Raw genomic sequence first — 86393 nt, forward strand, 5'->3', positions numbered from 1 at the left:
AAAGGTGGCGTCCACCAATTTGCGCGCCAGGCGCAACGCCGGCTCATTGGTCAGCGTGTTGGACACATGCCAGAGCTGCTGGGCCTGCTCGGTCAAGGCCTTGACCATGGCTGGATGGCAATGGCCCAGCGAGGTGACGGCGATGCCGGCGGCGAGGTCCAGATAGTCGCGGCCGTGCTGATCCCACAGGCGGCTGCCTTGGCCGCGTACCGGCAGCCATTGGGCCGGGGCGTAGTTGGGAACCATCAGTTGGTCAAAATCGGCGCGAGTGGGGTGGGTCATGGTGAAGTCTCCTTGCGGGCGGGTTCGGTCAGGATGCGTCCCATTCTAGGCAGCCGCCGGCCGCCGGGCTTGCATTGGCGCGACATGCTGTTGCATCGCCGCCGCCTTGTCGGCGCTCTTCGCGCGGCGACAGGCCAAAATGGTGGCGGTAGGCGTTGGAGAAATGCGAGCCGGACGAAAACCCGCACGACAGGCCAATCTGGATGATCGAGCCCGAGGTCTGGCGCAGCAGCTGGCGCGCGCGGTTCAGCCGCAGCTCCAGATAATACTGCGACGGCGCCTGGTCCAGCGCCTGCTTGAACAAGCGCTCCAGCTGACGGCGCGACACGCACACCTGGTCGGCGATCTGATCCGTGGTGAGCAGGTCTTCCATATGCGCTTCCATCAGCGCCACCGCCTTGGCCAGTTTGGGCGGGGTGGCGCCCAGCTGGGCGCGCAGGCCCACGCGCTGGCGCTCGTCGCCGGGGCGCAGGCGCTCCAGCAAAAAGTGCTCGGCCACCTGACCGGCCAGCGCCTGGCCGTGCTGGCGGGCGGTGAGCGCCAGAAACATGTCCAGCACCGCCACGCCGCCGCCGCAGGTCAGCCGCTGGCGGTCAAACTCAAATAAATTGCCCGACAGCGCCACCTGCGGGTAGCGCTCGGCAAAGGCCTCGTGCAAAGACCAATGCACGCTGGCGCGGCAGCCGCCCAACAGCCCGGCGGCGGCCAGCCAGAAAGCCCCGGCGTGCACGCCGCCCAGCACCAACCGCGCGCGCGCCGCCGCCGACAAGGCCGCCACCCGCGCATCGCTGGCCGGCAGCGGCGGCGGCAGGCCGCTGGCGAACACCAACAGCGCCGACAGGCCATCCAGCGCCGCCGGGCTGAGCGCGGCGTCCACTGGCGTGGGCAAGCCCAGGTCGGACAAGACGGGCGCGCCATCGGCCGACAGCGTCAGGCAGGCGCCGGCAGCCGGGCCGGCCAGCTGGTGCAGCTGGGCCTGCGCCGTGCGCCACAAGGCCAGCTCGGCCAGCGAAAACCCCGGCAGCAACAGCAGGCCCACGCGCGGCGGCGGGCCGGGTTCCACAAGCCAGTCAAACATGGTTGCTCATCCAAACAGGCGGCCGGGCTTATTTCAGCCGGCCAGACAAAAACTGTTGCAGGCGCTCGCTTTGCGGGCGATTCAGCACCTCGGCGGGGTGGCCTTGTTCTTCGATGCGGCCCTGGTGCAAAAAAATCACCTGGCTGGACACTTCGCGGGCAAAGGCCATTTCGTGGGTGACCACCACCATGGTGCGCCCGTCGCGCGCCAGCGCCTGCATGACTTTGAGCACCTCGCCCACCCGTTCCGGGTCCAGCGCCGAGGTGGGTTCGTCAAACAGCATGACTTCGGGCTCCATGGCCAGCGCGCGGGCAATCGCCACCCGCTGTTGCTGGCCGCCGGACAAATGCGCCGGGTAGCGGTCTTCCACCCCCACCAGGCCCACCAGGTCCAGATAGCGCCGCGCCGAAGCCAGCGCCGCCTCGCGCGGCACGCCCAGCACCTGCACTGGCGCTTCGATGATGTTGTCCAGCACGGTCAGGTGCGACCACAAATTAAAATGCTGAAACACCATGGCCAGCCGGGCGCGCAGCCGCTGCAACTGCGCCGGGCTGGCGGCGGCCAGCATGCCATCCTTGGCGCGGCGCAGCGCCAGGCTTTCGCCGGCCACAATGATCTCGCCCTCGTGCGGGCGCTCCAGCAGATTGATGCAGCGCAAAAACGTGCTCTTGCCCGAGCCGGACGAGCCGATGATGCTGATCACATCGCCGGGCTGGGCGGTCAGCGACACGCCCTTGAGCACTTCGTGGTCGCCGTAACGCTTGTGCAGGTCGCGGACAATCAGTTTCGGATTGAGCATGGCGCTCTCCCAATGATGAATGAACAATCAGCCGCGCGCTTGCAGATGCGCCAGCCAGCGCCGCTCGGCGGCCTTGAACAGCCGGGTCAGCCCAAAAGTCAGGGCGATGTACACCAGCGCGGCGGCAATAAAAGGCTCGAACGGCAGGTAATAATTGGCGTACAGCCGGTCGGCGGCGGCGGTGAGGTCCAGCAGCGTCACCGTGCTGGCCAGCGAGGTGGCGTGCAGCATCATGATCACCTCGTTGCCATAGGCCGGCAGCGAGCGGCGCAGCGCCGAGGGCAGCACAATCCGGCGCAGCATCTGCATGCGGCTCATGCCCACGCTGTGCGCGGCCTCGATCTCGCCCGGCGCGGTGGCGCGCAGCGCCCCGGCCAGCATTTCGGTGGTGTAGGCGACGGTGTTCAAGGTAAGCGCCAGCGCCGCGCAAAACCCGGCGCTGGACAATGCCCCCCAGGCGGCGCTGTCGCGCACCACGTCAAACTGCGCCAGGCCGTAATAAATCAAATACAGCTGCAACAGCATCGGCGTGCCGCGCACCACATAGGTGTAGGCCGCCACCGGCCAGGCCAGCCAGCGCTGGCGCGACACCCGCCACACCGCCGCCGGAATCGACAACAGCAGCCCGGCGCTGACGGCGGCCAGCAATAGCCACAGCGTGGTGAACAACCCTTCGGCATACAATTGCAGATTGGCCGGCTCAAACAACACACTGAAATCCATCTCAGATCTCCCCGTGGCGCACGCCCACCGACACCCGGCGCGACAGCAGGCGCAAGGCCAGCAGCGAGGCGGATGTCAGCGCCAGATAGCCGGCGCCGGCCCACAGTAAATAGGTGAACGGCTCGCGGGTGGCCGAGCCGGCCTGCTTGGCCAGATACATCATGTCTTGCAGGCCAATCACCGACACCAGCGCGGTAGCCTTGAGCAGCACCAGCCAGTTATTGGTCAGCCCCGGCAAGGCCAGCCGCGCCGCCTGCGGCAAAATCAAGCGCCAGAACACCCGCCCGCGCCCCATGCCATAGGCCAGGCCGGCCTCCCACTGCCCAGGCGGCACGCCCAGCAAGGCGCCGCGAAAGGTTTCGGACAAATACGCGCCGTAGATAAAACCCAGGGTGAACACCCCGGCCATGAATTGGTCGATCTCCACTGGCGGCAGGCCCAGCGCCTCCAGCGCGCCGCCCACCAGCCCCTGGCCGCCGTAAAACACCAGCAGCATCAACACCAGCTCCGGCACGCCACGCACCAGCGTGGCGTAGGCTTCGGCGCTGGCGCGCAAAGCCGGCTGCGGCGCCAGGCGGGCCATGGCGCCCACCACGCCCAGCGCCATGGCGATGGCCAGCGCCGCCAAGGCCACTTGCAGGCTGAGCCAAGCGCCGGCAAGCATGTGGTTAAGGTATCCGTCAGTCATCCGAGAAAGTCTTTCTGATCGTGGGGGTGATGTGGCTGGGGCGAAGGCCCGCAAGCGGGAATCCCGCAGCGCGCCACCGTGTGGCGCAGGGAGAATCCTCGCAGCCAGTCGCCAGTCCCGTTGAAACACAAGGGTTCATGCGCCACAAAGAACCCCTCGCCGCATGACACCGCGTCATTCCCGCGCAGGCGGGAATCCAGGCATATCCACAGCGCACAGCGGGGTGAGCGCTCACCCGCGCTGAGCTGCGCCATGCCCACAGTGCATGCTGTGGCGCCGTCTGGGTTCCCACCTTCGTGGGAACGACTCTTCCGGTGAGACTCATGCCAAAAGCGGTCTAATCACCTATTAGTCGGTTCACATCATGGTGACTGGCTACCGGCTCATCGCCGGAATACACGCGCCGCGCCTTGGCGGCGCTAAGAGTCGCTCACAAAACCCAGCGAAGCGGCCCTGGCTAGGCGTGTGACCGCAGACAGTACAAGCAGTACGGCAAGGTCACACAACAACGCCAGGGGGTTTTGTTAGCGGCTCTTACTCCCCGTACACATCAAAATCAAAATACTTGGCGCTGATCTTCTGGTAGCCGCCATTGCCGCGCAGGGTTTTGATCGCCGCGTTCAGTTCGTCGCGCAGCGCGCCATCCGCTTTGCGCACCGCCGCGCCAATGCCCGGCCCAAAAATCTCGGCGTCGCGCAGCGCCGGGCCGATAAAGCCAAAGCCCTGGCCTTCCGGCTTTTTCAGAAAGCCCAGCGCGCTTTCCACGCTGTCGGCCACCGTGGCGTCCAGGCGGTTGGCGCGCAGGTCGAGGTAGATTTGCTGCTGGGTGTCGTAGGCGGTGACCACGGCGCCGGCCGGGGCATAGACTTTTTGGGCGTAGCGCTCTTGCGTCGAACCCTTGAGCACACCCACGCGGCGGCCTTTCAGGCTGTCCGGGGCGCCGGAGAGTTTGCTGGACAGCCGCGCCAGCAGGCGGGAGGGGGTGTTGTAGTATTTGTCGGTGAAGGCGACTGCGCGTTTGCGTTCTTCGGTGATGGTCAGCGAGGACATGATCACGTCAAACTTGCGGGCGTTCAGCGCCGGGATGATGCCCTTGAAGTCTTGTTCGACAAAGCTGCAACGCGCCTTGATTTCGGCGCACAGCGCCTGGGCCAGATCAATTTCAAAGCCCACCAGGCGGCCATCGGGGGATTTGTAGGTGAACGGTTCGTAAGACGCCTCCAGGCCGATGCGCAGGGTTTTTTCCTGCGCCAGCGCCCCGCCGGCCAGACACAGCGCGAGCGCGCCCAGTAAAAGCTGTTTCTTCATCTGTTTTCCTTCGCACATCTAGGTGAACAAGCCGACTCGGCACCGCCGCGCCGCTTCATGAACGGCAGCGCTGGCGTGCAGTGGATTCAATCATGTCGGGCAAGGCAAACCTTGCGCGGATGCGACGAAAAGTTGATGAAAGCTGGCGCGATGGGGTTTTTCAGGCTTCGCCGTAGCGGGCGCAGGCGGCGATAAAGGCTGGGCGCAGGGTGGGAGTGACGTAGGGTTTGAGCAGGGCCAGCACCTGGCAGACGCCACGGCGACCGGTGGCTTCGCTGATGGGCTGGCTGGGGTGTGAGGCTTGTTCGAAGGCGTACCAGAACTTGACCACCAGCCAGATATTGATCACCAGCGGGCGGATGTCGGCGGCGTCGATGGCAAACAGACCGGCGTCGGCGCAGCGCACAAACAGGCCGTGCAGGGTGTCGGTGAGTTCGTCGTCAATAAAGCGTTGATAATCGTGTTGCAGCGCCGGATTGCGCGCCAGCAGGCCGGGCAGGTCGTAAAACATGAAGCGATAACGCCACATGCCGTCAAACGCTGTATCCAGATAGCCCAGCACATCGGCCACCTCGGGCTGGCGGCCGTCGGCCAGGGTGAGGCGCTGGCGGACAAACTGCTGATATTCCAGAAAAATCTGGTGGACGATGTCTTCTTTATTGCGAAAGTGATAGTACAGATTGCCGGGGCTGATGCCCAGGTGGGCGGCAATGTGGTTGGTGGTGACCGCGCGCTCGCCTTGCTCATTGAACAAGGCCAGGCTGGCGGCCACGATGCGATGGTAGGTTTTCATGATTCAGCAGGCTGGCCGCGCGGCCAGGCAAGACGGGAAGGCGGGCAGTATCCCTGCACCGGCCAGTGGCTGCCAAGTGGCAGCTGGCCGGTGCAGGGAGAGACAAGGCGTGTAACCGCAGTGAACCACGCCAAACGGGCTTTGTGAGCGGCGCTTACCCCAGCAGCAGGGCGTCGTCGGTAATCGCCTCGCCACGGGTGCGCTCGAACATGGCCAATAAGTCCGGCACGTCCATGCGCGCGCGCTCTTCGCCGCTGACGTCCAGCACCACCCGGCCCTGATGCAGCATCACGGTGCGGTCGCCGTGGTCCAGCGCCTGGCGCATGGAGTGGGTCACCATCAGCGTGGTCAGCTTGCCTTCCGCCACCACTTGGTCGGTCAGTTCCAGCACAAAGGCGGCGGTTTTCGGGTCGAGCGCGGCGGTGTGTTCGTCCAGCAGCAGCATGCGCGAGGGCTTGAGCGAGGCCATCAGCAGGCTGACCGCCTGGCGCTGGCCGCCCGACAGCAGGCCAATGCGGTCGGTCAGGCGGTTTTCCAGGCCCAGCTTGAGGATGGACAGTTTTTCGCGAAACAGCTCGCGCAGCTCGGCCTTCACCGCGCGGCCCAGGCCGCGCCTTTCGCCGCGCTGCCAGGCCAGCGCCAGGTTTTCTTCGATGGTCAGCGCTTCGCAAGTGCCGGCCATCGGGTCCTGAAACACCCGCGCCACCAGCCCGGCGCGCTGCCAGGCGTTTTGCCGGGTGACGTCCTGACCGTCCAGGTGCAGGCTGCCGCTGTCCACCAGCAAATCGCCGCTGATGGCGTTCAGAAAGGTGGATTTGCCGGCGCCGTTGCTGCCGATCACGGTGACGAACTGGCCGGTTTCGATGTGCAGGTCCAGCCCGCGCAGCACGCGGTTTTCAATCGGCGTGCCGGGGTTGAATGTCTTGAGCAGACCTTTGGCGTGCATCATGCCGGATTCCCCTTCACGGTTTTGCGCAGTTTGGCTTTCAGCGTCGGCAGCACCAGCGCCAGGCCCACCAGCACGGCGGTGACCAGATTCAGATCCTGTGCTTGCAGGCCGATGAAGTCGGCGCTCAGCGCCAGGGCGATGAACAGGCGGTACAAAATGGCGCCCAGCACGGTGGCCAGGGTGATCACCCACAGCGAGCGCGACGGAATCAGCGTTTCGCCGATGATCACCGCCGCCAGGCCGACCACAATGGTGCCCACGCCCATGGAAATATCCGCCCCGCCCTGGGTTTGCACATACAGCGCGCCGCCCAGCGCAATCAGCGCATTGGACAAGGCCATGCCGGTGAGGATGGCGCGGTTGGTGGAAATCCCCTGGGCGCGCGCCATGCGCGGGTTGGCGCCGGTGGCGCGCATGGCCAGGCCGGATTGCGAGGCAAAATAAGCATCCAGCAGCAGCTTGGCGGCCACCACGATGGCGGCCAGCACGCCCGGCTGCACCCACATGGCGCGCTCGGAAACCTCGCCAATCAGCGGGCTGAACACCGTCGGCGAGCCGATCAGCGCCACATTGGGCGCGCCCATCACCCGCAGATTGATCGAATACAGGGCAATCATCACCAAAATGCTGGCCAGCAGTTGCAGGATGTTCAGCCGCACATTCAGCCAGGCGGTCACCCAGCCGGCTGCGGCGCCGGCCAGCATGGCGGCGGCGCAGGCCAGCCACGGCGACTGGCCGCCAGCGATCATGATGGCCGCCACCGCGCCGCCCAGCGGAAAGCTGCCGTCGGCGGTGAGGTCCGGAAAATTGAGGATACGGAACGAAATCAGCACGCCCAGCGCCACCAGGGCGAAGATCAGGCCGATTTCCAGCGCTCCCATCAGGGAGATGAGTGACATGGATTACCTCGACAAAAACGAACACCGCGCCCGGTGGGGCGCGGCAGACTGCCGCCCTGCGGCGCGGGATGGCGCACCGGGGCGGCTCGGCTGAGCTTAAGCCGCGCAGGGCGGCGCCGGCAAAACCGGCGCACTGCGGGCGGTCAGGTCGCGCTGGGCATCAGGTGGCGGCCCAGCGCGTCAGCCATCATTTTACCGTGTCTTTGGCTTCTTTGAGCAGGGCCGGCGACAGCGGCGCGCCTTGCTTCTTGGCGGCTTCCGGGTTGACGGTCAGCGAGGTCTTGTCACCCAGTTGCGGGGCGATGTCGCCGGCCTTTTCGCCCTTGAGGATGCGCACCACGATCTTGCCGGTCTGGCGGCCCATATCGTAGTAGTTCATGCCCAGCGCGGCGATGGCGCCGCGCTTGACCGAGTCGGTGTCGGCGGCGATCAGCGGAATCTTGGCGTCGGTGGCCACGCGCACCAGCGATTCATAGGTGGACACCACATTATTGTCGGTGGAGGTGTAAATGGCGTCCACCTTGCCCACCAGGCTCTTGGCGGCCGGGGCCACGTCCACGGTGCGCGGCGCGGCGGCTTCCACCAGGGTCATATTGCGCTTGGCCAGCTCGGCCTTCAGTTCGCGGGCGACGGTGACCGAGTTGACTTCACCCGGGCTGTACACCATGCCGATGCGCTTGGCGCCCGGCTTGACCTTTTCGATCAGGTCGATTTGCGGCGGCAGCGACAGCATGTCGGACACGCCGGTGACATTGGTGCCGCTGGCCTTCCAGCTGCTCACCAGCTTGGCGGCCACCGGGTCGGTGACGGCGGCGAACACCACCGGCACGGTTTTGGTGGCGGCGACGGCAGCCTGGGCGCTGGGGGTGGCGATGGCGACGATCACGTCAGCATTGTCGCCCACAAACTTGCGGGCGATCTGGCCGGCGGTGGCGGCGTTGCCCTGCGCGCTCTGGAATTGGTATTTGATTTGTTTGCCCGGTTCAAAGCCGTTGGCCTTGAGTTCGTCTTCCACCCCCTTGCGGGCGGCGTCCAGCGCCGGGTGTTCGACGATGGCGGTCACCGCCACCGACTTCATTTCAGCGGCGTGGCTCAGCGGGGCCAGGGCGGCCAGCACGCTGGCGGCCAGACAGTTCAGGGCAATGCGGCGAGAGATAAGCGTCATGATGCTTCCGTGCGGTGAGCAAGTGCTCTTGCGTGAAGGTTTACGGGAAGACGACGGCCAGGCGCGGCGTGGGCGGGCCGACAGCGCGGCTGTCGCGTAACAGGGCAATCTTATTGCAAATTCATGAACGCAACTGCCACAAACGAGAAATATTGTGCCAGCAATATGACATACAAGGCAATAAAAATAAATTTAACTAGAAAAAACGATTGTTTTAACTAGAAAAGCCCCTACTTTGCGCCATATCCTGCCGATTTTCCGTCTGTCTCTTTGAGTGGTTTCTGCTCAAGAACCCCATGGAAACCGCACATTTATGGCAAAAAACCAAACCACCAGCCGACTGTGCGCTGCGCTCTGCTGGCACAGGGCACATCGGATGGCCCTGTTGCTGTGGTTTTTGTGCAACGCAAGAGCACACCACGACAGCGTGGCGTCTTGCGCCTGGCGGCGCCAATGATCATTGTATTAACATTTATCAGCGTTCAACCTGCTGATCTGGATAGAATTTCTGCGGGCCCTGGATAAGTCATCACGGTGGCTAAAACCGTCCGTGCCTCACGATGACATGAGGTGATTTTATATGCGCTCCACCTATGTTTATATAAAAAACACTGATAAAAATACCGACAAGTTTTATGGTAACCCTTCGGTAACACATGGCGCGTGCCCCCCTGCTTGAAAATATCTGCCTCTCTTGGGTACAGTGAAATCGCGGGCCAACCGCAGATAACACAAAAGGATAAGATCATGGCAAGTATCAGCAGCAACATCAGCTATACATTGGCACCGAGTGATGATGTGCTGTACCTGACAGGTACAGACAATATCAATGGCAATGGCAATGGCAACTACAATGCCAATATTGTTTATGGCAATGCCGGAAACAATATCATCAATGGGCTGCAAGGCGCCGACACCGTGTACGGCGGTGCTGGCAATGACACGATTTATGCCAATATGCCTGGCAGCCTGAGCGCCACCTGGCAGGATGTACTGTACGGTGGCACAGGTGATGATGCCCTGTATGCCGATGGTTTTGATCGTTTGTATGGCGAAGATGGCAACGACAGCCTGTACGACGGCAACACCACTAGCAATCAACTGTATGGCGGCCTGGGCAATGATGCCTATTACCTGGGCAATGCCTCCAGCATGGTGATCGAGCAAGCTGGCCAAGGGGTGGATACGGTGTACAGCACGGTATCGGTGGCGTTGGATAATTCACTTGCTGGCGCACCGCTGATCAGCGGTGAGGTGGAAAACCTCACCCTGAGCAATGGCCCGGTGAATCTGACAGGCGGCGGCAATGCGCTGAATAATCTGATTACCGGCAACCTCACCGCCAATACCCTGTGGGGTGGCGTGGGCGCCGACACCCTGCAAGGCGGCGGCGGCAACGATGTGCTGTATGGCAATTCCGCCGCGGTGCTGGCCGACGCGACGCAGGATTGGCTGTACGGCGGCGATGGCGATGACATCCTGTACGCTGACGGCAACGATATGCTGCTGGGCGGGGCTGGCGCCGACACTTACATCATCCGCGCTGGGCTGGCCAACACCATTATTGAAGACCTCACCCCATCGGCAGTGGTGGATACGGTCAAGAGCGAGATTTCGTTCTCGCTGGGCCTGAGCGTGCCAGTGGCCGGCATGCCGACCACCCAAGTAGCGTCTGGCGCAGTGGAGCGGCTGGAGCTGCAAGGCTCGGCTGATTTGATCGGTCTGGGCAGCAATGGGGTGAATAACACCCTGCAAGGCAATAGCGGCAATAATGTGCTGATGGGCGGCACCGGCATGGATATCCTGTATGGCGGCGCAGGCAACGATACCCTGTATGGCAATGTGGTTAATGGCGCGACCAATACCGAGCAGGATATGCTGTATGGCGAAATCGGCAACGATACCCTGTATGGCGACGGTTACGATGTGCTGTATGGCGGGGTAGGCGACGATATTTACTATATCAACGGCATCAACAACCATGTGCAGGAAATGACCGGTGAAGGTTTTGACACCGTGCGCAGCTATGTGTCGTTTGGCGTGGGCGGCTCGCCCGATCCGCAAAGCTCCAACAGCAGCCCGGGCATTGAAGTGATCGAGCTGGTGGGCACGGCGCATGTCAGCGCCTATGGCAGCGGGGATGCAGAAACCCTGCTGGGCAACAGTGGCAATAATGTGCTCAATGGCCGTGGCGGTCACGATCTGCTCAATGGCGGCGCAGGCAACGACACGCTGAAAGTAACGGTGGCGCTGGATCCCGCTGTGTATGGTGATCAGAACGTCACCCTGATTGGCGGCGCGGGCACGGATATCTTTGCCATTGGCGCCAGCGGCAAGCTGGTGGGCGCCAATAACACCGCGCTGGTCAGTGATTTCCAGCATGGCGTGGACAAGATCATGTTTAACACCATCGCCGGTCCAGGCACATTACTGACCTTGACCACGCCGGCTGGCGCCACGCTGGACGATATGCTCACTCTGGCTGCCAGCCAGATGACCACGAGCAACACCATCAGCCAGTTTGTGTTTGCCGGTGACACCTATCTGGTGATGGATCGCTCCTCCAGCAATGGTTTTGCCAGCGCAGATACCGCCATCAAGGTGGCTGGCGTGCCGCTGATTACCTGGTCTGATTTGGCGTTTGGGGTAGTGGGGGTGTAAACGCAAGCTGTCCGGAAACCCTGCCCAGTGACAGATTCGTGCATTGAGTGGGGTTTATGGCCATCGCAGACACGAGGCTGATTTTATGACTGAAAATCAGCCTCGCCTGGTGATCCGGTTTAGTTATTTTCTTGATTGCAATCGTAATTTTTGTGCTCAATTTTTAGCGTCGTCGCTCACAAAACTCAACACAACCACCCAGGCTAGATGTTGCGGCCGCAGACACAGCAAGGCCATATGATCACAAAAGGATTTTTTTTGTGACGCTTATGTGTATCCACCACCGATCCGTATCCTAGCAAATCAAATCAGCGCCGCTCACAAAGCCTTCCTGGTGTCACCACGCACGTAGCACAACCGTCGATACCAGCATAGAAAAATACACAGTCAGATACACATCATTTTTATTACATTATTTTAATATAATGACATAAAGCCGGGTACACCTACCGGCTTGAAGCGCACTGTTGTATTTGTGCAACTTACTTCCATTGCACAGCACTCCTTACAAGCGCCCACCAATCCAGAATATCACCATAAGCCACTGATTTCAATAAATATATTTAATAGCATATTAAAATGACAAAAGACATCTCGGCCCGCACAACAATTTTATTACGTATAAATACGAATGGCAAAAACATAAAAAATATGCTCAAAAACCTCGCCACTAAAAACCCATTGATAAACCAGATCCGACTAACGTCTAATTTCATTTGTGTACATACACACCTGACTCAGACAAAAAGGACATCATGATGGATATTACTTCCACAACAAGCTACACCTTGGGCGCAGGCGAAGATAATCTTTATCTCCAGGCGACCAGTTATGCGCCAACTAACGGTGCAGGCAATGAACTCAACAACATCATTTCTGCCGCTTACTCAAGCTCCCCGATAGACAATACCCTCTCAGGCGGTGCAGGAGCCGATACCTTGCTGGGCGGCAACGGCAATGACATTTTGTACGGCAATGCCGCAGGGGTGAGTTCGGATGCCACACAAGACAGCCTGGACGGAGGCAATGGTAACGACATCCTTTACGCGGATGGCAACGACATTCTGGTAGGTGGTTTGGGTGAGGATCTGTACGTGATCGGCACCAGTACCGGCAACCAGATCATCGAAACATCCAGCGGCATTGATACCGTACAAAGTGAAATTTCTTTTTCACTGGGTCTGAGCGTGGCCTTGCCAGACATGCCGGTGACTCAAGTTGTGTCTGGTGTGGTCGAGCGGCTGGAACTGCTGGGCACAGCCAACTTGGTCGGGCTGGGCAACAGCAGCAGCAATACCCTGGTAGGAAATAGCGGCAATAATACCCTGATGGGGGGCGAGGCCAGCGATATCCTATATGGCGGGGCAGGTGACGACACATTATATGGCAACGTAATTAACGGGGCGATCAATACTGTACGTGACACGCTGTACGGTGGCGATGGAAATGATACCCTGTATGGTGATGGCGCCGATAGTCTGTATGGTGGCGCGGGTGATGATGTGTACTACATCAATGGAACTAGCAATTATGTGGAAGAGGCTGCCGGCGAAGGTGTCGATACGGTAAAAAGCTATAAATCGTTTGGTATCGGTGGCGCACTGGAAAGCAATGGTTCCTATGGCTCTTCGCATATTGAAAACATTGAACTGCTGGGCACGGCCAATATCAATGCCGCAGGCGGACTCAACAACAATGTCTTGATTGGCAATGCCGGCAATAATGTGTTGTCGGGAGGCGGTGGACATGACTTGCTCATGGGCGGCGCCGGTAGAGACACCTTGCGTGTTAATGCCGTGTTTCAGCCAAGCATTTTTGGTGACCAGAACACCACATTGATCGGGGGAGATGGTCGCGACACCTTTGCTTTTGCGGCAGGTGCTGTAGGCAAATTGACGGGCGCCGACAACACCGTGCTGGTTGCTGATTTTGTGCATGGCGCCGACAAGCTGGCATTTTTCAGCAACACAACCCCGACGGGTTTGGTGACGCTCTCGGTTTCTCCTGGCGCCACGCTAGATGACATGCTGGAGCTGGCAGCCCAGCAAATGAGCACAGTGACTGCGGTCAGTCAGTTTGTGTTTGCTGGCGATACTTATGTGGTGGTGGATCGCTCGGCCGACGCTGTTTTCTCGCCACTGGATACTGCCATTAAGGTTGCCGGCACCCCGGTGCTGACCTTGACAGACTTCACCTTTGCCCTGGTGGTCTGATCGCCCTGCTGTGATCTCTAAACGCCCCGGCCTTGCCGGGGCGTTTTGCCTTCTGCAGCGTCAATCCGGTATAACCCTGCTTTTGGATTGCGCGCATGGACATCTTTTTTTTCATCGGCACCGTGTCATTCACCCTTACCGGCTATCTGCTGGGCGTGCGCAAGCGCTTTGACTGGTTGGGCGTGGCCATTCTGGCCTTGCTTACCGCCGTTGGCGGCGGCGTGCTGCGTGATGTGCTGATCCAGCGCACCCCGCGCATTCTTTACCAGAACGACACGCTGTGGGTGATTGCCGCCACGCTGGCGCTGGCCTGGGGCTTGCGCTTGCAAACCCGGCGCGCGCCGCAGCTGGAGCGGCTGTTCATCCTGGCCGATTCAATTGGCCTGGTGGCATTTTCCATCGGCGGCGCGCAAATCGGCGCCATGCTGGGCTTAAGCGCCTTTGGCGTGGCCATGCTGGGCTTTATCAGCGCGGTGGGCGGCGGCATGATCCGCGACATGCTGGTCAATGACATCCCGTTTATCCTGCATCGGGATTTTTACGGCGCGGTGTCCATCCTGGTGGCGTTGGGCTGGCACGCGCTGAATCAACTGGGCTGGCAACGGCCAGAAACCGAATACGCGCTGTTTGCGCTGGGCCTGGCGCTGCGGCTATGGGCGCACCGGCAAGAACTGCGCTTACCCGCGCCGGACGCCAGCGGGCACTGAGCGGCACGACAAGGCCGCGCAACAACACCAGCAGAGCTTGGTAAGCAGCTTTAAGCAAGGGAGAAAAGCGCATGGTGGAATTTGTCTTGCTGACACACGCCGGCCAGCCGGTCAGCATCGAATACCAATGGCTGAACCGCGAGCGTGAACACACGCCGCTCTTGGTGTTTCTGCACGAGGGTTTAGGCTCGGTCAGCATGTGGCGCGACTATCCGCAAACGCTGTGCGACGCCGCCGGCTGTCGTGGCCTGGTGTATTCGCGCCCCGGCTATGGCCGCTCGACCCCGCGTGCGCCCGAGGCGCGCTGGCAGCCGGATTATCTGCACATCCAGAGCTGGCAGGTGCTGCCGGCGCTATTGGATGCGCTGGGCATAGAGGCGCCGTGCTGGCTGTTTGGCCACAGCGACGGCGGTTCGATGGCCTTGCTGTTTGCCGCGCGCTTTGCTGAGCGCACCGCCGGCATCATCACCCTGGCGCCGCATATTTTTGTCGAAGAGATCACCGTGGCCGGCATCGCCGCCGCGCGCGAGGCCTATCTGGCCGGCGGCCTGCGCCAGGGCCTGGCTCGCCACCACGCCGACCCGGATTCGCCGTTCTGGGGCTGGAACCACGCCTGGCTGAATCCGGCGTTCCGGCAATGGAATCTGGAGGCCGACATTGTCGGCATCCGCTGCCCGGTGCTGGCCATTCAGGGCGAGGGCGACGAATACGCCAGCATGGCGCAGATCGACGGCATCCAGCGCATTGTGCCGCACACACAATTGCTCAAGCTGGCCGACTGCAGCCACAGCCCGCATCGTGACCAAGCCGCCGCCGTCACCGAGGCCACGCTGGCCTTATTGCGTTCAGTCGGCTTCGCGCAGTTGTAAGGCGCGTGGGGAGATGCCCAGCACGCGCACAAAGGCGCGGCGCATGCGTTCGGGGTCGGCAAAGCCGTAATCGCGCGCCACGGATTTGACCGACAACGCGCCGCTTTCCAGTGCGGCGCGCGCCGCTTCAATGCGCAGCCGCTCCAGCGCCCGCGCCGGCGTCATGCCCAATTCGGCGCGAAAGCAGCGGGCAAAGTGGCGCGGGCTCATGCGCGCCACCTCGGCCAGCGCCTCGACATTCAAGGCCAGATGCAAATGCTCGCGCATATGGCGCAGCACCCCGGCAAAGCGTCCCTGTGCCGGCGCCATGTCCAGCAAGGCAGAATACTGCGATTGTCCGCCCGGTCGCCGGTAATACACCACCAGCTGGCGCGCCACCTGCCGAGCCACCGCCTCACCCAGATCGTCAGCAATCAGCGCCAGCGACAAATCAATGCCGGCGGTGATGCCGGCCGATGTCCATAGCTTGTCGTCCTGAATATAAATCCGGTCGGCCTCCAGCTGCACAGCCGGAAAGCGCCGGGCAAAATCCGCCTCGCGTCGCCAGTGGGTGGTGGCGCGGCGGCCATCCAGCAAGCCGCTGGCCGCCAGCAAATACGCGCCAGAACACACGCTGGCCACCCGCCGCGCCGTCTGGGTGATCTCTTTCAGCCAGACCCGGATCGCCACACAGTCACAGGCGCGCTCCACGCCATCACCACCCGGCGCCAGCAAGGTATCCACGCGGGTGCTTGCCGCCAATGACTGGCTGTCCAGCGCCACCCCGCAGGAAGCCGTCACCTGTCCGCCAGTCTGACTGCACACTGTCCAGCGATAGCTGCCCGGCGCGATGCGATTGGCCATCTCGAACGCCGCCATCGGGCCAGACACATCCAGCAGTTGAAAGTCGGCAAACACAAAAAACAGCAGGTGACGGGTCATGGCAGAAAGAGGGGGATTAATGTCATTTACCCCGGCACTGTAGCGGCTCATTATGCCGATCGCAAGACGTGATGTGCGTTGTGATATGTCAACCGTGAACCGCTTTCAGGAGTCGAACCCCATGATGAACGCTGTGGATCTTGCCGCTGTCCTGCCCACCACCTTGACTGCCGCCAATACCCCGGTAGGCTTGAGTGGAGAAATCATCTCCCATTCCCATATTGGCCAGGAATTCGCCTGGCCGCCGGAAGATCCGCGCCAGGCCAGGCAAACGCAGCGCGAATACACTGCCCGGGATGCCGAACGGGTGGCCGCAGCCAGCCTGTCGCCCCATTTTGATCTGGCGGTGTTTCTGGAAAAAACCCGTCAACTGGATACGCCGGCGCGCATTCTTGAGCTGTTGAATCACAATGCCTTTCAGTTTAATTCGCGCAAGCGCTTTCGTGAGCATCCTCAGTGGCAGGCACGGGTGGCGGCCTGCTGTGCGCAGCAACAGCCGGTGGAAATCCTGATTCTGGCGTTTTGTGTGATCAGCAACCCGACCAAACGCCTCCAGCCCACTCAGGTGACCGCTGCCGAAGACGTGTCGCTGTTGCACATGTGGCGCATCGCCCAGCATATCCAGTCGTTTTATCCGCCCGGCGCGGTGTTTCATGTCATCAGCGACAGCACGTTTTACGCGCTGCCACTGGGTGTCACCTCGGTCGAAGCACAACACTACCTGCTGAGTCTGCGTGAACGCACCCAGACGCTGGGCATTGCCGGGCAGGTGCGCATCCACGACATTTCCGACAACCTGGCCCGACGCACCGCCTTGTTTCACCAGCGCTTCGAGCACTGGCGCAGTCAGTTTCTTGATCAGCCGCTGTCGGGCGAAATCAGCCACGAAGAATACCTGCGCTGGCGCGCCAGCATGCGCAACACACTGAACACCAAACGCATGAATCTTGAATACCGAGATATGGTTCGCCTGTTCGGCCCGGCTGCCCAACACGCCCCCACCATGCTGGACGAATACGCTGGCCTGGCGCTGGCCGAGTATCGTGCGCTCAAGGCAGCGGCGGCCGACACGCGCTGGGATGAGGAGGATTTTCCGCGCGCCATCCGCGCGACGATCCATGCCAAAAAAATCCCCGTGCTTGGTCTGCGTCTGTATCCGGAGTACAAGCTGGGCTCACGCTTGTTGCCTTATCACGGCATGGCCGTGCTCACGCCAGCGGATGAAGCCGGCCGCGAGCGCATGGAGATCCGCCATGAAATCACCATGATTGGCAATCCGGCTTACACCCGGGTGGTGGATACACAAGGGCTGACACAGTTTTATGAACCTGCCGGTGGCCAGGGATGACGACGCTGCCGCCCACCGTCTGGTTGCTGGCGCTCAGCCAGGCGCTGGCGATGACCGTGGTCAGCCTGACGCTGTCCGCCTCGGCCTGGGTGGGCAGCAAGCTGGCCGGGCCAGACTGGGCCACCTTGCCGCTGGCGGCGCAATACCTGGCCACCTTGCTGTTGCTGTCGCCCGTGGCCTGGGCAATGACGCGGCTGGGGCGGCGGCCAGTGTTGGCGGCGGGCGCGCTGCTGGGCATGCTGGGCCTGGCGCTGGCGGCGCTGGCGATTGCCCGGCAGCAGTTTGCCTGGTTTGTGGCCGCCAGTGGCTTGGTGGGGGCATTCAATGCCGTGGCGCAGTATTACCGCTTTGTCGCGGCGGACGTGGCGCCCCCCGGCCAACACGGGCGCGCGATTGCCGCCACGCTGACCGGCGGTGTGCTGGCGGCCTGGCTGGGCCCGGCGCTGGCCAGTCACACCCGTCTGCTGGGGCCACAACCTTTTACGGTCAGCTTTGTGTGGCTGGCGGTCCTGGCCGGGCTGGCGGCGCTGTGCGCTTTGGTCATGCGCATCCCCCCTGGCGCGCTGCCCGCCAGTGGCGCACGCCGGCCTTGGCGCACCCATGCGCGCAACCCACGGCTGTGGTTGGCGGTGCTGGCCGCCAGCAGTGGCTATGCGCTGATGAATCTGCTGATGACCGCCACGCCGCTGGCCATGCGCTGCGCGCAGTTTGATTTTGCCGCCGCCGCCACGGTGATTCAGTGGCATATCGTCGCCATGTTTGCCCCTTCTTTGCTCAGCGGCCGACTGGTGCAGCGCCTGGGGGCGCCAGGGGTGATGTTGGGCGGGGCGGTATTGATGCTGGCCAGCGTGGGGATCAGCCTGCGCGGTGAAACGTTTGGCCATTTTCAGTGGGCGCTGGCCTTGCTGGGCGTAGGCTGGAACGGGGTATATGTGGGGGCCAGCAGCCTGTTGACTGAATGCTGCTGGCCAGCTGAAAAAGCCTGGATACAGGCCGGCAACGACAGCATGGTGTTTCTGGGCGTCACCCTGATGACCGCCGCCGCCGCCCCGGCAGTCAACGCCTGGGGCTGGATGACATTAAACCAGCTGGCGTTGGCCCCGCTCTTGCTGCTGGCCGGGGCGTGTGGCTGGCTGTACTGGCGGCCGCCAGCCTGAACACAGGGTTATCTGCCTGACGTGATGGTGCAGCCTTGCAGATGGCTTGCGTTTGGCCAGGATCGCTGCACGGAGTGTTTAGAGTCGCTAACAAAACTCAGCGAAGCGCCCCTGGCTAGGCGTGTGACCGCAGACAGTACAACAAGCAAGGTTACACAACAACGCCAGGGGGTTTTGTTAGCGGCTCTTATCCGTGCCTTGTCGCCTTGCAACGATGCATTGCTGAAGCATCACAAAAACACAAGCCGGGGATCGCCCGGCTTGTGTTTTTACATCATCCTGCCTACGGATAGCGTTTACAGGATTTCCAGAATGCCGGCAGCGCCCATGCCGGTGCCGATGCACATGGTGACCATGCCATAGCCGGTCTGGCCACGGCGGCGCATGCCGTGCACCAGAGTGGCGGTGCGGATGGCGCCAGTGGCGCCCAGCGGGTGGCCCAGGGCGATGGCGCCGCCGTTGGGGTTGACCACGGCCGGGTCCAGCTCCAGGTCGCGCATCACCGCCAGCGCCTGGGCGGCAAAGGCTTCGTTCAGCTCAATCCATTTCAGGTCAGACTGGGCGATGCCGGCATTGGCCAGGGCAGCGGGGATGGCCACTTTCGGGCCGATGCCCATGATGGCCGGCGGCACGCCTTTGACGGCAAAGCTCACATAGCGGGCCAGCGGGGTGAGGTTGAACTGCTTGAGCACCTTTTCGCTGACCAGCACCACGGCGCCAGCGCCGTCGGACATTTGCGAGCTGTTGCCGGCGGTGACGCTGCCCTTGGCGTCGAACACGGTTTTCAGCTTGGCCAGGCCTTCCAGCGTGGTGTCCAGGCGTGGGCCTTCGTCGGTATCCAGCACTTTATTGCGCAGAATCACTTCGCCGGTGGCCAGGTTGGGCGTGCGGTAGGTGGCATCCAGCGGGGTGATTTCATTGGCAAAGGCGCCGGACTGGATGGCGGCGATGGCGCGGCGGTGGGATTCCACGGCAAAGGCGTCCTGGTCTTCGCGGCTGACTTTCCATTGCTGGGCGACTTTTTCTGCGGTCAGGCCCATGCCGTAGGCGATGGCGTAGTTTTCGTCTTTGGCAAAAATGGCCGGGTTCAGCGACACCTTGTTGCCCATCATCGGCACCATGGACATGGATTCCGAACCGGCGGCAATCACCACGTCGGCTTCGCCAGTGCGGATGCGGTCGGCGGCGATTTGCACGGCGTTGATGCCGGACGAGCAGTAGCGGTTGATGGTGAGGCCGCCGACGGTTTCCGGCAGGCCGGCCAGCAGGGCGCCGATGCGGGCCATGTTCAGGCCTTGCTCGGCTTCGGGGAAGGCGCAGCCCACCACCACATCGTTGATCAGGTTGACGTCCAGTTCCGGCACTTGCGCCAGCGCGCCCTTGAGCACGTGGGCCAGCATGTCATCCGGGCGGACGTGGCGCAGCATGCCGCGCGGGGCTTTGCCCACCGGAGTGCGGGTGGTGGCGACGATATAGGCTTCTTGAATCTGTTTGCTCATGAGGTCATTCTCCAGGCGCGCGCCGGCTGGGCGCGCGCCGCAAGGGTTCGGGCGATCAGTTGCGCAGCGGCTTGCCAGTGGTCAGCATATTGGCGATGCGCGCCTGGCTCAGCGGGTTTTTCAGCAGGCTCATGAAGGCCTTGCGCTCCAGATCCAGCAGCCATTGTTCGTCCACCAGCGTGCCGGCTTCCAGGTCGCCGCCGGTCATCACGTCGGCGATCAGGCTGGCGATGGTGAAGTCATGCTTGGTGATGAAATTGCCTTCCAGCATGTTCACCAGCTGGCCCTTGATCGAGGCGGCGCCGCTGCGGCCGGCCACCGGGAAGCCCTTGGCTTTCAGCGGCGGGCGATAGCCGGCTTCGGCCATGGCCAGCGCTTCTTGCTTGGCCACGTACAGCAGCTCGTGCACATTGAACACCACGGTGTCGGTCTTTTTCAGGTAGCCGATGGCCTGGCCTTCCAGCGCGCTGGTGCCCACCTTGGCGGTGGCGATGGCCATGAAATAGTCTTTCAGCGCGGCCAGCACGTCGCCACGGGATTCCTGCGCGGCGCGCAGGGCAAATTCCTTGCAGCCGCCGCCGCCCGGCAGCAGGCCCACGCCCACTTCCACCAGACCGATATAGGTTTCCAGCGCCGCCACCACCTTGTCGCAGTGCATCAGGAACTCGCAGCCGCCGCCAAAGGCGTAGCCTTGCGAGGCCGCCACCACCGGCACCAGGCTGTAGCGCAGGCGCATCGAGGTGTTCTGGAACTGACGCACGGTGTCGTCAATCGCCGCCCAGTTGCCGGTCATGAAGGCCGGCATCATCGATTGCAGGTCGGCGCCCACCGAGAACGGTTCTTCGGTTTGCCAGATCACCAGGGCTTTATATTGTGCTTCGGCCAGGTCGATGGCCTTGTTCAGCCCTTCGATCACTGCCGGGCCAATGGCGTGGGCCTTGGAGGTGAAGCTCACCACCAGCACGCCGTCGCCCGAGGTGAAGGCGCGCACGCCGCCTTCGGTTTCGAACACGGTTTCGCCCAGTTGCGGCGCGTCTTCGCCCAGCACGCGGGCCGGGGCCAGCTGGCGCTGGTAAACGTCCAGGGTGGAGCGGCCGGCCAGTGTGCCTTGGGCGGCGTTGTACGAGCCGTGGGCAAAGTGCACGCCGGCGCGGTCGGCTTCCAGCGCCCAGGCCGGCAGCGCGGCCTGGCTCAGGCTGTGGCCAGCGGCGATGTCTTCTTGCATCCAGCCGGCCACTTGCTGCCAGCCGGCGGCCTGCCAGGTTTCAAACGGGCCAACCGACCAGCCAAAGCCCCAGCGGATGGCCAGGTCGAGGTCGCGGGCGTTGTCGGCCACGTCAGCCAGGTGATAGGCGATGTAGTGGAACACATCGCGAAAGCACGCCCACAGGAACTGCGCCTGCGGGTGCTGGCTGTCGCGCAGCTTTTTGAATTTCACCGCCGGGTTGGGTTCTTTCAGGATAGCCTTGACCGCGTCGTCGCCTTTTTCGCCGGCATTGACGTATTCACCCTTGGCCGGGTCGAGCACCAGGGTTTGCTTGCCTTCTTTTTTGTAGATGCCGCACTTGGTTTTTTGCCCCAGTGCGCCTTTTTCAATCAGCGCGGCCAGCCAGGCCGGGGTTTTGAACAGGCCGTGCCACGGGTCGTTGGGCAGGGTGTCCTGCATGGTCTTGACCACGTGGGCGAAGGTGTCCAGGCCCACCACGTCGGCGGTGCGGAAGGTGGCGGATTTCGGGCGGCCCAGGCGCGGGCCGGTGAGGTCGTCTACCACGTCAAAGCGGATGCCGTATTTTTCGGCATTGGCGATGGTGGCCAGCATGGAGAACACGCCGATGCGGTTGGCGACAAAGTTCGGGGTGTCTTTGGCGCGCACCACGCCCTTGCCCAGGGTGGTGACCAGGAAGCGCTCCAGGTTGTCCAGCACGCCAGCGTCGCTGGTCAGGCAGGGGATGATTTCCACCAGGTGCATATAGCGCGGCGGGTTGAAAAAGTGCACGCCGCAAAAGCGCGGGCGCAGGCTGTCCGGGCAGGCCTGGGCCAGGGTGTTGATGCTCAGGCCCGAGGTGTTGGTGGCAAAAATGCTGTTTTCGCCCAGGTGCGGCGCCACCTTGTGGTATAGGTCGGCTTTCCAGTCCATGCGTTCGGCGATGGCTTCAATCACCAGGTCGCAGTCTTTGAGCAAGTGCAGGTGTTCTTCGTAGTTGGCCGGGGTGATGTAGTCGGCGCGGTCAGCGGCGGCCAGCGGGGCCGGCTTGAGCTTTTTCAGGTTGGCGATGGCTTTCAGCGCGATGCTGCTTTTGTCGCCTTCTTTGGCCGGCAGGTCGAACAACACGGTTTGCACCTTGGCGTTGACCAGGTGGGCGGCGATTTGCGCCCCCATCACACCGGCGCCGAGCACGGCCACCTTGCGTACGTTGAATTTCGCTTGAGACATGGTTACCTCAGTTTGGTCAGCACTTGCGAAACAGGCGGAGTCCCTGCGATTGCCGGTGTGCGCCCGGTTGGAATCCTGTATGCATCTCCGCCCACGGCCGGGTGGCCTGGCCACCCGATGGTTTGACGTCAGAGCGCCAAGTATAAATCAAACGTTTTAAACGGTTGTTTTTATTTTTTTCCCGACCGGCGCAAGCCAGGTCGGGAAGAAGCGCTGGCCATAAGCCGCGCCGTTCACAAAACCCAGCGAAGCGATCCTGGCTAGGCGTGTGACCGCAGACAGTACAAGCAGTACGGCAAGGTCACACCACAACGCCAGGAGGGTTTTGTGCACGGCGCATCAGGCCAGCGTTGACACTCTATCAGAACTGGTAATTGTATTGCACGCCCAGAATGTGCGCATGGCTCTTGTAATCCGCCTGGCCATTGGTGTAGCTGGACACGCAATTCACTGCGCCGGCAGTGCTGCCGCCGCAATAGCCATTGACCTGTGCCTTGGAGTTCTTGATGTAGATATAGCTGTAAGCGGCGTTGATCGAGCTGTTTTTGTTCAGATCATACTTGCCACCGAACGACAGCCAGATACGATCGTTGTCCGGCATGGTGGACAGGCGGTGCTGCTCGTCCGGCACCGGCGATTGGTCATAGGCCACGCCAAAACGCAGTTGCAGCGGAGCGCTGTATTGGTAGGTGGCGCCAACAGCCACTTTCCAGGTGTCTTTCCAGTCGGGCACCAGGGTGGTCTTGTCAGCGGTCTGGCCGGCAAAGTTGCTGGCGCTGTACGGCGCGGACTTGGGTTGGCTGTAGTTGATCGACAACGAATCAAAGCGCGAGTGGCGCGTCCAGGTCACATCGCCCATCACCGCCCACTTGCTGTCCAGCTGCTTGAAGCCATGCACCGACAGGGATTCCGGGGTTTTGATGTCCACGCGGGCGTCGCTGTCGATATAGCCGCGCGAGGCCGCGGCCTGGCCGGCCAGCGTGGCCGGGGTGGTCCAGTCAGCCGTGCCCTTCAGGCTGTGCTTGATGGCCGAGCGATAGGACAGGCCCACGCGGGTGGACGGGTCGATTTCCCACATCCAGCCCAGGTTAAAGCCAAAGCCCCAATCCTTGCCTTCCACTTCGGCATAGCCATCGGAGTTGCCATGGCCGCCACCCACACCTGGCAGCAGGCTGTTCAGCGCCGGGTTGGCGCTGCCGCCAAAGTTGGCATACTGACGCAGCGAGGCTTCAGCGTGCTGGGCAATCACCCCCACGGCCAGTGAGTGCTGGTCATTGAGCTTGAACGCCACGGTCGGGTTGATGTCGATGGTGGTCAGCGAGGTCTGGTTGACGTTGTAACGCAACACGGAATCGCGCTGGTATTCGGTTTCCGAGGCAAACGGCACATAAATGCCCACACCCACGGTCACCCGGTCATTCAGCTGGTGAGTCAGGTACATGTGCGGCACGGCCAGGAGGTCGTCGGTGAGCTTGCCGCTGGTGCTGCCAGAAATCGCCGCGGCGCGGTTCAGGCCGGCTGGCACGGTGGCGCCATTGGGCAGCGGCTGGGCAGCGTAGGGCTGGGTGGGGTAGCTGGCGCTGGCGTTGTTGTACTTGACGCTGGGGGCCACCAGATTCAGTGCGCCCGAGAAGTTGGTGCCCTGCAGACGAGTCATGCCAGCCGGGTTATAAAACAGGGTGGTGGCGTCGGTGGCTTCAGCAGCGCTGGCATTGGCCGTGGCTTGTGCACTGACCGACTGGGTGCCGAAGTGATAACCGGAGGCGTGGGCGGTCAGGCTGGCGCCGGCCAGCGCGCCCATCGTCATGATGGACAGGCTCAGGGTGTTGAGTTTCATGCGTTCTTCCTCTTATTTCCAGCGTGGACGGACGTTGGTGTTATGGCTTGAGGTCATGCCGTCGAGGGCATCCCTGCGTCGGATACTAGCAAAGATTTTTTATCGGCGAGAAGCCTGTTTCGTACATTTATTCCAAACACTCGTTTAACACGATGACTTGTTGTATTTACGCAACTTAGCACAATTTTTCATGTTGCGATGCAACAAGACCCAGGCTGCCGATCTGACGGCAAGGCTTGCCAGCACTGGATTTCAGGGTTTTTGGCTGCTGGCAAGGCACAGTGTTGACAAAAAACCTCAGCTAATCAACCGCGAACGTCCGTCGTCGTCCACCGCCACAAACGTCATAACCGCTTCGGTGATGCGCACACAGCCGCCATCCAGGCGCTCGGCAAACACCTCCACCTTGCTGGTGATGGATTTTTGCCCCAGGCGCAGCCGCTCGACGTAAAAGCTCACCACATCGCCAAGCAAGATGGGCATGGCAAACTGAAAGGCATTCACCGCCACGGTGGTCACCGGGCCCTTGGCCACCCGCTCGGCGTCCAGTGCGCCGGCCAGGTCCATTTTGGCCATCAGCCAGCCGGCATGCACCTTGCCGTGGGCATTGGTGCTGCGCGGCTCGGCGTTGACCCGCAGCATGGGCATGCGGTCTTTGGGCAATTCACAACGTTCGGCATTGGCGCGGTCAGGCATGGCGGGTCTCCCTGGCTCTCAGAATAGAGCGTGATTTCTGGCAAACGATGCCGTCAGCTTAGCATCGCTGGCGGCAAGCGCCAGCACCCATCACGGACAACGCTTTTGTCATCCGGCACAAGATGCCATATCTGTTTGTATTAATCTTTGATCTGGAATGAAAAAGCCCGACACCAGCGCTTGGCCTCGCGCACAACACTCAGCAAAGCGGCTCTGGCCAGGCGGATGACCGCAGACAGTAAAGGAGTACGGCAAAGTCATCCCACAACGCCAGAGGGGCTTGGTGAGCAACCCTTACCAGCGCACTTCCCAATCCTCTTCGCCCACAATCAGACTGCACGCCAGCCGCCAGCGCTCGGGGCTGTCGTCGATGGTGTCGCGCGCCTGGGTGGCGGCGTCGATCAAGCCGTGGCGCGCTTGCACATTGCGCTCTTTGCGCGGCCAGGGTGTGTCGCGTGGTTGCTGGGCGTGGGTGATGCGCACCTGGCACGCGCAGCAGGTGCCGTGGCCACAGCGCCAGTACAGCGGCACCTCGGCGCGGCGCACCACGTCGATCAGCGCCTCACCTGGGGTGGCGTCCAGGATTTTCGGCTCGGGCAGCGCGGGGTGAATGAAGGTGATGCGGGGCATGGTAGGGATCAGCGGGCAAAAGGGCCGGTGTTGGCAGAGGGAATTTTAGACCGCCCCATGCGCCACGCACAGAGATACTGCGCGGGGTATGGTTTATGGTGAATCTTCCGGCAGACCATGAGCAAATCACGCCGTAGCCCTGCGTCTACGCCCCCCATGTTCAGAATATTTCCGAAGGAAACGCAGACGGTGTGCGGCATTGGCTGGAAAAAGGTGAGCCCCTGAGCGCCCACTCAACACCCCATTGATACGAGTGTCGTGGTCTAATTTTTCTTGTTCGCCCGCGCTTATCAATGATGCGGCCCATCTCAGCCAACCGGGCAGCCCTCCAAGGGTCAATCTGCCGTACGCTGAACATCAGTCGCTCGGGCTTGCATCACACTTTCCAGCACCGTGACCACCCGGTGTGCAAGCTGCGCACCGAAACCCTGTTCCTAGCGGCAGCCTGGAAGACGTGGCCGACTGCGCCCCCCCTTGTGCAGACCGCCGGCCCCGCCGCACAACTGACCCTGGCGCAACTGCGCGCCCTGGGCGTGCGCCGCATCAGCACCGACAGCGCCCTCGCCCGCGCCGCCTTCACCGCCCTCCACCACGCCGCCAACGATATGCTGAACAAGGGAAGCTTTGCTTATGCGGGGGTGGCGCTGTCGGGGGAGGTGTTGGATGGGGTGATGGGGGAGGCGGTGGAATGAGGTGTTCTCCACCTGAGGCGGTGGAGAGGAGGTCGTGATACGGGTAGATGCTCAAGATATGGTTTTTATTTGCCTTGGGTTTTTGAGGCTACCTTTGCTTTCAGGGGGTATGTTTAAGTGATTTTTTCATAAAAAGGATTTTTTCTTTAGTCGTCTGCACTATATCCAATATAGCCCTCGCAGTGTTCACAACCGTTTGTGTAAGTATGCTCAGTGTCACCAGTCATGGGTTCGTTACACCACTGACATGAATCAACATAGCCAAAGTACGAAAGGCAGTTCGTGCAAAGATAGCCGCCTTGATATTCACAAACCGTGTGGTAACCCTGACATTCATCACAATTGGCTGGCGTGTTTGAATCAAGATGATTTTTTGTGCCACGTGTTCTGTTCTGGTCCAAAAAATCAAATAAATCACTCTGAGCGACAATTTGACATTCACATTTATCGCACGAGAACCCATCGTAAGCCACTACATACTGCTCTGGATTTCCACACGCAGGGCAGTTTATCTGCACCTGTTTCTCACTGTAAAAGCAGACCATGCAATCATAATGCATTAAGTGTGGGGCTTCTTGCTCAACCAAACAGGCATTGGTCTTACATTTTGGGCAGTTTTCAAACGTTTTCCCCCTTATCTTCAAGCCCTCAATTTTTGGCTTCAAATTATTGTATTTAACTTGAGCGTATTGATTGCTCTCGATGAGGTTTCTCTCCATTCGGTGAAATTCAATTAAAAATGGCGCAAACTGTTCACGCCAAGTTTCGGTCACAAACCTATTCAGTTCAAACCATGCTTGTGCTTGTTCTAGTTTGATTGCGTCGAGCTGCTGCCCATCAATCCCTTTGTGATAAAAATGCACTATGCGATTTCGGTGTTTACGGATTTTATCAAATGCTTCCTTCGCACTGCTTCTCAAAGGCTTATTTAATGTGGCACCTAATCGTGCACAAGACTCCTCAAATGAAACAGAAAGAAAATCCCCTTCTTCATATTTTTTGCGACTCAGTTCTTTGCCAATAACTACGAGCGTCCAATGCTCGCAAACAAGTGGCGCTTTGAGGAATATCTCGACTGCTGTATAAAAATTGATAACCGAATATTTGGGGTCGCTATTAAGCTGCAATATTGCCTTTTCAAGAAAATCAATGCCATTGCGGACTAAATTCTCAAAATCGGGTAAAGGGGCTTTTGCTGTGGCTGGTTTTGACATTTTTTGGCTTTCCTTTATTTTTGTCGTAGCATAATAAACAATCCAAAAGACTACTTGCTCTGAAGAAATGACTGCAAATATCTGCTTTTAGTGATGCTAATTTAAGGGCCGTCAACAAAACTTTCCTGGCGTTGTTGTATAAGGCTTGTCGTACTGCTTGTGCTGCCTACAGTCACACACCCAGCCAAGATCACTGCACGGAGCTTTATCTAGAGGCATTTAACTGGTGCTTAGCGGGCAGCTTTCCCTTATTTTGTTAAGCTAATTTTTAGAGAGACAAGCGACCACAAATGCAATTTCAATAGAAAGGTGGTTTTCACGCCTAAATGTTAAGTCTTTTCACCCCACGCCCCCCACCTCCACCCGCGACACCCCCTGTCCTGCCTGCGGTTTCAGCCGGATTTGCGTGGCAATCCGTTCTTTCAGGCTTTCCACATGGCTGATGACGCCGATCATTTTGCCGCTGGCGTTCAGGGCGTCCAGGGCGTCGATGGCGATGTCCAGGGTGTCGCCGTCCAGCGTGCCAAAGCCTTCGTCGAGAAACAGCGAGTCGATCGAGGTTTTGTGGCTGACCAGATCGGAGAGCGCCAGGGCCAGGGCGAGGCTGACTAAAAAGCTTTCGCCGCCGGAGAGGGTGCGGGTGTCGCGGGTGGCGTCGGCTTGCCAGTGGTCGAGGATGTCCAGTTCCAGTTCGCCGCCGGTTTTTCTTTGCAGGCGGTAGCGGCCGTGCAGGCGGGCCAGGCGGCGGTTGGCCAGGTGGATGAGGTGGTCGAGGGTGAGGCCTTGGGCAAAGCGGCGGAATTTGTCGCCCCTGGCTGAGCCGATCAGGCTGTCCAGCCGGGCCCAGAGTTCGTGGTCGGCGCTGAGGGCGTCGATGTCGGCCAGCAGTTGGCGGTGCAGTTGCCGGCGTTGGGCGTCGTCGTCCAGTTGTTGTTGGCGGGCGCCGTGTTCGGCGGCCAGTTGCTGGCGCTGGGCGTCTTGGGCGGCGGCGTGTTCGGCCAGGTGTTCGCGGCTGGCGTCGCTGAGCGCCTGGCTGCGCAGCTGGGCCAGGCGTTCGTCGGCGGCGGCGCAAAGGGCGTGGGCGCGGTGGTGCTTGGCGTCCAGGTCTTGTTGGCGCTGGCGCAGTTCGGCGCGTTCGGCTTCGGGCAGGCGCGCGGCCAAAAAGCGGGCTTCGTCGGCAAATGGGCTGGCGGCCAGTTGCGCTTGCCAGTGGGCCTGGCTGTGCGCCAGCTGTTGGCGCTGTTGGTCGAGTTGGTGTTGCAGTTCGCGGCAGCGGCCGTCCAGTTGGGCGAGTTCGGCGCTGAGGGCGTCGATGTGGGCGCTGAGCGGGGTGAGCGGGTCGTCGTCGTGCAGGGCGGGCAGGCTGTCGTCGTCGGGGGCGGGCAGCGCCAGGATCAGCCAGCGCGCTTGCCAGTGCTGGGCTTGTTGTTCGGCGCGGTCGCGCTGTTCTTGCTGGCGGGCCAGTTGTTGCGCCAGTTGCTGGGCGTGGTCGTGTTGTTTTTGCCAGGCGCACCAGTCGTCCTGGCGGGCGTCCAGCCAGGCGCCGGCGTCGGCGTGCAGTTCCAGACTATGGCCGGCCTGGCTGATGGCGTCGCGCCATTGGCTGTCGCGTTCGGCGCGCTGGCTGGCGTGGCGGGCGCGTTGTTCGCGGCGGGCGCTGTGCGCGGCCTGGGTGTCGGCGCAGGCGCGTTCGCTGGCGTGCAGGGCCTGCTGGGCGACGTCGTGACTGTGGCGCGCGGCTTGGGCGGCGTCGTGGGCGGCGCGGCTGGCGTGTTCGGCGGCGTCCAGCGCGTCCAGTTGTGCGCGGCTGGCGGCCAGTTCGGCGTCGGCGGCGGCTTGGCCGGCGGCCAGGGCGGCAGGGTCGCGCCAATCGGGCGGCGCGCTGGGGCGCAGCGCCTGGGCGGCGGGCGCCCAGTGTTGTTCGCCGGCCTGTTGCGCGGCCTGTTGTTGTTGCAGGTCGGCGGCGCATTGCGCGGCCTGGCCTTCGCTGCGGCTGAGTTGGGCCAGCAGGGCGTGTTGTTGGCCTTGGTGCTCGCGCAGTTGCGCTTCGGCCTGGGCCAGCGCGGCCTGGCTGGCGTCCACGTCCAGCGCCTGATAGGCGGCGATGGCCGGGTGCTCCAGCGCGCCGCACAGCGGACAGGCTTCGCCGGGGCGCAGGGCGGCGCGGTGGGCGTCCAGGCTGCGGATGCGTTGTTCTTGCGCCAGCAGCTGGCGTTTGTCGGCAACCCGGCTTTCCAGTTCGGCGTGGCGTTGCTGGCTGTGTTGGTGTTGTTCGCGCAGGCGCGCCAGTTCGGTGTGCTGTTGGCTGAGGCGGTGTTGTTGCGCGTCCAGTTCGGCGGCGCGCGCGCGCAGGGCGGCGGCGTCTTGCGTGAGTTGCCGCCAGGCGTGGGCCTGGTGTTGTGCGCGGTCGTGGCGCGGGCGCGGCGCGGGTTCGGCGTGCAGCAGGGCGTCGTGGGCGGCCTGGCAGGCGCGGGCGTGGGCGTCGGCGGCGCGCCAGGCGGCGCTGTGTTGCTCGGCGTGCTGGTGGGCGGCGGTGTGTTGTGTTTGCCGGGTGTTCAGCTCGGCGGCCAGGCGGGCCAGTTCGGCGTCGTCCTCGGCCAGTTGCGCGTCCAGCCTTTGCAGCTCGGCCCAGCCGGCGCGCCAGTGCGGCAGGTGTTGGCCCAGTTCGGCGCGTTGCCGGTGGCTGGCCAGCCAGGCGTTGGCGTCGGCCAGTTGCGCGTCCAGCTCGGCCTGGCGGGCGGCGGCGCGTTCGGTCAGCGCGCGGGCGTAGTGGGCGGCTTGCCAGTGGCTGCGGGCGTGGTGAGTGGCCAGATTGCGCCGTTCGGCCTCCAGCTGGCTCAGCGCGGCGGCGGCGGCGTCGTGGCGGGCGATGGCCTGGCGCCAGTCGTGATGGGCGGGGGCGATGGCGGCGGCGGGTTCGCTGGCGGCCAGCCGCGCCAGGTCGGGGGCGGCGTGTTCGCGCTCGGCCTGGCAGCGCGCCAGCGCAGCGTGCTGGCTGTGTTGTTCGGTTTCGGCGGCGTCTAGCGCGCGCCGCCAGTTCAGGCAGGCTTGGGTGTGCGCCAGTTGTTCGGTCAGCGCGTCCAGCGCCTGGCGGCGGGCGGCGCAGTCGGCCAGCAGCTCGGCGCGCGCCTCGGCGCTTAACAGCTGCACGCCGTCGGCGCGCGCGTGTTGTTCGGCCAGCGCCTGCCGGGCGACGCGGGCGTGTTCAAACACCCGTTGTGAGATCAGGCCATACACTTCGCTGCCGGTGAGCTGCTCCAGCAGTTCGGCGCGCTCGTTGGCGCTGGCGTGTAAAAAGGCGGCAAAACCGCCCTGCGCCAGCAGAATGGACTTGGTGAAGCGGGCAAAGTCCAGGCCGGTCAGCGCCTCGACCTGGCGCAGTTTGTCATTAACCTGGCTGGCGAGGATTTCGCCATCGGCGCGGGCCAGCTCCACTTTGGGCGCTTGCAGCGCGCCGCTGGCTTTGTCGCGGGCGCGGCGCTGGCTCCAGAACGCCCGATAGCCGACGCCGCGCACTTCAAACTCCACTTCGGCCAGACAGTCGGCGGTGTGGCGGGTCATCAGCTCGTTGCCGCCGGCCGACACCGCCTCCAGCCGGGGGGTGCGGTGGTAGAGCGCCAGGCAGATGGCGTCCAGCAGGGTGGATTTGCCGGCGCCGGTGGGGCCGGTGATGGCAAACAGGCCATTGCCGGCAAACGGCGGCAGCCGAAAATCAATGCAAAATTCGCCCTTGAGCGAGTTCAGGTTTTTCAGGCGCAGCGAGAGGATTTTCATCAGGCGGTCTCGGCAAGTTCAGCCAGCACTTGGCGGTAGCGGCTGAGCAAGCCGTCGTGTTGTTCCGGGGTGAGGGTTTCTTGCGCCAGCCGGCGCTCGAACACCTCCAGCGGGCTGAGGGCGTCCAGGGTGTCGCCGGGGTCGGCGCTCAGGCTGGCCACGGCGTCGCCGCGTTCGCGGCGCACGCGCAAAATCTCCACCGGCAGGCCGTCAGCCAGCGCCGCCACCCGCGCGGCCAGGTCGCTGAGGTAATCATCGCCGCGCACGCGCACTTCCAGCCACACCGGCCGCTCGGCGCTGCCCTGCGCCGCCACGGCGGCCAATTGCGCCGGCAGGCTGACCAGGTCGCCGCTGAGCGAAGCCAGCGCTTGCGCGCAAGGCACGGGCAGCGCGCTGACTTCACTGAGCTGACCCTCGGCAAAGTCCAGCAGCCACATTTGTTTGCCGGTGTCGGCTTCGTCAAAACTCAGCGCCAGCGGCGAGCCGCTGTAGCGGATGTGATTCAGCCCGCCCACGCACTGCGGGCGGTGAATATGCCCCAGCGCCAGATAATCCACCGGCGGAAACGCCTGGGTGGGAAAAGCCTCCAGCGCGCCCACATAAATCTCGCGCACCGATTCGCTGGCGCTGGCCCCCACCGTGGTCAGGTGGCCGGTGGCGATAATCGGCAGCGCCAGGCCCAGCGCGGCGCGGCGGCCCAGCGCGCGTTGATACAGGGCGTGATAGTGCTGGGTGATGGCGGCTTGCAGCGCGCCTTGCTTGTCGTCGGCGTCTTGCCCGGCCTGGCTGCGCAGCACATCGCGCGGGCGGATAAACGGCGCGGCGCACACCAGCGCGCCGGGCTGGCCGTCGCGGCGCGGCAGCAGCACCACTTGCTCATCCAGCGGCAAATCGGCGGACGGAATCACCGTGGCGCGCAGCGCGCCCAGCAGCGGGCGGATTTCGCCCAGCGTGGCGGCGGAATCATGGTTGCCGCCCACCACCAGCAAGCTGGCCCCGGCGGCGGCCACCCCGGCCAGCAGCTGGTGATACAGCTCGCGCGCATAGCTGGGCGGCGCGCCAGTGTCGAACACATCGCCGGCCAGCAACACCGCGTCGATGTTCAGCGCGGAAACCTGTTCCAACAGCCAGGCAATCAGCGCCCGGTGCTCGGCCTGGCGGGTTTTGCCGATAAAGTGCTGGCCCAGATGCCAGTCGGAGGTGTGCAGGATGCGCATGGGCGAAGAATGTCCGGGTGTTGGCATGACAGGATTCTAGACGGCTGCCGCCGGCAGGCAAAGCCCGAGATGGGCTGTTTCAGCCTGCGCGGCTTAAAGCGGCTCACAAAACCCAGCGCAGCGATCCTGGCGTCACGCTTTTGCCAATCCCCACAACCGGCTGGCCCGCGCTACCATGTCGCCTTGTTCATCCACGGCACTGACTGACCCATGCCTGTTCCGCTCCCGCTATTGCTCCCCGACCGGCCCGCCGCCAGCCCGGCGCTGGCGGCGCCGCAGTTGATTGCCGCGCAAAGCGACGCCGAGGCGGTGATCACCTGGCTGCGCGAATACGAAGATTCACCGCACACCTTCGCCAATTACCGCAAAGAAGCCGAGCGGCTATTGCTGTGGTGCGGCGAGCGTGGGCAAACGCTGGCGGGGCTGGGGCGCGAAGATATTCTGGATTACCAGCGCTTTTTGGCCAGCCCACAGCCGGCCGAACGCTGGATTGGCCCGGCGCGCGCGCGCCAGCACCCGGACTGGAAGCCGTTTACCGGCCCGCTGGCGCCGTCCAGCATCCGCCAGGCGCTGACCATTCTGGGCGCGCTGTTTCAGTATCTGCTGGACGCCGGCTATCTGCGCGGCAACCCGCTGGCCCTGGCGCGCCGGCAAAAACGCAGCCTGGCGCAGCCGCCCGGCGTCGAGCGCTATCTGGATGCCGAGTTATGGCAGGTGGTGCAAGACACGCTGGAGGCACTGCCGCGCAGCGGCGCGCGCGACCTGCATCATTACGAGCGGGCGCGCTGGCTGTTTCATCTGCTTTATCTGACCGGCGCGCGGCGCACGGAAGTGGCGCGCGCGGTGATGGGCGATATTGTGCAGCGCCGGGGGCTGTGGTGGTGGCGGGTGCTGGGCAAGGGCAACAAGATTGGCGATATCCCGGTGGGCGACAGCCTGCTGGCGGCGCTGCAACGCTACCGCAGCCACTGCGGCCTGCCGCCGCTGCCGCTGCCCGGCGAGGTCACGCCGCTGGTGGGGCGGGTGAATCAACCGGGCAAGCTGGACACGCTGAGCGACAAGGCGATTTATCTGATCGTCAAGCAGGTGTTCCGCCTGGCCGCCGAGCGCGAGCCGGCCCAGGCCGAGCGCCTGGCCGCCGCCTCTACCCACTGGCTGCGCCACACTGCCGCCTCGCACCAGCTGGAAGCCGGCGTGCCACTGCTGGTGGTCAGCCAGAACCTGCGCCACGCCAGCATCCAGACCACGCGCAAATACCTGCACACCGAAGACGACGCCCGCCATCAGGCCAGCCAGGCGCATGGGCTGGGCGAAATTTAGCGATAGCGTGGCCAATGGCGCGCACGGGTGACGGCGCTTGCAAAGTCAGATTGGCGCAGCCCGCGAGGCCCAGAAGCGCCACATATGCCGCGAACACATGCTCAGGACGGTTTTTTCTGCAAGGCCAGCACGATGCGCAGTTGATCCTGCTCGGTGGCCACCCGCTTGACGCCAACGTAGTCAAACGGCTTGTAGCCCATGATCTGGGTATTCAGATAGGGGATCAGCGAGGGCACTTGGTCCATGCGCACCGACAGCACGTCGCCGTCAACGGTCAGATAGGGGTGTTTTTCGGTGAGTTGCTTGACGCTATTGCGGCCGGTGGCGGTTTCGAAAGCGCCGATGGCAATCGAGCCGAGCAGTTGGCCCAGCAGGGTATCGTTCAGCGGTTCGCTGCGCTGCTGAAAGCGCAGGCGGATGGTGCGCTGCGCCCAGTCTACCGGCAGGAAGGTAAAGTCCACCGTGTGGCGGGCGTCTACCGGGCCTTTGGTGGTCACCAGCTCGATGGTGCCTTTTTCTGGGGTCAGCCGCAGGTCGCGCACTTCCACGCCTTCTTTGTTGAAGCGTTCGCGCAGTTTATCCAGCAGATAGGCGCGCGACAGGGTGACGCCATCGCCACGCAAGCCAGGCATGCGCGACAGATGGTCTTTCAGCACCAGATAAAAATCAATAAAGCGGTCTTTTTCAATGGTGACCGTGCCGCCTTCGGCTTGCGCCGGGGCAGTCAGGGTCAGCGCCAGGGCGGCGGTGGCCAGTACACGCAGATAAGACATACAAACTCCCGAAATCATCAATCAAACACCGTGCGGGCGCCTTCCAGGCGGTCGGCAAAATAGCCCGAGGCCAGGGTGTCCACGCGAATGACGCTGTTGGTGCGCGGGGCGTGAATGAATTTGCCGTCGCCGATATAAATGCCCATATGCGAATACGGCCGGTTCATGGTGTTGAAAAACACCATGTCCCCGGCGCGCATCTTGCCGGTGTCGATGGGCTTGGTGGCTTCGGCGATTTGCTTGGCGTTATGCGGCAGTTGCACATTGACGGCATTCTTGTAGATAAACGCCGCCATGCCGCTGCAATCCAGCCCGGCTTCCGGGTTGCTGCCGCCAAATTTATAGCCCACGTCCAGCAGGCCCAGTGCATACATCACCACTTCGCGGGCATCGCCCGAGGCCTGGATATTGGCCAGGCTGCGGTTGGCATTGGGCTTGGCGCTGGCGGTGCGCGCGGGTGGTTTGGGTTTGCTGGCGGTTTGCGTCTTGCGCGGCGGGCTGCTGCTGGAGCAGGCCGCCAGCGCCACGGCCAGCAGCGCGGCCAACGCCAGGCTTAGCTGGCGCGGCTTTCCAGTTCGTCCCAGCGCGCCAGTTTGTCCAGCAGCAGGGTGTCGATCTCGTTCACGCGGAGTTGCCATTCGTGCGCCTGTTTCGGGTCAGTTTTGTAGATGTCCGGGTTGAGCAAGGCTTCTTGCAGCGCGGCCTGTTCGGCTTCCAGCTCGGCGATGTCATCGGGCAGGCGCTCCAGCTCACGGGTTTCATTGTAACTGAGCTTGTTGCTGCGGCGCGCCGGCTTGGCGCTGGCTTCGGCTTTGTCGGTTTTCACCGGGGCGACGGCCACCGTGCGCGCCGGCGCCGCCAGCTCGGCCATGCGCGCCTTGGCAGCCAGCCAGTCGCTATAGCCGCCGGGGTATTCCATCAGCACGCCATCGCCTTCAAAGGCAATCACCTGGGTGGCGACGTTATCGAGAAACGCCCGGTCGTGGCTGACCAAAAACACCGTACCGCTGTAGTCGGCCAGCAATTGCTCCAGAAGTTCCAGCGTGTCGATGTCCAGGTCGTTGGTGGGTTCGTCCAGCACCAGCACATTGGCCGGGCGGGTGAACAGCTGGGCCAGCAACAGCCGGTTGCGCTCGCCGCCGGACAGGGATTTCACCGGGCTTTTTGCCCGCGCCGGCGAAAACAGAAAATCTTCCAGGTAGCTCATCACATGGCGGCGCTGGCCGCCGATTTCGACAAAATCCTTGCCATCGCCAATCACATCCACAATGGCCATCTCGTCGTCCAGCTGGCTGCGGAACTGGTCAAAATAGGCGATTTCCAGCTTGCTGCCGGGCTTGACCGTGCCGCTGTCCGGCTGGATTTCGCCCAGAATCAGCTTGAGCAAGGTGGTTTTGCCGGCGCCATTCGGCCCGATCAGGCCAATGCGGTCGCCGCGCAGCAGGCGGCTGGTGAAGTCCCGAATCAGCGTGCGGCCTTCGTAGCCCTTGCTGACCTGTTCCAGCTCGGCCACCAGCTTGCCCGAGCGCTCGCCCGGATCCAGCCGGAAATTCACCTGACCCACCCGCTCGCGGCGGGCGGCGCGGTCGCGGCGCAGTTGCTCCAGGCGCAGCACGCGGCCTTCGTTGCGCGTGCGCCGCGCCTCCACGCCTTTGCGAATCCAGACTTCTTCCTGGGCCAGGAATTTATCGAACTTGCGGTTTTGCTCGGCTTCCACCGCCAGCTCTTCCGCCTTGCGCGTCTGGTAGGCGCTGAAGCTGCCGGGGTAGCTGCGCAGCAGGCCGCGATCCAGTTCGATGATGCGGGTGGAGACATTGTCCAGAAAGCGCCGGTCGTGGGTGATCAGCAGCACGCTGCCGGCAAAGTTTTTCAGCAGGGTTTCCAGCCATTCGATGGCGGCGATGTCCAGATGGTTGGTGGGTTCGTCCAGCAGCAGCACATCCGGCGAGCACACCAGCGCCTGCGCCAGCGCCACGCGTTTTTTCCAGCCGCCGGACAATTCGCCAATCAGCCGGTCAGCCGGCAGGCCCAGATGCGACAGTGTGCTGTCGATCAGGTTTTCCAGCTGCCAGCCCTGGCGCGCTTCCAGCTGGTTTTGAATCACCTGCATGGCCGCCAGCACTGCTTCGTGGCCATCGTCGGACGGGGTGGACAGCGCCTGCACGGCGTGGTGGTAGTCGGTCAGCAGCTGGCGCAAATCGCCCAGGCCCTCGGCCACCGCCTCAAACACGGTGTGTGCTGGGTCCAGCGCCGGCTCTTGCGGCACATAGGCCACCCGGGTGTCGCTCTGGGCGATGATGCGCCCGTCGTCGAGCTTGGCCGTGCCGGCAATCGCCTTGAGCAGCGAAGACTTGCCAGCGCCATTGCGGCCAATCAGCCCCACGCGCTCGCCAGGCTCGAGAGAGAAGTCAACATGATCGAGCAGGGGCACGTGCCCGAAGGCGAGGCAGGCTTTTTCGACGGTAATCAGCGGCATGGTGGTGAATGTCAGGTCAGCAGGACGGAAAATTGTAACATGTGCAGGCGCGGCACTGACGCCATCGATTAGAGCGGCTCACAAAAGCCAGCGAAGCGCGCCTGCGAAGCGCGCCTGGCCAGGCGGGTTTTGTTAACGGCGCTTAACCGAGCCGATGCTTGGGCGCTTCCAGCCGCTGGGCGCGATAAATCCCCTGGTGGCCCGAGCAGGCATAGCTGGCGGCGCAGGCCAGCGCGGCAAACAGGCCGATGCCGCCGCCAAACAGCTCGATGGCCAGGAGCGTGCAGGCCAGCGGCGTATTGGCCGCGCCGGCAAACACCGCCGCCAGGCCCAGCGCGGCCAATAGCGGCGCCGGCAGTGGCAATAGCGCGGCCAGCGCATTGCCCAGCGTGGCGCCGATGGCGAACAGCGGGGTGACTTCGCCGCCCTTGAAGCCACAAGCCAGCGACCACACCGTGGCCGCCCACTTGCCCAGCGCCTCGCCCGGCCCCAACTGACCCACAAACGCGGCGTCGATCAAGTTCACCCCCAGCCCCTGAAACCGTTCGCCGCCCAGTGCCCACACCGTCACGGCAAACAGCGCGCCACCCAGCAGCGGGCGCAGCGGCGGATAGCTGATGCGCGTTTTGAACTGGCGGCCCAGGCTATGGGTGGCCCAGGCAAAGCTGCGCCCGGCCAGGCCAAACAAGGCACCGGCCGCCAGCACGGCAATCAGGCTGCTGGCGCTCAGCGCTGGCAGCGCGCCCAGTGCGCGGTGGGCATGCTGGGCGCCCCAGGCCAGGCAGACTTGATCGGCCAGCATCGCCGCCAGTAAGCAGGGCAGCAACGCATCCACCCGCAGGCGGCCGATGGCCAGCACTTCCAGCGCAAACACCGCGCCGGCCAGCGGCGTGCCAAACACCGAGGCAAAGCCGGCGCTGATGCCGGCCATCAGCACACGCTGGCGGCCGGCGGCGTCTTGCGGCCACAGCCGATTCAGCTGGTCGGCCAGCGCGCCGCCCATCTGCACCGCCGTGCCCTCGCGCCCCACCGACGCGCCAAACAGATGCGAAATCACCGTCGCCGCCAAAATCAGCGGCGCCATGCGCAGGGGAATGGTGTTTTTCGGGTCGTGAATTTCGTCAATCAGCAGATTATTGCCGGCCTCCACCGGCTGGCCGACGCGCCAATACACCCAGCCAACGGCAAAGCCGGCCAGCGGCAGGCCAGCCAGCAGCCAGGGGTGAGCCACGCGCACGGTCGTGGCCCAGTCCAGCGCCGCCAAAAACAGCGCCGAAGCCGAGCCGGCCAGCAGCGCCACCAGGGCAATCAGCAGGCCAACGCTGGCGGCGTGGCGCAGTCGGGTGAACCAGGGCAGAAAAAAGTCAACATTCATGGCGTCAGGCGGGGCCCGACAAGCGGGCAAATCAATCAAAAAGCGCCAAATCTGGCGGCGCAAAGTGTAGCACCCCAGCGCTGACGCGGGGCAGACACACGCTGCTGCCGGCCAGATTTTGCCTTTGCCGGCAAACCTCGGTACCCTGCCGGCCATGGTGATTTTTCCTGGGATGGGCGATGAATGAATTTGACCTGATCCGCCGTTATTTTGACCGCCCGGCAGCCGACCCCGCCGTGCGGCTGGCGGTGGGCGATGACGCGGCGATTTTGGCGCCCACGCCGGGCCATGAGTTACTGGTGTCTACTGATATGCTGGTGTGTGGCCGGCATTTTTTTGCCGATGTCGATCCGCGCGCGCTGGGGCACAAGGCGCTGGCGGTGAATTTATCCGACATCGCCGCCATGGGCGGCACCGCGCGCTGGGCCACGCTGGCAGCAGCCTGGCCCGAACTGGACGCCGACTGGCTGGCGGCGTTTGCCGAGGGCTGGTTTGCCCTGGCCGACGCGCACGAGGTGGCGCTGATTGGCGGCGACACCACGCGCGGGCCGCTGACCTTGTCGGTGAGCATTTTTGGCGAAGCCCCCGCTGGCCGGGCGCTGCGCCGCGATGGCGGCCGCGCGGGCGACGATGTCTGGGTGAGCGGCGAGCTGGGCATGGCCGCCGCCGCCGTGCGCGCCCGCCTGGGGCAACTGACCCTGCCCGAGGCCGAGCGGGCCTTGGCGCAGCAGCGGCTGGACTGGCCGCAGCCGCGTCTGGCGCTGGGCCAGGCCTTGCGCGGGCTGGCCAGCGCCGCGCTGGATGTGTCTGATGGTTTGCTGGCCGACCTGGGCCATCTGGCGGCGCGCAGCGGCGTGGCCGCCTGGGTGCGCGCCGACTGGCTGCCGATGCCTGCGTGCCTGCGCGAACAAGGCGCGGCCGGCCTGGCCTGCGCGGCGGCGGGCGGTGATGATTATGAATTGTGCTTTGCCGCGCCGCCGTCGGCGCGCGCCGCGCTGGCCGACCTGGGCCGCGCACTGGCAGTGCCGCTGACCCGCATCGGCGCGTTGACCGCCGGCGCCGGCTGCCGCTTACTGAACCCCGATGGTTCAGACATCCTGCTGGAGCAACATGGTTATGACCATTTCGCCTGACTGGCGCTTTATGCTGCGCCACCCCGCCCATGTGATTGCCCTGGGCCTGGGCAGCGGCCTGGCGGCCAAAGCCCCCGGCACTTTTGGCACGCTGGCGGCGCTGCCCTTGTATGCGCTGTGGCTGGCGCTGGGGCTCAGCCCGACACTCTTGGCCTGGCTGCTGCCGCTGCTGTTTGCGTTGGGCTGCTGGGCCTGCCAGCGCACCGGCGACGCGCTGGGCGCACCAGACCACGGCGCCATGGTGTGGGACGAAATGGTGGCAATGTGGGCGCTATTGATTGTGCTGCCGGCCACGCCGCTGGCCTGGGCGTTGGGTTTTGCGCTGTTTAGGGTATTCGACATTGTCAAACCCTGGCCGATTCGCTGGCTGGATGCCCAGTTGAAAGGCGGCTTTGGCGTGATGCTGGACGACGCGCTGGCGGCGCTGATGGCCTGGGCGGTGTGGCGGCTGGCAGCGCCGGCGCTGGGCCTGGGTTAAGGCGACGGCCGGCTGCGTCAAGCGCCGCTTACAAAACGCTTCTGGCGTTGTAGCGCTTCTTGTCTACCTGCGGTCGCACGCCTGGCCAGGATCGCTGCGCTGGGTTTTGTTAGCGGCTCTTAGTCAGTAGCGCTTTGCGCAGTGCGCTTGTGTCAGCCATTGTGCATCATATTTCAACATCATGGCTGGGTTTCTGGTTATACTCCCGGCATATTCTGTTGGCGGAGTTGTTCATGTCCGTTTCGCTTGATACCCCTGAAGATATTGCCAACTGGTTGCGCCGGCATTTTGTCGGCCAGACGTTTGGTTGTGTGCGCTTTTGGCAATTTGCCCTGGTGCGCCCCAATGACCAGTTTTTTCAGCTGGCCAGCGTGACGCTGGCGGGTGACCGGCTGGACTTGCACCTGCGTCATGCCGATGGCCAGGGTGAGGCCGGGGTGGTGTCAGTGTGGCAACCCATGGGCCTGAGTCCTCGCCCACATGGCGTGGCGCTCAGCGCTGCGGCGCGCCTGAGCTGGGGAAACAGCGAGGCCTGGCAGGCCGGGGAAGGTCAATACCGCATCCGCACCCCGCGCGGTGAGGGGGGGTTTGCCATTGAGGGCGCCCCAGCGCTGACCCTGGAGTGTTAAGAGCGGCCAACACCCGTTTTCTTGATGAAGGAAGCACACCATGATTCGACACATATCCTGGCTGGGCGCCAGCCTGCTGGCGCTGGGCACTGCCTGCGTTCAGGCCGACCCGCTGGCCTTTCCGGCCAGCCTGCAAGGCAAGGCAGTAGAACTGGCCCCCAATGACCCGGACTACGCCCGCGCGGCGGTGGAATACGCCGTCAAGCCGGCCGGCCAGGGCGGTGTATCTGCCGCGCTGGTGGTCAAAATCACCCAGGATATCCCGGTGTACCGGATGTGGAATGGCCCAGGCGACGTCAATGCCCAGGGCAATACCAACCGCCTGGGCGGCTGGTGGTCGTATGATGCCCCGCACGGCCCGGTGGACGGCTATCGGGTGGCGTATGAAATCTGCCGCGACTGGAACAAGCTCAAGTGGGTGGCCACCTGCACACTGAAAGCGGGTGCGGTGGTGGCGATTGGCCCAGGCCAATCGGTGTCGGCGCAAACCTGCGGCGACCCGACCGGCGCCGAGCAATACCCGGCCAACCCGGTGGATTGGCAGACCTTTGTCAATAAACCGTGGGCGCGCACCAGCGAGCTGAGCTGTCCGCCGGAAAGCGCCGACTATCAGGCGGATCCGCTGGACATCGCCAAACCCAAGCCCTGATAGCACGCAGGCGCCCCGGCAGTGCCCTGGCTTGCTCAAGCCACCGTGCGGCACTGCCGGCACATCTGGATTGCCATTGGCCGGCATGAATATGTAATGCGGGCATTCCGGTTTTGCTACAAGGTAAAGCGCGCCAAGCCCGCGCGCAATTGTCCGGCCACCTGACGCAGGCGCTCGACATCCTCAGCATGGTCACGAGCCATCTCGCTGGCGGCTTCTGCCATGCGGGCAATATCATCAATGCCGTGGGTAAGGGTATCGCCAGCACCGCGCTGTTCTTGCGTGCTGCCGGCGATGCCGTGCACCAGTTGCACGGCACTGGCCGTGTGTTGGTCGATGGTATCCAGCGCCACCCCGGCCTGACAGGCCAGTTCCACGCCGTGATCCACCCGCTCGCGCACCACTTGCATGCGCTGGGCGGCGTGCTGGGTGTCATGCACAATCTGCTGGATGGTGGCGGCAATTTCCCGGGTAGAAGCGGTAGTGCGCTCGGCCAGCTTGCGCACTTCATCAGCCACCACGGCAAAACCCCGACCGGATTCCCCGGCACGGGCTGCCTCGATGGCGGCATTCAAGGCCAGCAGATTGGTCTGGTCGGCAATGTCGTGGATCACCTCCACCACACTGGAAATCAGCCGCGACTGCTCGCCCAGTGCCAGCACGGCGCTGGCAGTCTGCCGGACATCGTCGGCCATGGCGCGCATATCGTCAGCACTGCCGGTGACCACACTGCGCCCGGTCTGGCAGCTGTGCAGCGCCTCGGCACTGAGGGTCGAAGCAGTATGAGCATGATCGGCCACCTGACGGATGCTGACCGACAGTTGTTCTACCGAGGCCGCCATTGCCGCGGCGGCCTGTGCCTGTGTGCCGGCACGACGCACCAGCTCTTCCGAACGGGTGTCCAGCCTGGCGGCGGATTCGCCAACCTGGCCGGCGGCCGTGGTGATGTCGCTGAGCAGGCTGCGCACCTGGCCGACCGTGGTGTTCAGCGCCTGGCCCAGTTGATCCAGTTCATTGTGGCTGTCGGTGCGTCGCTGCGGCACACTGACTTGCAGATTTCCCTGGCCAAGCGCCGTGACCGCATCGACAATCCCACGCAAGGGTCGCAGCCGGTGGCGCACCAGCAGCCAGATCAACACCGAGCACAAGGCCAGGCCACCCAGGCTGACCGCAGCCAGAATGCCACGCAAATGTACGCTGTCGGCCATGAATTCGTCGGTCCAGCTGCCGATGGTGACCTGAAAATTCCAGTTTTTTGACCAACCCACCATGGCCATGCGCTCGCGCAGCCCCTGCTCGGACGGCCACAGATACTGGCGCAGCCCACCCTCAAAACGGATATTGTCCAACGCGGATTGCCGGGTTGGGCCTTCGCCCACCACCTCGCCGATAATCTTGCCCTGAAATTTGGGGTGGACAATAAACTCGCCAATGGTCTTGTCGTCGCCACTGGGGCGAGCAATGGTCACATAGCCGGTCTTGCCGGCAACAATGCGGCCATACAGGGTGCGCAGGCGCGCCAGGGTGTCGGCCAGCTCTATGCGCACCGACAGCCCGCCAATCACCTGGCCCTGGGCATTTTTCAGCGCACGGATATTGCTGAAGTAATACTTGCCATTGCGCACCACCATGCCTTGATAATCCTCGCCGGCCAGCAATGCCCTGGCTACCGGATCGTTATCGGCCAGCGTGGTGCCGTCCATGGCTTTGCCGTCACGCTTGAGCAGCGTGGACAAGCGGTAAACCTTGCCTTGGTATACGGCCAGAATGGCGGCTTCTTCGCTGGTGAGGGCCTTGAAACGCTCCAGCGGCTCGTGATGGCTGTTGAGCATCACGCCATTCACGCTCAGGATCGGCAGGGCCAGTCCGCCAGTGGGGTGCAGCCCTTCGCCCGGCTGTACCGCCCCACCCAGAAACTGCTCGAAAAAATGCAGTTGGCGGGCGCCGCGTGCCTTGGCGCTGTCAAACTCGCTGTCCAGACCTCCCACCACCAGCCGGACCTCATTGCCCAGCTCCAGCTGTGCCTGCGCCATGGCCGCCTGGCCAGTCAGCCAGGCCGTCAGCGCAATCATGATGGTAAAAACCAGGACCAGCAGCAGCACGGCCGGCAACAGGATTTGCCGACCCAGGGGCATGGTACGATACGACATGGTGCGATCTCCTTTGTCGTGGGCGCATCGCTGACTGCGAGCGCGACAATCACACCTCGGTGAGGCGTGATGGCTGTCAGCCTTGGCATATCAAGAAAGGTGGAACTTGGTTTTGCCAGACCCGTGCGGCAGGTCGCAGCATGACAATTTATGAAAATAACATGAACAGAGGGATAAAAAAAGGCTTATCACACCAGACAGAAATGTTTCACTTGAACACGCCAACAAGGCAGACAAAAAAGCCGCAGGTCGTTGATATGGATGGCGGGATGATCGCCCCCAGCCAATAAGAGCCGCTCACAACCCCCCCCTTGTCGTACGACTTGTACTGTCTGCGGTCACACGCCTGGCCAAGACCGCTGCGCTGGGTTTTGTGAGCGACCCTAAAAACGCCACGGCGCGCCGGACATTCATCCGGCGCGCCGTGGCGGGGTGTTTCAGCTGCTGTTTTGGCTTAGCCGCGCAGCGCTTCGCCCATCTTGCGGCGATAAAACTCATGGAAGTGCTGCATGCCGTCTTCGGTCGGCGACTGATACGGGCCGACTTCCGACTCACCGCGCAGCCACAGCGCCTTGCGACCCTCGTGCATGCGGTAGCAGATTTCGTCGTCTTCCACAGCAGTTTCGAAGTACGCCGCCTGCTCGGCCTGGATGAATTCCGGCTCGAACCAGACGATGTCTTCCGGGTAGTAAAACTCGGTGATCACCGTGGTTTTTTCCGGGCCCTTGGGCACCGCCACGCTGACCACCAGCACATGCGGATACCACTCCACCATGATATTGGGGTAGTAGGTCAGCCAGATGGCGCCGAATTCCGGCTGTTTTTCTGCGTAGCGGCGCAGCACCTGCTGGTGCCATTCCGAGTACACCTTGCTGCCCGAGCGCGCCAGGGCGTTTTTTACGCCGACAGTCTGCACATGGTATTGCTCGCCCCATTCCCACTTCAGTTCGCCGCAATTGACGAAATTGCCCAGGCCGGGGTGGAAAGGGTCAACGTGGTAGTCCTCCGAATACACTTCGATGAAGGTTTTCCAGTTGAAGTTGTATTCGGTGATGACGGTTTCGTGATAGGCGTAGCCATCAAACGTCATGTGCTTGGCCACGCCCAGGCGCGCCAGGTCGGCGGCGATGTCGCGGCGGGCGTCAAACAACAGGCCGTTCCATTCGGTCAGCTGGGTCTGGCCCAGGTCCAGGCACGGCTGCTGATGAAAATGCGGCGCGCCAATCAGCTTGCCCTGGTTGTTGTAGGTCCAGCCGTGGATATTGCAGACGATGTGTTCAGTGTTGCCGCGCCCCTTGAGCATCAAGGCCTGGCGATGGCGGCAGACATTGGACAGCAATTGAATGCCGTCTTCGTTGCGCTTGAGCATCTTGCCATGGCCCATCCACTCCAGGGTGTGATAGTCGCCCACGTTCGGCGTCATCAAGGCATGGCCATAGTATTGCGGCGCGTCGGCGAACAGCAGTTGCTGTTCCAGCTCGTAATACGCCGGATCAAAATAGGTATAGACAGGAAGTTGCGCGGCGGATGCGGTAAGCAGTTGCGCAGAAGCCAGATCAGACATTATTCCCAATCCCCACAAAGGTAGAAGAATCAAGACCAGCCGAATCTCGCCAAAACGAGTTTACGGTATGAAGGCACAAACAGTTGCAGGCGCACACGCCAGACAGCCGTCAGGAAGGCGGGGGATTGTCCCCAAAATCGGGGTGGGGGGCAAGCGTTTTTTGCAATATAAATTGTGCAAAATCAATCGATTTTGCCGTTTTGCCCGGCTTCTTCCGGGGGTGGCAGAAGTTTTCTGGACAAAACTTGCGACAAATCAAACGTCCAAGTATTTTGTTGCGACGCAACATCCCCGCGCGGTATAGTTCGGGCAGCCTGTCCCTTCCACCGCGCAGCGGACTGTTTTTTCTTGTTTTTGCGCGCTTGTGCCCGAACTGGCGCGCCAGCGTTTCTGAAGAGCGGATGTGCTGATGACCGACCATGTTCTTGTGATTAATTGCGGTAGTTCCTCGCTGAAATTTGCCGCCATCGACCCACGCACCGGTGTCGCTGCGCTGACCGGCCTGGCCGAACGACTGGGTAGCCCGGAAGCCAGCCTGAGCGCCCGGCTGGGCGAAGACCGCCACGGCGTGACCCTGGCCGGCGGCGGCCACGAAGCCGCCATGCGCGCGGTGCTGGACGTGCTGGACGCCAGTGGGCTGACCACCCGCATTGGCGCGGTGGGCCACCGCGTGGTGCACGGCGGCGAGCGCTTTAAAAGCTCGGTGCGCATCGACGACGCCGTCGAAGCCGAAATTGACGCCTGCGCCCGCCTGGCGCCGCTGCACAACCCGGCCAATCTGATTGGCGTGCGCGTGGCGCGCCGGTGCTTCCCCAGTTTGCCGCATGTAGCGGTATTCGACACCGCGTTTCACCAGAGCATGCCGGCGCATGCCTATCTGTACGCCATTCCACACAGCCTGTACGCCGAACACGGCCTGCGCCGCTATGGGTTTCATGGCACCAGCCACCGTTATGTCGCCGCCGAAGCCGCCCAGCTGCTGGGCCGCCCGCTGCAAGACTGCGCACTGATCACCGCCCACCTAGGCAATGGCGCCTCGGCCGCCGCCGTACTGAATGGCCACAGCGTGGACACCACCATGGGCCTGACCCCGCTGGAAGGCCTGGTGATGGGCACCCGCTCGGGCGACATCGACCCCAGCCTGGTGCAGTTCATCGGCAATGCGCTGAATCAATCGGCTGATCAAGTGATTGACCTGCTGAACCGCAAGAGCGGCCTGCTGGGCCTCTCCGGCTTGTCCAACGACTGCCGTACCCTGCAAGCCGCCGCCGAAGAAGGCCACGCGGGTGCACGGGTGGCGCTGGAGGTGTTCTGCTACCGCCTGGCCAAGCATATCGCCGGCCTGTCCGCCGCGCTGCCGCGCCTGGACGCGCTGGTGTTCACCGGCGGCATTGGCGAAAACTCAGCCTGGGTGCGCGAGCAGGTGCTGGCGCGGCTGGGCCTGCTGGGCTTTGCCGTGGATAGCGCCGCCAACGCCCGCTGTGTGGGCGGCGTGGCCGGCCCGATTCACGCTGCCGGCAGCCGCACCGTCTTGGTGGTAAACACCAATGAAGAACTGCTGATTGCCCGCGACACGTTTGCCCTGGCAGGCGTGTGACACCAGACTGAACAAGGCCGCGCACTGCGCGGCCTTGTGCTTTTGTCCTGACGTTCTGATTTTATTCTGATCATGATGCAACCCGGGTCGCGCCACGCCTGGTGGGCTTGCCTGTCCAGCCGGCGGCCGGCGCAACCCTCTTCCAACGGCAAAGGAAATTCATGCACGCCCTCTACCTCTCCCCGGTTGGCTATGACGTCGGCCTGACTTCGGTGGCGCTGGGCCTGGTGCGCGCGCTTGAGCGCCGTGGCCTGAAAGTCGGCTTCATCAAACCGGTGGCGCAACAGCGCGACCCCGGCGCCGGGCCCGAGCGCTCCAGCCACTTCGCCTCCAGCCTGTTCCGCCTGGACACCCCGCCGCCAATCGACTTTGCCCGCGCCGAACAACTGATGGGCGCCGGCCAGACCGACCAGTTGCTGGAAGAAATCGTCAGCCTGTATCAGCAAGTGGTGGACCACAATGATGTGGTGGTGGTGGAAGGCCTGGCGGCCGACGCCAACCATGTCTACGCGCCGCAGCTCAATACCCAGATTGCCCGCACGCTGAACGCAGAAACCATTTTTGTCGGCTCTGCGGCCCGTCTGTCGGCGCAAGACCTGGCCGAACAAATCGAAGTCGCCGCCCGCCAGTCGGCGGAATCGCACAATAACCGCTTTGCCGGCTACATCATCAATAAGGTGCGCGAAGACGTCGCGCCGGGGGATTACACCCTGGACATCGCCCAGCTCACCGCCACCGCCAAGGCACGCCGCCTGCCGCTACTGGGCACCATTCCGCTGTCCAACAATTTTGCCGCGCCGCGCACGCTGGACATCGCCCAACACCTGAACGCCCGGGTGCTGGCGCCGGCACGGCTGCATTCGGCACGGGTCAGCGACATGCTGATTGCCGCGCGCTCGATCACCCATTTGATCAACCGGCTGAAGCCGGGCGTGCTGGTGATCACCCCTGGCGACCGCGACGATGTGGTGCTGGCCACCGCCATGGCCGCCCAGCGCGGTGTGCCGCTGGCCGGCCTGCTGCTGACCTGTAATTCGCTGCCGCACCCGCACTTGCAGGCGCTGTGCCAGATCAACGAACACGCCAGTTTCCCGGTACTGGCCACCGAACTGGAAACCTTCGACACCGCCCGCCAGCTCACGCAGATGTCGCACCATGTGCCGGTGGACGACTTGGCGCGCATGGAACGGGTGGTGGATTTTGTCGCCGAACGGCTGGATCTGGATCGGCTGATTTCGCGCATTGGCCAGCCGGGCGAAGTACGACTGTCGCCGCCGGCCTTCCGCTACCAGCTGATTCAACACGCCCGCCACGCCGGCAAGCGCATTGTGCTGCCCGAGGGCGACGAGCCGCGCACCGTCGAGGCGGCGGTGATCTGCCACCAGAAGGGCATTGCCCGCTGTGTGCTGCTGGCCAAACCGGAAGCCGTGCAAAAAGTGGCCGACGCCCAGGGCATCACCCTGCCGGCCGACCTGGAAATCCTCGACCCCGACCACGCCCGCGCCCGCTACGTGCCGCCGCTGGTCGAGCTGCGCCGCCACAAGGGCATGACCGCGCACATGGCCGAGCAATATCTGGAAGACAGCGTGGTGCTGGGCACCATGATGCTGGCGGTGAACGACGTGGACGGCCTGGTGTCGGGCGCGGTGCACACCACCGCCAACACCATCCGCCCGGCGCTGCAATTCATCAAGACCGCGCCGGGCTCGAGTATTGTCTCCAGCGTGTTTTTCATGCTGATGCCGGATCAGGTGCTGGTGTACGGTGACTGCGCGGTGAACCCTGACCCCAGCGCCGAAGAGCTGGCCGACATCGCCATCCAGAGCGCCGACTCGGCCAAGGCCTTTGGCATCAGCCCGCGCGTGGCGATGATTTCCTATTCCACCGGCAGCTCCGGCGCCGGCAGCGATGTGGAAAAAGTCCGCGCCGCCACCGAGCTGGTGCGCCAGCGCCGCCCGGATATTCTGGTGGATGGCCCGCTGCAATACGACGCCGCCAGCGTGGAAAGCGTCGGCCGGCAAAAAGCCCCGGACAGCCCGGTGGCCGGCCGCGCCAATGTGTTTGTCTTCCCCGACCTCAACACCGGCAACACCACCTACAAGGCGGTGCAGCGCTCGGCCAATGTGGTCAGCGTCGGCCCGATGCTGCAAGGCCTGCGCAAGCCAGTCAACGACCTGTCGCGCGGCGCGCTGGTGGACGATATTGTCTACACCATTGCGCTGACGGCGATTCAGGCCGAGCAAATGGCGAATTAAGCCCGCACCAGACACCCGGCCAGCACACCGGCCGGGCAAAAAACATCAGGCCCCACGGTATTCACCTGGGGCCTGATGTTTTTGGCGCGGTCTGGCTGGCTTACGGCTTGGGTGCGGCCGCCGCTTCGACTGCCGCCGGGTCTGGCAGATTCACCGGGCGGTTATTGATGGTGAGCTTGCCGTTTTTCCATTCGGCCGAGGTTTTCAGCTGGCCGCCTTCTTGTTGCAGATAGCCCTGCTCAGACCAGATATCCACCTGGCTGGCAAACAGGTTTTTTGCCAGTTCGTCGATTTCTTGCAGCGACGGCGGGTTTTCGGCGCTGGCGTCCACCGTGAACAGATTGCGCGCCTGCGCCACCACCAGCCCTTGCAGGGTGTCGCGCGGCACACTCAGCTTGGCGTTGGCGGTGAGTTTGCTCAGGAACACCCGCGAGTCGTTCAAATCACCCTTTTGGTAGCCATTCAGCGCCACATTGCCAGTGACGTTGACCTCGCCACTGGGCAGCTTCAGCGAGAAATCGTTGATCGCCAGGCGCGGGTTGTTTTCCAGAATCGGGCCACCCTCGCGCACCACGGCGTCAATATATTGCTGACGCAGTTTGTCCGGCTCGACGCCTTCAACCTGGATGTCCGAGAACGCCTGTTCCAGCTTCAACAGGCTGGGGCCGTGCAGGTGGTTGACCGACAAATCCAGCCGCATCGGGCCGTAGGCGGTGTGGTTGACTTCCAGTTTTTCAAAGCCAAACTTGGCGCGGGCGTTGATGAATTCTTTTTCTTCGCTGCTGACGATCTGGTATTTCAAATTCACCAAATCCGCCTGCGAAGGCTTGATTTCGCCAGCCGGATTGATGAACTCGCCAATGCGGATGCGCGTCAGCAGCGAGATCAGCTCGTTGAGCTTGATCTGATACGGGATGTTTTCTTTCGATTCCAGCTTGACCCGAGTGACCGACAGCTCTTTATTGCCCACGCCCGCGCCGGTCGCCCCTGGGCGGGTGTCAGACTGATAGCTCAGATTGCTGAATTCGATATGGCCCTTGGTGGCGGCATCCAGCACCAGGCCGGGCAGGCGGGCGTCGATGCTGTATTGGCTGTAATCCGAGTCGTAGCCCACCTGGGTGGTCATGCCCTGCCATTTGATCTTGACCCCGGCCAGGGTTTCTTCGTAGTCAAACGCCGGTACGCTGACGTTCAGCTCGCCGCCGCCGGTGAAATTCAGCCGGTTGGTGACGGTGATCGGCTCTTTGTCGCCAAAAAAGCGCGACAGCATTTTGCGCGTGTCGGGCGACATGATGAATTCAGTGGTCACCACCGCGCGCGCCGGGCGCAGGCCGCCAGGCAGCGGGCCATGCTGAACGTGGTTGACGTATTTTACCGTGCCGGTCAGCGCATTCTTGGCCGCCTCGGGCAGAATGCCCTGATACGGGGCAAAAAAGCGCTCGTTGAAGGTCAGTTCGGTGGTTTCGGTAGACGAAAACCAGCCGCGCTCGTATTGATGCGACTTGACCTTGAAAATCGGCAGGCCGGCAATCATGTCGTGCTGCTTGGCCAGCGTGCGTTCCGCTTCCAGCCCAGTCCAGTAGGCGCCGGCGCTGTACAACACGGCGATACCCAGCACACCCGCCACTGAGCCCTTCAAGAGACGCGTCTTCACCCTGATGAATTCCTGTATGCAAAACAATCCGCGCCTATCTTAGTCCATTTCCTGGCCGGGCTGTACTGTTGGATATACCTGTACCCGGCCTTGGCGACAAAAAACCGGCGGCACAGACGCCGCCGGCGGGATCAGTCAGCGGGATGCAGCGCCAGCCAGTGCGCCAGCTCCGCCACGCTCAACTGCGGCAACTGATGGGTATGGGCGTACTCATCCACCGCCGCGCCGCGCAGCATCTCGCCATCCGGCGTCATCAGCTCGCACAGCACGCCAGCCGGTGACAAACCGGCCAGCTGCGCCAGCGCCACGGCCGCCTCGGTGTGGCCGCGCCGCTCGGCCAGGCCGCCCGGACGGGCAATCAGCGGGTAAACATGGCCAGGACGAGCCAGGTGTTCCGCACGGGCGCCTGGCGCGGTGGCGGCGCGGATGGTGGTCACCCGGTCGCGCGCCGACACGCCGGTGCTGACGCCTTCGGCGGCCTCAATGCTGACGGTAAATGCGGTGCCGTGGCGGCTGCGGTTCTCCGCCACCATCAGTGGCAACTCCAGCCGGGCGGCGTGTTCGGCGGTCAGGCACAGGCAGACAATGCCGCTGCCGTCACGGATCATCCGCGCCATTTCGGTCACGCTGAGCGTATCCGCAGCCAGGATCAGGTCGGCTTCGTCCTCACGGTCGGCGTCGTCACTGACAATCACCGGCCGTCCGGCACGCAGGGCGGCCAGGGCGGCGTCGATGCGCAAGGCAAGCAAATCAAGGGGGGCATTCATAAGAAACGGTCCTCAAATCTGGTTCAGGTTGAGCAACACGTCTCGGGCTTGAGGGACAACAGGCACAGCCGCATGGCGCAAGCGGCCGCCCGGCAATGCACCGGCGGCAACCACGCACAAGCGGCGTCAGCAGACAGCGGGCCGGCACAGGCAGGCTCGCTGATGTCATCATCTTCTTTCATCCGGACTCTCACCGTCGGCTCTGGCGTTTCACCAGATCTGCTGACCCCCGGCCAGGCCGGGGCGCTCGCGGGCTCGGCCTGCAACAGGCCATACCGCCGGTGGGGAATTTCACCCCGCCCTGAAGACGCAGGCCACCGGCAGATGCCCGTGACCTGCCCGCAGTATAACGCGCCGCGCAGGCTGGCGAACAGAACAGCGCCTGCATCCATGCCCTTGTGCCTGGCGGCAAAATGGGCAAGAATCCTGCCATTGCCTTTTATCCACTCAGAATCCGATTGCCTGCTGTCATGACTGCGTATCCGAACACTTTGCGATGGCGTCGCTAGCCAGACGTTCACCCCGCCTGATTTCATTGATTACTGTTCGGAGCCTGTCATGCTGACTCAAGCCGAGTTCGACGCGCTGGCGCGTCAAGGTTTTAACCGCATTCCCGTCATCCTCTCGCTGTTTGCCGACCTGGACACCCCGCTGTCGGTCTACCTGAAGCTGGCTAACCAGCCGTATTCCTATCTGCTGGAATCGGTGGTCGGCGGCGAGCGCTTTGGCCGTTATTCTTTTATTGGCCTGCCGGCCGCCACCCGCTTGCGCGTCAACGGCCTGCGCGTGCAGGTGGAGCACGGCGACCGCGTGGTGGAAACCCACGAAGGCGACCCGCTGGGCTTTATCGAGGCTTTCCAGGCGCGCTTCACCACGCCGCCGCACGACGGCCTGCCGCGCTTTGCCGGCGGCCTGGTGGGCTATTTTGGTTACGAAACCATCAAGCTGATCGAGAAAAAACTCGCCGCCCGCCCCGCCAAGCCCGACCCGATTGGCACGCCGGATATCTTGCTGATGCAATCCGAAGAACTGGCGGTGGTGGATAATCTGTCCGGCCAGCTGTATCTGATCGTCTACGCCGACCCAGCAGTGCCCAACGCCTACCAAAAAGCGCAAACCCGCCTGGCGCAGCTGCGCGCGCAACTGCGCCAACCCTCGCCGCTGCCCTTGCAAGGCCCGGCCCCGCGCAGCGAGGCCAGCTCGGAATTTGGCGAAGACGCCTTCAAGCAGGCGGTGCTGCGCGCCAAGGAATACATCATCGACGGCGACATCATGCAAGTGGTGCTCAGCCAGCGCATGCGCATGCCGTTTGCCGAGCCGCCGCTGTCGCTGTATCGCGCGCTGCGCAGCCTGAACCCGTCGCCGTATATGTATTTTTATCATTTCGACGACTTCCACGTGGTCGGCTCCTCGCCGGAAATCCTGGTGCGCCAGGAAAACCACACCGTCACCGTGCGCCCGATTGCCGGCACCCGTCCGCGCGGGCAAAACCGCATTGAAGACGAAGCGCTGGCCGAAGACCTGCTGGCCGACCCGAAAGAAATCGCCGAGCACGTCATGCTGATGGACCTGGGCCGCAACGATGTCGGCCGGGTGGCGGATATTGGCTCGGTGAAAATCACCGAAAACATGATCATCGAGCGCTACTCGCATGTGATGCATATTGTCTCCAGCGTGGAAGGCCGCTTGCGCGAAGGCATGAGCAATCTGGACGTGCTGCGCGCCACCTTCCCGGCCGGCACACTGTCCGGCGCGGCCAAGGTGCGGGCGATGGAAATCATCGACGAACTGGAGCCCAGCAAACGCGGCATTTATGGCGGCGCGGTGGGCTATCTCGGCTTTAATGGCGATATGGACCTGGCGATTGCCATCCGCACCGCCGTGGTGAAAGACCAGATGCTCTACGTGCAAGCCGGCGCCGGGATTGTCGCCGACTCGCAAACCGAAGCCGAATGGCAAGAAACCCGCAACAAGGCGCGCGCGGTGATTCGCGCGGCTGAGTTGGTGCAGCAGGGGCTGGATGCGGAGTAATAAAAATCGAGCAAAACTAAGCTGGCGCAAACTGGCTACATGAGCGCACACTTACTGGATGAATTTGGCTCGTGGTTCCAGGTTAGTTATGCACAGCTACTTAACCCGGCATTCCACACCGACGCTGCGCGATAAAGCCGCACAGCGTCGGTAACTTCTACGTTAGGTTTATCAAAGGAACATCAATGGCATCTTCCGCATTCAAAGAGTTTAGATACAACATCCTTGATGCAAAACGACTGCATCAGGCTCACAGAACTGTGAGTGCAGGCACGCCGGGCAAAAAAGGACTTGGACATCTTACCCGCAGTGGCGTTGTCATGCTTTGTGCGGCATGGGAACGATACAACGAGTCGGTCATTGTCGAGGCGGCTGACTATTTGGCCCAAGAAACCCGCGACCCTAATAATTTACCGTTGGCCGTTCGCAAGCATCTAAGCTCAATTGCCAAGAAGCATATACACGACTTGAAGCCAATGGAACTTGCAGGTGATGGTTGGCGAACTTTGTATATTGCTCAAGCTATTGATGAAACAAGTTCGCTCAATACACCCAAGAGCGAAAAACTAACAGTGCTTTATGATCGCCTTACTGGCTTAGCGAACGTTTCGGCGTTCTGGACTATTGGAGCAAAACCCGTCGATGACTTCGTCAGCGCGAGAGGTGACATTGCCCACAACGGACGAAAAGCTCCGTATGTCACTGCAGACACATTGCTGGGCTACATCGACATGATTGAAAAAGTCGCTGCCGAGCATGACAACAAATTCTGTGATTACCTCAAAGCTACTAGTGGTTCAACTTATCAACCGTGGCGGCGAACCGCATGAAACCTCTAACGCCGCGCTCCAAGGGACGCGTCACAAGCGGCGCGCCTGTGAGCTTCAACGTTAGGCCTCAGACAATGGCTACGAGTACTTGAACAATGGCTTCCGTCGCAGCCGGAATAGCGTTGCTGTGGGCTGGCATTGCAACCGTGGCGTACTTTCTTTTGCCAGACTGAGCATCTGATCATCAACACCTTGCAAACGGTGCGCCAGCAAGCCGTCAAAAATGCCACCATATTCTCGGGCGATACTACTTGTTGAAAGGTTAGTAAGTTTCTGCCAAATCAGAGACACACTGAGTCACTCAGCAAAATCATTCCCACCAAAAACAAAACCCAACAAAATCAACCCTCTGAACCCCCACCTTCACAGGAATAACAATTTCTCAACCTCCACCGGGAGAAACTTCCTCCCGGTTTTTTATTCAACCAGACCCATCTGGTCTGACCATCCGACCTTGACCCCACCAGGAGCGTGCGCCGATGTTATTGCGGATTGCCTCGATTTTATTGCCGGTGCTGTCCATTGTGCTGATCGGCTATTTGTATGGCCGTCGGCATGCGCCGGATATGGTGACGGTGAACCGCATCAATATGGATTTGTTTGTGCCGGCGCTGGTGTTTGTTGCGCTGGCCGGCAAGGATGTGCAGTTGGCGCAATATGGCTGGCTGGCGCTGGCGGCGGCCGGGGTGGTGTTGGGCTCGGGGCTGTTGGCCTGGCCCTTGGCGCGGCTATTGGGGATTGCCCCGCTGACTTTTGTGCCGCCGATGATGTTCAATAACTCGGGCAATATGGGCCTGCCGCTGATTGTGCTGGCGTTTGGCGCGGCGGCGCTGCCGGGTGCGGTGATTTTGTTTCTGGTGGAGATGATTCTGCATTTTTCGCTCGGCCTGTGGCTGATGGATCGTCACGCGCCGATTGGCCGGCTGTTTCGCCAGCCGGTGGTGATCGCCACCCTGGCCGGGCTGGCGGTGAGTGTATCCGGTTTGGTCTTGCCGGACGCAGTGGCGCTGGCCTTGAAGATGCTGGGCGATGTGTCGGTGCCCTTGTTGCTGTTTTCGCTGGGGGTGCGCATTGCCGGGGTGTCGTGGGCGGAGTGGAAGCTGGGCGTGCTGGGCGGTTTGATCTGCCCGGCCAGCGGGCTGGCGATGGCGGCGGCGATGGTGGCCTGGTTGCCGCTGCCGGCGGCGCAACAGCCCTGGCTGTGGCTGTTTGCCGCGCTGCCGCCAGCGGTGCTGAATTTTTTGGTGGCCGAGCAATACCGGCAGGAGCCCAGCCGGGTGGCTTCGCTGGTGCTGATTGGCAATTTGATGAGCGTGCTGACGCTGCCGCCAGTGTTGTATTGGCTGTTGAGTTAGCGCCGCTCACCCCACCCTGCTTGCCCGACCTTGCCGTATTGTCTGCGCTGGTGCGCCTGCGCTGAGTTTTTTCGCGGCGCGTGGGCAGTTCGTGACTTGCGCTCACGGCCGCGCCGCGCGGCGCTTACAACAGCGCCTCGATATCCGCCGCCAGCGCCTCCGGCGTGGTCTGCGGCGCGTAGCGCGCCACCACTTCGCCCTGACGGTTGACCAGAAACTTGGTGAAGTTCCATTTGATTGCCTGGCTGCCCAGCACGCCGGGCTGGGCGGCTTTCAGGTGTTGCCACAGCGGGTGGGCGCCATCGCCGTTGACCTCCAGCTTGGCCGACAGCGGAAAGCTCACGCCGTAGTTGCGCTGGCAAAACGCGCCGATGTCGGCGGCGTCGCCCGGCTCCTGGCGGCCAAACTGGTTGCACGGGCAGCCAATCACCACCAGGCCGCGCGGGCCATACTGGCGATACAGCGCCTCCAGCCCGGCGTACTGGCCGGTAAAGCCGCACTGGCTGGCGGTGTTGACCAGCAGCAGCACCTGGCCGCGATAATCGCTCAGCGGCAGCGCGCCACCGTCCAGGCGGTCCAGGGTGAAGGCGTACAAGGGAGCGTCGTTCATGGGGGGCTTTCGGGGGCAGAAATCGGTGAATATGTTCACTATGGCAAAGCCAATCTGCTTCGGCAACGGCGATTGAATCTTGCTGCGCAGCAGCAGCCTTGTTACTATCAAAAGACACACAAGCTTCATCCCCGTTTTGCGCCGCCGTCACGCAGCGCCCGCCTGCCCCATGGGCGATGCCAGCATCGCCAGATCATCAGGTGCGCCAGGCTGCCGGCATGGCGATGCGGCGAACCCGTTTCACTCCCCCCTATTTGTTCCGCTTTTGGAGATGCATATAATGAGCAGCGAAAAGATTTTGCACGTCAGCGACGCCAGCTTTGAAGAGGATGTGCTGAAAGCCAGTGGCCCGGTGCTGGTGGACTACTGGGCTGAATGGTGTGGCCCGTGCAAAATGATCGCCCCGATTCTGGACGAAGTGGCCGAAGAGTATGATGGCCGCCTGAGCGTGGCCAAGCTCAATATCGACGAAAACGAAGCCACCCCGCCCAAGTTTGGCATCCGTGGCATCCCCACCCTGATGCTGTTCAAGGACGGCAGCGTGGTGGCCACCAAGGTGGGCGCGCTGTCCAAGAGCCAGCTGACCGCCTTTATTGACAGCAACATCTAAACGGTCTATCCTCGTTCTGTCATGTTCGATCATGGATGGCGCAATGCCGTCCATGGTTCTCCCGCACCTTGCCTTGATTCCCCACGTCTTTTCCGATCACTCTTTTATTTAGAGTCGACCTCCCCTTATGCATTTATCCGACTTAAAACATCTGCATGTCAGCCAACTGGTTGAAATGGCCATCGGCAACGAAATTGATGGCGCCAACCGCTTGCGCAAACAGGACCTCATTTTCGCCCTGCTGAAAAACCAGGCCAAAAAGGGCGAAAGCATTTATGGCGACGGCACGCTTGAGGTTCTGCCTGACGGATTCGGCTTTTTGCGCAGCCCCGACACCTCCTACCTGGCTGGCCCGGACGATATTTATGTCTCGCCCTCGCAAATCCGCCGCTTCAATCTGCACACTGGCGACAGCATCGAAGGCGAAATCCGCACCCCCAAGGAAGGCGAGCGCTACTTTGCGCTGGTGAAAGTCGACCGCATCAATGGTGAGGCGCCGGAGAAGTCCAAGCACAAGATTCTGTTTGAAAACCTCACCCCGCTGCATCCCACCCGCCGCCTGGAGCTGGAGCGCGACATCCGCGCCGAAGAAAACACCACCGGCCGGGTCATCGACCTGATTTCCCCCATCGGCAAAGGCCAGCGCGGCCTGCTGGTGGCGCCGCCGAAATCCGGTAAAACGGTGATGCTGCAACACATCGCCCACGCCATCACCGCCAACCACCCCGACGTGATCCTCATCGTGCTGCTGATCGACGAGCGCCCCGAGGAAGTCACCGAAATGACCCGCACGGTCAAGGGTGAAGTGGTGGCCTCCACCTTCGACGAACCAGCCACCCGCCATGTGCAGGTTGCCGAAATGGTCATCGAAAAAGCCAAGCGCCTGGTGGAACACAAAAAAGACGTGGTGATTCTGCTGGATTCCATCACCCGTCTGGCCCGCGCCTACAACACCGTGGTGCCCAGCTCGGGCAAGGTGCTGACCGGCGGCGTGGACGCCAACGCGCTGCAACGCCCCAAGCGCTTTTTTGGCGCCGCGCGCAATATCGAAGAAGGCGGCAGCCTGACCATCATCGCCACCGCGCTGATCGACACCGGCAGCCGCATGGACGATGTGATCTACGAAGAATTCAAGGGCACCGGCAATATGGAAATCCATCTGGATCGCCGGATGGCCGAAAAACGCCTGTACCCGGCGATTAACGTCAACCGCTCCGGCACCCGCCGCGAAGAGCTGCTGATCCCGCAAGAACAGCTGCAGAAAATCTGGGTGCTGCGCAAGCTGCTCTACCCGATGGACGATCTGGACGCGATGGAATTCCTGCTGGACAAGATCAAGGCCACCAAGAGCAATCAGCAATTCTTCGACTCGATGCGTCGCTGATTCTGCCTGGCTGTCCTGCCTTGCCACACGCCGCCCGCTTGATTGCCGGCGGCGTGTGTGTTTTGGTGCCGGCCAAGCTTGCCCACAACACTCAGCGCAGCAAGACCAGGCGAGTGATAGGCGAGTGATATCAGCGGCGCTTGGTAGTCATTCCCGCGCCGGGCCGTTATCCTTGACGCTTCTGAATCCGTTGGACAGCACGTCATGATCATCGTCATGCAACACACGGCCAGCGCTGCCGATCTGGCGGCGGTGGTGGACAAAATCCGCCAGGCCGGTTTAAGCGAACACGTCTCTCGCGGCGCCGAGCGCACCATTGTCGGCGCCATCGGCGACGAACGCGCCTTGAGCCCGGCGCAGTTTGAACTGATGCCCGGCGTCGAGCGCGCCATGCATGTGGTCAAACCCTATCGCATCGTCTCGCGCGAAAGCCGCGAGGGCAACACCGTGGTCAAGGTGCGCGGCATCCCGATTGGCGGCGAAGCCATCCAGGTGATTGCCGGGCCGTGTTCGGTGGAAACCCCCGAACAAATGGACGCCGCCGCCGAGGCGGTGCGCGCCGCTGGCTGCCGGCTGATGCGCGGCGGCGCCTTCAAGCCGCGCACCAGCCCCTATGCCTTTCAGGGGTTGGGAATCAGTGGGCTGGCCTATCTGCAAAACGCCGCGCGCCCGCGCCAGCTGCCGATTGTCACCGAGCTGATGGACGTGCGCATGCTGGAGGTGTTTCTGGAATACGACGTGGACGTGATCCAGATTGGCGCACGCAATATGCAAAACTTTGATCTGCTGAAAGAAGTCGGCAAGGTCAACAAGCCGGTGATTCTCAAGCGCGGCTTGTCCGCCACGCTCAGCGAATGGCTGATGGCGGCCGAATACATCGCTGCAGGCGGCAACCACAATATTATTTTTTGCGAGCGCGGCATCCGCACCTTCGAAACCGCCTACCGCAATGTGCTGGACATCACCGCCATCCCGGCGCTGAAGCGGGAAACCCACCTGCCGGTGATTGTCGACCCCAGCCATGCCGGCGGCAAAGCCTGGATGGTGCCCTCATTGGCGCTGGCGGCGGTGGCGGCCGGCGCCGATGGCCTGCTGGTGGAAATGCACCCCAAGCCCTGCGAAGCCTGGTGCGACGCCGACCAGGCGCTGACCCCGCAAGAACTCAGCGCGCTGATGAGCTCGCTGCGCGGCGTGGCTGCCGCTGTCGGCCGCACGCTGTAAAACATCACACAATAAAATATAATAACTGCGCGTTCAGCGGCCAGGCCGCCGAGCGACAGACAACAGCGCCGGCCCATGGCAGCCTGGGCCGGCGCACACCCACACCGCTGCCACCGACAAAGGACACACCATGAGCCAGGGCGAAATCCGCGTTTCTCTCACCCAGCAATCCGACTATCAATTCTTGATCGACTTTGGCGCTGGCCTGCCGCAACTGCTGGCCGACGAGCCCGCGCCGCTGGGCCACGACCAAGGCCCGGCCCCCAGCCATATGCTGGTGTCGGCCGCCGCCAACTGTCTGGCCGCCAGTCTGTTGTTTTCACTGCGCAAATTCAAGCAAGCCCCCGAGCCGATCCGCGCCGAGGCAGTGGGCCGCATCGAACGCAACGCCGCTGGCCGCCTGCGCATGAGCACCATTGAAGTCACCCTGCACCTGGGCCGCAAAGCGGCAGAGATGGACCACCTGCAACGCGTGCTGGACACCTTTGAAGAATTCTGCACCGTGTCGCAAAGCATCAAGACCGGGGTGGACGTGCAGGTGGCGGTGCACGACGCCGATGGGGTGAAAATCAAGTGATCACAGGATGCAGCCAGAGGCAAGATCAATCCATCTGGCTTGCGTCCACAGCCCGTGCAAAAGGCCGCAGCAAACCAAGCCACGCCAGGCTTCACACCGCTGACAACACTCAGCAAAGCGCGCCCGGCTAGACGTGGGTGGCCGCAGACACGAGCAAGCGGACAACAAGACCATACCCACGTCAGGCGAGCTTGCTGAGCCTGACTTTACTGCGCGCCCGGCTGGCGGCGCTGGCGGATGGCGTCGGCCAGTTGGTGGGCGGCCATGGCGTATAGCGTGCTTTTGTTGTAGCGGGTGACGGTGTAGAAGTTCTGCAAGCCCAGCCAGTATTCCACCTCGCCCGGCGCCACTTCCAGCGGAAACAGCACGGCGCGGGCTTGTTCGTCCACGGCGCCGCCAGGGGTCACGCCCATGGCGCGCAGTTCGGCCACGGTGTAGTGCAGATTGAATTTGTCTTGCGCCAGACGGTCGGCCAGGTCTTTTGGCGCGGTGGCGGCCACCACCATTTCGCCGCCGCGCTGCCAGCCGTGCTGCTGAAAGTAATACGCCACGCTGGCGATCACATCCGCCGGGTTGCCCCAGATGTCGCGGTGGCCATCGGCGTCGCCGTCCACGGCCCATTTGCGAAAACTGGACGGCATGAACTGCGGCCAGCCCATCGCCCCGGCGTAAGAGCCTTTGAATTCGGTCGGGTCGCGGCGTTCTTCTTTGGCCAGCAACAGAAACTCGGTTAATTCCTGCTGAAAATAACTGGCGCGGCGCGGGTAATCAAACGCCACGGTGGCCAGTGCATCCAGCACACGAAAGCTGCCGGTATTGCGGCCGTAGCCGGTTTCCATACCGATGATGGCCACGATCATGGCCGGGTCTACCCCGTAAATCTGGCTGGCGCTTTGCAGCAGCTCGGCATGCTTGGCCCAGAAGGCCGCGCCCTGGCGCGCCAGGCCATCGTTGACAAAACTGGGGCGAAAGCGATACCACGGCCGCGCGGTGGAGGGTTTGTCAAAAATCGCCAGAATCGACGGCTTGGTGTCGGCGGCCAGCAGGGTGGCGCGCACTTCGTCGCGATTCAGGCCGTGCTGGCGGCTGATCTGGTCGATATAGGCGTCCACATCGGCGCGGCCAGCCAGGCTGGCGGCATGGGCAGGCGCTTGGCCAAGTGCAATCAACAGGCTGGCGGCAAGACTCAGGCGTTTCAGCATGGGGGTTCCGGCTAGTTTGGGAGTTGTAAAAAAATCAGCTGGCGTGACCTTGCGCCATACCAGCAGCCACTATGGTAACACCGAACACCGCCCCCTCCACCGCATCCCGCTGGCCCACGCGACATCTGTCTTGCGCATGACATATGCCATGCGCGATACTCAAACGCTGCCCAGCAAAACCTGCGAAGCCATCCTGACCGAGGAGCATGTCGATAGCAGGGCAGCAATCCGCGCCAGGGGCGTGGTGAGTGGCGCACAGAAAACCGCCGGGGGAAAAACATGTCGATAGCCGATTGGCCAGAAGACCAGCGTCCGCGCGAAAAACTGCTGGCGCGCGGCGCCGCCAGCCTCAGCGACGCCGAGTTGCTGGCGATTTTTTTGCGCACGGGGATTCGCGGCAAAAGCGCGGTGGACCTGGCGCGCGAGCTGCTGGCACACTTTGACGGCTCGCTGTCGCATTTGTTCGCCGCCACGCCGCAGGCGTTTTCTGCGGTGCCCGGCCTGGGGCTGGCCAAATACAGCCAGCTGGCCGCCACCCGCGAGCTGGCCGAGCGCGCCATGGCCGAGCGGCTGTTTGCCGGCGATGTGATGAACAGCCCGGATGTGGTGCGCGATTATCTGCGCCTGCGTCTGCATCGCCGTGAGCGGGAGGTGTTTGTCGCGCTGTGTCTGTCGGCACAAAATCAGGTGTTGGCGATGGAAGAACTGTTTCAGGGCTCGCTGACCGAAAGCCGGGTGTACCCGCGCGAAGTGGCGCGGCTGGCGCTGGCGCGCAACGCTGCGGCGGTGATCATCGCCCACAATCACCCCTCTGGCAGCGCCAAGGCCAGCGAGGCGGATATTCAGCTCACCCGCCAGCTGGAGCAGGCGCTGGCGCTGATTGATGTGCGTCTGCTTGATCATATTCTGGTGGCGGGCCATCAGGCGCTGTCGTTTGCCGAACAAGGCTGGATGTAGAACAGGCTTCACAAGCGCGTTGGCGCGGCGTTCTGTCGGTCAGTCTTGTTACTGACACGGGCCGGTTTATGCCAGAACGCATTGTCCATTCGCTCTACCAGCGCATTCTCGCCGACAGCAATCTGACGCAACGACAAAAACGCCAGTTGCTTGACGACGCCCGTCAGCTGCTGCCCGACGCCCACCAGCATCGCGCCACCAGCTGGGTGATCTGGCTGCTGGCGCTGGTGGTGTTGTCGATTCCGTTTACCTGCGCGGCCCATGTGCTGCTGGTGGGCAGTTTTCCCAATGATATTCCTGATGGGCTCTTATCGCTGGCCTCGGCGGCGGGCGGCGCGCTGGCCGGGTATCTGACGCCGCGCCAGCATCGGCGCGAGGCGGAGCCGCGGGAGGAAAATGAAGCGTGGTCTACCGCAGAAAGGCGCACCGCAGATTGAGCACACCTTACGCTGAGCGCGCCTCACGCCGCTGGCGGTTCAATCAAGGCGTCAAACTCGGCCAGGATGCCATCGCTGGCTTCGCCGGCAGTGGCGCGCAGGGCGGCGGCCAGCGGTTCGCGCAGCAGCGCGTATTCTTCCAGCGTCCAGGCGCCTTCCACCGCGCGTTGCCAGCGCGCGCGCTCTTCCCACAGGTATTCGCCAATCACCGCGCTGGTCAGGGCGTACAGCCGGGCCAGGCGAAACAGGGGCGCGCGCGGGGTGGGCGCGGCAGGGCGGCGGCGGGCAAACCAGGACAGCATGGCGATCTCCTGTGGGACACACCGGCCCGAACGGAAGGTGCAGGCGGCGGCAAGTTCAACTTGATCAAATAATAACAATTATCATTTAGATGTACAAGCCACTGAATGTCAGCCGTAAGCCAGCCGGGCCTGGCCCATCGCGCCAGGCCGCAAAACAGTCGTTTGTGCGAGGTAAAACATCGCCAGCGGCCATGCTGGCCCACCCGCCCAGCCCCATGCATGCCACAAGAATGGCGAATTCCCGCAGGAAGGGCGCGCAAGGCGGTATAATCATCGCCTTGTTTTGCCACTGTTGATCTGAAAGCGATGATTCGCAAGCTCCTAAGCCGCGTGTTCAAACTCCCCGAGCGTCGCCCCAAACCCAAGGTGTTCCCGTTCACCCAGCATGGGGTGCGCCGCGAGAGCATCAGTCCGGCCGCGCTGAAAATCACTTCCCGCCTGCAAGAGGCCGGCTTTGCCGCCTTTGTGGTGGGCGGCGCCGTGCGCGACCTGCTGTTGGGCCAGCACCCAAAAGATTTCGACGTGGCCACCAACGCCACGCCGGAGCAGGTGCACCATCTGTTTCGCCGCTCGCGCATTATTGGCCGGCGCTTTCGCATCGTCCATGTGATGGTCGGCGCGGAAACCATCGAAGTCACCACCTTTCGTGGCGGCGACGACACGGTGACCGACAGCGAGGGCCGCATCCTCAACGACAATGTATTCGGCAGCCAGGAAGAAGACGCCCGTCGGCGTGATTTCACCGTCAACGCGCTGTTTTACAACCCCAGCGACGAAACCATTGTCGATTATCACCACGGCGTGCGCGATGTGCACGCGCGCAAGCTGGCGATGATTGGCAACCCGGTGCAGCGCTACCGCGAAGACCCGGTGCGCATGCTGCGCGCGGTGCGGCTGGCGGCCAAGCTGGAATTGCGCATCGACGAACCCACCCGCAAGCCGATTGCCGAGCTGGCCTCGCTGCTGCAAAACGTGCCGGCGGCGCGGCTGTTCGACGAAATGCTGAAAATGCTGTTCTCCGGCCAGGCTTACCAGTGCGTGCGCATGCTGCGTCAGGAAGGCCTGCACCAGGGGATTTTTCCGCTGCTGGACGTGATTGCCGAAGAATCCGCCGGCGCCGACTTTATCCGCCTGGCGCTGGAAAACACCGACCGGCGCATCCGCGAGGACAAACCCGTCTCGGTGGGCTTCTTGCTGGCCACCCTGCTGTGGGGCCAGGTGCAACGCGAATGGACGCGGCGCATGGATTTTGGCGACAAGCCGATTCCGGCGCTGTTTGACGCCATGGCCGCCGCCGAGCGCATCCAGGACGACCAACTGGCCATTCCGCGCCGCTTTGCCACCACCATGCGGGAAATCTGGGCGCTGCAACCGCGCTTTGACAACCGCGATGGCAGCCGCCCCTATCGCCTGCTGGAGCAGCCGCGCTTTCGCGCCGGCTACGACTTCCTGGCGCTGCGCGCGGCGGTGGGCGAAGTGCCGCAGGCGCTGGTGGATTGGTGGACGGCGTTTCAGGAGGGCGACGAAGCCCAGCGCCAGGCGCTGATTGCCGCCGCCCGCCACAGCAGCGAGGCGCGCACCGGCGCCAAAAAGCGCCGCCGCCGCAAGAAAAAACCCAATGGCCAAGGCCAGCCGATGGACGACGGCGAATGACCGTCACCGCCTATATCGCCCTGGGCAGCAATCTGCAACAGCCTGCCGAGCAAGTGCGCGCCGCGCTGGCGGCGCTGGCGGCGCTGCCTGAGTGCAGCGGGCTGCGCGCCTCCTCGCTGTATATCACCGCGCCAGTGGGCTACGCTGACCAACCGGACTTTATCAACGCCGTCGCCCGTCTCGACACCACGCTGTCCGCCCCGGCGCTGCTGGCGCAGTTGCAGGCGCTGGAGGCGCAGTTTGGCCGCGAGCGCAGTTTTCGCAATGCGCCGCGCGTGCTTGATCTGGACTTGCTGCTGTATGGCGACCAGCGCATCGACACACTGGAACTGAGCGTGCCGCACCCGCGCATGCACGAGCGCGCCTTTGTGCTGGCGCCGCTGGCCGAGCTGGCCCCCGCGCTGATGCTGCCCCAGGGTTCCGTTACGGCATGTCTGGCGGCATGCGCACAGGATGGCATTCGCCGGCTTGACATTCCGCCCGAGTCACGACAAGGTTAGCCCCTTGACTGCGCCATGCCTTGCGCACGGCGGCAATTCGGGGTCATTCGGCCCCGCCAGGCGGAATTGGCCCGCCAGGCGGAACCGGGCGGCCCAAGCAGGGTTTACCGGACGCTGAACATGATTCCTTATCGCCACATCGCCATCGAAGGCCCGGTCGGGGTAGGCAAAACCGCGCTGGCGCGCAAACTTGCCGAACACTGTCAATTGCGCCTGTGCGCCGACCCGGCGCGCGGCAACCCCTTCCTGACGCGCTTTTACCAGAACATGAGCCACCACGCACTGGCCACCCAGCTGTATTGCCTGCGTGAGCGCGCCAGCGCCGCGCGCGAACGCTGCGCCGAGAGCGAGCCCAGCGCCTGTGTCAGTGATTTTCTGTTCGACAAGGACGCGCTGTTTGCCCGGCTGACGCTGGATGCCGACGAGCTGGCCTTGTATGAATCCCTGCGCCCGGCGCTCTTGCCCGCCGAATTGCCCCAGCCTGATCTGGTGGTGTATCTGCAAGCGCCCACCGAAATGCTGGCCCGCCGCATTGCCGCCCGTGGCGAGCTGGCGTTTCCTGATGGCTATCTCAAGCGCATCGACGCCGCCTATAGCGAATTTTTCATGCAATACGAAGCCGCTCCCGTGGTGATGGTCAACACCGAACGACTGGATTTTGTTGATAAGCCGGAAGACTTCGAGCTATTGTTGCGCTGCATCAGCGAGGCCAAGGGACAACGCAGCTATTTTAATGTCGCTGTCTGACCCCAGGCCCGCCATTGGCCCATCCGGCCAATGATCCCTCGCGGCACACCGCCAGCGGCCGGCAGACCCCGGCCCAAGGCGACGCCGCTGTCCCATGAAGGAAGCTCACCTGATGAAAATCACCGTCCAAACCTTGATGAAACTGGCCCAGGAAGGGCAAAAAATCACCATGCTGACCTGTTACGACGCCAGCTTTGCCGCCACGCTTGATGAAGCCGGGGTGGAAACCCTGCTGGTGGGCGATTCGCTGGGTATGGTGATGCAAGGCGCGGATTCAACCCTGCCGGTGACGCTGGAAGACATGGCCTATCACGTCCGCTGCGTGGCGCGCGGCGCGCGCAACGCGCTGATCATCGGCGACATGCCGTTTGGCAGCTACCAGGAAAGCCCGCAGCAGGCCTTCGCCAGCGCCGCCAAGCTGATGCAGGCCGGCGCGCACATGGTCAAGCTCGAAGGCGGCGCCTTCATGGCCGACACCACCCGCTTTTTGGTTGAGCGCGGCATCCCGGTGTGCTCGCACATCGGCCTGACCCCGCAATACGTCAACACCTTTGGCGGCTACCGCGTGCAAGGCAAGAGCGAGGACGACGCCGCGCGCATTCGCGCCGACGCCCGCGCGCTGGCCGACGCCGGCGCCAGCATGGTGCTGATGGAGTGCGTGCCGGCCGCGCTGGCCGGCGCCATCACCGCCGAACTGCCGGTGCCCACCATCGGCATTGGCGCCGGCCCCGAGGTCAGCGGCCAGGTGCTGGTGATTTACGACATGCTGGGCGTCTACCCCGGCAAAAAAGCGCGTTTTGTGAAAAACTTCATGCCCGAAGCCGGCAGCATCGCCGGCGCGGTCAAGGCGTATGTGCACGCGGTGAAGAACGGCAGCTTCCCCGCCGCCGAGCACTGTTTCTGATTTTTGCCGGCCAGCCCCCATCCCGGATTTCATTATGCATATTCTTCAAACCATCCAGGCGGTGCGCGATTGGCGCCGCCAGGCCGGCCGCGTGGCGTTTGTGCCCACCATGGGCAACCTGCACGACGGCCATCTTGCGCTGGTGCGCGAAGCCCGCCAGCGCGGCGACGCGGTGATTGTCAGCATCTTTGTCAACCGCCTGCAATTTGGTCAGGGCGAAGACTTTGACAGCTACCCGCGCACCTTTGAGGCCGACCGCGCCAAGCTGCAAGCCGCTGGCGTGGACGCGCTGTTCCTGCCCGACGAGCGCGAGCTTTACCCGCGCATCCGCCAGGATTTCAACGTCGAGCCGCCGCACCTGCAAAACGAGCTGTGCGGCGCGTTCCGCCCTGGCCACTTCCGTGGCGTGGCCACCGTGGTCACCAAGCTGTTCAATATTGTTCAGCCGGACGTCGCCTGTTTTGGCAAAAAAGACTTTCAGCAACTGGCCATCATCCGCGCCATGGTCGATGACCTGAACATGCCGATCGACATCGTGCCGGTGGACACCGGCCGCGCTGACGACGGCCTGGCGCTGTCGTCGCGCAATGGCTACCTGAGCGCCGACGAACGCGCCGAAGCGCCGCGCCTGTACCGCAACCTGCGCCAGATGCACGACGCGCTGGCCGCCGGCAGCAATCAGTACGCCGACCTGGAAGCTGCCGCCCGCGCCGACCTGGAAGCCCACGGCTGGCAGGTGGACTATATCGAAGTGCGCGCCGCCCGCACGCTGGACATCGCCCACGCCGGCGAACACCAGCTGGTGGTGCTGGCCGCCGCGCGCCTGGGCAAAACCCGGCTGATCGACAATATCGAAGTGCAGCGCTGACGCTGCCCGCCCCACGCAGAGGACCCCCCGACCATGCAACGCATGATGCTCAAATCCAAAATTCATCGCGTCACCACCACCCAGTGCGAGCTGCACTACGAAGGCTCGTGCGCCATCGACGATGATTTGCTGGAAGCCGCCGACATCAAGGAATACGAACAGATCGACATCTGGAACGTCACCAATGGCGAGCGCTTCACCACCTACGCCATCCGTGGCGAACGCGGCAGCGGCATCATCTCGGTGAACGGCTCGGCCGCCCGCCGCGCCGCCGTGGGCGATATCCTGATCATCGCCACCTTTGCCGCCATGAGCGACGAAGAAAGCCGCCAGTACGCGCCCAAGCTGGTGTATGTGAACGAAGAAAACCGCATCAAGGGCATTGGCGGTTCGATTCCGGTGCAGGCCGCCGAGTAATTTCGCGCACTCGCCTGATGCGCCGGGGGCTGGCCAGTGTTGATCTGGCCAGCCCCCGGCGTTTTTACCGCTTGGCGCCGCTCGCTGAGCGAGCGCCATGCTCAGCCGGCAAACATCGCCACTTCCAGCCACTCCTCGACAATTCCCACCGGCTCACTCTCCACCACGTCGGGCAGCAGGCGGCTGGCCCATAAAAACTGCTCGAAATACGCGCTTTGCGCGCCCGGCGGGCAGCAGCGGCGCAAATCGCTGCCCGGTGCGGCGTCATAAAACGGCCGCAGCTGCACCCCGGACGGAATAAAACTGCCATAGGTGTCGCGCAGCCAATTGGCGGCGTGGCTGTCGCTGACCAAGGGCACCCCGGCCGGTGCCTGGCCCACTTCGCCCAGCCACAGCAGCGCATGGCTGGCCGGCGGCGGATCGTCGGCATCCAGTCGGCGGCGGATGTCCTGGCGAGCGTAGCCCTCGGCCAAGTACAGCACATCACCGGGGCGCAGTTGTTGACGCAACTGCCGGTAGCTGCAACGCGCGTCGGCCACCCGCTGAATCGTCAGTCGGCCGACGGTTGGCGCGTGCACATGGCGGGCGCGGCTTTGCGCGGCGACATCCAGCTCCAGCTGAATGCCCAGCGCGTAGTTGTACAGCCAGGCCACATAGGCGCCGCCGCTCACACCCTGACCGGGGTCGGCGGGCAAGCCAAAGCGGGCAAACCAGGCGGCGTCGGGGTTCCAATCCGGGGTCAGGTGCTGGCGCCAGCCATAGCCCACCATGGCGGCCGCCACCGCCAGCAGCCGCTGCGCGCGCCAGGCATCGTGACGATGGCGCTCAATGCCGGCGGGCGGGCGGCTGGGCGGATAGTGGCGCGGCAGCGGACCATGTGCCGGATGGGCATGGGCGCGGGCATAGGCGGACGGGGCAAACCAGTCGTGCGGGCCGCGCGCAAACGCCGGCTCGCGGCCTTGCTCGCGCCAATGGGCAAACGGCGGTTTTTCCAGGCCGTGGGTGAGCGTGGCCCAGTCAAAATCAAAGGCCAGGGTGTACGGCGATTGATACTGGCCGGCGTTGACATTGATCTGGCTGGGGCGCAGCCGGGCGCCGGCCGGGGTGTCGGTCACCCCCAGCCGCGCCGGGTCCAGCAGGCGGTCGATAAAGCAAAAAGCGGGGTCATGCGGGATCATGGCGGCTCCTGAGCGGGCAATGTCGGTTCTGCCTGACACAACGCTGTGGGGCCGGTGCTGTGAACAGGCGGCCGCGCCCGGCCGGCACAAAGACAGCAATCAGCGCTTAACAATATCCAAATCGAATGTCAATGCGTATTTCTGCGGGTTTTTGTCTGCTGGGACTTGCATATGCGCAACGGTAATGCCACAGTCAAAATCTGCCGGTCGGGCGCGCCAAGTCATGCGTCCGCCATTCAGGCAAACGGGCGCAGACCCGGATAGAGGAAGACAAATCATGCATATCGCGTTATGGGGCGTCATGGGCATACATGGCGCCGTGGTGCTGGCCGCCTGCGGCCTGTTGTGGATGGCTGGCGCGCCAGGCTCGGCCTGGGGGCTGGCCGGTTTGGGTGTGGTGGGCGCCGGCGGGCTGCTGGCCTGTGTGTATCCGCCGTGGCTGCGGCCGCTGCACAAGCTGCGCGCCAGCCTGCGCAACCGGCCCAAGCAAGCCATGGCCGAACCCTGGCCGCTGCCTGGCGGCGCGCTGGACGAAGCCATCGAGGGCTTTAACCACGAGCGCGCCGCGCTGTGCCGGGTGCTGGGCGGCGTGCGCCAGCACAATATCGCGCTGTCCATCCAGGCGGCGCACATCGGCAAGGTGATTCAGGACGCGCGCGACAAGGCGCTGGAGCAAGAACGCCTGGCCGAAGAAATCTTTGCCCTCACCCAGCGCAGCCAGCAGGAAGCGGGCGCCATGCAAGCCAGCGTCGGCGTGATTGCCGGCTTTACCGGCGCGCTGGCTGAGCGCGCCGCCGACACCTGCGGCGCAGTGCGCGACGCCGACCTGCGCGCCCGCGAGGCGGTGACGGTGATGGACGACTTTGCCCACACCCTGGGCCAGCTTCAGGAAGACACCCGCGCCATCATCGACAGCGTGGCGGAAATTCGCGGGATTTCAGATCAGACTAATCTGCTGGCGCTGAACGCCGCCATCGAAGCCGCCCGCGCTGGCGAATCCGGCCGAGGGTTTGCCGTGGTGGCCGACGAAGTGCGCAAACTGGCCGAGCGCACCCATGCGCTGGCGGTGACGGTGAGCGGCAAGGTTGAAGCCATGCACACCCTGTCCGGGCAAACCGCCAGCCACACGCAAACCGTGGTGGACAGCATGGGCGAGGCCAGCAGCCTGCTGGAGCGCGCCAACCAGGCACTGGATGGCTTTGCCCAGGGCAGCCGTCAGGTCAACCAGGAAATCGGCGTGGTGCGCGAGGCCATCGACGTGCTGGCCGGCAATAATGACGACATCCACCACCACGTTGGCCGCATGAACCAACTGGCCGACGACATGGCCGGGGTGATGCAAACCAGCGCCACTGCCTCGGGCGAGCTGATTGCCGCCGCCGAGCAGGTGATGCGCGAGCTGGGGCGCTTTCAGCTGGCCGATGGGCCGTTTGACCAAGTGGTGCGCCAGCTGTACGCCTGCCGCGACGAATGCGAGCGCAAGCTGGAAGCGCTGGCCGCCGCCGGCCATAATCTGTTCGACCGCCAGTACACGCCGATTGCCGGCACCAACCCGCAGCAATACCACACCAGCTACGACCGAGCCTTCGAGCAGGTTTTCCGGCCGTATTTCGACCAGACCACCGCCAGCATTCCCGGCTGCGACCTGGTGGTGCTGCTGACCGGCGATGAAACCTATCCGCCCACCCACATCAGCAAATACAGCCAGCCGGCCACCGACGACCCGGCGCACAACCTGGCCTTTGCCCGCGACAAACGCTTTCACCGCGCCAACCGCATGCTGCACCGCACCTGCACCGACAACGGGGAGTTTTTGTTCCAGGCTTATGTGCGTGATATTGGCGATATTTACGCGCTGGTGTCAGTGCCGGTGCACCATCGCGGCCGCCACTGGGGCGGGCTGATTTTCAGCCTGCGCCACGAAGCGCTGCTGGGCGGCGGCGCACCCAAGGTCAGTGCCCGGTAAAGCCTTACCCTGCCAGTTGCGTCAGCATCCATGCCTGCGCCGGGCCGGGCGGGCGCTGGCGTGACCACACCGCATCCATGGCCCGCTGACGTGGCCAGCCCGGCAGCGCCAGCGCTGTCAGCCCCTGGCCATAACGTGCGGCCAGCCAGTGCGGCAGCTCAGCCCAGCCAAACCCGCACTGCGCCAGCTCCAGCAACAGCAAATAACTCGGCGCCGACCAGGCCAATTGCCCCGACTCGTCCGCCGGGCCAGCCTGGCAGGTTTGCAGGCGCAGCTGACGATGCTCGCGCAAATCCGCCTCACGACAGCCATCCCGACTGGCCAAGGGATGGCTGGCGGCCACATACAGCGAGGTTTGCGCCTGCAACGGCAAACGCTGATGCGCCAGATCGGCCGGGTAGCCCGGCTGAGCGGTCAGCAAACCCAAATGGGCGCGGCCACTGCGCACCAAGGCCACCACGTCGGCATCTTCGCCCACCAGGCATTCCAGCTCGGTGGCGGGAAAGCGCTCGGCAAAGGCGTGCAGCATGGCTTCAAATTCCAGGCTGGGAAAGGTATCCGACAGCACCAGGCTCAGGCGCGGCTCGCCGCCGTCGGCCAGCCGGCGCGCCTGCACGCTCAAGGCATCCTGCGCGGCCAGAATTCGCCGGGCCAGCGGCAGCAGATTGGCGCCGGCCTCACTGAGTGTCGGCAAACGTGCCTGGCGGTCAAACAACATCACGCCCAGGTCGATTTCCAGATTGGCAATGGCCTCGCTGATGGTGGACTGGCGCTTGCCCAACTGGCGCGCTGCCGCCGAAAACGAGCCCAGCTCCGCCGACAGCACAAACGCCACCAAGGCATCAGGAGAGGCAAACATATCGATTTATCCGATGGAAGTCACATTGAACACCCGGTAAAAGCCTAGCACACTGGCGGCAGTTTTTTGCCTATGGAGTCGCCATGCCTGCCCATCCCTTGCCGCGCACGCTGCGCGAGCGCGTGTTGCACGCGCTGTTATACGAACTGTGCGCCATGGCGCTTTTGGCTCCGCTGGGCAGCTGGCTGCTGGGCCACAGCCTGGCGCACACGGGCGCACTGGCGCTGTGGATGTCGGCCACCGCCATGCTGTGGAATATGCTGTTTGGCGCACTGTTCGAACGGCTGGAAGCGCAATTGGGCTGGACGCGCACGCCATGGGTGCGCAGCCTGCATGCCATCGGTTTTGAAGGCGGTCTGGTGCTGCTGTGCGTGCCCGTGGTGGCCTGGTGGCTGCAAGTCAGCTACTGGCAGGCGCTGTGGCTGGATATTGGCGTGCTGCTGTTTTTCCTGCCGTATACCTGGCTGTTCAACTGGCTGTATGACCACGCCCGCGCACGACGTGCGCGGGCCGTGGCGTAAAGCCCCCCATGCAGCATGGTGATGATTGACGGTCTCAGCGCGGAATGCGCACCCGGTCATCGTCAAAATCGCCGCGCTCGGCGTCGCGGTGGCAGGCCATGCAGTTGCTGGCGCTTTTCACCGAGGCGCGCCGCCACACCGCCGGGGCGACTTCGTCGTGTTTGCGGATAAACCAGGCGGTGCGGGTGATGCGCGGCGGCTCGCCCGCCGTGCTGGCCGGCGTGGGCAGGGTGTTGCTGGCGCTGGCGCGCAATAGATAGTCGCGGATCACCTGCATATCGGCGGCGTCCAGCGTGGCGTTGACGCCGTAGTGCTGGCGCAGGGTGTCCAGCTGTTGCCGCCAGGCAGCAGCAGGCAGCAGGCCGGCCGGGTAGGCCATATGGCAGCTGCCGCATTCGGTTTTCCATACTGCCGGCGCGCCGGCGCTGCTCAGTTGGCGCGGGCGGCGCTTGTCGTGGCGTTCGTGGTGTTCGTCGTCGTCCGCCCATGCTGATGCCATGGCCAGGCATAGCGCCAGCGGCCAGATCATTTTGCTCATATGATTTCTCCAGATTCAGTGCGGCTCACAAAGCCAGGGGGGTTGTGAGCGGCGCTTAAAGTCGCTCACAAAACTCAGCGAAGCGATCCTGGCTAGGCGCACGACCGTAGACAGTACAGGTAGTACGGCAAGGTCGGGCAACAACGCCAGGAGGGTTTTGTGAGCGGCTCTTATGGCAAGCTGCTCAGCCAGCGCACAAAGTCGCCCTTCTCCTGCGCGCTGCATTCGCGGCGGAACACATCGTCGCAATTGCGCCGAAACCATTTCTCCACTTTCTTGGCGTCAGTGAAGCGCATCGGGTTGGCCACTGGCGCCAGCGGCTCGATCTGGCGAAAAGCCGGGGTTTTGCCCGGCTGGCGCGGGTTGGTGGTGTGGCAGCTCGCACATTGCATCGGCTTGCCGCTGGCGCTGGATTCCCGAAAATACAAGGCGCGGCCGCGCTCGGCGGAAAACCCGGCAAAGGCCGGATCAGCGGCGCGCGCTTCACGGGCGTAGTTGTCCAGCAAGGCGGGATTGGCCTGGGCCAGCGTGACGGCGCACAGGCTGGCCAGCCCCCAAAAAATACGCATAGCATCAACTCCTCAGCAACACAGAAACCCACGCTTAGCGTTGCTCACAAAACCCAGCGCAGCGCGCCTGGCGAGGCGCACGGCCGTAGACAGTACAAGAAGTACGGCAAGGTCGGGCAACGACGCCAGGCGAGTTTTGTGAGCGGCGCTTGTCGCTGGTTTCAGTCCAAACATGGTTGTGTCATAGCATGCCGGGCCAAGCTTAAGCCGGGATTAACCCTATGGCGGACAAGGTTTCATGTTCAGTTAAGTTGCCGGGGCCAAGATGGCGGCATTCACCATGACTGAGGCTGACGCCATGCAAGCATTTTCCCGTTTTCGTCTGTATCACTGGCTGGTGGCGCTGTTGTTCGCCGCCGCTTACCTCACCGGCGAGGACGCCGGGCTGGCGCATGTCTGGCTGGGCTATGGCCTGCTGGCCTTGCTGGCGCTGCGGCTGAGCCTGGCGCTGCTGGGCCGGGCGCGTGGTTTTCCGCGTTTGTGGCCGCAAAGCCCACGTCTGAGCGGGCGGATTGGCCGCTGGGTGACGCTGGGGGTGTTGTCGGGGTCGTTGTTGACGCTGGGGCTGGGCATGAGCATGGTGGACAACCGCGCCGCGCTCAGCGAAGGGCTGGCCATGTTGATGCCGGCGGCGCGCGCCGATGACGGCGGCGGCGATGACGATCACCACGCCATGCGCTGGGGCGACTGGCTGGGCCGCGCACTGCGCGATGTGGAAGAAGCGCACGAGGCGCTGTCGCAAGGCGCGCTGGCGCTGGTGGCCGGGCATATCGGCTGGGTGTGGCTTACCCAGCGCCGTCAGGCGGTGGCCATGCTGCGTGGGGTACAGGCAAACCAGGCGGGTGCCAAGCGCAGCTAACCCAACCTTCCTGGCGTTGTTGCACGGCCTTGCCGTACTGTCGGTCACACAGCTCGCGCAGAGCCGCTGCGCTGAGTCTTGAATCAGCAGACACAGCCCAGCCCGGCTGCGACAAAAGCAGATAAAAAAACGCCGGACCCTCGCGGGTCGCGGCGTCAGGGCATATCTGCCACAACAGCACCTACACACTTCATATGCCGTGCGCCAAGGCGCGCGGCGATGTCATGCAATATCAGAAAGCAAAGTGCGCTTCGTCCAGCTCCATCAGCGGCTTGGCGCCCGCCTTCAGGGTGACCAGCAGGCTGTGCACTTCCGGGAACAGCTTGGCAAAGTAGAAGCGCGCAGTGGTCAGCTTGGCTTCGTAGAAGGCTTTCTCACCCGTGCCGGCGTCCAGCTTGTCCAGCGCGGTCTTGCTGATCCACAGCCAGAAGAAGCCATAGGTCAGGTGGCCAATCAGGCGCAGGTAGTCGGTGGCGGCGGCGCCGGCTTCGTCGCGGTTCATCATCGACTGCATGCCGACGTGCATGGTGACATCGCCCACATCCTTCAGCAGCTTGCTCACTGCTTCGGCCATGTCTTTCAGGCGCGAATCCCCGCCGTTGGCTTCGCAGTACTTGTGCACGATCTTGGTGAACTTGCGCAGCTTCTGGCCTTGGTCCATCAGCACCTTGCGGCCCAGCAGGTCGATGGCCTGAATGCCGTTGGTGCCTTCGTAAATTTGCGAGATGCGGCAATCGCGCACCAGCTGTTCCATGCCCCATTCGCGGATAAAGCCATGGCCGCCAAACACCTGCATGCCCATATTGGCGGCGGTGTAGCCATTGTCGGTCATGAAGGCCTTGGCCACCGGGGTCAGCAGCGCCACCAGATCAGCGGCCTGGCTGCGGGCTTCAGCGTCCGGGGATTTTTCTTCGATGTCCAGTTGCAGCGCCAGCCAGGCGGTCATGGCGCGGCCGGCTTCGGTGTAGGCTTTTTGCGTCAGCAGCATGCGGCGCACGTCCGGGTGGACGATGATCGGGTCGGCGGCTTTTTCCGGGGCTTTCGGGCCGGTCAGCGCGCGCATTTGCAGGCGTTCGCGGGCATAGCTCAGCGCGCCCTGGAACGAAGCCTCGCCCAGGCCCAGGCCTTGCATGCCGCAGCCCAGACGGGCGGCGTTCATCATGGTGAACATGCAGGCCAGACCCTTGTCGCGTTCGCCAATCAGATAGCCCTTGGCGCCGTCCAGGTTGATCACCGCGGTGGCGTTGGCCTTGATGCCCATCTTGTGTTCCAGCGCGCCGCAGAACACCGGGTTGCGGCTGCCGTCGGCGTGGAACTTCGGCACGATGAACAGCGAGATGCCCTTCACGTCCTTGGGCGAATCCGGCAGGCGGGCCAGCACCAGGTGAATGATGTTGTCGCTCATGTCGTGCTCACCGGCCGAGATGAAGATCTTGGTGCCGGTAATGCTGTAGCTGCCGTCGCCATTCGGCTCGGCCTTGGTTTTCAGCAGGCCCAGGTCGGTGCCGCAGTGCGGTTCGGTCAGACACATGGTGCCGGTCCAGCTGCCGTCCACCAGCTTGGGCAGGTAGGTGGCTTTTTGCTCGTCAGTGCCGTGGGCGTGGATGGCGGCGTAGGCGCCGTGGCTCAGGCCGGGGTACATCGACCAGGCGACGTTGGCCGAGCATTGCATTTCCATCATCGGGAAAGCCAGCACCTTGGGCATGCCCTGGCCGCCGTAGGCCGGGTCGCAATCCAGGCCGGTGAAGCCCAGTTCGCAGTATTGTTGGTAGGCTTCTTTGAAGCCGGCCGGGGTGGTGACGCTGTGGTCAGCCGGATTGAAGCTGCAACCCTCTTCGTCGGCGGCGCGGTTGATCGGGGCCAGTTCGTTTTCGCAGAACTTGGCCGCGGCATCCAGATAGGAGGCAAACACGTCCTGGGTGGCTTCTTCGTAGCCAGGCAGGGTGGAAATCACGTTTTGCACCTGAATCACTTCGTTCAGGACAAAATCAAAATCGCGCAGCGGGGCTTTGTATGCAGGCATGATGTCTCTCCGTGTAGGTTCGCCCTCCTTGCTGGATGGCGTGTTGGCGGGGTAAATGTAAGGGCAAAATCCGGGGCTGGCAATCTTTTTTCAAACGAATGTTTTAAGTGTATGTTTCTAGCCACACTTCCCGCGCGACAATCCACCGTTGTTGCATTGCAACAACGGCCAGCCACCCCAATCTGGTCACCTACCCTACTCTATAAGCTAGCCTTTTCTGGACAAATCACCATGCCGCGCAAGTGGTTCAAACGTTATCTGCCCGACCCGGCCACCCTGGCTGCCAACCGCTGGCTGGCCTGGATGGGCCCGCGCCTGCACGATCCGCAGCTGTGGACGCTGCACCGACGCAATGTGGCGCGCGCGGTGGCGGTGGGCTTGTTTGCCGGGCTGATGCCCGGGCCCACACAGATGCTGACAGCCGGCGCGCTGGCCTGGTGCTGGCGCATCAACCTGCCGGTAGCGCTGGCCACCACGCTGTACACCAACCCGCTGACCATTGTTCCTTTATACTGGCTGGCTTATGAATATGGCTGTCTGCTCACCGGCCAGCAAGGCGGCCTGCCAGCGCTGCCGCCCGAGTGGGCTACGCAGGGATTTGGCGTCTGGCTGGGGCAGATGGTAGATTGGGCGCAAACCCTGGGCTGGCCCCTATTGCTGGGCGTGCCGGCGCTGGGGCTGACCCTGGGCCTGGCCGGCCATGGACTGGTGATGCTGGCATGGCGATGGCATACTGTGCACGCTTGGCGGCATCGGCGGCACGCAAGGAAAACATCACATGGCTCTGACTGAACACACACTGGATTCGGAACAACTGCTCGAAGGCGGCTTTTTGCGCGTGTATCGGGATCGCGTGCGCCTGCCCGATGGCAGCGAGGCGCGGCGCGAGTACATCGCCCACCCTGGCGCGGTGGCGATTTTGCCGCTGACCGAGGCCGGCGAGCTGGTGCTGGTGCGCCAGTATCGCTATCCGGTGCGCCAGACCTTTCTGGAAATCCCCGCTGGCAAGATCGACGCTGGCGAGGCCTGGCTGGCCACCGCCCAGCGTGAACTGCTGGAAGAAACCGGCTATACCGCCCGCCGCTGGCATGCGCTGCCAGTGGCGCATCCGTGCATTGGCTATTCAGACGAAAAAATCGCCTATTTTGTGGCTGAAGGCCTGATTGCTGGCGACAGCCAGCCAGACGAAGGCGAGTTTGTCGAAGTGGAACACCTGCCGCTGACCGAAGTGATCGCCCGCGCCCAGCGCGGCGAGCTCAGCGACAGCAAAACGCTGACCGGCCTGTTCTGGCTGCAAGCCTGGCAATCTGGGATGTTGCGCAGTGAGCCGCTTTAACAACCATCACCATTCCCATCAGCACAGCCCAGGCCGCCAGCCGGGCTACTCTGGCGCGCACGCCGGCAATAAGGACGTGCCGCCACACTGCCAGGGCAAGCTGCGCTCGCTGGTCACCAATCAGACTTACCCGGCACTGTGCTACGACGTGCGCATCACCGGCATGCAGGTATGCACGCCGTATGTGCCGCAGCAGGGCGAACGCATCGAGCTGACCGTCTATCCGCCCGATATCGGTGGCCGCCCCAGCGAGCCCTTCACCACCGAAGTAGAAGCCGTATGCTGCCTGGAAGTGCAACAAGGCCAGCTGTATCAGCTGACCGTCAATATCGTCACCAGCTCGGTGCGCCGGCGCTGAGTGTGGCGCACAGCCAGCATGATCATCAAACCTCCCGATAGTCTCCAGGCCCGGCTGGCCGCCCAGCGCGCCACCTTGCCCGCGACCGACCCCGCCAGCGAAGCCCGCTTGCGCGGTCTGCACCAGCATTTGCGCGGCTTGCAGCACAGCGCCAACGATCTGGACGCCCAACTGGCCGACGGCACGCGCTGGGCGCTGCTGCACGACCTGCATCTGCGTATCGACGGGCGCTCGCTGTGGATTGACCATTTGCTGATCAATCGCCAGCTGGACATTCTGCTCCTGGCCAGCCCGCATTATGGCGATAGCCTGAGCGTGGACGAGCAGGGCGAGTTTTTTCGTGAAGTGCGCGGCCGCCGCCTGGGCTTTGCCTCGCCGCTGAACCGCCTGCACCGTCAGTTGGCGCTGCTGCGCACCTGGTCGCGGCAACTTGCCTGGCCATACCGTCAGGGTGGGCCGCTCACGCCCAGCTGGCTGTTTGCCGTGCTGCTGGCACCCCATGCCGACAGCGAAGCGCCCGCCGCATTTGCCGAGCTGCTGGTGCGCCCACACCAGCTGAACGACTGGCTGGCCATCCACACCCGCCATCCCGAGCGCAGCACGCTGGATACCCTGGCGCACAGTGTGTCGGTGGACACCTTGCGCGGCTTTGCCCAGCAGTGGCATGACAGGCATATTGGGCCGGAGCAGGCGGGCTGAAAAACAGTGCCTAATCAAAAAACAACGGCGGTCGATGATTCGACCGCCGTTGTTTTTTGTTGCCAGCACCCGCCGCGCTTACGCTCAGAACACCCCACGCAGCGCATAAGCCAGCAGGCCCACGCCTTCGCGCAGCGCCTGGCTGCTGTGCCACAGCGCTTGCGCGCTGGGCAGCACGCTATACGGCAGACGCAGGGTGGGCCGGCTTTGGCCGGTGGGGGCGGGGATGACTTGCAAGCCGGTGGCGGCAAAACTGCGCAGCGCGCGCGGCATATGCCAGCTGTGGGTAACCAGGGCAATGCGGCGCACGCCGGCGGCGTGCAGGATCTCGGCGCTGAAACGGGCGTTTTCGGCGGTGTTCACCGAGCGGGTTTCCTGCCAGCGCACCGGCGTGGCAAAGTCCTGCGCCAGCGATAAGGCCATCAGCTCAGCCTCGGCCGGGCCGCCTTCCGGGCTGCCGCCGGAGGCCAGCAGCGGTTTGCCGGATTGGCGCGCCAGCTGGGCAGCGTGGCGCAGACGCACCAGTTGGCCGTCGCTGATGGTGTCCATGCCGCCCTGGTCGGCGGCGGCTTCACGCCGGCCGCCACCCAGCACCACGATGGCGTCCACCTGCTGCAAATCTGCGGCGCGAATCGGTGTAGCGATTTCCACCGAGTGTTGCAGCTGCGCCGCCAGCCAAGGGGTGGACAGCGCGTATAGCGTCAGCATGGTTCCGCCCACGCACAGCCGCGCCAGCCAGGGCCGGCGGCGGCGCTGCCAAGCGGCCAGCGCCAACAGCCACAGCCAGACGCCGGGCGGCAAAACAAACGCCCCGACCAGGGCGGACAGCCACAGTTCGGGGCGTTCGATCAGCACGGGCTGCGCCTTATTCGCCGAGGTAGGCTTTTTGCACAGCGTCGCTGCTCAGCAGTTCGCTGGCGGCGCCAGACATGGTGATGCGTCCGGATTCCATCACATAGCCACGGTCGGAGATTTCCAGCGCCAGCTTGGCGTTTTGTTCAACCAGCAGAATGGTCACGCCTTGCTTGGAAATCATCTGCACGATTTCGAAGATCTTTTGCACGATGATCGGCGCCAGACCCATCGACGGCTCATCCAGCAGCAGCAGCTTGGGCTTGGACAGCATGGCACGGCCCATGGCCACCATTTGCTGCTCGCCGCCGGACAGGGTGCCGGCCAGCTGGGTCATGCGCTCTTTCAGGCGCGGAAACAGCTCGTAGACGTAGTCGATTTCGCTGCGGATGGCGCTTTCGTCGTTGCGATAGTAAGCGCCCATGCGCAGGTTTTCTTCGACGGTCAGCCGGCCAAACACGCCACGGCCTTCCGGCACCATCACCAGGCCCTTGCGGACAAAGTCGAACACCGGGGTTTTGCCGGTCGGCTTGCCATCGTACTGAATGGTGCCTTCGGCCGGTTTGACCATGCCCACCAGGGTGCGCAGGGTGGTGGTTTTGCCGGCGCCGTTGGCGCCGATCAAGGTCACCAGTTCGCCTTGGTCGATGTGCAGGTCGATGCCCTTGACAGCCTGAATGCCACCGTAGGCCACTTTGAGGTTTTTGACTTCTAACAGGCTCATGCGTGTGCCGCTCCCAGGTAGGCCTCGATGACTCGGGGGTTGCTCTTGACTTCTTGCGGAACGCCTTCGGCGATTTTCTTGCCGTAGTCCAGCACGGCGATGCGGTCGCACAAGGTCATCATCAGCTTGACGTCGTGTTCGATCAGCAGCAGGGTCACGCCGCTGCTGCGGACTTTTTCCATCAGGGCTTGCAGGTCTTCGGTTTCACGCGGGTTCATGCCGGCGGCCGGTTCGTCCAACGCCAGCAGGGTCGGGTCGGTGGCCAGCGCGCGGGCGATTTCCAGGCGGCGCTGGTGGCCGTAGGACAGATTGCGGGCGCGTTCGTTGGCGACATTGCCGATGCCCACATAGTTGAGCAGCTCACGGGCGCGGTCACGGATGGCTTTTTCTTCGGCCATGGTGGCGCGGTCGCGCAGGATGGCGCCCAGGGCGCCGGCCTTGGTGCGCACATGACGGCCGACCATGACATTTTCCAGCGCGGTCATTTCGCCAAACAGGCGAATGTTCTGGAAGGTGCGGGCAATACCGGCCTTCACCACCACGTGCGGCTTCTGGCGGAACAGGTCCTGGCCATTGAAGGTGAACTTGCCTTCGTCCGGCTGATACAGCCCGGTCAACACGTTGAACAGCGTGGTCTTGCCGGCGCCATTCGGGCCGATCAGGCCGTAGATTTCGCCGCGATTGATGGTCAGGCCTACGTCGTTGAGCGCGTGCAGGCCGCCAAAGCGTTTGTGGATACCTTCGATTTTCAGCAGTGCGTCGGCCATGTCATTACCCTTTCAGTCCGTCGGCAGCCTGGGAGTCGGCGGCAGGAATGCCGTCGTCCAGCGCATCGTGGAATTCTGCCTTGCGGCGCTTGGACGGCCACAGGCCTTCCGGGCGCACCAGCATCACCACAATCAGCGCCAGGCCAAACATCAGCATGCGGGCGTTTTCCGGGTCCACGATCATGCGGCCAAAGGCTTTCATTTGCAGCGGGCCAATGATGTCGCGCAGCAGTTCCGGGGTGACGGTCAACAGCACGGCGCCCAGAATCACGCCGGAGATATTGCCCATGCCGCCCAGCACCACCATGGCCAGCACCATGATGGATTCCATCAGGCCAAAGGATTCTGGCGAGACAAAGCCCTGGAAGCTGGCGAACAGGCCGCCGGCCACGCCGCCAAAGGTGGCGCCCATGGCAAAGGCCAGCAGTTTGATATTGCGGATGTTCAGGCCCATGGCGTTGGCGGCCACGTCGTCTTCACGCAAGGCCACCCAGGCGCGGCCAATGCGGGAGTGTTGCAGGCGATGGCAGATGATCACGGTCAGCACGGCCAGCAGCAGGAACAGGTAGTAATAGATGTACACGCTGTTGTAAGTCGTGCCGAACAGCTCAACCGGCTTGCCCAGCGAGAAGCCGGCCACTTCGATCGGCTTGATCATATTGATGCCTTGCGGGCCGTTGGTGATGTTCACCGGCGCATTCAGGTTGTTCATGAAAATGCGGATGATTTCACCAAAGCCCAGGGTGACGATGGCCAGATAGTCACCGCGCAGGCGCAACACCGGCGTGCCCAGCATGATGCCGAAGAAGGCCGCCAGAATGGCGCCCAGCGGCAGAATGAACCACCACGGCATGAAGATGCTCAGGTGCGGCGAGTTCAGCAGGGCAAAGGTGTAGGCGCCCACGGCGTAGAAGGCGATATAGCCCAGGTCCAGCAGGCCAGCGAAGCCGACCACGATGTTCAGGCCCAGCGCCAGCATGATGTACAGCAATGCGAAGTCCAGGGTGCGAACCCAGGAGTTCCCCAGGGTGCTGCCGACAATAAAGGGCAGCACGGCCAGCACGATGCCCGACAGGGCAAAGGCAAGCATCCGTTTGGATTGGTTTTGCGGCATGTGTGTAGTTCTCCCCGAATCAGGCGCGTTCGGCCACGCGTTCGCCCAGCAGGCCGGACGGACGGAACACCAGCACCAGGATCAGCACGGCGAAGGCGAAAATGTCTTGATAGTGGCTGCCCAGGAAGCCGCCGGTGAGGTCGCCGATATAGCCAGCGCCCAGCGACTCGATCACCCCCAGCAGGATGCCGCCGACCACGGCGCCGCCCAGGTTGCCAATGCCGCCCAGCACAGCGGCGGTAAAGGCCTTCAGGCCAATCAGAAAGCCCATGTGCGAGTGGGCCTGGTCGTAGTTGGCGGCCACCATGACGCCGGCCACCGCGCCCAGACCGGCGCCCAGCACAAAGGTGGCGGAGATGATGGTGTTGACGTTCACGCCCATCAGGCCAGCCACTGCCGGGTTTTGGCTGGTGGCGCGCATGGCGCGGCCCAACTTGGTTTTTTCCACCATGAACAGCAGGCCGGCCATGATGGCGATGGCGGAGATCACGATGAACACTTGCAGATCAGTGATGCTGGCGCCCAGGACATTGATCGGGTCGTGCGGCAACAGCGGCGGGAAGGGAATGTAGTTGCGGCCCCAGATCAGGATGGCGACGTTCTGCAACACAATGGACAGGCCAATGGCGGTGATCAGCGGGGCCAGACGCGGCGCATTGCGCAGCGGGCGGTAAGCAATGCGCTCGATGGCGAAGCCCATCAGCATGCACACCGGGATGGCCAGCATCAAGGCCAGCAGCACCACGACCGGGCCGGGCAAAGACAAACCCATGCCGGTCAGCATGCCGATGATGGAGATGGTGACCATGGCGCCAAACATCACCACCTCGCCATGGGCAAAGTTGATCAGACCCATGATGCCATACACCATGGTATACCCCAGCGCAATCAGCGCGTAAATACTGCCGAGCACCAGCCCGTTCAGGATTTGTTGAAGAAAAATATCCACTGTGGGAAATCTCCTTGAGAGCCGCCTCAGTCGGTCTGGTGAACCGACGGCACGTTGGTTTTATTAGCACGCGCCAACAGGTTTTTGACACCGTCAGCGCGCGAGCGGTCGGATTATGTCTAGCTGATTACACGCTGTCAATCATAATCTGAGCCGCTTTACCTGCCGCCACATTGGGTTTGCCCCATTGGGAAGCCATTCTGCAATACAATGATTTTACAACAAAAAATAAAAACGATACGTATAAATACGGTAATCGTTATGTTGCAATGCAAACCGAGATGGCGTGATCTGCATTACCGGTCAGCATGACAAGCTCCTGAAAGCTTATTTAGCACTCAAATTGTGCAACGCACCTGAATTGTGCAGTGCACATTGAAAAACACCGGGTAAAACTCACTTGTCGCAAATACATTGATACAGAACGAACAGATATAAGCAGGAAAAGTGCCAGGAATGTTCGTTTTTAAACAATCAGCGCGTCAAACGCGCCAGCTTGCCAACACTTTCCACCACAAAATCAGCGAAGGCAAGCAGTTCATGCTCAAACAGCCACGCACAATTGAATGCGTGGCAAGATATTTCTCTTAATACAGGGTATTTTCAGGGTAAAATCTGGCTTAAATCCTGCGGCGGATGCAAAGGCACTGCCCGCAGCACATCGCCCTCGCGCACGCCCAGCATCTGGGCGGTGTCGTCATCCAGCGGCAGCACGCCATGCGGCGCATCCAGCAGCTTCACCGTCATGCGAAAATCGCTCAATCCGGTGCTGGCCAGCAGCCACGGTTGGGCGTGCGCCGATGGCGCAGCTTTTTCTTCGCACACCGTCCACAGCCGGCTGTGCCGCACTGCACGAATTTCGTGCAGAAAGGCCTCGACGGTCGGGCCGGCGTCAAAAATATCGACGTAGCCCTGGTAGCGGAAACCCTCTTCTTGCAGCATGGCCAGCGCCGGCTGGGTTTTTTCGTGCACCTGGCCAATCACGGCGCGCGCCTCGGCCGGCAGCAGATCGACATACACCGGATACTTGGGCATCAGCTCGGCCACCACAGACTTGTCGCCCACCCCGGTCAGATGATCGGCCTGGGCAAACTCCACGGTGAAGAAATGCCGGCCCAGGGCCTCCCAGAACGGCGAGCGGCCTTGTTCGTCGGCCACGCCGCGCATTTCGGCGATGACTTTATTGGCAAAGCGCTCAGGGTGTTGCGCCATGAACAGAAAACGACACTTGGACAACATCGCGCCCAAGTGCTCACGCCGCCAGTCCGGGTGCAGGAACAGCGCACACACTTCGGTGCTGCCGGTGTGGTCATTGGAGAGAAACAGGGTTTCTGCGCTGGAATAGATATTCAGCGACGGCGAGGCGTGGATCACCTTGCCCACCCGGTAGTTGTACCAGGGCGAATGCAGGCCCAGCGCCGACTCAATGCTGCATGTGCCGACCAATTGGCCGGTGTCGCTGCATTCCAGCACAAACAGATAGCCTTGATTGGCGCGCGGCAGCTCGTTGCGCAAGGTGCGCTGGCTGCGCTCAATGCGCTCGGCCAGCTGGGCGGGGTCGGCCTGCAATGAGGTGACGCCAATATCAGCCAGTCGGGCCAGCGCCACCAGGGCGTCCAGATCGTCCGGACGCGCCATGCGGATCAGCATCATGCTTGCTCTCCTTGCCCGACAACCGGGGTGAACGGGGTAAGGCGCACGCTGTCGCCCGGCTCACAGGCCAGCGCCTGGGCGGTATCCGGCGACACCCAGACTTCATCGCCATGCCACAGCACATCGGCCAGCACGGCGCGGAATTGGCTGGTGCGCTGGTTACAAATCAAATAGGTTTCGGTGCCGGCCGGACGGTTGTCGATGATGTGCAGCTGAGCGATGCGGCTATGCATGATCGAGCGCACCCAATGGGTTTTGGCGGTCAGCGTCGGCGCGCCGTCGATGGCGTCGATGTAATCATCCGCCTCGAAGCCTTCATCCATCAGGATGGCAAACGGGACTTCCGCATCCGGGTGAATCTGGCCCATCGCCTGCTGGGCGGCATCGGGCAGCAGCGGCACGTAAATCGGATAGGTGGGCATCAACTCGGCGATGAAGGTCTTGTTGCCCAGGGCGATGCGGCGGTCAACTTCTTCGACTTCCATCTTGAAAAACGGCTTGCCGATGGCTTCCCAGAAAGGGTAACGGCCTTCGGCGTCGGTGTGGCCCTGCATTTCGTCAAACAGGCGCTCGGAAAAGCGCTGGGGATGCGAGGCAATAAACAGCAGGCGCGCGCGCGACAGCATATCGGCGGCGGCAGAATCCAGAAACGCCGGATCCAGATAAAACCCACACAGCTGAGTGACGCCGGTCAGGTCATTGCACAGAGTGAGCGCATGAATCTTGTTGTTCACCCCCAGCGCCGCCGAGGCGTGAATCAGGGTTTCATTGCGGTAGCTGTAAAACGGCTGGGTAAACCCCGCCGAGGCAATCAGCCCGGCCGTGCCCACCACCTGGCCATCAACTTCCAGCATGAAGGTGTAGCTTTCTTCGCTTTGCCAGGCCACATCACTGTCCAGGGCGGCAATCGATTGCTGGATGCGCTCGAACAGATACTCCCGATGTGGGGTTAATCCGGTCACGCCGGCCGCACTGGCGGCAGCCATGTGTTCCAGTGCCGGTAAATCGGTTGTTCGCGCCGGTCGAACAATCATCATGCCACTCACTCCCTAGCCTGTTCGCGCAACACACGCCAGCCCAGGCCGCCGGGGGGTGGCGGTCGGGCGAATCCATGCCGTTTTGCCGGGTGCAGATGACAATGGGGCGTCTTCTGGCCGGACAACGGCTTTATCTGATTTTAATCAAATTCGACAAGCAGGCATTTCGGGTTTGCGACACAGGCGTACAGATTGCGAAGACGTGGTTTTCTCTGATTTTTTGCCAAAAATCAGCAGAAATTCGCATAAGAGATGCGTTCAGAAGTGAACGCACAAAACACAGAACCCCCTGTAGCGTTGCTACAGGGGGTTTGAATGGGAGCCTGGCGTTGACCTACTTTCACACGGGTAATCCGCACTATCATCGGCGCGAAGTGGTTTCACTGTCCTGTTCGGGATGGGAAGGAGTGGGG

Annotated in this window: 79 protein-coding genes, 1 rRNA gene and 1 riboswitch; of the genes, 36 read left to right on the top strand and 44 right to left on the bottom strand. The window is 62.8% G+C overall.

The annotated features are described in order from the left end of the window. The 10 genes from DFR34_RS10760 to DFR34_RS10805 form a co-directional block, all read right to left on the bottom strand. Positions 1-282, bottom strand: a 282-nt coding sequence (locus tag DFR34_RS10760; protein ID WP_146215124.1) for an aminotransferase class III-fold pyridoxal phosphate-dependent enzyme, incomplete at its 3' end; no start/stop codon positions are given. 28 nt (positions 283-310) lie between these two features. Beyond that, complete coding sequence (locus DFR34_RS10765; protein WP_110391163.1) at positions 311-1360, bottom strand: GlxA family transcriptional regulator; 1050 nt, start codon at positions 1358-1360, stop codon at positions 311-313. Between the two features lie 28 nt (positions 1361-1388). Continuing rightward, the gene (locus tag DFR34_RS10770; protein WP_110391164.1) at positions 1389-2159 is read right to left on the bottom strand and encodes an ABC transporter ATP-binding protein; all 771 of its coding nucleotides are present in this window, start codon (positions 2157-2159) and stop codon (positions 1389-1391) included. Between the two features lie 27 nt (positions 2160-2186). Beyond that, entirely contained in the window at positions 2187-2882 is a 696-nt protein-coding gene (locus tag DFR34_RS10775) for an ABC transporter permease (RefSeq protein ID WP_110391165.1), read from the bottom strand. A gap of 1 nt (position 2883) precedes the next feature. Continuing rightward, positions 2884-3546 (bottom strand): ABC transporter permease, encoded by a 663-nt coding sequence (locus DFR34_RS10780; RefSeq protein ID WP_245906870.1) that lies wholly within the window; start codon positions 3544-3546, stop codon positions 2884-2886. Positions 3547-4104: 558 nt separating this feature from the next. Next, on the bottom strand, positions 4105-4878 hold the full coding sequence (aotJ, locus tag DFR34_RS10785) for an L-arginine-binding protein AotJ (protein ID WP_110391167.1): 774 nt from the start codon (positions 4876-4878) through the stop codon (positions 4105-4107). Positions 4879-5038: 160 nt separating this feature from the next. After that, positions 5039-5671, bottom strand: a complete 633-nt coding sequence (locus DFR34_RS10790; RefSeq protein ID WP_110391168.1) for a TetR/AcrR family transcriptional regulator — start codon at positions 5669-5671, stop codon at positions 5039-5041. 154 nt (positions 5672-5825) lie between these two features. Further along, entirely contained in the window at positions 5826-6620 is a 795-nt protein-coding gene (locus tag DFR34_RS10795; RefSeq protein ID WP_110391169.1) for an ABC transporter ATP-binding protein, read from the bottom strand. After that, positions 6617-7519 carry an ABC transporter permease gene (locus DFR34_RS10800; protein ID WP_110391170.1) on the bottom strand — a complete coding sequence of 301 codons (903 nt, stop codon included), beginning with the start codon at positions 7517-7519 and terminating at the stop codon, positions 6617-6619. Before DFR34_RS10800 ends, DFR34_RS10795 begins: the two co-directional genes overlap by 4 nt. 187 nt (positions 7520-7706) lie before the next feature. Further along, on the bottom strand, positions 7707-8684 hold the full coding sequence (locus DFR34_RS10805; protein WP_110391171.1) for an ABC transporter substrate-binding protein: 978 nt from the start codon (positions 8682-8684) through the stop codon (positions 7707-7709). Positions 8685-9431: 747 nt separating this feature from the next. Between DFR34_RS10805 and DFR34_RS10810 the strand changes: the two genes are divergently transcribed. The 4 genes from DFR34_RS10810 (at position 9432) to DFR34_RS10825 (ending at position 15134) form a co-directional block, all read left to right on the top strand. Beyond that, positions 9432-11345, top strand: coding sequence for a calcium-binding protein (locus DFR34_RS10810; RefSeq protein ID WP_110391172.1), 1914 nt, complete (start codon positions 9432-9434; stop codon positions 11343-11345). A gap of 755 nt (positions 11346-12100) precedes the next feature. Next, entirely contained in the window at positions 12101-13558 is a 1458-nt protein-coding gene (locus DFR34_RS10815; protein ID WP_110391173.1) for a calcium-binding protein, read from the top strand. Positions 13559-13653: 95 nt separating this feature from the next. Continuing rightward, complete coding sequence (locus DFR34_RS10820; protein WP_110391174.1) at positions 13654-14265, top strand: trimeric intracellular cation channel family protein; 612 nt, start codon at positions 13654-13656, stop codon at positions 14263-14265. Positions 14266-14336: 71 nt separating this feature from the next. Beyond that, on the top strand, positions 14337-15134 hold the full coding sequence (locus DFR34_RS10825) for an alpha/beta fold hydrolase (protein ID WP_110391175.1): 798 nt from the start codon (positions 14337-14339) through the stop codon (positions 15132-15134). On the opposite strand, the gene DFR34_RS10830 is transcribed toward DFR34_RS10825, so the two are convergent. After that, positions 15111-16106: a GlxA family transcriptional regulator gene (locus DFR34_RS10830; protein ID WP_245906871.1), complete on the bottom strand. Its 996-nt coding sequence runs from the start codon at positions 16104-16106 to the stop codon at positions 15111-15113. The two genes, DFR34_RS10825 and DFR34_RS10830, sit on opposite strands and share 24 nt — an antisense overlap. Positions 16107-16176: 70 nt before the next feature. Here DFR34_RS10830 and DFR34_RS10835 point away from each other — a divergent pair, with 70 nt between their 5' ends. Next, positions 16177-17403 carry an L-tyrosine/L-tryptophan isonitrile synthase family protein gene (locus DFR34_RS10835; RefSeq protein ID WP_158281797.1) on the top strand — a complete coding sequence of 409 codons (1227 nt, stop codon included), beginning with the start codon at positions 16177-16179 and terminating at the stop codon, positions 17401-17403. After that, a complete protein-coding gene (locus tag DFR34_RS10840; protein ID WP_110391178.1) occupies positions 17400-18560 on the top strand; it encodes an MFS transporter in 1161 nt (386 codons plus the stop codon). The genes DFR34_RS10835 and DFR34_RS10840 overlap by 4 nt, the downstream gene beginning before the upstream one ends. Before the next feature lie 296 nt (positions 18561-18856). On the opposite strand, the gene DFR34_RS10845 is transcribed toward DFR34_RS10840, so the two are convergent. From DFR34_RS10845 to DFR34_RS10865, 5 genes are all read right to left on the bottom strand, one after another. After that, positions 18857-20059, bottom strand: coding sequence for an acetyl-CoA C-acyltransferase (locus DFR34_RS10845; RefSeq protein WP_110391179.1), 1203 nt, complete (start codon positions 20057-20059; stop codon positions 18857-18859). Positions 20060-20114: 55 nt separating this feature from the next. Then, the gene (locus DFR34_RS10850; protein ID WP_110391180.1) at positions 20115-22493 is read right to left on the bottom strand and encodes a 3-hydroxyacyl-CoA dehydrogenase/enoyl-CoA hydratase family protein; all 2379 of its coding nucleotides are present in this window, start codon (positions 22491-22493) and stop codon (positions 20115-20117) included. A gap of 361 nt (positions 22494-22854) precedes the next feature. Further along, positions 22855-24330, bottom strand: coding sequence for an OmpP1/FadL family transporter (locus tag DFR34_RS10855; RefSeq protein WP_110391181.1), 1476 nt, complete (start codon positions 24328-24330; stop codon positions 22855-22857). Positions 24331-24627: 297 nt separating this feature from the next. After that, positions 24628-25026 carry an acyl-CoA thioesterase gene (locus DFR34_RS10860; RefSeq protein WP_110391182.1) on the bottom strand — a complete coding sequence of 133 codons (399 nt, stop codon included), beginning with the start codon at positions 25024-25026 and terminating at the stop codon, positions 24628-24630. A 294-nt stretch (positions 25027-25320) separates the two neighbouring features. Next, a complete protein-coding gene (locus DFR34_RS10865; RefSeq protein ID WP_110391183.1) occupies positions 25321-25656 on the bottom strand; it encodes a 2Fe-2S iron-sulfur cluster-binding protein in 336 nt (111 codons plus the stop codon). 371 nt (positions 25657-26027) lie between these two features. Here DFR34_RS10865 and DFR34_RS10870 point away from each other — a divergent pair, with 371 nt between their 5' ends. Beyond that, positions 26028-26348 (top strand): beta/alpha barrel domain-containing protein, encoded by a 321-nt coding sequence (locus tag DFR34_RS10870; protein WP_146215125.1) that lies wholly within the window; start codon positions 26028-26030, stop codon positions 26346-26348. A gap of 146 nt (positions 26349-26494) precedes the next feature. Here the strand turns inward: DFR34_RS10870 and DFR34_RS16895 are convergent, their stop codons facing one another. From DFR34_RS16895 to sbcD, 3 genes are all read right to left on the bottom strand, one after another. Further along, positions 26495-27562 carry a hypothetical protein gene (locus tag DFR34_RS16895; RefSeq protein ID WP_146215126.1) on the bottom strand — a complete coding sequence of 356 codons (1068 nt, stop codon included), beginning with the start codon at positions 27560-27562 and terminating at the stop codon, positions 26495-26497. A 339-nt stretch (positions 27563-27901) separates the two neighbouring features. Further along, complete coding sequence (locus tag DFR34_RS10875; protein WP_110391185.1) at positions 27902-31336, bottom strand: AAA family ATPase; 3435 nt, start codon at positions 31334-31336, stop codon at positions 27902-27904. Then, positions 31336-32580: an exonuclease subunit SbcD gene (gene sbcD, locus DFR34_RS10880; RefSeq protein WP_245906872.1), complete on the bottom strand. Its 1245-nt coding sequence runs from the start codon at positions 32578-32580 to the stop codon at positions 31336-31338. The genes DFR34_RS10875 and sbcD overlap by 1 nt, the downstream gene beginning before the upstream one ends. 183 nt (positions 32581-32763) lie before the next feature. Between sbcD and DFR34_RS10885 the strand changes: the two genes are divergently transcribed. Further along, positions 32764-33873: a tyrosine-type recombinase/integrase gene (locus tag DFR34_RS10885; RefSeq protein WP_110391187.1), complete on the top strand. Its 1110-nt coding sequence runs from the start codon at positions 32764-32766 to the stop codon at positions 33871-33873. Between the two features lie 101 nt (positions 33874-33974). On the opposite strand, the gene DFR34_RS10890 is transcribed toward DFR34_RS10885, so the two are convergent. The 4 genes from DFR34_RS10890 to DFR34_RS10905 form a co-directional block, all read right to left on the bottom strand. Continuing rightward, positions 33975-34646 (bottom strand): hypothetical protein, encoded by a 672-nt coding sequence (locus DFR34_RS10890; protein ID WP_110391188.1) that lies wholly within the window; start codon positions 34644-34646, stop codon positions 33975-33977. Between the two features lie 17 nt (positions 34647-34663). Then, positions 34664-35191 (bottom strand): C40 family peptidase, encoded by a 528-nt coding sequence (locus DFR34_RS10895; RefSeq protein ID WP_245906873.1) that lies wholly within the window; start codon positions 35189-35191, stop codon positions 34664-34666. A gap of 8 nt (positions 35192-35199) precedes the next feature. After that, a complete protein-coding gene (locus DFR34_RS10900) occupies positions 35200-37122 on the bottom strand; it encodes an ATP-binding cassette domain-containing protein (protein ID WP_110391190.1) in 1923 nt (640 codons plus the stop codon). A 142-nt stretch (positions 37123-37264) separates the two neighbouring features. Next, the gene (locus tag DFR34_RS10905; protein ID WP_110391191.1) at positions 37265-38497 is read right to left on the bottom strand and encodes a chloride channel protein; all 1233 of its coding nucleotides are present in this window, start codon (positions 38495-38497) and stop codon (positions 37265-37267) included. Between the two features lie 179 nt (positions 38498-38676). Here DFR34_RS10905 and thiL point away from each other — a divergent pair, with 179 nt between their 5' ends. The 4 genes from thiL (at position 38677) to DFR34_RS10925 (ending at position 41386) form a co-directional block, all read left to right on the top strand. Then, complete coding sequence (thiL, locus tag DFR34_RS10910) at positions 38677-39630, top strand: thiamine-phosphate kinase (protein ID WP_110391192.1); 954 nt, start codon at positions 38677-38679, stop codon at positions 39628-39630. Continuing rightward, positions 39614-40108, top strand: coding sequence for a phosphatidylglycerophosphatase A family protein (locus DFR34_RS10915; RefSeq protein WP_110391193.1), 495 nt, complete (start codon positions 39614-39616; stop codon positions 40106-40108). Before thiL ends, DFR34_RS10915 begins: the two co-directional genes overlap by 17 nt. A gap of 233 nt (positions 40109-40341) precedes the next feature. Then, on the top strand, positions 40342-40737 hold the full coding sequence (locus tag DFR34_RS10920) for a hypothetical protein (RefSeq protein ID WP_110391194.1): 396 nt from the start codon (positions 40342-40344) through the stop codon (positions 40735-40737). A 40-nt stretch (positions 40738-40777) separates the two neighbouring features. After that, on the top strand, positions 40778-41386 hold the full coding sequence (locus DFR34_RS10925) for a hypothetical protein (protein WP_110391195.1): 609 nt from the start codon (positions 40778-40780) through the stop codon (positions 41384-41386). 116 nt (positions 41387-41502) lie between these two features. On the opposite strand, the gene DFR34_RS10930 is transcribed toward DFR34_RS10925, so the two are convergent. From DFR34_RS10930 to DFR34_RS16900, 3 genes are all read right to left on the bottom strand, one after another. Next, entirely contained in the window at positions 41503-43536 is a 2034-nt protein-coding gene (locus DFR34_RS10930) for a methyl-accepting chemotaxis protein (RefSeq protein ID WP_110391196.1), read from the bottom strand. Between the two features lie 454 nt (positions 43537-43990). Beyond that, a complete protein-coding gene (locus DFR34_RS10935) occupies positions 43991-45100 on the bottom strand; it encodes an aromatic ring-hydroxylating oxygenase subunit alpha (RefSeq protein WP_110391197.1) in 1110 nt (369 codons plus the stop codon). Positions 45101-45209: 109 nt separating this feature from the next. Then, complete coding sequence (locus tag DFR34_RS16900) at positions 45210-45521, bottom strand: hypothetical protein (protein WP_146215127.1); 312 nt, start codon at positions 45519-45521, stop codon at positions 45210-45212. Here DFR34_RS16900 and DFR34_RS10940 point away from each other — a divergent pair. Together DFR34_RS10940 and pta are read left to right on the top strand one after the other, a co-directional pair. After that, positions 45510-46697 carry an acetate/propionate family kinase gene (locus DFR34_RS10940; protein WP_110391198.1) on the top strand — a complete coding sequence of 396 codons (1188 nt, stop codon included), beginning with the start codon at positions 45510-45512 and terminating at the stop codon, positions 46695-46697. The two genes, DFR34_RS16900 and DFR34_RS10940, sit on opposite strands and share 12 nt — an antisense overlap. A 161-nt stretch (positions 46698-46858) precedes the next feature. After that, positions 46859-48952: a phosphate acetyltransferase gene (gene pta / locus DFR34_RS10945; RefSeq protein WP_110391199.1), complete on the top strand. Its 2094-nt coding sequence runs from the start codon at positions 46859-46861 to the stop codon at positions 48950-48952. A gap of 100 nt (positions 48953-49052) precedes the next feature. Here the strand turns inward: pta and DFR34_RS10950 are convergent, their stop codons facing one another. Together DFR34_RS10950 and ribB are read right to left on the bottom strand one after the other, a co-directional pair. After that, entirely contained in the window at positions 49053-50606 is a 1554-nt protein-coding gene (locus tag DFR34_RS10950) for a YdgA family protein (protein WP_245906874.1), read from the bottom strand. A gap of 131 nt (positions 50607-50737) precedes the next feature. Continuing rightward, positions 50738-51373, bottom strand: a complete 636-nt coding sequence (ribB, locus tag DFR34_RS10955; RefSeq protein WP_110391200.1) for a 3,4-dihydroxy-2-butanone-4-phosphate synthase — start codon at positions 51371-51373, stop codon at positions 50738-50740. A gap of 166 nt (positions 51374-51539) precedes the next feature. Next, positions 51540-51686: riboswitch (FMN riboswitch) on the bottom strand. Between the two features lie 245 nt (positions 51687-51931). On the opposite strand from ribB, the gene trpE reads away from it, so the two are divergent. The 3 genes from trpE to DFR34_RS10965 all read left to right on the top strand — a co-directional run bounded on the left by trpE (position 51932) and on the right by DFR34_RS10965 (position 55589). Continuing rightward, entirely contained in the window at positions 51932-53404 is a 1473-nt protein-coding gene (gene trpE / locus DFR34_RS10960; RefSeq protein ID WP_211309376.1) for an anthranilate synthase component I, read from the top strand. A gap of 185 nt (positions 53405-53589) precedes the next feature. Then, complete coding sequence (locus DFR34_RS16905; RefSeq protein ID WP_146215128.1) at positions 53590-54234, top strand: HEPN domain-containing protein; 645 nt, start codon at positions 53590-53592, stop codon at positions 54232-54234. Positions 54235-54713: 479 nt separating this feature from the next. Next, entirely contained in the window at positions 54714-55589 is an 876-nt protein-coding gene (locus DFR34_RS10965; RefSeq protein ID WP_110391201.1) for an AEC family transporter, read from the top strand. A gap of 124 nt (positions 55590-55713) precedes the next feature. Here DFR34_RS10965 and DFR34_RS10970 read toward each other — a convergent pair whose 3' ends face one another. Further along, positions 55714-56199, bottom strand: a complete 486-nt coding sequence (locus tag DFR34_RS10970) for a glutathione peroxidase (RefSeq protein WP_110391202.1) — start codon at positions 56197-56199, stop codon at positions 55714-55716. Positions 56200-56479: 280 nt separating this feature from the next. Between DFR34_RS10970 and trxA the strand changes: the two genes are divergently transcribed. The 4 genes from trxA to DFR34_RS10990 all read left to right on the top strand — a co-directional run bounded on the left by trxA (position 56480) and on the right by DFR34_RS10990 (position 59991). Next, positions 56480-56809, top strand: coding sequence for a thioredoxin TrxA (trxA, locus tag DFR34_RS10975; RefSeq protein ID WP_110391203.1), 330 nt, complete (start codon positions 56480-56482; stop codon positions 56807-56809). A gap of 127 nt (positions 56810-56936) precedes the next feature. Then, the gene (gene rho / locus DFR34_RS10980) at positions 56937-58193 is read left to right on the top strand and encodes a transcription termination factor Rho (protein WP_110391204.1); all 1257 of its coding nucleotides are present in this window, start codon (positions 56937-56939) and stop codon (positions 58191-58193) included. A gap of 204 nt (positions 58194-58397) precedes the next feature. After that, positions 58398-59414 carry a 3-deoxy-7-phosphoheptulonate synthase gene (gene aroF, locus DFR34_RS10985; protein WP_110391205.1) on the top strand — a complete coding sequence of 339 codons (1017 nt, stop codon included), beginning with the start codon at positions 58398-58400 and terminating at the stop codon, positions 59412-59414. Between the two features lie 130 nt (positions 59415-59544). Next, positions 59545-59991 carry an OsmC family protein gene (locus tag DFR34_RS10990; RefSeq protein WP_110391206.1) on the top strand — a complete coding sequence of 149 codons (447 nt, stop codon included), beginning with the start codon at positions 59545-59547 and terminating at the stop codon, positions 59989-59991. A gap of 206 nt (positions 59992-60197) precedes the next feature. On the opposite strand, the gene mltB is transcribed toward DFR34_RS10990, so the two are convergent. Then, on the bottom strand, positions 60198-61193 hold the full coding sequence (gene mltB, locus DFR34_RS10995; protein ID WP_245906875.1) for a lytic murein transglycosylase B: 996 nt from the start codon (positions 61191-61193) through the stop codon (positions 60198-60200). Positions 61194-61472: 279 nt separating this feature from the next. On the opposite strand from mltB, the gene radC reads away from it, so the two are divergent. Both radC and DFR34_RS11005 read left to right on the top strand, forming a co-directional pair. Beyond that, the gene (radC, locus tag DFR34_RS11000) at positions 61473-62150 is read left to right on the top strand and encodes a RadC family protein (protein WP_110391207.1); all 678 of its coding nucleotides are present in this window, start codon (positions 61473-61475) and stop codon (positions 62148-62150) included. Positions 62151-62218: 68 nt separating this feature from the next. Next, on the top strand, positions 62219-62587 hold the full coding sequence (locus DFR34_RS11005; protein WP_110391208.1) for a hypothetical protein: 369 nt from the start codon (positions 62219-62221) through the stop codon (positions 62585-62587). 23 nt (positions 62588-62610) lie between these two features. Here the strand turns inward: DFR34_RS11005 and DFR34_RS11010 are convergent, their stop codons facing one another. Then, positions 62611-62889, bottom strand: a complete 279-nt coding sequence (locus tag DFR34_RS11010) for a hypothetical protein (RefSeq protein WP_110391209.1) — start codon at positions 62887-62889, stop codon at positions 62611-62613. Positions 62890-63195: 306 nt separating this feature from the next. Here DFR34_RS11010 and pcnB point away from each other — a divergent pair, with 306 nt between their 5' ends. The 6 genes from pcnB (at position 63196) to panD (ending at position 67978) form a co-directional block, all read left to right on the top strand. Further along, positions 63196-64542: a polynucleotide adenylyltransferase PcnB gene (pcnB, locus tag DFR34_RS11015; RefSeq protein WP_110391210.1), complete on the top strand. Its 1347-nt coding sequence runs from the start codon at positions 63196-63198 to the stop codon at positions 64540-64542. Next, complete coding sequence (folK, locus tag DFR34_RS11020) at positions 64539-65042, top strand: 2-amino-4-hydroxy-6-hydroxymethyldihydropteridine diphosphokinase (protein ID WP_110391211.1); 504 nt, start codon at positions 64539-64541, stop codon at positions 65040-65042. Before pcnB ends, folK begins: the two co-directional genes overlap by 4 nt. Positions 65043-65162: 120 nt before the next feature. Next, complete coding sequence (locus DFR34_RS11025; protein ID WP_110391212.1) at positions 65163-65789, top strand: deoxynucleoside kinase; 627 nt, start codon at positions 65163-65165, stop codon at positions 65787-65789. Positions 65790-65901: 112 nt separating this feature from the next. After that, entirely contained in the window at positions 65902-66693 is a 792-nt protein-coding gene (gene panB, locus DFR34_RS11030) for a 3-methyl-2-oxobutanoate hydroxymethyltransferase (RefSeq protein WP_110391236.1), read from the top strand. A 34-nt stretch (positions 66694-66727) separates the two neighbouring features. Beyond that, positions 66728-67561 carry a pantoate--beta-alanine ligase gene (gene panC / locus DFR34_RS11035; protein WP_110391213.1) on the top strand — a complete coding sequence of 278 codons (834 nt, stop codon included), beginning with the start codon at positions 66728-66730 and terminating at the stop codon, positions 67559-67561. A 33-nt stretch (positions 67562-67594) separates the two neighbouring features. Then, positions 67595-67978 (top strand): aspartate 1-decarboxylase, encoded by a 384-nt coding sequence (panD, locus tag DFR34_RS11040; RefSeq protein ID WP_110391214.1) that lies wholly within the window; start codon positions 67595-67597, stop codon positions 67976-67978. A 101-nt stretch (positions 67979-68079) separates the two neighbouring features. Here panD and DFR34_RS11045 read toward each other — a convergent pair whose 3' ends face one another. Then, positions 68080-69156: a hypothetical protein gene (locus tag DFR34_RS11045; RefSeq protein ID WP_110391215.1), complete on the bottom strand. Its 1077-nt coding sequence runs from the start codon at positions 69154-69156 to the stop codon at positions 68080-68082. Between the two features lie 853 nt (positions 69157-70009). Between DFR34_RS11045 and DFR34_RS17140 the strand changes: the two genes are divergently transcribed. Further along, a complete protein-coding gene (locus DFR34_RS17140; protein ID WP_373277963.1) occupies positions 70010-71122 on the top strand; it encodes a methyl-accepting chemotaxis protein in 1113 nt (370 codons plus the stop codon). 4 nt (positions 71123-71126) lie between these two features. On the opposite strand, the gene DFR34_RS11055 is transcribed toward DFR34_RS17140, so the two are convergent. Continuing rightward, on the bottom strand, positions 71127-71981 hold the full coding sequence (locus DFR34_RS11055; RefSeq protein ID WP_110391217.1) for a LysR family transcriptional regulator: 855 nt from the start codon (positions 71979-71981) through the stop codon (positions 71127-71129). Between the two features lie 83 nt (positions 71982-72064). Between DFR34_RS11055 and DFR34_RS11060 the strand changes: the two genes are divergently transcribed. Continuing rightward, positions 72065-72502, top strand: coding sequence for a multidrug/biocide efflux PACE transporter (locus tag DFR34_RS11060; protein ID WP_110391218.1), 438 nt, complete (start codon positions 72065-72067; stop codon positions 72500-72502). 34 nt (positions 72503-72536) lie between these two features. Here the strand turns inward: DFR34_RS11060 and DFR34_RS11065 are convergent, their stop codons facing one another. Both DFR34_RS11065 and DFR34_RS11070 read right to left on the bottom strand, forming a co-directional pair. After that, on the bottom strand, positions 72537-73040 hold the full coding sequence (locus DFR34_RS11065; RefSeq protein ID WP_110391219.1) for a diheme cytochrome c: 504 nt from the start codon (positions 73038-73040) through the stop codon (positions 72537-72539). 170 nt (positions 73041-73210) lie between these two features. Next, entirely contained in the window at positions 73211-73609 is a 399-nt protein-coding gene (locus DFR34_RS11070; RefSeq protein WP_110391220.1) for a DUF1924 domain-containing protein, read from the bottom strand. Between the two features lie 280 nt (positions 73610-73889). Between DFR34_RS11070 and DFR34_RS11075 the strand changes: the two genes are divergently transcribed. Continuing rightward, positions 73890-74468, top strand: coding sequence for a cytochrome b/b6 domain-containing protein (locus DFR34_RS11075; protein WP_158281798.1), 579 nt, complete (start codon positions 73890-73892; stop codon positions 74466-74468). A gap of 232 nt (positions 74469-74700) precedes the next feature. On the opposite strand, the gene DFR34_RS11080 is transcribed toward DFR34_RS11075, so the two are convergent. Further along, the gene (locus DFR34_RS11080) at positions 74701-76491 is read right to left on the bottom strand and encodes an acyl-CoA dehydrogenase C-terminal domain-containing protein (protein WP_110391222.1); all 1791 of its coding nucleotides are present in this window, start codon (positions 76489-76491) and stop codon (positions 74701-74703) included. A gap of 231 nt (positions 76492-76722) precedes the next feature. On the opposite strand from DFR34_RS11080, the gene DFR34_RS11085 reads away from it, so the two are divergent. Genes DFR34_RS11085 through DFR34_RS11100 form a run of 4 tightly spaced genes read left to right on the top strand, consistent with a single transcriptional unit; the run spans position 76723 to position 78884 of the window. Next, entirely contained in the window at positions 76723-77283 is a 561-nt protein-coding gene (locus tag DFR34_RS11085) for a DUF2062 domain-containing protein (protein ID WP_110391237.1), read from the top strand. Further along, positions 77270-77827 carry an NUDIX domain-containing protein gene (locus DFR34_RS11090; protein WP_110391223.1) on the top strand — a complete coding sequence of 186 codons (558 nt, stop codon included), beginning with the start codon at positions 77270-77272 and terminating at the stop codon, positions 77825-77827. The genes DFR34_RS11085 and DFR34_RS11090 overlap by 14 nt, the downstream gene beginning before the upstream one ends. Continuing rightward, on the top strand, positions 77814-78185 hold the full coding sequence (locus tag DFR34_RS11095; protein WP_110391224.1) for a hypothetical protein: 372 nt from the start codon (positions 77814-77816) through the stop codon (positions 78183-78185). The genes DFR34_RS11090 and DFR34_RS11095 overlap by 14 nt, the downstream gene beginning before the upstream one ends. Before the next feature lie 18 nt (positions 78186-78203). Beyond that, complete coding sequence (locus tag DFR34_RS11100) at positions 78204-78884, top strand: nuclease-related domain-containing protein (protein WP_110391225.1); 681 nt, start codon at positions 78204-78206, stop codon at positions 78882-78884. 84 nt (positions 78885-78968) lie between these two features. Here the strand turns inward: DFR34_RS11100 and DFR34_RS11105 are convergent, their stop codons facing one another. The 8 genes from DFR34_RS11105 to rrf all read right to left on the bottom strand — a co-directional run. After that, the gene (locus DFR34_RS11105; protein ID WP_110391226.1) at positions 78969-79739 is read right to left on the bottom strand and encodes a YdcF family protein; all 771 of its coding nucleotides are present in this window, start codon (positions 79737-79739) and stop codon (positions 78969-78971) included. Positions 79740-79749: 10 nt separating this feature from the next. Beyond that, a complete protein-coding gene (locus DFR34_RS11110; protein WP_110391227.1) occupies positions 79750-80460 on the bottom strand; it encodes an ABC transporter ATP-binding protein in 711 nt (236 codons plus the stop codon). After that, positions 80457-81227, bottom strand: coding sequence for an ABC transporter ATP-binding protein (locus DFR34_RS11115; RefSeq protein WP_110391228.1), 771 nt, complete (start codon positions 81225-81227; stop codon positions 80457-80459). Before DFR34_RS11115 ends, DFR34_RS11110 begins: the two co-directional genes overlap by 4 nt. Positions 81228-81231: 4 nt before the next feature. After that, complete coding sequence (locus DFR34_RS11120) at positions 81232-82341, bottom strand: ABC transporter permease subunit (RefSeq protein ID WP_110391229.1); 1110 nt, start codon at positions 82339-82341, stop codon at positions 81232-81234. A gap of 19 nt (positions 82342-82360) precedes the next feature. Next, complete coding sequence (locus tag DFR34_RS11125; RefSeq protein ID WP_110391230.1) at positions 82361-83290, bottom strand: branched-chain amino acid ABC transporter permease; 930 nt, start codon at positions 83288-83290, stop codon at positions 82361-82363. A gap of 603 nt (positions 83291-83893) precedes the next feature. Next, positions 83894-84943 (bottom strand): arginine N-succinyltransferase, encoded by a 1050-nt coding sequence (astA, locus tag DFR34_RS11130; RefSeq protein WP_110391231.1) that lies wholly within the window; start codon positions 84941-84943, stop codon positions 83894-83896. Beyond that, on the bottom strand, positions 84940-85980 hold the full coding sequence (astA, locus tag DFR34_RS11135; RefSeq protein WP_110391232.1) for an arginine N-succinyltransferase: 1041 nt from the start codon (positions 85978-85980) through the stop codon (positions 84940-84942). The genes astA (DFR34_RS11130) and astA (DFR34_RS11135) overlap by 4 nt, the downstream gene beginning before the upstream one ends. Positions 85981-86301: 321 nt before the next feature. Beyond that, a 5S ribosomal RNA gene (rrf, locus tag DFR34_RS17950) occupies positions 86302-86393 on the bottom strand; the annotation flags it as partial.

Source organism: Rivihabitans pingtungensis (assembly GCF_003201855.1).
Classification (GTDB): domain Bacteria; phylum Pseudomonadota; class Gammaproteobacteria; order Burkholderiales; family Aquaspirillaceae; genus Rivihabitans; species Rivihabitans pingtungensis.

What these genes read in the sequence shown, in the direction of transcription:
- DFR34_RS10765 (WP_110391163.1), bottom strand. Translation starts at nt 1,360, where the DNA reads ATGTTTGACTGGCTTGTGGAACCCGGCCCGCCGCCGCGCGTGGGCCTG.
- DFR34_RS10770 (WP_110391164.1), bottom strand. Translation starts at nt 2,159, where the DNA reads ATGCTCAATCCGAAACTGATTGTCCGCGACCTGCACAAGCGTTACGGC.
- DFR34_RS10775 (WP_110391165.1), bottom strand. Translation starts at nt 2,882, where the DNA reads ATGGATTTCAGTGTGTTGTTTGAGCCGGCCAATCTGCAATTGTATGCC.
- DFR34_RS10780 (WP_245906870.1), bottom strand. Translation starts at nt 3,546, where the DNA reads ATGCTTGCCGGCGCTTGGCTCAGCCTGCAAGTGGCCTTGGCGGCGCTG.
- aotJ (WP_110391167.1), bottom strand. Translation starts at nt 4,878, where the DNA reads ATGAAGAAACAGCTTTTACTGGGCGCGCTCGCGCTGTGTCTGGCCGGC.
- DFR34_RS10790 (WP_110391168.1), bottom strand. Translation starts at nt 5,671, where the DNA reads ATGAAAACCTACCATCGCATCGTGGCCGCCAGCCTGGCCTTGTTCAAT.
- DFR34_RS10795 (WP_110391169.1), bottom strand. Translation starts at nt 6,620, where the DNA reads ATGATGCACGCCAAAGGTCTGCTCAAGACATTCAACCCCGGCACGCCG.
- DFR34_RS10800 (WP_110391170.1), bottom strand. Translation starts at nt 7,519, where the DNA reads ATGTCACTCATCTCCCTGATGGGAGCGCTGGAAATCGGCCTGATCTTC.
- DFR34_RS10805 (WP_110391171.1), bottom strand. Translation starts at nt 8,684, where the DNA reads ATGACGCTTATCTCTCGCCGCATTGCCCTGAACTGTCTGGCCGCCAGC.
- DFR34_RS10810 (WP_110391172.1), top strand. Translation starts at nt 9,432, where the DNA reads ATGGCAAGTATCAGCAGCAACATCAGCTATACATTGGCACCGAGTGAT.
- DFR34_RS10815 (WP_110391173.1), top strand. Translation starts at nt 12,101, where the DNA reads ATGATGGATATTACTTCCACAACAAGCTACACCTTGGGCGCAGGCGAA.
- DFR34_RS10820 (WP_110391174.1), top strand. Translation starts at nt 13,654, where the DNA reads ATGGACATCTTTTTTTTCATCGGCACCGTGTCATTCACCCTTACCGGC.
- DFR34_RS10825 (WP_110391175.1), top strand. Translation starts at nt 14,337, where the DNA reads ATGGTGGAATTTGTCTTGCTGACACACGCCGGCCAGCCGGTCAGCATC.
- DFR34_RS10830 (WP_245906871.1), bottom strand. Translation starts at nt 16,106, where the DNA reads ATGAGCCGCTACAGTGCCGGGGTAAATGACATTAATCCCCCTCTTTCT.
- DFR34_RS10835 (WP_158281797.1), top strand. Translation starts at nt 16,177, where the DNA reads ATGATGAACGCTGTGGATCTTGCCGCTGTCCTGCCCACCACCTTGACT.
- DFR34_RS10840 (WP_110391178.1), top strand. Translation starts at nt 17,400, where the DNA reads ATGACGACGCTGCCGCCCACCGTCTGGTTGCTGGCGCTCAGCCAGGCG.
- DFR34_RS10845 (WP_110391179.1), bottom strand. Translation starts at nt 20,059, where the DNA reads ATGAGCAAACAGATTCAAGAAGCCTATATCGTCGCCACCACCCGCACT.
- DFR34_RS10850 (WP_110391180.1), bottom strand. Translation starts at nt 22,493, where the DNA reads ATGTCTCAAGCGAAATTCAACGTACGCAAGGTGGCCGTGCTCGGCGCC.
- DFR34_RS10855 (WP_110391181.1), bottom strand. Translation starts at nt 24,330, where the DNA reads ATGAAACTCAACACCCTGAGCCTGTCCATCATGACGATGGGCGCGCTG.
- DFR34_RS10860 (WP_110391182.1), bottom strand. Translation starts at nt 25,026, where the DNA reads ATGCCTGACCGCGCCAATGCCGAACGTTGTGAATTGCCCAAAGACCGC.
- DFR34_RS10865 (WP_110391183.1), bottom strand. Translation starts at nt 25,656, where the DNA reads ATGCCCCGCATCACCTTCATTCACCCCGCGCTGCCCGAGCCGAAAATC.
- DFR34_RS16895 (WP_146215126.1), bottom strand. Translation starts at nt 27,562, where the DNA reads ATGTCAAAACCAGCCACAGCAAAAGCCCCTTTACCCGATTTTGAGAAT.
- DFR34_RS10875 (WP_110391185.1), bottom strand. Translation starts at nt 31,336, where the DNA reads ATGAAAATCCTCTCGCTGCGCCTGAAAAACCTGAACTCGCTCAAGGGC.
- sbcD (WP_245906872.1), bottom strand. Translation starts at nt 32,580, where the DNA reads ATGCCAACACCCGGACATTCTTCGCCCATGCGCATCCTGCACACCTCC.
- DFR34_RS10885 (WP_110391187.1), top strand. Translation starts at nt 32,764, where the DNA reads ATGCCTGTTCCGCTCCCGCTATTGCTCCCCGACCGGCCCGCCGCCAGC.
- DFR34_RS10890 (WP_110391188.1), bottom strand. Translation starts at nt 34,646, where the DNA reads ATGTCTTATCTGCGTGTACTGGCCACCGCCGCCCTGGCGCTGACCCTG.
- DFR34_RS10900 (WP_110391190.1), bottom strand. Translation starts at nt 37,122, where the DNA reads ATGCCGCTGATTACCGTCGAAAAAGCCTGCCTCGCCTTCGGGCACGTG.
- DFR34_RS10905 (WP_110391191.1), bottom strand. Translation starts at nt 38,497, where the DNA reads ATGAATGTTGACTTTTTTCTGCCCTGGTTCACCCGACTGCGCCACGCC.
- thiL (WP_110391192.1), top strand. Translation starts at nt 38,677, where the DNA reads ATGAATGAATTTGACCTGATCCGCCGTTATTTTGACCGCCCGGCAGCC.
- DFR34_RS10915 (WP_110391193.1), top strand. Translation starts at nt 39,614, where the DNA reads ATGACCATTTCGCCTGACTGGCGCTTTATGCTGCGCCACCCCGCCCAT.
- DFR34_RS10920 (WP_110391194.1), top strand. Translation starts at nt 40,342, where the DNA reads ATGTCCGTTTCGCTTGATACCCCTGAAGATATTGCCAACTGGTTGCGC.
- DFR34_RS10925 (WP_110391195.1), top strand. Translation starts at nt 40,778, where the DNA reads ATGATTCGACACATATCCTGGCTGGGCGCCAGCCTGCTGGCGCTGGGC.
- DFR34_RS10930 (WP_110391196.1), bottom strand. Translation starts at nt 43,536, where the DNA reads ATGTCGTATCGTACCATGCCCCTGGGTCGGCAAATCCTGTTGCCGGCC.
- DFR34_RS10935 (WP_110391197.1), bottom strand. Translation starts at nt 45,100, where the DNA reads ATGTCTGATCTGGCTTCTGCGCAACTGCTTACCGCATCCGCCGCGCAA.
- DFR34_RS10940 (WP_110391198.1), top strand. Translation starts at nt 45,510, where the DNA reads ATGACCGACCATGTTCTTGTGATTAATTGCGGTAGTTCCTCGCTGAAA.
- DFR34_RS16900 (WP_146215127.1), bottom strand. Translation starts at nt 45,521, where the DNA reads ATGGTCGGTCATCAGCACATCCGCTCTTCAGAAACGCTGGCGCGCCAG.
- pta (WP_110391199.1), top strand. Translation starts at nt 46,859, where the DNA reads ATGCACGCCCTCTACCTCTCCCCGGTTGGCTATGACGTCGGCCTGACT.
- ribB (WP_110391200.1), bottom strand. Translation starts at nt 51,373, where the DNA reads ATGAATGCCCCCCTTGATTTGCTTGCCTTGCGCATCGACGCCGCCCTG.
- trpE (WP_211309376.1), top strand. Translation starts at nt 51,932, where the DNA reads ATGCTGACTCAAGCCGAGTTCGACGCGCTGGCGCGTCAAGGTTTTAAC.
- DFR34_RS16905 (WP_146215128.1), top strand. Translation starts at nt 53,590, where the DNA reads ATGGCATCTTCCGCATTCAAAGAGTTTAGATACAACATCCTTGATGCA.
- DFR34_RS10965 (WP_110391201.1), top strand. Translation starts at nt 54,714, where the DNA reads ATGTTATTGCGGATTGCCTCGATTTTATTGCCGGTGCTGTCCATTGTG.
- DFR34_RS10970 (WP_110391202.1), bottom strand. Translation starts at nt 56,199, where the DNA reads ATGAACGACGCTCCCTTGTACGCCTTCACCCTGGACCGCCTGGACGGT.
- trxA (WP_110391203.1), top strand. Translation starts at nt 56,480, where the DNA reads ATGAGCAGCGAAAAGATTTTGCACGTCAGCGACGCCAGCTTTGAAGAG.
- rho (WP_110391204.1), top strand. Translation starts at nt 56,937, where the DNA reads ATGCATTTATCCGACTTAAAACATCTGCATGTCAGCCAACTGGTTGAA.
- aroF (WP_110391205.1), top strand. Translation starts at nt 58,398, where the DNA reads ATGATCATCGTCATGCAACACACGGCCAGCGCTGCCGATCTGGCGGCG.
- DFR34_RS10990 (WP_110391206.1), top strand. Translation starts at nt 59,545, where the DNA reads ATGAGCCAGGGCGAAATCCGCGTTTCTCTCACCCAGCAATCCGACTAT.
- mltB (WP_245906875.1), bottom strand. Translation starts at nt 61,193, where the DNA reads ATGCTGAAACGCCTGAGTCTTGCCGCCAGCCTGTTGATTGCACTTGGC.
- radC (WP_110391207.1), top strand. Translation starts at nt 61,473, where the DNA reads ATGTCGATAGCCGATTGGCCAGAAGACCAGCGTCCGCGCGAAAAACTG.
- DFR34_RS11005 (WP_110391208.1), top strand. Translation starts at nt 62,219, where the DNA reads ATGCCAGAACGCATTGTCCATTCGCTCTACCAGCGCATTCTCGCCGAC.
- DFR34_RS11010 (WP_110391209.1), bottom strand. Translation starts at nt 62,889, where the DNA reads ATGCTGTCCTGGTTTGCCCGCCGCCGCCCTGCCGCGCCCACCCCGCGC.
- pcnB (WP_110391210.1), top strand. Translation starts at nt 63,196, where the DNA reads ATGATTCGCAAGCTCCTAAGCCGCGTGTTCAAACTCCCCGAGCGTCGC.
- folK (WP_110391211.1), top strand. Translation starts at nt 64,539, where the DNA reads ATGACCGTCACCGCCTATATCGCCCTGGGCAGCAATCTGCAACAGCCT.
- DFR34_RS11025 (WP_110391212.1), top strand. Translation starts at nt 65,163, where the DNA reads ATGATTCCTTATCGCCACATCGCCATCGAAGGCCCGGTCGGGGTAGGC.
- panB (WP_110391236.1), top strand. Translation starts at nt 65,902, where the DNA reads ATGAAAATCACCGTCCAAACCTTGATGAAACTGGCCCAGGAAGGGCAA.
- panC (WP_110391213.1), top strand. Translation starts at nt 66,728, where the DNA reads ATGCATATTCTTCAAACCATCCAGGCGGTGCGCGATTGGCGCCGCCAG.
- panD (WP_110391214.1), top strand. Translation starts at nt 67,595, where the DNA reads ATGCAACGCATGATGCTCAAATCCAAAATTCATCGCGTCACCACCACC.
- DFR34_RS11045 (WP_110391215.1), bottom strand. Translation starts at nt 69,156, where the DNA reads ATGATCCCGCATGACCCCGCTTTTTGCTTTATCGACCGCCTGCTGGAC.
- DFR34_RS17140 (WP_373277963.1), top strand. Translation starts at nt 70,010, where the DNA reads ATGGACGACTTTGCCCACACCCTGGGCCAGCTTCAGGAAGACACCCGC.
- DFR34_RS11055 (WP_110391217.1), bottom strand. Translation starts at nt 71,981, where the DNA reads ATGTTTGCCTCTCCTGATGCCTTGGTGGCGTTTGTGCTGTCGGCGGAG.
- DFR34_RS11060 (WP_110391218.1), top strand. Translation starts at nt 72,065, where the DNA reads ATGCCTGCCCATCCCTTGCCGCGCACGCTGCGCGAGCGCGTGTTGCAC.
- DFR34_RS11065 (WP_110391219.1), bottom strand. Translation starts at nt 73,040, where the DNA reads ATGAGCAAAATGATCTGGCCGCTGGCGCTATGCCTGGCCATGGCATCA.
- DFR34_RS11070 (WP_110391220.1), bottom strand. Translation starts at nt 73,609, where the DNA reads ATGCGTATTTTTTGGGGGCTGGCCAGCCTGTGCGCCGTCACGCTGGCC.
- DFR34_RS11075 (WP_158281798.1), top strand. Translation starts at nt 73,890, where the DNA reads ATGACTGAGGCTGACGCCATGCAAGCATTTTCCCGTTTTCGTCTGTAT.
- DFR34_RS11080 (WP_110391222.1), bottom strand. Translation starts at nt 76,491, where the DNA reads ATGCCTGCATACAAAGCCCCGCTGCGCGATTTTGATTTTGTCCTGAAC.
- DFR34_RS11085 (WP_110391237.1), top strand. Translation starts at nt 76,723, where the DNA reads ATGCCGCGCAAGTGGTTCAAACGTTATCTGCCCGACCCGGCCACCCTG.
- DFR34_RS11090 (WP_110391223.1), top strand. Translation starts at nt 77,270, where the DNA reads ATGGCTCTGACTGAACACACACTGGATTCGGAACAACTGCTCGAAGGC.
- DFR34_RS11100 (WP_110391225.1), top strand. Translation starts at nt 78,204, where the DNA reads ATGATCATCAAACCTCCCGATAGTCTCCAGGCCCGGCTGGCCGCCCAG.
- DFR34_RS11110 (WP_110391227.1), bottom strand. Translation starts at nt 80,460, where the DNA reads ATGAGCCTGTTAGAAGTCAAAAACCTCAAAGTGGCCTACGGTGGCATT.
- DFR34_RS11115 (WP_110391228.1), bottom strand. Translation starts at nt 81,227, where the DNA reads ATGGCCGACGCACTGCTGAAAATCGAAGGTATCCACAAACGCTTTGGC.
- DFR34_RS11120 (WP_110391229.1), bottom strand. Translation starts at nt 82,341, where the DNA reads ATGCCGCAAAACCAATCCAAACGGATGCTTGCCTTTGCCCTGTCGGGC.
- astA (WP_110391231.1), bottom strand. Translation starts at nt 84,943, where the DNA reads ATGATGCTGATCCGCATGGCGCGTCCGGACGATCTGGACGCCCTGGTG.
- astA (WP_110391232.1), bottom strand. Translation starts at nt 85,980, where the DNA reads ATGATGATTGTTCGACCGGCGCGAACAACCGATTTACCGGCACTGGAA.